The 115,070-nt window shown below is 52.8% G+C and carries 110 protein-coding genes, 7 tRNA genes and 3 pseudogenes (2 of these 120 cut by a window edge); 55 read left to right on the top strand and 65 right to left on the bottom strand.

Going from position 1 to position 115,070, the window contains the following annotated elements; translation table 11 throughout:
• A protein-coding gene (locus tag ETV65_RS07590; RefSeq protein WP_129952300.1) for a helix-turn-helix transcriptional regulator crosses the window boundary here: on the bottom strand, positions 1-487 show its 5' portion. The gene continues 305 nt to the left of window position 1, outside the view; 487 of the gene's 792 nt are visible here — the first part of the coding sequence; it begins with the start codon at positions 485-487; its stop codon lies off the left edge, out of view.
• 128 nt (positions 488-615) lie between these two features.
• Between ETV65_RS07590 and ETV65_RS07585 the strand changes: the two genes are divergently transcribed.
• Together ETV65_RS07585 and flk are read left to right on the top strand one after the other, a co-directional pair.
• Complete coding sequence (locus tag ETV65_RS07585) at positions 616-1,521, top strand: DMT family transporter (RefSeq protein WP_129952299.1); 906 nt, start codon at positions 616-618, stop codon at positions 1,519-1,521.
• A 242-nt stretch (positions 1,522-1,763) separates the two neighbouring features.
• The gene (flk, locus tag ETV65_RS07580; RefSeq protein ID WP_129952298.1) at positions 1,764-2,813 is read left to right on the top strand and encodes a flagella biosynthesis regulator Flk; all 1,050 of its coding nucleotides are present in this window, start codon (positions 1,764-1,766) and stop codon (positions 2,811-2,813) included.
• A gap of 19 nt (positions 2,814-2,832) precedes the next feature.
• Here the strand turns inward: flk and ETV65_RS07575 are convergent, their stop codons facing one another.
• Positions 2,833-3,285 (bottom strand): rhodanese-like domain-containing protein, encoded by a 453-nt coding sequence (locus ETV65_RS07575; protein WP_129952297.1) that lies wholly within the window; start codon positions 3,283-3,285, stop codon positions 2,833-2,835.
• A gap of 100 nt (positions 3,286-3,385) precedes the next feature.
• Between ETV65_RS07575 and ETV65_RS07570 the strand changes: the two genes are divergently transcribed.
• Positions 3,386-4,873: a PLP-dependent aminotransferase family protein gene (locus ETV65_RS07570; protein WP_240782818.1), complete on the top strand. Its 1,488-nt coding sequence runs from the start codon at positions 3,386-3,388 to the stop codon at positions 4,871-4,873.
• Here ETV65_RS07570 and ETV65_RS07565 read toward each other — a convergent pair.
• From ETV65_RS07565 to fabB, 4 genes are all read right to left on the bottom strand, one after another.
• Complete coding sequence (locus ETV65_RS07565) at positions 4,866-5,993, bottom strand: SLC13 family permease (protein ID WP_129952295.1); 1,128 nt, start codon at positions 5,991-5,993, stop codon at positions 4,866-4,868. The two genes, ETV65_RS07570 and ETV65_RS07565, sit on opposite strands and share 8 nt — an antisense overlap.
• Positions 5,994-6,009: 16 nt before the next feature.
• Entirely contained in the window at positions 6,010-7,482 is a 1,473-nt protein-coding gene (locus ETV65_RS07560; RefSeq protein ID WP_129952294.1) for a PepSY-associated TM helix domain-containing protein, read from the bottom strand.
• Positions 7,483-7,567: 85 nt separating this feature from the next.
• Positions 7,568-8,047 (bottom strand): DUF2946 domain-containing protein, encoded by a 480-nt coding sequence (locus tag ETV65_RS07555; protein ID WP_129952293.1) that lies wholly within the window; start codon positions 8,045-8,047, stop codon positions 7,568-7,570.
• A gap of 205 nt (positions 8,048-8,252) precedes the next feature.
• Positions 8,253-9,473 carry a beta-ketoacyl-ACP synthase I gene (gene fabB, locus ETV65_RS07550; protein WP_129952292.1) on the bottom strand — a complete coding sequence of 407 codons (1,221 nt, stop codon included), beginning with the start codon at positions 9,471-9,473 and terminating at the stop codon, positions 8,253-8,255.
• A 169-nt stretch (positions 9,474-9,642) separates the two neighbouring features.
• Between fabB and mnmC the strand changes: the two genes are divergently transcribed.
• Entirely contained in the window at positions 9,643-11,673 is a 2,031-nt protein-coding gene (gene mnmC / locus ETV65_RS07545) for a bifunctional tRNA (5-methylaminomethyl-2-thiouridine)(34)-methyltransferase MnmD/FAD-dependent 5-carboxymethylaminomethyl-2-thiouridine(34) oxidoreductase MnmC (RefSeq protein WP_129952291.1), read from the top strand.
• A 71-nt stretch (positions 11,674-11,744) separates the two neighbouring features.
• On the opposite strand, the gene ETV65_RS07540 is transcribed toward mnmC, so the two are convergent.
• The 6 genes from ETV65_RS07540 to prmB form a co-directional block, all read right to left on the bottom strand.
• Positions 11,745-12,026, bottom strand: coding sequence for a YfcL family protein (locus ETV65_RS07540; RefSeq protein ID WP_129952290.1), 282 nt, complete (start codon positions 12,024-12,026; stop codon positions 11,745-11,747).
• A 32-nt stretch (positions 12,027-12,058) separates the two neighbouring features.
• Positions 12,059-12,616: an elongation factor P hydroxylase gene (locus ETV65_RS07535; protein ID WP_129952289.1), complete on the bottom strand. Its 558-nt coding sequence runs from the start codon at positions 12,614-12,616 to the stop codon at positions 12,059-12,061.
• 97 nt (positions 12,617-12,713) lie between these two features.
• Complete coding sequence (locus ETV65_RS07530) at positions 12,714-13,514, bottom strand: sulfite exporter TauE/SafE family protein (RefSeq protein ID WP_129952288.1); 801 nt, start codon at positions 13,512-13,514, stop codon at positions 12,714-12,716.
• A gap of 45 nt (positions 13,515-13,559) precedes the next feature.
• The gene (mepA, locus tag ETV65_RS07525; RefSeq protein ID WP_165383708.1) at positions 13,560-14,411 is read right to left on the bottom strand and encodes a penicillin-insensitive murein endopeptidase; all 852 of its coding nucleotides are present in this window, start codon (positions 14,409-14,411) and stop codon (positions 13,560-13,562) included.
• An 8-nt stretch (positions 14,412-14,419) separates the two neighbouring features.
• A complete protein-coding gene (gene aroC / locus ETV65_RS07520) occupies positions 14,420-15,505 on the bottom strand; it encodes a chorismate synthase (protein ID WP_129952287.1) in 1,086 nt (361 codons plus the stop codon).
• A 73-nt stretch (positions 15,506-15,578) separates the two neighbouring features.
• Positions 15,579-16,511 (bottom strand): 50S ribosomal protein L3 N(5)-glutamine methyltransferase, encoded by a 933-nt coding sequence (prmB, locus tag ETV65_RS07515; protein WP_129952286.1) that lies wholly within the window; start codon positions 16,509-16,511, stop codon positions 15,579-15,581.
• A gap of 203 nt (positions 16,512-16,714) precedes the next feature.
• Between prmB and smrB the strand changes: the two genes are divergently transcribed.
• The gene (gene smrB, locus ETV65_RS07510; protein ID WP_129952776.1) at positions 16,715-17,254 is read left to right on the top strand and encodes an endonuclease SmrB; all 540 of its coding nucleotides are present in this window, start codon (positions 16,715-16,717) and stop codon (positions 17,252-17,254) included.
• Between the two features lie 210 nt (positions 17,255-17,464).
• Here the strand turns inward: smrB and sixA are convergent, their stop codons facing one another.
• From sixA to ETV65_RS07490, 4 genes are all read right to left on the bottom strand, one after another.
• The gene (gene sixA / locus ETV65_RS07505) at positions 17,465-17,953 is read right to left on the bottom strand and encodes a phosphohistidine phosphatase SixA (RefSeq protein ID WP_129952285.1); all 489 of its coding nucleotides are present in this window, start codon (positions 17,951-17,953) and stop codon (positions 17,465-17,467) included.
• A gap of 412 nt (positions 17,954-18,365) precedes the next feature.
• The gene (gene fadJ / locus ETV65_RS07500) at positions 18,366-20,567 is read right to left on the bottom strand and encodes a fatty acid oxidation complex subunit alpha FadJ (protein WP_129952284.1); all 2,202 of its coding nucleotides are present in this window, start codon (positions 20,565-20,567) and stop codon (positions 18,366-18,368) included.
• Entirely contained in the window at positions 20,564-21,877 is a 1,314-nt protein-coding gene (gene fadI / locus ETV65_RS07495) for an acetyl-CoA C-acyltransferase FadI (protein ID WP_129952283.1), read from the bottom strand. The genes fadJ and fadI overlap by 4 nt, the downstream gene beginning before the upstream one ends.
• Before the next feature lie 332 nt (positions 21,878-22,209).
• Positions 22,210-22,542 (bottom strand): YfcZ/YiiS family protein, encoded by a 333-nt coding sequence (locus tag ETV65_RS07490; protein ID WP_129952282.1) that lies wholly within the window; start codon positions 22,540-22,542, stop codon positions 22,210-22,212.
• A gap of 417 nt (positions 22,543-22,959) precedes the next feature.
• Here ETV65_RS07490 and fadL point away from each other — a divergent pair, with 417 nt between their 5' ends.
• Positions 22,960-24,237, top strand: a complete 1,278-nt coding sequence (gene fadL / locus ETV65_RS07485; protein ID WP_129952281.1) for a long-chain fatty acid transporter FadL — start codon at positions 22,960-22,962, stop codon at positions 24,235-24,237.
• 67 nt (positions 24,238-24,304) lie between these two features.
• Here the strand turns inward: fadL and mlaA are convergent, their stop codons facing one another.
• From mlaA to ccmA, 10 genes are all read right to left on the bottom strand, one after another.
• A complete protein-coding gene (gene mlaA / locus ETV65_RS07480; RefSeq protein WP_129952280.1) occupies positions 24,305-25,072 on the bottom strand; it encodes a phospholipid-binding lipoprotein MlaA in 768 nt (255 codons plus the stop codon).
• 34 nt (positions 25,073-25,106) lie between these two features.
• Positions 25,107-26,321 (bottom strand): c-type cytochrome biogenesis protein CcmI, encoded by a 1,215-nt coding sequence (gene ccmI, locus ETV65_RS07475; RefSeq protein ID WP_129952279.1) that lies wholly within the window; start codon positions 26,319-26,321, stop codon positions 25,107-25,109.
• Entirely contained in the window at positions 26,318-26,803 is a 486-nt protein-coding gene (locus ETV65_RS07470; protein ID WP_129952278.1) for a cytochrome c-type biogenesis protein, read from the bottom strand. The genes ccmI and ETV65_RS07470 overlap by 4 nt, the downstream gene beginning before the upstream one ends.
• Positions 26,800-27,351 (bottom strand): DsbE family thiol:disulfide interchange protein, encoded by a 552-nt coding sequence (locus tag ETV65_RS07465; RefSeq protein WP_129952277.1) that lies wholly within the window; start codon positions 27,349-27,351, stop codon positions 26,800-26,802. Before ETV65_RS07465 ends, ETV65_RS07470 begins: the two co-directional genes overlap by 4 nt.
• The gene (locus tag ETV65_RS07460) at positions 27,348-29,321 is read right to left on the bottom strand and encodes a heme lyase CcmF/NrfE family subunit (protein ID WP_129952276.1); all 1,974 of its coding nucleotides are present in this window, start codon (positions 29,319-29,321) and stop codon (positions 27,348-27,350) included. Before ETV65_RS07460 ends, ETV65_RS07465 begins: the two co-directional genes overlap by 4 nt.
• Positions 29,318-29,812 (bottom strand): cytochrome c maturation protein CcmE, encoded by a 495-nt coding sequence (ccmE, locus tag ETV65_RS07455; protein WP_129952275.1) that lies wholly within the window; start codon positions 29,810-29,812, stop codon positions 29,318-29,320. Before ccmE ends, ETV65_RS07460 begins: the two co-directional genes overlap by 4 nt.
• On the bottom strand, positions 29,809-30,069 hold the full coding sequence (gene ccmD, locus ETV65_RS07450; protein WP_129952274.1) for a heme exporter protein CcmD: 261 nt from the start codon (positions 30,067-30,069) through the stop codon (positions 29,809-29,811). Before ccmD ends, ccmE begins: the two co-directional genes overlap by 4 nt.
• Positions 30,066-30,803 (bottom strand): heme ABC transporter permease, encoded by a 738-nt coding sequence (locus ETV65_RS07445; RefSeq protein ID WP_129952273.1) that lies wholly within the window; start codon positions 30,801-30,803, stop codon positions 30,066-30,068. Before ETV65_RS07445 ends, ccmD begins: the two co-directional genes overlap by 4 nt.
• A gap of 217 nt (positions 30,804-31,020) precedes the next feature.
• Positions 31,021-31,680, bottom strand: coding sequence for a heme exporter protein CcmB (gene ccmB, locus ETV65_RS07440; RefSeq protein ID WP_129952272.1), 660 nt, complete (start codon positions 31,678-31,680; stop codon positions 31,021-31,023).
• Positions 31,681-31,701: 21 nt separating this feature from the next.
• Entirely contained in the window at positions 31,702-32,343 is a 642-nt protein-coding gene (gene ccmA, locus ETV65_RS07435) for a cytochrome c biogenesis heme-transporting ATPase CcmA (RefSeq protein ID WP_129952271.1), read from the bottom strand.
• 247 nt (positions 32,344-32,590) lie between these two features.
• On the opposite strand from ccmA, the gene ETV65_RS07430 reads away from it, so the two are divergent.
• From ETV65_RS07430 to ETV65_RS07420, 3 genes and pseudogenes are all read left to right on the top strand, one after another.
• On the top strand, positions 32,591-33,508 hold the full coding sequence (locus tag ETV65_RS07430) for a formate/nitrite transporter family protein (protein WP_129952270.1): 918 nt from the start codon (positions 32,591-32,593) through the stop codon (positions 33,506-33,508).
• A 90-nt stretch (positions 33,509-33,598) separates the two neighbouring features.
• Positions 33,599-33,673 (top strand) — tRNA-Arg (locus ETV65_RS07425).
• Between the two features lie 179 nt (positions 33,674-33,852).
• Positions 33,853-35,064: pseudogene (locus ETV65_RS07420) on the top strand (integrase arm-type DNA-binding domain-containing protein).
• A gap of 52 nt (positions 35,065-35,116) precedes the next feature.
• Here the strand turns inward: ETV65_RS07420 and ETV65_RS07415 are convergent.
• The 5 genes and pseudogenes from ETV65_RS07415 to ETV65_RS25135 form a co-directional block, all read right to left on the bottom strand.
• Positions 35,117-35,908 carry a hypothetical protein gene (locus ETV65_RS07415; RefSeq protein ID WP_129952269.1) on the bottom strand — a complete coding sequence of 264 codons (792 nt, stop codon included), beginning with the start codon at positions 35,906-35,908 and terminating at the stop codon, positions 35,117-35,119.
• 546 nt (positions 35,909-36,454) lie between these two features.
• Positions 36,455-36,730, bottom strand: a complete 276-nt coding sequence (locus ETV65_RS07410; protein ID WP_129952268.1) for a hypothetical protein — start codon at positions 36,728-36,730, stop codon at positions 36,455-36,457.
• The gene (locus ETV65_RS07405; protein WP_129952267.1) at positions 36,727-37,857 is read right to left on the bottom strand and encodes a hypothetical protein; all 1,131 of its coding nucleotides are present in this window, start codon (positions 37,855-37,857) and stop codon (positions 36,727-36,729) included. The genes ETV65_RS07410 and ETV65_RS07405 overlap by 4 nt, the downstream gene beginning before the upstream one ends.
• Positions 37,858-38,084: 227 nt before the next feature.
• On the bottom strand, positions 38,085-38,492 hold the full coding sequence (locus ETV65_RS07400) for a DUF3828 domain-containing protein (protein WP_129952266.1): 408 nt from the start codon (positions 38,490-38,492) through the stop codon (positions 38,085-38,087).
• 15 nt (positions 38,493-38,507) lie between these two features.
• Positions 38,508-38,857 (bottom strand): annotated as a pseudogene (locus ETV65_RS25135) (CHAP domain-containing protein).
• Positions 38,858-39,420: 563 nt separating this feature from the next.
• Here ETV65_RS25135 and ETV65_RS07390 point away from each other — a divergent pair.
• The gene (locus tag ETV65_RS07390) at positions 39,421-39,699 is read left to right on the top strand and encodes a DUF3761 domain-containing protein (protein WP_129952265.1); all 279 of its coding nucleotides are present in this window, start codon (positions 39,421-39,423) and stop codon (positions 39,697-39,699) included.
• A gap of 68 nt (positions 39,700-39,767) precedes the next feature.
• On the opposite strand, the gene nlpA is transcribed toward ETV65_RS07390, so the two are convergent.
• The gene (nlpA, locus tag ETV65_RS07385; protein ID WP_129952264.1) at positions 39,768-40,586 is read right to left on the bottom strand and encodes a lipoprotein NlpA; all 819 of its coding nucleotides are present in this window, start codon (positions 40,584-40,586) and stop codon (positions 39,768-39,770) included.
• Between the two features lie 232 nt (positions 40,587-40,818).
• Here nlpA and ETV65_RS07380 point away from each other — a divergent pair, with 232 nt between their 5' ends.
• Positions 40,819-41,346 carry a GNAT family N-acetyltransferase gene (locus ETV65_RS07380; protein WP_129952263.1) on the top strand — a complete coding sequence of 176 codons (528 nt, stop codon included), beginning with the start codon at positions 40,819-40,821 and terminating at the stop codon, positions 41,344-41,346.
• Between the two features lie 43 nt (positions 41,347-41,389).
• Here ETV65_RS07380 and ETV65_RS07375 read toward each other — a convergent pair whose 3' ends face one another.
• The 4 genes from ETV65_RS07375 to ETV65_RS07360 are packed head-to-tail and all read right to left on the bottom strand — an operon-like array spanning position 41,390 to position 46,250.
• Positions 41,390-42,928, bottom strand: a complete 1,539-nt coding sequence (locus ETV65_RS07375; RefSeq protein ID WP_129952262.1) for an MFS transporter — start codon at positions 42,926-42,928, stop codon at positions 41,390-41,392.
• 39 nt (positions 42,929-42,967) lie between these two features.
• Positions 42,968-43,990, bottom strand: coding sequence for a Gfo/Idh/MocA family oxidoreductase (locus ETV65_RS07370; RefSeq protein WP_129952261.1), 1,023 nt, complete (start codon positions 43,988-43,990; stop codon positions 42,968-42,970).
• A 14-nt stretch (positions 43,991-44,004) separates the two neighbouring features.
• Positions 44,005-45,072, bottom strand: a complete 1,068-nt coding sequence (locus ETV65_RS07365) for a Gfo/Idh/MocA family oxidoreductase (RefSeq protein ID WP_129952260.1) — start codon at positions 45,070-45,072, stop codon at positions 44,005-44,007.
• Between the two features lie 2 nt (positions 45,073-45,074).
• The gene (locus tag ETV65_RS07360) at positions 45,075-46,250 is read right to left on the bottom strand and encodes a Gfo/Idh/MocA family oxidoreductase (RefSeq protein WP_129952259.1); all 1,176 of its coding nucleotides are present in this window, start codon (positions 46,248-46,250) and stop codon (positions 45,075-45,077) included.
• 285 nt (positions 46,251-46,535) lie between these two features.
• Between ETV65_RS07360 and ETV65_RS07355 the strand changes: the two genes are divergently transcribed.
• Positions 46,536-47,597, top strand: a complete 1,062-nt coding sequence (locus tag ETV65_RS07355; protein ID WP_129952258.1) for a LacI family DNA-binding transcriptional regulator — start codon at positions 46,536-46,538, stop codon at positions 47,595-47,597.
• Between the two features lie 91 nt (positions 47,598-47,688).
• Positions 47,689-48,534 carry a glutathione-dependent disulfide-bond oxidoreductase gene (gene yghU / locus ETV65_RS07350; protein ID WP_129952257.1) on the top strand — a complete coding sequence of 282 codons (846 nt, stop codon included), beginning with the start codon at positions 47,689-47,691 and terminating at the stop codon, positions 48,532-48,534.
• 52 nt (positions 48,535-48,586) lie between these two features.
• On the opposite strand, the gene yghX is transcribed toward yghU, so the two are convergent.
• Entirely contained in the window at positions 48,587-49,492 is a 906-nt protein-coding gene (yghX, locus tag ETV65_RS07345; RefSeq protein ID WP_129952256.1) for a YghX family hydrolase, read from the bottom strand.
• A 155-nt stretch (positions 49,493-49,647) separates the two neighbouring features.
• Here yghX and ETV65_RS07340 point away from each other — a divergent pair, with 155 nt between their 5' ends.
• Complete coding sequence (locus tag ETV65_RS07340; protein ID WP_129952255.1) at positions 49,648-49,848, top strand: DNA polymerase III subunit theta; 201 nt, start codon at positions 49,648-49,650, stop codon at positions 49,846-49,848.
• A gap of 10 nt (positions 49,849-49,858) precedes the next feature.
• Here the strand turns inward: ETV65_RS07340 and ETV65_RS07335 are convergent, their stop codons facing one another.
• Positions 49,859-50,740, bottom strand: coding sequence for a LysR substrate-binding domain-containing protein (locus ETV65_RS07335; protein WP_129952254.1), 882 nt, complete (start codon positions 50,738-50,740; stop codon positions 49,859-49,861).
• Positions 50,741-50,844: 104 nt separating this feature from the next.
• Between ETV65_RS07335 and ETV65_RS07330 the strand changes: the two genes are divergently transcribed.
• From ETV65_RS07330 to ETV65_RS07320, 3 genes are read left to right on the top strand one after another with little or no spacing between them, the layout of a single operon-like run.
• Positions 50,845-51,168, top strand: coding sequence for a carboxymuconolactone decarboxylase family protein (locus ETV65_RS07330; RefSeq protein WP_129952253.1), 324 nt, complete (start codon positions 50,845-50,847; stop codon positions 51,166-51,168).
• A 22-nt stretch (positions 51,169-51,190) separates the two neighbouring features.
• The gene (locus tag ETV65_RS07325) at positions 51,191-51,595 is read left to right on the top strand and encodes a tautomerase family protein (RefSeq protein ID WP_129952252.1); all 405 of its coding nucleotides are present in this window, start codon (positions 51,191-51,193) and stop codon (positions 51,593-51,595) included.
• Positions 51,595-52,137 (top strand): DUF4865 family protein, encoded by a 543-nt coding sequence (locus ETV65_RS07320; protein WP_129952251.1) that lies wholly within the window; start codon positions 51,595-51,597, stop codon positions 52,135-52,137. Before ETV65_RS07325 ends, ETV65_RS07320 begins: the two co-directional genes overlap by 1 nt.
• Before the next feature lie 4 nt (positions 52,138-52,141).
• Here ETV65_RS07320 and flhA read toward each other — a convergent pair whose 3' ends face one another.
• The 6 genes from flhA to hypA form a co-directional block, all read right to left on the bottom strand.
• Positions 52,142-54,241: a formate hydrogenlyase transcriptional activator FlhA gene (gene flhA / locus ETV65_RS07315; protein ID WP_129952250.1), complete on the bottom strand. Its 2,100-nt coding sequence runs from the start codon at positions 54,239-54,241 to the stop codon at positions 52,142-52,144.
• A gap of 101 nt (positions 54,242-54,342) precedes the next feature.
• Positions 54,343-55,365: a hydrogenase expression/formation protein HypE gene (gene hypE / locus ETV65_RS07310; protein ID WP_129952249.1), complete on the bottom strand. Its 1,023-nt coding sequence runs from the start codon at positions 55,363-55,365 to the stop codon at positions 54,343-54,345.
• On the bottom strand, positions 55,358-56,530 hold the full coding sequence (gene hypD, locus ETV65_RS07305) for a hydrogenase formation protein HypD (RefSeq protein WP_129952248.1): 1,173 nt from the start codon (positions 56,528-56,530) through the stop codon (positions 55,358-55,360). Before hypD ends, hypE begins: the two co-directional genes overlap by 8 nt.
• On the bottom strand, positions 56,530-56,808 hold the full coding sequence (gene hypC, locus ETV65_RS07300; protein ID WP_129952247.1) for a HypC/HybG/HupF family hydrogenase formation chaperone: 279 nt from the start codon (positions 56,806-56,808) through the stop codon (positions 56,530-56,532). Before hypC ends, hypD begins: the two co-directional genes overlap by 1 nt.
• Positions 56,799-57,590, bottom strand: coding sequence for a hydrogenase nickel incorporation protein HypB (hypB, locus tag ETV65_RS07295; RefSeq protein ID WP_129952246.1), 792 nt, complete (start codon positions 57,588-57,590; stop codon positions 56,799-56,801). The genes hypC and hypB overlap by 10 nt, the downstream gene beginning before the upstream one ends.
• Before the next feature lie 31 nt (positions 57,591-57,621).
• Positions 57,622-57,966 (bottom strand): hydrogenase maturation nickel metallochaperone HypA, encoded by a 345-nt coding sequence (gene hypA, locus ETV65_RS07290; RefSeq protein WP_129952245.1) that lies wholly within the window; start codon positions 57,964-57,966, stop codon positions 57,622-57,624.
• A 360-nt stretch (positions 57,967-58,326) separates the two neighbouring features.
• Here hypA and hycA point away from each other — a divergent pair, with 360 nt between their 5' ends.
• From hycA to ETV65_RS07225, 13 genes are all read left to right on the top strand, one after another.
• Positions 58,327-58,794 carry a formate hydrogenlyase regulator HycA gene (gene hycA / locus ETV65_RS07285; protein ID WP_129952244.1) on the top strand — a complete coding sequence of 156 codons (468 nt, stop codon included), beginning with the start codon at positions 58,327-58,329 and terminating at the stop codon, positions 58,792-58,794.
• 165 nt (positions 58,795-58,959) lie between these two features.
• Complete coding sequence (locus tag ETV65_RS07280; RefSeq protein ID WP_165383720.1) at positions 58,960-59,571, top strand: 4Fe-4S dicluster domain-containing protein; 612 nt, start codon at positions 58,960-58,962, stop codon at positions 59,569-59,571.
• Positions 59,568-61,472, top strand: coding sequence for a proton-conducting transporter membrane subunit (locus tag ETV65_RS07275; RefSeq protein ID WP_129952242.1), 1,905 nt, complete (start codon positions 59,568-59,570; stop codon positions 61,470-61,472). The genes ETV65_RS07280 and ETV65_RS07275 overlap by 4 nt, the downstream gene beginning before the upstream one ends.
• Positions 61,473-61,482: 10 nt before the next feature.
• Positions 61,483-62,436, top strand: coding sequence for a respiratory chain complex I subunit 1 family protein (locus ETV65_RS07270; RefSeq protein ID WP_129952241.1), 954 nt, complete (start codon positions 61,483-61,485; stop codon positions 62,434-62,436).
• A gap of 44 nt (positions 62,437-62,480) precedes the next feature.
• Positions 62,481-64,205 carry a hydrogenase large subunit gene (locus ETV65_RS07265; protein ID WP_129952240.1) on the top strand — a complete coding sequence of 575 codons (1,725 nt, stop codon included), beginning with the start codon at positions 62,481-62,483 and terminating at the stop codon, positions 64,203-64,205.
• Positions 64,206-64,218: 13 nt separating this feature from the next.
• Positions 64,219-64,776, top strand: a complete 558-nt coding sequence (locus ETV65_RS07260; RefSeq protein WP_129952239.1) for a formate hydrogenlyase complex iron-sulfur subunit — start codon at positions 64,219-64,221, stop codon at positions 64,774-64,776.
• Positions 64,773-65,570: an NADH-quinone oxidoreductase subunit B family protein gene (locus ETV65_RS07255; protein ID WP_129952238.1), complete on the top strand. Its 798-nt coding sequence runs from the start codon at positions 64,773-64,775 to the stop codon at positions 65,568-65,570. The genes ETV65_RS07260 and ETV65_RS07255 overlap by 4 nt, the downstream gene beginning before the upstream one ends.
• On the top strand, positions 65,570-66,049 hold the full coding sequence (locus ETV65_RS07250) for a formate hydrogenlyase maturation HycH family protein (RefSeq protein ID WP_129952775.1): 480 nt from the start codon (positions 65,570-65,572) through the stop codon (positions 66,047-66,049). The genes ETV65_RS07255 and ETV65_RS07250 overlap by 1 nt, the downstream gene beginning before the upstream one ends.
• Complete coding sequence (gene hycI, locus ETV65_RS07245; protein ID WP_129952237.1) at positions 66,042-66,527, top strand: hydrogenase maturation peptidase HycI; 486 nt, start codon at positions 66,042-66,044, stop codon at positions 66,525-66,527. The genes ETV65_RS07250 and hycI overlap by 8 nt, the downstream gene beginning before the upstream one ends.
• A gap of 329 nt (positions 66,528-66,856) precedes the next feature.
• Positions 66,857-67,402, top strand: a complete 546-nt coding sequence (hydN, locus tag ETV65_RS07240; RefSeq protein WP_129952236.1) for an electron transport protein HydN — start codon at positions 66,857-66,859, stop codon at positions 67,400-67,402.
• A 23-nt stretch (positions 67,403-67,425) separates the two neighbouring features.
• Positions 67,426-69,597, top strand: a complete 2,172-nt coding sequence (fdhF, locus tag ETV65_RS07235; RefSeq protein ID WP_129952235.1) for a formate dehydrogenase subunit alpha — start codon at positions 67,426-67,428, stop codon at positions 69,595-69,597.
• A gap of 136 nt (positions 69,598-69,733) precedes the next feature.
• Positions 69,734-72,055: a carbamoyltransferase HypF gene (gene hypF / locus ETV65_RS07230; protein WP_129952234.1), complete on the top strand. Its 2,322-nt coding sequence runs from the start codon at positions 69,734-69,736 to the stop codon at positions 72,053-72,055.
• Positions 72,048-73,073: a HoxN/HupN/NixA family nickel/cobalt transporter gene (locus tag ETV65_RS07225; protein WP_129952233.1), complete on the top strand. Its 1,026-nt coding sequence runs from the start codon at positions 72,048-72,050 to the stop codon at positions 73,071-73,073. Before hypF ends, ETV65_RS07225 begins: the two co-directional genes overlap by 8 nt.
• A gap of 11 nt (positions 73,074-73,084) precedes the next feature.
• Here ETV65_RS07225 and csgC read toward each other — a convergent pair whose 3' ends face one another.
• From csgC to ETV65_RS07210, 3 genes are all read right to left on the bottom strand, one after another.
• The gene (csgC, locus tag ETV65_RS07220; RefSeq protein WP_129952232.1) at positions 73,085-73,414 is read right to left on the bottom strand and encodes a curli assembly chaperone CsgC; all 330 of its coding nucleotides are present in this window, start codon (positions 73,412-73,414) and stop codon (positions 73,085-73,087) included.
• 213 nt (positions 73,415-73,627) lie between these two features.
• On the bottom strand, positions 73,628-74,104 hold the full coding sequence (csgA, locus tag ETV65_RS07215) for a curli major subunit CsgA (RefSeq protein ID WP_129952231.1): 477 nt from the start codon (positions 74,102-74,104) through the stop codon (positions 73,628-73,630).
• A gap of 70 nt (positions 74,105-74,174) precedes the next feature.
• The gene (locus tag ETV65_RS07210; RefSeq protein WP_129952230.1) at positions 74,175-74,663 is read right to left on the bottom strand and encodes a curlin; all 489 of its coding nucleotides are present in this window, start codon (positions 74,661-74,663) and stop codon (positions 74,175-74,177) included.
• 874 nt (positions 74,664-75,537) lie between these two features.
• On the opposite strand from ETV65_RS07210, the gene csgD reads away from it, so the two are divergent.
• From csgD to csgG, 4 genes are read left to right on the top strand one after another with little or no spacing between them, the layout of a single operon-like run.
• Complete coding sequence (gene csgD, locus ETV65_RS07205; protein ID WP_129952229.1) at positions 75,538-76,188, top strand: biofilm master transcriptional regulator CsgD; 651 nt, start codon at positions 75,538-75,540, stop codon at positions 76,186-76,188.
• A gap of 10 nt (positions 76,189-76,198) precedes the next feature.
• On the top strand, positions 76,199-76,588 hold the full coding sequence (gene csgE / locus ETV65_RS07200; RefSeq protein ID WP_165383719.1) for a curli production assembly/transport protein CsgE: 390 nt from the start codon (positions 76,199-76,201) through the stop codon (positions 76,586-76,588).
• A 60-nt stretch (positions 76,589-76,648) separates the two neighbouring features.
• Positions 76,649-77,041: a curli production assembly/transport protein CsgF gene (csgF, locus tag ETV65_RS07195; protein WP_129952774.1), complete on the top strand. Its 393-nt coding sequence runs from the start codon at positions 76,649-76,651 to the stop codon at positions 77,039-77,041.
• Positions 77,042-77,073: 32 nt separating this feature from the next.
• Positions 77,074-77,907, top strand: a complete 834-nt coding sequence (gene csgG / locus ETV65_RS07190; protein WP_129952227.1) for a curli production assembly/transport protein CsgG — start codon at positions 77,074-77,076, stop codon at positions 77,905-77,907.
• 67 nt (positions 77,908-77,974) lie between these two features.
• On the opposite strand, the gene ETV65_RS07185 is transcribed toward csgG, so the two are convergent.
• Positions 77,975-78,433 (bottom strand): nuclear transport factor 2 family protein, encoded by a 459-nt coding sequence (locus ETV65_RS07185; protein ID WP_129952226.1) that lies wholly within the window; start codon positions 78,431-78,433, stop codon positions 77,975-77,977.
• Positions 78,434-78,626: 193 nt separating this feature from the next.
• Between ETV65_RS07185 and ETV65_RS07180 the strand changes: the two genes are divergently transcribed.
• Positions 78,627-80,432, top strand: coding sequence for a DUF4153 domain-containing protein (locus tag ETV65_RS07180; protein WP_129952225.1), 1,806 nt, complete (start codon positions 78,627-78,629; stop codon positions 80,430-80,432).
• A 96-nt stretch (positions 80,433-80,528) separates the two neighbouring features.
• Here the strand turns inward: ETV65_RS07180 and alaC are convergent, their stop codons facing one another.
• On the bottom strand, positions 80,529-81,788 hold the full coding sequence (alaC, locus tag ETV65_RS07175; RefSeq protein WP_129952224.1) for an alanine transaminase: 1,260 nt from the start codon (positions 81,786-81,788) through the stop codon (positions 80,529-80,531).
• A gap of 116 nt (positions 81,789-81,904) precedes the next feature.
• Positions 81,905-82,444: a GNAT family N-acetyltransferase gene (locus ETV65_RS07170; protein WP_129952223.1), complete on the bottom strand. Its 540-nt coding sequence runs from the start codon at positions 82,442-82,444 to the stop codon at positions 81,905-81,907.
• 114 nt (positions 82,445-82,558) lie between these two features.
• On the opposite strand from ETV65_RS07170, the gene ETV65_RS07165 reads away from it, so the two are divergent.
• From ETV65_RS07165 to uraH, 3 genes are all read left to right on the top strand, one after another.
• Positions 82,559-84,277 (top strand): sensor histidine kinase, encoded by a 1,719-nt coding sequence (locus tag ETV65_RS07165; protein ID WP_129952222.1) that lies wholly within the window; start codon positions 82,559-82,561, stop codon positions 84,275-84,277.
• A gap of 65 nt (positions 84,278-84,342) precedes the next feature.
• Positions 84,343-85,113, top strand: a complete 771-nt coding sequence (locus ETV65_RS07160) for a LytTR family DNA-binding domain-containing protein (protein WP_129952221.1) — start codon at positions 84,343-84,345, stop codon at positions 85,111-85,113.
• A 238-nt stretch (positions 85,114-85,351) separates the two neighbouring features.
• Positions 85,352-85,759 carry a hydroxyisourate hydrolase gene (gene uraH / locus ETV65_RS07155; RefSeq protein ID WP_129952220.1) on the top strand — a complete coding sequence of 136 codons (408 nt, stop codon included), beginning with the start codon at positions 85,352-85,354 and terminating at the stop codon, positions 85,757-85,759.
• A gap of 127 nt (positions 85,760-85,886) precedes the next feature.
• Here uraH and glk read toward each other — a convergent pair whose 3' ends face one another.
• On the bottom strand, positions 85,887-86,852 hold the full coding sequence (gene glk, locus ETV65_RS07150) for a glucokinase (protein ID WP_129952219.1): 966 nt from the start codon (positions 86,850-86,852) through the stop codon (positions 85,887-85,889).
• A 218-nt stretch (positions 86,853-87,070) separates the two neighbouring features.
• Between glk and ETV65_RS07145 the strand changes: the two genes are divergently transcribed.
• Positions 87,071-88,333, top strand: coding sequence for an ion channel protein (locus ETV65_RS07145; RefSeq protein ID WP_129952218.1), 1,263 nt, complete (start codon positions 87,071-87,073; stop codon positions 88,331-88,333).
• On the opposite strand, the gene ETV65_RS07140 is transcribed toward ETV65_RS07145, so the two are convergent.
• Entirely contained in the window at positions 88,330-89,028 is a 699-nt protein-coding gene (locus ETV65_RS07140) for an aspartate/glutamate racemase family protein (RefSeq protein ID WP_129952217.1), read from the bottom strand. The genes ETV65_RS07145 and ETV65_RS07140 overlap by 4 nt on opposite strands.
• A gap of 102 nt (positions 89,029-89,130) precedes the next feature.
• Positions 89,131-89,604, bottom strand: coding sequence for a multidrug/biocide efflux PACE transporter (locus ETV65_RS07135; RefSeq protein WP_129952216.1), 474 nt, complete (start codon positions 89,602-89,604; stop codon positions 89,131-89,133).
• Positions 89,605-89,748: 144 nt separating this feature from the next.
• On the opposite strand from ETV65_RS07135, the gene ETV65_RS07130 reads away from it, so the two are divergent.
• Positions 89,749-90,636 (top strand): LysR family transcriptional regulator, encoded by an 888-nt coding sequence (locus tag ETV65_RS07130; RefSeq protein ID WP_129952215.1) that lies wholly within the window; start codon positions 89,749-89,751, stop codon positions 90,634-90,636.
• Here the strand turns inward: ETV65_RS07130 and ETV65_RS07125 are convergent.
• Positions 90,625-92,283: an alpha-keto acid decarboxylase family protein gene (locus ETV65_RS07125; RefSeq protein ID WP_129952214.1), complete on the bottom strand. Its 1,659-nt coding sequence runs from the start codon at positions 92,281-92,283 to the stop codon at positions 90,625-90,627. The two genes, ETV65_RS07130 and ETV65_RS07125, sit on opposite strands and share 12 nt — an antisense overlap.
• 327 nt (positions 92,284-92,610) lie before the next feature.
• On the opposite strand from ETV65_RS07125, the gene mgrA reads away from it, so the two are divergent.
• Positions 92,611-93,600 (top strand): L-glyceraldehyde 3-phosphate reductase, encoded by a 990-nt coding sequence (gene mgrA, locus ETV65_RS07120; protein WP_129952213.1) that lies wholly within the window; start codon positions 92,611-92,613, stop codon positions 93,598-93,600.
• 159 nt (positions 93,601-93,759) lie between these two features.
• Positions 93,760-94,194, top strand: coding sequence for a DUF2502 domain-containing protein (locus tag ETV65_RS07115; protein ID WP_037038488.1), 435 nt, complete (start codon positions 93,760-93,762; stop codon positions 94,192-94,194).
• 74 nt (positions 94,195-94,268) lie between these two features.
• Here the strand turns inward: ETV65_RS07115 and ETV65_RS07110 are convergent, their stop codons facing one another.
• Positions 94,269-95,498 carry an Nramp family divalent metal transporter gene (locus tag ETV65_RS07110; RefSeq protein WP_129952212.1) on the bottom strand — a complete coding sequence of 410 codons (1,230 nt, stop codon included), beginning with the start codon at positions 95,496-95,498 and terminating at the stop codon, positions 94,269-94,271.
• A gap of 416 nt (positions 95,499-95,914) precedes the next feature.
• Between ETV65_RS07110 and ETV65_RS07105 the strand changes: the two genes are divergently transcribed.
• On the top strand, positions 95,915-97,102 hold the full coding sequence (locus ETV65_RS07105; protein ID WP_013574449.1) for a NupC/NupG family nucleoside CNT transporter: 1,188 nt from the start codon (positions 95,915-95,917) through the stop codon (positions 97,100-97,102).
• A 133-nt stretch (positions 97,103-97,235) separates the two neighbouring features.
• Here the strand turns inward: ETV65_RS07105 and ETV65_RS07100 are convergent.
• A tRNA-Ala gene (locus ETV65_RS07100) sits at positions 97,236-97,311 on the bottom strand.
• Positions 97,312-97,382: 71 nt separating this feature from the next.
• A tRNA-Ala gene (locus ETV65_RS07095) sits at positions 97,383-97,458 on the bottom strand.
• A 353-nt stretch (positions 97,459-97,811) separates the two neighbouring features.
• Here ETV65_RS07095 and ETV65_RS07090 point away from each other — a divergent pair.
• Positions 97,812-98,603, top strand: a complete 792-nt coding sequence (locus tag ETV65_RS07090) for a formate/nitrite transporter family protein (protein WP_013574448.1) — start codon at positions 97,812-97,814, stop codon at positions 98,601-98,603.
• A 101-nt stretch (positions 98,604-98,704) separates the two neighbouring features.
• On the opposite strand, the gene gltX is transcribed toward ETV65_RS07090, so the two are convergent.
• A complete protein-coding gene (gltX, locus tag ETV65_RS07085) occupies positions 98,705-100,123 on the bottom strand; it encodes a glutamate--tRNA ligase (RefSeq protein ID WP_129952211.1) in 1,419 nt (472 codons plus the stop codon).
• Between the two features lie 264 nt (positions 100,124-100,387).
• Between gltX and ETV65_RS07080 the strand changes: the two genes are divergently transcribed.
• The 4 genes from ETV65_RS07080 (at position 100,388) to ETV65_RS07065 (ending at position 100,787) form a co-directional block, all read left to right on the top strand.
• Positions 100,388-100,463: transfer RNA gene (locus ETV65_RS07080), tRNA-Val, on the top strand.
• Positions 100,464-100,509: 46 nt separating this feature from the next.
• A tRNA-Val gene (locus ETV65_RS07075) sits at positions 100,510-100,585 on the top strand.
• A gap of 43 nt (positions 100,586-100,628) precedes the next feature.
• A tRNA-Val gene (locus ETV65_RS07070) sits at positions 100,629-100,704 on the top strand.
• Positions 100,705-100,711: 7 nt separating this feature from the next.
• Positions 100,712-100,787 (top strand) — tRNA-Lys (locus ETV65_RS07065).
• A gap of 111 nt (positions 100,788-100,898) precedes the next feature.
• Here ETV65_RS07065 and eutC read toward each other — a convergent pair.
• Genes eutC through eat form a run of 3 tightly spaced genes read right to left on the bottom strand, consistent with a single transcriptional unit; the run spans position 100,899 to position 104,533 of the window.
• Positions 100,899-101,708 carry an ethanolamine ammonia-lyase subunit EutC gene (gene eutC / locus ETV65_RS07060; RefSeq protein WP_129952210.1) on the bottom strand — a complete coding sequence of 270 codons (810 nt, stop codon included), beginning with the start codon at positions 101,706-101,708 and terminating at the stop codon, positions 100,899-100,901.
• An 11-nt stretch (positions 101,709-101,719) separates the two neighbouring features.
• A complete protein-coding gene (locus ETV65_RS07055) occupies positions 101,720-103,102 on the bottom strand; it encodes an ethanolamine ammonia-lyase subunit EutB (protein ID WP_129952209.1) in 1,383 nt (460 codons plus the stop codon).
• Positions 103,103-103,123: 21 nt separating this feature from the next.
• Complete coding sequence (gene eat / locus ETV65_RS07050) at positions 103,124-104,533, bottom strand: ethanolamine permease (RefSeq protein ID WP_129952208.1); 1,410 nt, start codon at positions 104,531-104,533, stop codon at positions 103,124-103,126.
• 276 nt (positions 104,534-104,809) lie between these two features.
• On the opposite strand from eat, the gene ETV65_RS07045 reads away from it, so the two are divergent.
• The gene (locus tag ETV65_RS07045) at positions 104,810-105,361 is read left to right on the top strand and encodes a nucleotidyltransferase family protein (protein WP_129952207.1); all 552 of its coding nucleotides are present in this window, start codon (positions 104,810-104,812) and stop codon (positions 105,359-105,361) included.
• Between the two features lie 123 nt (positions 105,362-105,484).
• Positions 105,485-105,826: a FlxA-like family protein gene (locus ETV65_RS07040; protein WP_129952206.1), complete on the top strand. Its 342-nt coding sequence runs from the start codon at positions 105,485-105,487 to the stop codon at positions 105,824-105,826.
• 33 nt (positions 105,827-105,859) lie between these two features.
• Here the strand turns inward: ETV65_RS07040 and ETV65_RS07035 are convergent, their stop codons facing one another.
• Positions 105,860-106,786, bottom strand: coding sequence for a LysR family transcriptional regulator (locus ETV65_RS07035; protein ID WP_129952205.1), 927 nt, complete (start codon positions 106,784-106,786; stop codon positions 105,860-105,862).
• 98 nt (positions 106,787-106,884) lie between these two features.
• On the opposite strand from ETV65_RS07035, the gene ETV65_RS07030 reads away from it, so the two are divergent.
• Complete coding sequence (locus ETV65_RS07030) at positions 106,885-107,874, top strand: bile acid:sodium symporter family protein (protein ID WP_129952204.1); 990 nt, start codon at positions 106,885-106,887, stop codon at positions 107,872-107,874.
• Between the two features lie 67 nt (positions 107,875-107,941).
• On the opposite strand, the gene ETV65_RS07025 is transcribed toward ETV65_RS07030, so the two are convergent.
• The 3 genes from ETV65_RS07025 to zipA all read right to left on the bottom strand — a co-directional run bounded on the left by ETV65_RS07025 (position 107,942) and on the right by zipA (position 111,279).
• Positions 107,942-108,184 carry a DUF3820 family protein gene (locus tag ETV65_RS07025; protein ID WP_129952203.1) on the bottom strand — a complete coding sequence of 81 codons (243 nt, stop codon included), beginning with the start codon at positions 108,182-108,184 and terminating at the stop codon, positions 107,942-107,944.
• Between the two features lie 3 nt (positions 108,185-108,187).
• On the bottom strand, positions 108,188-110,209 hold the full coding sequence (gene ligA / locus ETV65_RS07020; RefSeq protein WP_129952202.1) for an NAD-dependent DNA ligase LigA: 2,022 nt from the start codon (positions 110,207-110,209) through the stop codon (positions 108,188-108,190).
• 71 nt (positions 110,210-110,280) lie between these two features.
• Positions 110,281-111,279: a cell division protein ZipA gene (gene zipA, locus ETV65_RS07015; protein ID WP_129952201.1), complete on the bottom strand. Its 999-nt coding sequence runs from the start codon at positions 111,277-111,279 to the stop codon at positions 110,281-110,283.
• A 223-nt stretch (positions 111,280-111,502) separates the two neighbouring features.
• On the opposite strand from zipA, the gene cysZ reads away from it, so the two are divergent.
• The 4 genes and pseudogenes from cysZ to ptsI all read left to right on the top strand — a co-directional run.
• The gene (gene cysZ / locus ETV65_RS07010; protein ID WP_129952200.1) at positions 111,503-112,288 is read left to right on the top strand and encodes a sulfate transporter CysZ; all 786 of its coding nucleotides are present in this window, start codon (positions 111,503-111,505) and stop codon (positions 112,286-112,288) included.
• Between the two features lie 210 nt (positions 112,289-112,498).
• Positions 112,499-113,464, top strand: a complete 966-nt coding sequence (gene cysK, locus ETV65_RS07005; protein ID WP_129952199.1) for a cysteine synthase A — start codon at positions 112,499-112,501, stop codon at positions 113,462-113,464.
• 403 nt (positions 113,465-113,867) lie between these two features.
• Positions 113,868-114,125: a phosphocarrier protein Hpr gene (gene ptsH / locus ETV65_RS06995; protein ID WP_013574433.1), complete on the top strand. Its 258-nt coding sequence runs from the start codon at positions 113,868-113,870 to the stop codon at positions 114,123-114,125.
• 50 nt (positions 114,126-114,175) lie between these two features.
• Positions 114,176-115,070, top strand: a pseudogene (gene ptsI, locus ETV65_RS06990) (phosphoenolpyruvate-protein phosphotransferase PtsI) (it continues 903 nt past the right edge of the window).

The following is a 115,070-nucleotide window of genomic DNA, read 5'->3' as shown; positions in this document are numbered from 1 at the left end:
ATTTATTTTCCGATGTGGGTAAATAAGTGTTCTGACGGGGTGCCAGACTGATTTGATCCAGCAAAACGCGACACATACGCAGATCCGTTTCACTCTGCGGTTCAGTCATATTTCGTGAGAAGCAGTCATCAGCAATGGCGTTAAAAATGGCTGTCGGCGTCAGCAGGCAAGGCTCAACAGGCAGATGGATATCCAGTTCGGGGGCGATATCAATGACGCAAAAACGTGTGGTTTTGCGGTTATAGCTTGAATGCTCAACCCCGGCAGGTATCCAGATGGCGAATTCGCGCGGGGCAAGATAGCGCTGTCCGGCCACGCGCATGGCAAGAACGCCGGATTTTACGCAGATAATCTGGCTCCACGGATGAGAATGCTCAACATACTCAGAATTCCCCTCCACAATTTCACCCCGAAAAAGCAGAGTAACCGGTATCTTCTCAGGTAACGGCGGGTAATATCGGGGTAAAGAAGAACGCGGTGCGGGCATAAAAACCTTTTGTCTGTGCGCCAAACGGGGATTGTCTGAATTACGCAATGTGTTGTCTGATTATCGTTATATATAACAAACAAGACAACCGTACACTGGCGTGACGATTTATTCAGGAATACGACTCAATGAATGTGCTCTTTCCCCTGCTTGCCGTCCTGATCTGGTCACTGAATGCTGTGGTCAGTAAAGCCTCGGCCAGCGCAATTGATCCTGCTGCCATTTCGTTCTACCGCTGGCTTCTGGCACTGCTGACGCTGACACCTTTCGTGCTGCCCGGCGTGCTGCGTAACCTCCGGGCGGTGAAACAATACGGGTGGAAACTGCTGATACTGGGCTTGCTGGGCATGGTGCTGTATCAGAGTCTGGCATACTACGCCGCACACAGCGTCAGTGCGCTGTTTATGGGCATCCTGAATTCGCTGATCCCGCTGCTGACCGTGCTGATTGGCCTGTTTGTGCTGAGCGTAGTGCCAACAGTGGGCGTCGCACTGGGCAGTATTATTTCACTCGGCGGTTTAGTCTGGCTGGTCAGTGCCGGTTCGCCGGCGCAGCTGCTGCAACACGGTATCGGCACCGGTGAGCTGATGATGTTTGCGGCTTCGGCCTCCTATGCGCTGTATGGGGTGCTGACCAAGCGCTGGGCGATCCCGCTGCCGAACTGGCAATCGTTATATGTGCAGATCATTTTCGGCGTTTTATTATTGCTGCCAAACTTTCTGCTCGCGAAGGATGTCAGCCTGACCGCACATAATATTCCGCTGGTGCTTTTCGCGGGGATCCCGGCGTCGATCATCGCGCCGTTTTTGTGGATCCAGGGTGTGATCCGTTTGGGTGCCAACAAAGCGTCTATTTTCATGAACCTGTCGCCGATTTTCACGGCAGTGATCGCCGTGCTGTTCCTGCACGAGCACCTGCACAGCTACCATCTGATTGGCGGCGGTATCACGCTTGTCGGGGTCATTCTGGCGCAGCGCTTGCGTAAACCGCTGTTCACCCGCGCCGCGCCTGCGGAACAAAACAAAATTCGCTAAAGGGTATGCCATCCTTAATAAGAGGGTGGCACCTCCCCCACTTTCTGCTTTCGCGCCCCGCCAGACGTTTTTCTCTGCTGTTTTAGGAAACAATATTCTGAAGAATCTTTCTCAGCCTGCTATTCACGGTGTCGATTAAAACACTTTGCAGGTATGATGAGGCGCTTCCGCGCTCTGCGCCGTGCTTTTGACTTATCATTGAGTTTAAGCGACGTTTTAAATTTCCAGCGAAGGACGGTGATATGCAACCTTTGAGCGGCCCGGGCATGCCGGTTGGCGACAACAGAACACAACCGCAGGGTCAGACCGTTCCGGCTAAAACGGGCGCTGAACTGCCCTTAACGCCGGTACAGCGCACCACGCTGGAAAAACTGATCGTCAAACTGATGGCGCTGACGCCCATCAAATCTGCTGAGATCTGGGCCAATCTGCGCCACGAACTTGCGTTGCCAAACGGTGCGGAAATCACCTCTCAGCAATTCCCGCAGGCCGAAGCGCTGTTACAGGGAAAACTTACACAGGCCCAGGACAGCCTTGCCTCACGCCAGCTGATGCTGCAACTGACCGAGCTGCTGCCGCAGGGTAACAACCGTCAGGCGGTGAGCGATTTTATCCGCCAGAATTTTGGTCATACCGTACTGAGTCAGCTGACACATCCGCAGCTGCAACAGGTGCTGGATCTGATCCAGACCCGTCAGATGAATATTCCGCAGCCCCAGCAGACACCGGTCACCGATCGTCCGTTGCTGCCTGCCGAGCATAACAGCCTGCAACAACTGGTAACCCGTCTCAGCGCTGCTACCGGCGAAGCCCCTGTGAAAGTCTGGCAGGAACTGTTTACGCTGGTTGGTGTGAAAGTGGGCGAACCGATACCGGCGAAGCATTTTCAGGTGCTCAGCCAGTTTATGCAGGTGAAAGCGTCGCTCAGCCAGCAGACCACCGCACCGACGCTGACCACGTTGCTGAGCGTGCTCAAGCAGCCGGCCAGCACCCATGAAATTCATCAACTGACGGAATATGCCGAAAATCGTTTCAGCGCGACGCTGTCCACGCCGCTGACGCAGGTTCAGGTCAGTGATCTGATTGGCGTTCTGTTCAGCCAGCGGGTTGACCGCTCTGCGCGCACAGAAGACATAGACGATACCTTCACCACGGTGACACGTACCGATCCGCAACCGATCATGAACCCGTTTATCGCGATGTTGCCCCCTTCCATGCAGGCGATGGGCGGCAAGCCGCTGGTATTTATTGCGTTCGTGGTGGTTCTGCTTCTGCTGTGGTTACTGTTTTAAGCACGCCGTTAACCTCTTTTCAGCAACTGCAATCTGGCGGTGCCTGTTTCCGTGAATACTGTCCGCGTTCTTCACCCACCGCAACCGGGTGTTGATCGCGGATCCAGAAATCCAGTCCGCCAATCATTTCCTTCACCCTGAATCCAAGCCGGGCCAGTTTATACGCGCCCTGCGTCGAACCGTTGCATCCGATTCCGTCACAATAGGTTACGTAAACCACGTCTTTACTGAGTTCGCAGGTACTTTCTGCCGTCATCAGTTTATGCGGAAAACTGACCGCGCCCGGCACATGGCCACCTGCATAATGTTCAGCAGAACGGGTATCAATCACCACGATTGTGTTCACACCGTTTTGTAAATCCGCAGCGACATCGGCGGCATCGGTATAAAAGCTCAGTTTCGACAACAGATATGCAGCACTGATTTCAGGTGATGGTGGTGCAAATCCTAAAACATAAGACTCTGGTTGCATAAACACTTCCTCGTTAAATGATATGACTGAAAACAGTTCCATCATCGCCGTTTTTGGTCTTATGATTAATGCCAATTTCAAGCCAATCATAAGACCCATTATGCGCATCTTGTCTCAGCCCTCTGCACTGATTACGCTTTTCGAAAACACAGCCATCACCGGTTCAGACGCTGCGGCAGGTTTGCGTGACCGGCTGTGTTCAGCGTTGCGCAAGGCTATTCATACCGGTGCGCTGACCGGAGGAGAACGCCTGCCGTCTTCGCGTATTCTGGCCTCTGACCTGAAACTCTCACGGGTCACCGTAGAAGCCGCCTACGCACAGATAGAAGCAGAGGGTTATCTTCAGCGCCATACCGGCAAGGGGACTTTTGTCAGCCGCTCACTGCCCACCGCCCTGTCCTCCCGAAACAGCCAGGTCTTATCGCCTGGGTTTGCGCGCTTGTCAGCGCGGGGTGAGAAAATTATCGCCAACGGCGGCTGTCGTGACCCGCAAGCGCCCGTCGCCTTTGCAGCCGGTTCGCCTGATCTGCGCGCCTTCCCGCTGAAAATCTGGAAGCAAGTAACCGCCAGACAGCTGCGGACTCAGGGCGAACGCCTGCTGGGATATGGCGACCCGCAGGGGTATTTGCCCTTGCGCGAGGCGCTTGCCAGCTATCTTCAGCAGTCACGCGGGGTCATTTGCAGCGCCGGACAAATCCTTATCACCACCAGTTCGCAACAGGCACTGCAATTGCTGGCGATGCTCCTGATTGATCCCGCAGATACGGTGTGGCTTGAGCAGCCGGGTTATCCGGGTGCACGCAACGCGTTTGCCAGCGCCGGAGCCGATATTTGCGCCATTGAGGTTGATGAACAGGGAATGGTGCCGGGCGCTGATTCACCTGTGCCGCGCCTGATATACCTGACGCCGTCGCACCATTATCCGACCGGTGTCAGCCTGAGTTTGTCACGCCGTTTACATCTGCTCGGCTATGCGAAACGTCACGGCAGTTGGATCATCGAAGATGATTACGATAGTGAACTGCATTACGACGGGCGGCCGCTTCCGGCTATGCAAGGGCTGGATAAACATCAGCAGGTCATTTATCTGGGAACCTTCTCGAAAGTTTTATTCCCGTCTTTGCGGCTGGCCTATGCCGTCTTACCGCCTGCGCTGGTGGCACCGATGGTGACGCTGCGCACCGTGAATGACGGTCATTCTTCACAGCTGATGCAGGCCGTCACGGCGGAATTTATGCAGGCCGGGCATTTCGCTTCACATCTGCGCTTTTCGCGTCAGCTTTACCACAGCCGACGTGACCATCTGCTGACGCAAATTAAGCAAAAAATTGAATGGCTGAGCCCTCAGGTTGCCGCCGGGGGGTTACAACTCGCCGCCCGTCTGCCTGCCGGACAGGAACAGCATTTCAGCGCGCTTGCCGCCCAGGCTGGTGTCGAAACGCCACGGCTTTCACCTCTGTTTACCGCCAGCGCCGGTTTAGTGACCCAACATCAGGACGGCTGGCTGCTCGGTTTCTCGGCATTAACCCCGGCTGAAATCACCATCGCAGTAAACCGTCTGGCGTCGCTGAAGGTACCAGTCATTTAACAAACAGCGTCAATAACAACCAGCCCGCGCCGCCGCTGAACAACAGGAACGGGAAAGAATAATAGTGAAACCGCAGCCAGATCTTCTTGTCATTCGCCATGCGCAGCGCAATAAGATTGGCCAGCGATCCTATCGCCAGCCCGAAACCACCGGCATTGACGGCGTAGGCCAGCAACGGTCCGGAGGGTAAATAATTAATCATCAGGATTGTCGCGGGCACGTTACTGATGACCTGAGAAAGCCCGATGCTCAGCAGATAATGACCGTAATCAGGCAGCCCGTGAATATGCGTAAACGCTGGCTGCAGGGCATTCATCCCGACCAGTAAACGCACATCGATAAACATCACGATAAACACCAGGATCAGCGGCCAGTCGATGCGCAGCAGGACATTTCGCGCCAGCAGTAAAAAACACAGGATCACCGCCAGCAAACCATACAGGGCCAGCCCCAGATCAACACAGGCGATAAATACCGCGTAGAGCACAACACAGCTCACCAGCAGACCTTTTTGAAAAGGATATCCCTGATTGTTCTCAATTTTTTTCAGGCTGTGCGACGGAAAACAAAACCAGGTCACCAGCAATAAGGCAGCCAGAGTGACCAGCGCCAGCGGTGTCATCTGTCCGATAAAATGCAGGAAGGACTGACCGGATTTATTCCATAACAGAATATTTTGCGGGTTACCGATCGGCGTAAGCAGTGAACCGGCATTCACCGCCAGTGCTTCAAAGATAATCAGCCGCGTCACCGGTAACGACGTCAGTTTCTTCAGCGTGATCGTCAGCGGGATGATGATAAATAACGCGACGTCATTGGTCATAAACGTGGACAACAGTGCTGCAGCAGTGACCAGAAACAGCGCCAGCCACCGCTCATTGTCGATGGCGTTAATCATCTTACGGCCTACAAAATCAAAGTAACCGCTGACCTCAACGCCCTTGGTCAGCATCAGTAAACCCAGCAACGTGACGATCGTGTCCCAGTCCACAAACTGCGGAAACAGGCTGATTTCCTCAGGCTGAAACAGGGTCAGAATGACACCAAGCAGAATTAACAGATGCAAAAATCTGTCACGTAAAAAAGGCTTAAATACAGAGCCGAACGCCGCCATCAACATGTCTTTTCTTCACTGTTCAGAATTCGCTGACGTTACGCGAAGAATTGCGCCGCTGCCAGCGGATAACATCAATCAGCAGGAAAATAAGTAAGCTCGCGCCCATCACGGGCAATGAAATTGCCAGACCGATCGTGATCACCAAAATCGGGCATTGCAGCCTGAACGGCACAGACCGCCAGGTTTGTAGCAATGTCGTGGCCGGATGACTGTCGGTACTGTTGACGCTGCGGCGCAGCCACCACAGGCGATATCCCCAGGCAATCATCACACAAAGCCCGGCACCAAAAATCACCAGAATGGCCTGATTCCAGATGCCAAACAGAATGCCCATATGCGCATCCACACCCCAGCGGGTGAGTTTGGCAAGCAGCGGGAAATCAGCAAACCGCACGTGATCGACGATTTGCAGGGAACGGGGATTGACCGATACCGCATCCACCTGCGTTGGCCAGCTGCGATCAACTTCGGTCACTGTCCAGGCTTTCCCCGTGTTATACGCCGGACGGATTTCAATCTTGTTCGCCGCAATACCCGCCTCACGCGCTGCCTGTACTACCGCATCAAAAGTCTGTGCAGAAACAACGGCGGCTGGTGATGCAGCAGGCATGCTGTGTGCCGACATGTTCATTCCCGGCATATCAGGCATATCAGCCATCGGCGCTTGATGCCCGGCATGTTCACTGACCGGCCCGGCAACCGTCTGTGGATCCAGACTGGTTTTCACGCCGGGCGTCATCCAGCCCATATGGGCACGTAACACGCCGATATTGTCCCCCGCCCATTGTGACCAGGTCAGGCCGGTGGCGGAGAAAAACAGTAAACCGGCGAGCAAAACCAGGCCGAGCGAACTGTGCCAGCGACGGCTGTTTTGCTGCTGTTGTACCTTGCCACTGACCTTACGCAGTGGTCGGGGTTTCCGGCGACCACTGAACCAGAGCACGACGCCACCCGATGCTGCCACCCACAACCAGGAGGCAGCCAGCTCGCTATATATCCGGCCTGTATCGCCCAGCAATAAGCCGCGATGTAAATCATCCAGCCAGGTGCGGAAAGGCAAAATGCCGCTGGTGCCGTACACCGTCATGTCGCCTTTCACCGCCAGCGTGATGGGGTCGATGAAAATTGCACGGCTCTTAGATGCTCCGAGTTGCGGATCAGAAAACATCACACGCGTCGTTTCCCCCGCAGAGGGGGCCGGTCTGACGGCGTAGATTTTTTTATCCTGACCGGCAACCTGTAGCGCCGCATCTATCTGACGGGAGAGCGGCTGCGCCTCTCCTTTTGAGGCGGTAAATAATGCGCCGGCATAGAGATAATTTTCCAACTGAGGTGTCAGTACATACAGTGTACCGGTCAGCGCAGCGACAAAAATAAAGGGTCCGACGAACAGGCCAATGTAAAAATGCACACGGCGCAGCAACGCCATAAAGGCCGCTTGCGCAGGCATTTTTTTACCCGCGCTGGAAGGCAGGTTTGCAGGTTGATTCATAAATCTGGTTTCCTGAATTTCAAATAACACGCCGTCAACAGCGATAAAAATCGCGGTTAACTTGAAAGAAATTATTCAGAGGCAGTTACAGAAAAACAGGCGGTGCGCGGGGTTGGGAATCCGTGAATATCAGCGAAGGAATAAGATGCGGTATGGCAGCGCACGGTGGAGCACGGCTGGAAACATCCAGCGACCACTGCATGGGCATAGCCTGCAAATCGAGCAGGGGTAAATGCACCAGCAACACGCAATAACCGCACGCGGCATCGCTCATGTCGCCAGAAAGCATAGCTTTCACGGTATCCTGCGGCGCAGACTGACAGGCGGGCGTCTGGCAATGCTCTTCCGATGATACAGAATGCACTGACATATCCATGTCAGCCATTTCCCCGTCCGACATGTCCATCCCGGACATCATCATGCCGGGCATCATCCTATGCTGCACACCCTCTGCCACCAGCGATTTAGACACCACGGGCGCAATAAACAACATCAGTATCGCCACCATCCCGAGCCAGGCCGGGAAGTGCAAATGTCGATGATGGATATGTCGGAGTGAGAGCATTATGTCAACAAGGTGAAAATAAGAAGCGGCGAAATTGTACCTGAATTGTTGAGATATACACCCGAAATCATTCAGGTTCTATCACGACCGCGGGCGAATAATTCCTCAGAAACCCGGCACGCCAACGCAGAGGCGGCCTGAAGGATGGCGGAGACAAAAAAGCCCGCTCGGAAGCAGGCTTTTATACAGACATTAACGGACAGTATTATTTGTCGTTTTTCAGCTTACGCATCACCAGCGTGGCGTTGGTGCCACCGAAACCGAAGCTGTTAGACATCACCGTCGTCAGTTCACGCTGCGTTGGCTGAGTGATGATATCCATACCTTCGGCCTGCTCATCAAGGTTTTCGATGTTGATGCTTGGCGCGATGAAGCCGTATTCAGCCATCAGCAAGGTGTAGATCGCTTCCTGAACGCCTGCGGCACCCAGAGAGTGACCGGTCATGGCTTTGGTCGAAGACAGCGCCGGCGTTTTGTCACCGAACACTTCACGGATAGCGCCCAGTTCTTTAACGTCGCCGACCGGGGTAGAAGTCCCATGAACGTTAACGTAATCGATTGGAGTATCTACACCGTTCATTGCCATTTTCATGCAACGCACTGCGCCTTCGCCAGAAGGAGCCACCATATCTGCGCCGTCAGATGTTGCGCCGTAGCCAACGATTTCTGCATAGATATGCGCGCCACGTGCCAGAGCGTGTTCCAGCTCTTCGACAACAACCATACCGCCGCCACCTGCGATAACGAAACCGTCACGCGCTTTGTCGTAGGTACGGGATGCTTTGTCCGGCGTTTCGTTGTAGCTGGTGGACAGTGCGCCCATCGCGTCAAATTCACACGCCATTTCCCAGCACAGTTCTTCACCGCCACCGGCAAACACCACATCCTGTTTGCCCAGCTGAATCATTTCTACCGCGTTACCGATGCAGTGTGCAGAGGTGGCGCAGGCAGAACTGATGGAATAGTTAACGCCGCGAATTTTGAACGGTGTTGCGAGGCAGGCAGACACGCCGGAAGCCATCGCTTTGGTCACCATGTAAGGGCCTACGCCGCGCAGGCCTTTGGCACGCATACCGTCGGAGCCCGCGACCTGATTGCGCGGAGAACCGCCGCCGGAACCTGCGATCAGGCCGGTACGTTCGTTGGATACCATTTCAGGGGTCAGACCGGAGTCTTCAATCGCCTGTTGCATGGATAAATAAGCGTAGATCGAGGCATCACTCATGAAACGCACAATCTTACGATCGATAAGGCCTGCGGTGTCTAATTTGACATCACCCCAGACGTGACTACGCATCCCGGCATCTTTCAGCTCTTGCGAGAAGGTGATCCCAGAGCGACCTTCCTGCAGAGATGCAAGAACTTCCTGCTTGTTGTTACCGATGCTCGAGATGATACCCAGGCCAGTAATCACTGCACGTTTCATTTAATACCTCTTGTACTATTCACCATTTGGGATTTCGTCACGCACTCTAGCGTACAGTTGTACGCCGAACAAGTCCGATCAGCAATTCCTTGTGTAAATCGTGGTAAATTTGCGCGGGTTCTAAGGCAGCGTTAAACTTCGGCATCGCCTTGAACTGAGAGAGTTTCACGTGAGCCACAACCCGATCACGCCCGCAGAATTAAGCTGGAACGAACAGGGTACACCTGTTTCCCGACATTTTGATGACGTCTATTTTTCCAATCAGAACGGCCTGCTGGAAACACGACATGTTTTTCTCAATGGCAATCATTTTCCGGCACGTTTTGCCGGCCACCCTCGCCCGCTGTGCATTATCGCCGAAACCGGTTTTGGCACCGGTCTGAACTTTATGTCGCTGTGGCAAGCCTTCGGGACATTCCGCGAAGCGCAGCCCGACGCCACGCTGCAACGTCTGCATTTCATCAGCTACGAGAAATTTCCGTTGTCCGCCCGTGATCTGGCGACAGCACACACACAATGGCCCGAGCTGGCCGCGTATTCGGCACAACTTTGCGAACAATGGCCAATGCCCTTTCCCGGCTGTCACCGCCTGCTGCTCGCAGACGGGCGTATCACGCTTGACCTGTGGTTCGGCGATGTCACTACCCTGCTTCCGGCATGTGACACCAGTATGAATCAACAGATCGACGCCTGGTTTCTCGACGGATTTGCCCCGTCCAAAAATCCGGACATGTGGACAGAGGATTTATTCCGTTCAATGGCGAAAATGACCCGACCGCAGGGTACATTCGCCACCTTCACCGTGGCGGGTTTTGTCCGCCGCGGATTGCAAAGCGCAGGTTTTGACATCAGTAAGGTACCGGGGTTCGGCGAAAAGCGACATATGTTAGCCGGTGTGCTGCCCGCAGGAATTGACGTACCTCATCCCGCACCGTGGTATGTGCGTCCGGCGGCGAAAAATGTCACTGAATTTGCCCTTCTCGGCGGCGGCGTCGCCAGTGCTGTGTTATCGCTGGCATTACTTCGACGTGGTTTTGCGGTCACGCTGTATTGCGCCGATGAAAAACCGGCACTCGGTGCTTCCGGCAACCGTCAGGGGGCGGTTTATCCGTTGCTCAACGGCCGCGGCGATACACTGGAGAACTTCTTTGCCCATGCTTTCACTTTCGCCCGCCGCCAGTATGCGCAACTTGAAAAGGCGGATGTGTCTTTCGATCACGGCTGGAGTGGCGTCACGCAACTCGGGTATGACGAAAAAAGTCAGGGCAAAATTGACGGCATCATTAACGGTGGCTGGCCGGGAGAACTGGCAACAGGATTAAGTGAAGAAGACGTGGAAGCACTATGCGGATTGCCGTGCGGCAGCGGCGGCGTAACTTATCCGCTCGGTGCCTGGCTGTGTCCGGCTGAACTGACCGCGTCCCTGATTTCGCTTGCCGAAACCCGGGGCTTAACCATGCATTATCGCCAGCGCGCAACCGCATTAAATTATGATGCAGATTCACAGTGGGTGCTGACCTTTGCCGATGGCCATGTTGCCCGTCATCAGGGCGTTGTCCTGGCCAACGGCGCGGACATCACTGATTTCAGCCAGACCGAAAAACTGCCGGTTTACGCGGTCAGCGGTCAGGTTTCGCATATTCCGACCACACCTGTACTGAGCAAACTTAAACAGGTCTTGTGTTATGACGGTTATATGACCCCGGTCAGTCCGCAAAATCAGCATCATTGCATTGGCGCAAGCTATCACCGTGCGGATAAATGCACGGATTACCGTGAAGACGATCAGCAGGAAAACCGCCAGCGGCTGCTGAACTGCCTGCCGGAACAACCATGGCCACATGAGGTGGATGTCAGTCAGAGTGAGGCGAGGAACGGCGTGCGTTGTGCAACGCGGGATCATCTGCCGATGATCGGTTCGGTGTCCGATTACGACGCGTTGCTGGAAAGCTATAAAAAACTGGATCTGGATATTCAGCGCCATCGCCCGATTGCAGACGCGCCGGTGTATGAAAACCTGTTTCTGTTTGGCGCGCTCGGCTCCCGTGGCCTCAGCTCCGCCCCCCTGGGGGCAGAAATACTGGCTGCACAGATTGCCGGTGAACCATTGCCGCTCGACAGCGACACACTGGCGGCGCTGAATCCAAACCGGATGTGGGTCAGAAAACTGCTGAAAGGCCGCCCGGTCGAATCACATTAACCGGCCACTGAGGCAATAAAAAAGCGCAGCCGGTTAACCCGTCGCTGCGCTTTTTCACAAAATAGCGTCCCCTAAAACTGAGGCAGGGAAGCCTGATACAGATTTTCCCACATGCCCTGCACTAAAGCCTGATCGCGTGGTGACAACTCACCGGCTTTGATGGCTTTGTCCAGGCCATCCTGAACACGGATTTTCAGTGCTTCAGCAGTGTGTTCACCGTTTTCTTCCGCTTCTGCCACGGCGACCGTCAGATGGCCCCGCAGATAGCCACTGGCAAACAATTCGTCGTCACTGGCGCTTTCGACCATATCGTCGATCAGCGTTAAAATCCGCGTTTCAAATTCTGCGATCATTACTCTTCCTCTCGTAACAGGTATTCGGGGTCTTATTCGATCGGCTGCAACGCAGGGAAATCTGCAGGCGTCAATGGGGGCGTATTGTAAAACGATTGTAACGCTTTAATAAAGCGTGCCGGTCTTTCAGGAATACCCTGTTCCAGCATACGCAGCACTTCTTCGCGTACTTTGTTCTGAAAACCCACGCGGTCAGGTTCGCAATCGCCGCTCAGGTTGTCACAACTGACGTTGAAACGAAAACCTGCCGCCACACAGAACAGCCATTCGTAAGATTGTGGTTTGATTTCCACTTTCTCGAATTCACTTTGCGTTTGCGCATCGCGGCCGTCCGGGCAGTACCAGTAACCGAAATCCACCCGTTTGCGGCGCTCAGCGCCAGCCACACACCAGTGGGAAATTTCATGCATGCCGCTGGCATAATAACCGTGTGCAAACACAATCCGGTTAAAAGGGGTCTGCTCATCAGCAGGCAAATAGATCGGCTCGTCGTCGCCTTTGACCAGGCGAACGTTAAATTCCTCAAAGAAGCAGGAATCAAAAATGTCGATCAGTTGATGATAGTTATGTGTTGCAGTCGAATCTGACATAAAACGGTAAAACTCAGTAAGTGGGAAAGGCGACAATATACCCTTGTTTACACACCCGATTTCATGACCTCAGGCAAGCATTTTGCAGCGCCTGCCATTATAAATGCAGGCTTATCCATTGATGGATTTCAGCGCCATGATTGTCATAAATCAGCTTGCAGCTCATCACCACGGAAACGATGACCACCATCGGACGAATGATCTTCTGACCTTTGCTCAGCACCATCCGCGCGCCCAGACGTGCACCGATAAACTGCCCCGCCATCATCACAAATCCCAGCACCCACACCACTTTGCCGCCAAGTATGAAAAACAGCAGGCCGCCAAAGTTGGAGGTGAAATTCAGGACTTTTGCATGTGCCGTGGCTTTTGCCAGATTAAACCCGCATAACGTCACAAAAGCCAGCGCGTAAAAAGAACCGGCACCGGGACCGAAAAAGCCATCGTAGAACCCGACACAACCGCCGCCTACCAGCGCATACGGCAGTGCATTTAAGCGCCTTGCCCGGTCGCTTTCGCCCAGACGCGGCGTCAGCAAAAAATACAACCCAATGCAGATGATCAGCAGCGGTAAAACCTGACGTAACATATCAGCGCGCAGATGCTGGATAAGGATCGCGCCGATCACTGATCCCGTAAAGGTACAGGCAATATTCAGTTTTTGATCGTTGAGATTCACCACACCACGCCGTACAAAGTAAAGACTGGCGGAGAAGGATCCGCCTATCGATGACAGCTTATTGGTCGCAATGGCCTGTGCCGGTGACACACCTGCCGCAAGCAGCGCCGGCAGGCTGATCAGCCCGCCACCACCGGCAATGGAATCAATGAAACCGGCAAACAGTGCAACGAAAAATAAAACAACCAAAACCCACGGGGCAACAATCAACCAGTCCATTTTTCTGTCAGCTCGCTATGCGTGGCGAAGAGTAAGTAAAACCTGTTAAAGAACGTGTTTATCCAGCAACGCCTGACAAGAAGGCGGCAACGGAGGGGGCTCTTTTTTCACCGGGTTTCCGCTGCCCGGCTTAGGTGGCAGGAACCAGCTTTGCAGCTCTGCGCCACAACCATCACCCGCAGGCGGTGGTGCCTGATTCTCACATTCGAGGTTACCTACCGGGCAACGCAGACGAACGTGCATATGCGCGCGATGACCAAACCACGGACGTACCTTATGCAGCCATTCGCGATCCGTTCCTGCATCAAGACAGAGCTGTTGTTTGATAGCCGGATTGACGAAGATCCGCACCACATCTTTATCCTGTGCTGCCATTTTGATCAGCGTTTCGATCCGTGGCTGCCACTGAGAGGGCACAATGGATTTACCGTTGGCACTGACCAGATCGATAGGCTGCGGCCTGAGCAACATCTGTTCGCTCCAGCGCTGACGCGGCAGTTGCAGCCAGATATCCACATCCAGCCCGGACTGATGGCTGGCGTGACCACTGCTGAAGCGCCCGCCAGCCGGCATCGCCATATCACCGACCAGCAGGGTACCCAGTCCTTTTTGTTGAGCCTGCGTGCCCAGACGGGTGATAAATGCCAGTAAATCAGGCTGGCCGAAATAGCGGCGCTGGTCGGTACGCATCACCTGATAGGCCGGAGAGTTCAGCGGCAAGGGCTGTGCACCAACCTGACAACCGTTGGCATAACTGCCAATCGCTTCCGGCGTGCCGGAAATCGGCTGAGTAATTTTCTGCCACGGCGTTGCCGCCATCGCAGGTGCGCAAAGTGCAAGCGCCAGAAGACTGGCGCAAACAGCACGAAACGCCGGGAACGTGCGTAAAGGTTTCATCGGACAGATTACCAGCGTGGCACGGTGGAATGGACGTCGCCGTTCTGAGCACGCTGACGCAGTAAATGATCCATCAGTACGATCGCCATCATTGCTTCGGCAATCGGTACCGCACGGATACCGACGCACGGATCATGACGCCCTTTGGTGATCATCTCGACCTGCTCACCGTCGCGGTTAATCGTACGACCCGGTACAGTGATACTCGAGGTCGGCTTCAGCGCCAGATGGGCGATAACCGGCTGGCCGCTGCTGATGCCGCCGAGAATCCCACCCGCGTGGTTGCTTTCGAAACCGCCCGGCGTAATTTCGTCCCGGTTTTCACTGCCACGTTTGGCGACAACCGCAAAACCATCGCCGATTTCCACACCTTTCACGGCATTAATGCTCATCAGTGCATGCGCCAGATCCGCATCCAGACGATCAAACACAGGCTCACCCAGGCCGACAGGCACATGATCCGCCACCACAGTGATTTTGGCACCGATCGAATCACCCTCTTTTTTCAGCGCACGCATCAGCTCATCCAGCGCTTCCAGCTTGCTTTCATCCGGGCAGAAGAACGGGTTAGTGTCCACCAGATCCCAGTCTTTCAGCTCGCAGGTGATATCACCCATTTGCGACATATAACCGCGTACTTTGACACCGAACTTCTCCAGCAGGTATTTCTTAGCCACCGCGCCAGCGGCCACACGCATCGCGGTCTCGCGGGCAGACGAACGGCCGCCGCCACGGTAATCGCGCACGCCATATTTTTGCTCGTAGGTATAATCGGCATGTCCCGGGCGGAACACATCTTTGATTGCGCTGTAATCCTGGGATCGCTGATCGGTGTTCTGGATAATCAGACCGATGCTGGTGCCGGTAGTGACGCCTTCAAACACACCTGAAAGAATTTTTACTTCATCAGCTTCACGGCGCTGTGTGGTGTAACGCGAAGTGCCCGGACGACGACGGTCGAGATCGTGTTGCAGATCAGCTTCGGTCAGCGAAATGCCCGGCGGTACACCGTCAATAATACAGCCCAGTGCCACACCGTGGGATTCGCCAAAAGTGGTGACGCGGAAAAACTGCCCAATACTGTTCCCTGCCATCACGGCTCCTTAACCATTATGTTGATGGATGCTCAATGACCGGCGCAATGCCGGTCATTATTGTCAAAGTGAATTAGTCTTTGTATGCGCGGAATTCTTCGGCGCAATCGAGAAGTTGCTGTTTGGTCAGCATAAAGACGCCGTCACCACCGTTTTCAAACTCCAGCCAGGTGAACGGGATCTCAGGATACTGCTCCATCAGATGCACCATGCTGTTGCCCACTTCGCAGATCAGCACGCCGTTATCGGTCAGGTAATCGGGTGCACAGGCCAAAATGCGACGGGTCAGTTTCAGACCGTCGCTGCCGGAAGCCAGCCCCAGAACCGGCTCGTGGCGGTATTCCTGCGGCAGATCAGACATGTCTTCTTCGTCCACGTACGGCGGATTGGTGACAATCAGGTCATATTGCAAGGCTGGCAATTCACGGAACAGGTCGGAGCGGATGGGCGTGACCCAGTTTTCAATGCCGTGTGTGTCGATATTGCGCTCAGCCACCGCCAGCGCATCGGCAGAAATGTCGACAGCGTCAACTTCGGTTTCAGGGAACGCATAAGCACAGGCAATAGCAATGCAGCCGCTGCCGGTACACATATCAAGAATGTGCTGCGGCTGTTCGTTCAGAATGCCGGAGAAACGGTTGCTGATCAGCTCGCCAATAGGCGAACGTGGCACCAGTACGCGTTCATCGACATAGAATTCCATGTCGCAGAACCAGGCTTTGTTGGTCAGATAGGCCACCGGCACCCGCTCGTTGACGCGGCGGATCACACGCTCAACAATGCGGTGGCGCTCGCTGGATGTCAGGCGTGCGGTGTGCATATCTTCAGGGATGTCCAGCGGTAAAAACACGCTTGGCAGAACCAGTTGCACGGCTTCGTCCCACGGGTTATCGGTGCCGTGACCGTAATAGACATTGGCCGCGTTCAGGCGGCTGACGGTCCAGCGCAGCATATCCTGAATGGTATGCAGCTCACTGACAGCTTCGTCGACGAAAATTTTGTCCAATTTTATTCTCCAGGCAGTGCACGGGTTTTTAACAGACGTTTAACCCATTATTTGCCGCATAGTTTGCCACGAAGCCCGCCACAAATCAGCAGCTAGTCAACGCACTTGCGCGATGTCCCGAAGAATTTAACCCTGAGTTTTCTTTAAACCGCAGGGTGACGGAAGGTACACTGTCTGTATTGAGCGATAATGACGATAAAAAGATGAAGAAAAAACACCTGCTCAGCCCCGAGGAAGCGGCGTTATTCCGCGAGGCTGTTCCGGGCATCAAGCGCCTGAAAAACGATACGATTACTCACCGCCCGCCGCGAAAAAAGCTGGTCACCCTGTCGCCTAAAAAGCTGATTCAGGAGCAGGTGGACGCGAGCTATTACTTTTCTGATGAATTCCAGCCAATGTTGCAGGAAGAAGGCCCGGTTCGCCATATCCGGCCAGATGTCAGTCATTTTGAATTGAAAAAATTGCGTCGCGGCGATTATTCGCCCGAGCTGTTTCTGGATTTACACGGTTTAACGCAGAGAGAAGCCAAACAGGAACTGGGCGCGCTGATCGCCGCCTGCCGCCGTGAACATGTACATTGCGCCTGTGTGATGCACGGTCACGGCAAACATATCCTCAAGCAACAAACCCCGTTGTGGCTGGCACAGCATCCGGACGTCGAGGCTTTCCATCAGGCTCCTAAAGAACTGGGTGGCAGCGCCGCTTTGCTGGTACTGGTTGAGCTGGACGATAAAATCAGCTGACTTCCTCCCCACCTTCATAAACGAGAAAGGCACAGCCGGAGCTGTGCCTTTCTTTTGTCTGGCGCTGTTCACCGAAGCCTTACTCTAAATAATTCGAGTTGCAGCAAGGCGGCAAGAAAAATTATCCCGATAAGCTTACTCAGGTAAGTGATCCGGGTAATTTATCGCAGCCAATGCATCTGCGGCTCGAAGTATGACGAGTAAACGGGATTAGACCTTAGCCATCACCTGGCATGGGCTGAATTGCCAGTCAAAGGTGCCTTGCCCGGTTTCGCCGTTCAGTTCAACACTTGCCATCGCGGAAGTGGCGAACATTGGCGGGCAAACGCCCGGACACAGTTCTGCTACCAGATAACCGACCAGCGGCAGATGCGACACCACCAGTACCGCGTTGACGCCGATCAGTGCCAGATGCTGCAGTTCACTGGCGACCAGAGCAGGATCTCCGCCCGGTGTCAGTTCCTTGAGAATATCAATCTCAACATTTCCGGGCAGCGCCAGACACTGGCGCACTTTTTCGAGCGTCTGCTGCGCACGCAGGTACGGGCTGACCAGAATGCGGTCAATTTTGATGCCACGGCCATTCAGCCAGGCAGCCATATGTACTGATTCGTCACATCCGCATTCGCTTAACGGGCGAACTGAGTCGCTGGCAGCTTCGAGAACCGCATCACCGTGACGCATAATTACAACTTGCATATTGCACCGCTTTTGTTAACAAAAATAGCGCTATACAGAAACGCCTTGCGTGCTGTATTACCCATTGCCCAGCATTTCAATCACTGTCAGATTGAAGTTTTTCATTACAAGATAGCTGTCAGGCATTACATCCACTTAACACGCTGTGCCCACATGCCCTGCATGATGAGCATCAGCGGTCGGGCATTTTGCCTGAAACTTCACGTAAATAAAACGCTGTTTTTTACACCAACCCTTACCGCTTGTAAACCATTCAGGCGATTATTTAACCACTCAGGTTGTAGATCAATCGTTTGGGATTGTTTCTGTACAAAGTTATTCTCACCATAAAAATGATCCCCGGCATGTACCTGGCTTTAAGCAGGATCTGTTCCAGATTCTCGCGAAACTCAGCAATAAGCAGTGATCACAATCACACTTCACTGACCTTTTCGCCCGCCCTGTTACCTGAACAGAACCGTTCACCCTGCTGCGCCCGTCGTATTAACCCTTCGCATGGCGTGAAATGCTCGCCGTACTGCTGCGCCAGTTGCTCCAGTATTTTCACCACAGTGGCGCTGCCAAGCTGGTCTATGTAACGGAACGGTCCCCCCCGGAAGGGCGGAAAACCTATTCCGAACACAGCGCCAAGATCACCATCGCGCGCACTGCGGATGACTTTTTCGTCCAGACAACGCACCGCTTCGTTGAGCATCAGCATCACGCAGCGTTGTGCAATCCCATCTTCTGACTGCTGCGCTTTTGGCGTGACATTCAGCAGACGATAAATCGCCGGGTCGACCTGTTTTCTCTTCGCCGTCCGCCCTTTCTGCCCGTAAAGGTAGAAACCTTTGCCATTTTTACGGCCTTTACGGTCATCTTTAAGCACCGCATCAAAACCGGCGGGAGCGGCAAAACGCTCACCAAAAGCATCAATCAGTATCGGACCAATTTTCGTGCCGACATCAATACCGACCTCATCCAGCAGTTGGATCGGGCCGACCGGGAAACCAAAATTCACCAGCGCTTTATCAATATGATCGACCGGTTCACCGCCCAGTAAGCAACGCGCAGCTTCATTGATGTAAGGCGCAAGAATACGATTTACATAGAATCCGGCGCTGTCACCTACCACGATGGCCGTTTTCCCCTGTTTCCTGGCAAGCGAAACCGTGGTTGAAATAGTCTGTGCACTGGTGCCCGCATGCGGGATGACTTCAACCAATGGCATTTTATCGACCGGGCTGAAATAATGCAGCCCGATCACCTGTTCCGGCCGGTCAGCCCGCTCTGCAATCTTCTGAATGGGCAAAGAAGAGGTGTTTGATGCAAAAATCGTGTGCTGTGCGGCGTTTTGCTCTATTTCCGCCACCATCGCCTGTTTGAGCGATAAATCCTCAAATACCGCTTCCACCACAATATCAGCCTGCGCAAAACCGCTGTAACTGGTAGTACCGGAAATCAGCAGCATCTGACGTTGCTGTTCGCTGCGGGTCAGCCTCCGGCTGCGCAGCTTTTTCTCCAGCAAATCCCAGCTGTATTTCAGCGCATGGCGGATACCGTCGTGATTAATGTCTTTAATACGTACAGGCAGTCCGGCTTTGGTGGCAGTCACATAAGCGATACCTCCCCCCATCAGGCCACCACCGAGAATGCCCACACGGCGCACCGGCAAAGGTTCTGCATCACCGCCCTTTTCTTTTTTCAGCGCGGTGGAGGCGAAAAACAGGCCGCGTAATGCCGCCGATTCTGATGTCATCACCAGTTCGCCAAAAGCTTTGGCTTCGGCCTGGTAGCCGTTACCGCTGCCTTGGTCCAGCCCGGTTTTTACCACATCGATGATTTTTGTGGTGGCCGGATAATTGCCGTGTGTTTTCGCCCATGTCTGTTTACGCACAAAATGGAACAGCAAACTTTTGCCCACCGGCCCACCGGCCAGACGCGCCTGCCACGGCAATGGCGGACGTGATTTACGCCCTTTCGCCACACGTTCCAGCGCCGTTTGCAGCAAAATAGAATAGGGCACTGCGTCATCCACCAGCCCCATTTTCAGCGCCTGTTTCGCGCGAATACTGCGACCGGTCAGCATCATATCCAGCGCTTTCGGCGCACCGATAAGCCGCGGAAGCCGCTGCGTACCGCCGGACCCCGGCAGTAAACCCAGCTGTACTTCCGGCAGGCCGAGCTGAGTTTTTTCATCCAGCGAACACACACGGGCATGGCACGCCAGCGCCAGTTCCAGACCACCGCCGAGACAGGCACCATGAATAGCGGCCACCACCGGCACAGAAAACGAGGCGATTTGAGCCATCACCGTCTGGCCTTTTTGCGCCAGTTCACTGGCCTGGACGGCTGTCTGACAGCCCGAAATCATGGTGATATCCGCACCGGCAATGAATGAATCTGTTTTGCCCGAAATGAGCACCAGACCTTTCAGACCGGGATACTGCTGTGCTTTGTGCAAAATAGCGCTGATTTGCTGAGCAAATTCAGCCTTTAAGGTATTCACTTTTTCGCCGGGAACATCGATGGTGATAATCCCCACATGTTCCGTGGTAAATATCAGTGAAAAAGCAGAGACCGGTTCGGTTGCTTGAGTTTCTGCCGGATTCAGGTTTTCCATAGGTTCTCTCATTGCGCGGCCTCCAGGATCATTGCTGCGCCTAAGCCGCCGGCGGCACAGGCAGTGGTCAGCCCATATTTCCCGCCACGACGACGTAATTCATGCAGCGTCTGGGTAATCATTCGTGCGCCGGTTGCCGCAAAAGGATGCCCGTAGGCCAGTGAACCGCCCAGAACATTGAATTTATCCCAGTCTATTTCGCCAACTGCCTGACTACGGCCAAGTTTTTCACGGGCGAACTCATCACTGGCTAACATTTTGATATTCGCCAGCGTCTGTGCCGCAAACGCTTCATGCATATCGATCAGATCCAAATCGTCCAGCATCAACCCTGCGCGATCCAGCGCCAGCGGCGTGGCGTAGGCAGGCCCGAGAAGCATGTCTTCCCAGACGCCGATAGCGGCAAACGCAAAACTTTTCAGATAGCCGAGAGGTTCAAGGCCCAGTTCACGTGCGCGGGATTCGCTCATCATTAATACCGCCGCGGCACCATCCGTCAGCGGCGTGCTGGTGGCGGCGGTGACGGTACCGTGTTTACGGTCGAAAGCCGGGCGCAATTTGGCATACTGACTGATTTCAGAATTCAGGCGGATGTTGTTATCTTTTTGCAGCACTTCACGGTAAGGCGGAACCTGTGCAGCCATGACCTGCGAGGTTAAATACCCCTGCTCCCATGCCTGCGCGGCCAGCGTATGAGAACGGTGCGCCAGCTCATCCTGCTGCACGCGGCTGATGTTATGGCTTTTCGCCATCTGCTCTGCGGTATCGCCCATGCGCAGACCGGTAGAATATTCAGCCACAGCAGGCGGCACCGGCAGCAAATCGCGCAGTTTGAGTTTGCTGAAAATGGAGAGACGCTGCGACAGCGTACGTGCTTTATTAACATCCACCAGGGCGCGGGCCAGTCGTTTGCTGACACCTATCGGCAATACCGAAGAAGAATCCGCTCCGCCCGCGATCCCGACCTGCACCATCCCGCTCATGATGCTTTCGGCCACGTTAGCAACCGCCTGAAAACTGGTGGCACAGGCACGCGAGACGCTATAGGCATCGGTCGATACATCCATGCCGGTACCGAGCACAATTTCGCGGGCGATATTCGGCGCTTCCGGCATCTGGACCACCTGACCGAAAACCAGCTGGTCGATGTCCTTCGGGTCAATCCCACTTTTTGCCAGCAGCTCACTGACCACCATTTTACCGAGATCGACAGCAGGAATGCCGTGATAGGCGGTGGCCTGTTTAGCAAACGGCGTACGTAAGCCGTCGACAATCGCAATGCGATCGCCCTCACGCGTCACCAGTGGAACGACTTTATTCATACAAGCTCCTGAGAAAAAATAGGGTCTTAAGAGGTCAGACCTGATAACTCAGTTTTAACTATGTATTTACATTTGGCAAAGCGAAAGGGAGTGAAGTGCGAGCAACAGCAAATTTTTCTGAAATAAGAATGAGAAGAAAGGCGGCAGGCAGAAATAGCAGACAAAGAAATACCGCTTATTTAAGCGGTATGACAACTTAGAACTTCCTCTCAATAATTTGAGTCGCAGAATGAGTCACGCGGCAATCAATGCCATTCCGATGAACTGATATACATCAGTAATTCGGTTACGGAGTGCAGCCAACGCATCTGCGGCTCAAAGTATGACGGGGATTATCTCAAGCCTAACTGGAAGATCATCGTTTCAGCCTGGCAGCTAAATGTGAAATCGATATTCAGTTCGACGCCGCCATCCACTTTTTCGATACGGCTGTTGATTTCACATGGCTCAGATTCAACGCCGCGTGCGCGTTCGGTCAGGGCTTGCAGGGTTTCGTTCGCCTGAGCTTCGGTTTCAAAAACACGGCTGTAAGAAGCGGTGCAATCCGTATTGTCCATGATGGTTCCGACATCGACACAGCAGCAGGCTGCGGTTTCTTCCGCACCACATTTGTTGATGGAATGCAGAGGTTGGGTGGATTTAGAGGACATGGTTACGTCAGACATAATTTTCTCCCCGGCATCAGCGGCAACGTCCACCGTCTGGCCTGATTGCGAATAAGGTTTTATTTCCAGCCTGTATTTTACGCCACCGTTCTGACAACACACTAGTGCTTACTTATTATGTGCCTTTCAGGTGATCCAGATCACGTATATGTAAGTAATCGTTTATAACTTCGTCACTGTTCTCACTTTAACGTTTCTTAATTGAACTTTTATTGTTTGTTTTTTGTTAAGTGGATCCAATTTCTTGCATCAAATAAGAAATATCTATGAAACATTATTGCAACTACACCACAGGTCAGACCTATACTTCGCTCACTGGTCTGATTTGTCAGACTGATAACGGACCCTACAATCCCGCGCTCATTGTTACTTGATGTAACATTGTTTGATAAAAAACATAAAATTGAGGTTTTGGTCATGAACCAGAAAAACCTGTTTAAAAGATCTGCTCTGGCAGCTGCAGTGGCAATTGTTTCCTCCAACGTTTATGCAGCAGGTTTTCAGTTAAATGAATATACCGCTGCGGGGTTAGGCCGCTCTTTCTCGGGTGAAGGTGCCATCGCTGATACTGCCGCATCCGGCAGCCGTAACCCGGCAACCATGACCATGTTTGATCGTCCCTCTTTCTCAGCGGGTGCGATTTATGTCGACCCGGATGTCAAAGTAACAGGCAACTCGCCGGTTACAGGCAGGAGCACTGATGCGGATAACATTGCGCCGAATCAGTGGGTGCCTAATATCCACTTTATTATGCCACTCAATGATCAATGGGCGGTCGGTGCATCGGCTACGTCAAACTACGGTCTGGCGACTGAGTTCAGCGATAATTATCCGGCTGGCCCGATCGGCGGTGAAACTGACCTTACCACCGTTAACACTAACTTAAGTGTTGCTTACCGTTTGAACCAGCATTTCAGCTTCGGCCTGGGCTTCGATGCCGTTTACGCGAAAGCGAAAATTCGCCGTACTGCCGGTGAACTGGTGCCGATTCAAACCGGCGGTCTGCTGCCTGCGGATACGGAAGCCGCCAAGCTGAAAGGCAATGAGTGGGGTTACGGCTGGAACGCCGGTATCCTGTATGAAGTGGATGATAATAACCGCTACGGCTTCACCTACCGTTCTGAAGTGAAAATTGACTTCGACGGCGAATACCGTAACGGCATTCCGAAAGCGTTAGGCGGAACGGGTGGCCAGACCGTGCCGGGATCCCTGACCCTGAACTTGCCTGAAATGTGGGAATTGTCCGGTTATAACCGCGTGGCACCAAAATGGGCGATTCACTACAGCCTGGCTTACACCAGCTGGAGCCAGTTCCAGGAGCTGAAAGCGACCGGTTCTAACGGCCAGACGCTGTTCCAGAAAGACGAAGGTTATCATGATGCTTACCGCATCGCGTTGGGTACCACCTATTACTACGACGATAACTGGACGTTCCGTACCGGTATCGCCTTCGATGACAGCCCGGTTCCGGCAGATAACCGCACCATTTCTATTCCGGATCAGGACCGCTTCTGGGTTTCCGCCGGTACGACTTACGCCTTCAATAAAGACGCGTCTGTGGATGTGGGTGTCTCCTATATGCATGGTCAGACCGTGAATATCAGTGAGAAAGTCGCTAACGGTGTACCGAATTACGAATACCAGGCCAAAGGGACCGCCATGCTGTACGGCGCGAACTTTAACTACAGCTTCTGATGAACTGAGTGATACGCCTGATATGAAAAAAGCGCCGGAAGGCGCTTTTTTTGTATGTCCGGAACGGTTATTCCGAGTCGATATCTTTCAGGTCGCCCTGAATCAGTGCCGCGTTCGGATTTTCCTGCGGCGTCAGCTGACCGCCTCTTGCCAGGAAATCATGACGCTGGAAGTAAGCCTCACGTATAAACAGATACGGATCCGAAGAGTTACGGATCAGGCCATCAGAATCGAGCAGTTCCGCACGGGTTTCCACCCCTTCCAGTACCCATTTACCGGCTGACATCCAGAAGGTCAGATAGCTGAGCATCGGATACAAATCATCAACCAGGTCGCCACCTTCGTCACGGACGGTCGCGCTGCCGTAACCTGGCAGAACCACATACGGACCGTAGCCGACGCCGTAATGACCCAGTGTGCTGCCGAAGCCCTGCGCCTCTTCACGCGCCAGTTTCGGGTTCGCCATTCCGGCAACATCGATCAGACCGCCCATCCCTAAAATCGTGTTCAGGAAGAAGCGGTTGAAGTGGATCGCCGCACGGTACGGATCACCTTTCAGCAGGGAGTTAACCATGCTGGCCGGTTCATCCAGATTGCTCAGGAAGTTACTGGTGCCGTTACGCGCCGGTTGTGGCACATAATCACGCCAGGCTACCGCCACAGGCCGCACCAGGTACGGATCCATATAGTTATAGTTGAAATCGAACATCACCCGGTTGAAACCTTCGAGCGGATCAGAACGTCCCTGCTGTTCGCTGTCCGATGATCCGGACGTGCCGGCACAACCGACCAGTAAAACTGTTGCAAACGCCAGCCCAGTCAGGCGTAAGTTCATGGATGTCTCCCTGTTTTTGATCGTCGGTTCCTTATTATGGAACCTGCTGATTAATGTCGATGCTGACCTGGCCTTTACCGGCAAAATCGGTCAGCGGGCTGTCGCCGTACCAGTCACCTGAGGCTGGCGTTGCCAGACCATTTTGTGAAATACGAACGCGTACTTTTAATTGATGCAGCGAAGAAAGCAAGCGTTCCGGCATCATTGCGTTGCTGTCATCGACGGTGGCCGTCAGCGGGAAGCGGCTGAGCGGCAGTTTTTTCACCGCAACCGGCACCGGACTGCTGCCGTCAGTCACTGAAATAAAGACCGTGCCATTTTGCGAAAGTTTCTGCTGAGCCTCAGCAGAAAGCGTGACATTTACCGTCAGTTTAACCTGATCCAGACCGGCTTTCTGTTTTGCCTGCGCAATGCTGGCGTTAACCATCTCCAGGCGTTTGTCACCGGCAGGCAGGATTTTCTGCATAACTTCCCACGCACCAATGGCTTGCGGATAATGCCCCTGTTCATATTCATTATAGGCCAGCAGACTTAACACACGCAGATCACCCTGAGACTTTTCCAGCATACTGCGTAAAAGATTTCCGCCGGTAAGGTTATCCTGCGGATCAGACGAACGGGTTAATACTTCGGCATAACCGAGTTTGACTGACATATCGTCTGGTGCAAGCTGATAGGCATGGGCGTAGGCCTGTGTGGCAGTAGCGGCATTATTGAGCGCCATTCCGACACGGCCAAGCATCACCCAGTCCCGGATATTATCCGGATTTGCCTGCAAATCAGTACGCAATCCGAGCCCTAAATCCTGTACATCCATGGCGGTCAGTGGCACACCGTGATCATCGGCAATCCGCTGACGCAAATCGGGCATACGCTGCATCACCTGATTCCATGCACTGACCTGCCCCAGACCACCGGCATACAGATACACACCCAACGTGATGATCACCAGCAAGATGCCGCCCGGCACCAGCGTCCAGCGTCCAATCGGCTGCATGGCGACGGGCATCTGCCCGGCGGGAATATCCGTCAGTAAGTTTTCCTGTAATTCCTGAATATGCGCCGGGCGCTCGTCGACCACGCCCTGCGCTTCGTCTTCTTCCAGTTCACTCAGGCGATGATGGTAAAATGCTTTGTTCAGCGCATCGCGGGAAGTCTGTTCTGCGCGGTCGCCACGGATAACCGGCACGATAAACAGCGCCAGTGCGATAACCAGCATCACCACAATGCACAGCCAAAAAATGCTCATGATCCTTTCCCGTCACTGTCTTTAAGTAACTGCGCCAGGCGCTGTCTCTCTTGTTCTGACATAGATATGGTTGTGTGTTCAGTGCGCGCAATACCACGGCGGGAACGCATAAAAATCATGCCTGCGCCAATAACGATGACCAGCACTGGCCCGAGCCACAAAATAAAGGTAGAGGGCGTGACCGGCGGTTCGTAAGTGACGAAATTGCCGTAACGCGCCACCATATACGCGACGATTTGCTGTTTGTTCTGCCCTTCGTTCAGTAACTGAAATACCTTGGTGCGCATATCGGCGGCGATAATCGAATCCGAAGCGGCAATATTAGTGTTCTGACATTTCGGGCAACGCAGCTGCGCCGTTATTTCGCGGTAAGCCTGTTCCTGCTCCGGCGATTTGAACTGATACGTGTCGATGGCAGCGAACGCGCTGACACTCAGCAGCATGCCCAGCAGCAAAGCGGGCAGCGATGAAATCAGTTTCATGGGTGACCTCCGTATTTTTTGTACAGCGGCAACACCTCGGTCTGCCAGACCTTTTCGTTTAAGTCACCGGCGTGGCGATAGCGGATAATGCCCTGCCCGTCGATCAGGAAAGTTTCCGGCGCACCATATACGCCCAGATCCAACCCCAGCATGCCGTCGCCGTCATACAGGCTGAGCATGTAAGGATTGCCCAGCGTATTGAGCCAGTTTACCGCTTTCTGCCGGTCATCTTTATAATTGAGTCCGACCACACGTACACCCTTTGCTGCCAGCGTATTCAGATATTCATGCTCAGCCCGGCAGGTCGGACACCACGTCGCCCAGACATTAAGCAGCATCGGTTTACCGTCACGCAGCACCGACTGATCGTAGGTTTTGCCCGCCTGCGCCAGTGATTCCAGTTTGAACACCGGCACCGGTTTGCCGATCAGAGCCGATTCCAGCAGCGTCGGATCATCACCGTTTGCATTGCGGGTCAGCTGCACCAGAAAAGCCGCAGCCAGTGCCAGAAACAGGATCAGCGGAATAAAGAGAAGTTTCCGGTTCATGCTTCTTCCGCCTCCGCCAGACCCTGCTTCCTGAGTTTTTTACTCATGCGATAACGCGGGTCAAGAATACACAACACCCCACCGGCCGCCATAAACAGGCCGCCCAGCCAGATCCAGCGGACAAAAGGTTTGTAGTACAGCCGTACCGCCCACGAACCGTCGTCCAGTTCTTCGCCGAGCGCCGCATACAGGTCGCGCGCCAGATTGCCGTCGATCGCCGCCTCAGTCATCATACTGCGCGCCACGCTGTAGAAGCGTTTTTCCGCATGCAGCGTAGTGATTTTTTTGCCGTTCTGCGTGACATCAATGTTCGCCTCACCGCCGGTATAGTTCGGTCCGGTGATGTCACGGACATCGCGGAAAATAAAGTGATAATCATGAATATCCACGGTATCACCGGACTTCATGCGCACATCACGTTCAACGCTGTAATTCTGGCTGAAGGCGATGCCGATCACCGTCACCGCGACCCCGAGGTGCCCGAGCACCATCCCCCAGTGGCTGCGGGAAAGTTTGGTCAGACCGCGCCAGAACGAGTGACGGTGCGTGGCACGCTCGTGCAGTTCCATCAGCGTCAGCACAATGACCCACACCGACATCAGCATACCCACTACGGTCATGCCGACGATTTTATCCTGCAACAGCCACGGCAGAAGAATTGACAGCACCAGCGTCACCACCAGCGCCACGCCCAGACGACGCCACAGTTTGCTCGGCTCATCGCGACGCCAGCGCACCAGCGGGCCAATACCTAACAGCAGCGCCAGCGGTGCCATCAGCCAGGTAAACATGGTGTTGAAGAAGGGTTCGCCGATAGAAATACTGCCCAGCCCGAGCTGTTTGTGGATAAGCGGCAGCAGCGTACCGAGCAGCACCACCAGCATCGCCGCCACCAGCAGAACGTTATTGCCGAGCAAATAACTCTCCCGGGAATGCAGTTCGTGACGGCCCGGCGCGCGCACCGAATTCCCTTTGAAAGCGTACAGCAGCAGCGAGCCACCGATCACAATCACTAAGTAAGCCAGGATAAACATGCCGCGTGCCGGATCAGAGGCAAACGAGTGAACCGAGACCAGCACACCGGAGCGCACCAGAAAGGTGCCCAGCAGACACAGCGAGAAGGCGGTGATGGCCAGCAGCACCGTCCAGGCTTTGAAGGTCCCGCGCTTTTCGGTAACGGCGAGCGAGTGGATCAGCGCCGTACCGGCCAGCCACGGCATAAAGGAGGCATTTTCAACCGGGTCCCAGAACCACCAGCCGCCCCAGCCTAATTCGTAATACGCCCATGCCGAACCGAGCACAATACCGATGGTCAGAAATACCCACGCGGCTTGTGTCCACGGCCGCGACCAGCGTGCCCAGGCGGTATCCAGACGCCCCGCCATCAGCGACGCTATCGCGAAAGCAAACGCCACGGAGAAACCGACATACCCCATGTACAGCAATGGCGGATGGAAAATCAGCCCGATATCCTGCAGCACCGGATTCAGGTCGCTGCCGTCGACAGGGAAATTCGGCAGCGAGCGGATGAACGGGTTGGACGTCAGCAGAATAAACAGCAGGAACCCGCCGGTGATCATCCCCATCACCGCCAGCACGCGTGCCACGGCATCCTGCGGCATACGGCGGCTGAACAGCGCCACGGCAAGCGTCCAGCAACTGAGTAATAACACCCACAGCAGCAGCGACCCTTCGTGCGCCCCCCAGGTAGCTGCCACGCGGTAATACACCGGCAGGCGGGTATTGGAATTATTGGCAACATAGGCGACGGTGAAATCGTTCACCACAAACGCATGCACCAGAATAATAAAGGCCAGCGCAATGCAGGCGAACATGCCGTATGACAACGGACGCGCCATCGCCATCATCCGGCTGTCCTGACGGGCCGCGCCCCACTGCGGATAAATACTCAGTAACACCGCCAGACCTAATGCCAGACAGAGTGCAAATGTTCCCAGTTCCGGCATCATGAACGGTCGTTTCCTGTATTGTTACCCACGTAGGCCGAAGCAGGCCCTTTGTGATTTTCTTTCATGGCGTCGGCAACTTCCGGCGGCACATATTTTTCATCGTGTTTCGCCAGCACCTGGATAGCATTCACCACATTCCCCGGTTCCATCACACCCTGCGCCACCACACCCTGCCCTTCACGGAACAGGTCGGGAAGGATGCCGTTATAGGTCACAGCAATCGCTCCCCGTGCGTCATAAATTTTAAAGCTAACCTGCAAACTTTTCGGGTCACGCTTCACTGAGCCGGGCATCACCATACCGCCGATACGCAGGCGCTGGCCCACCGTCGGCATCTCGTGATCTTCGCCTTTGCCCTGCAAGATTTCACTGGGTGTATAAAACAAATCAATGTTGGAGCGAAGCGCATACATCACCAGTGAAATGCTCAGACCAAGGCCCATCAGCACCACCAGCGCCAGCGACAGCCGCTTTTTACGACGTGGATTCACAATAACTTCTCCCCGGAAGCGTCCGGTTCCAGCGGTGACGTCTGTGCGCCTGGCTGTTTTTTAGACTGGGACTGACTGATGCGTTTTTCGCGCGCCTGGCGTCGACGGACTTCGCCGAGGATTTGCCGGTGCTGAATAAAGGTATGCGCCACCAGCACAATCAGCGAGAGCAGCGTCGCGGCGACCGACAGCCAGACATAAAAGGCATAGCCGCCCATCGCAAAAAAATCATGCCAGCTTGAGAATGCAGGGCTCATCCGCGACGCTCCTTATTCACCAGGCCAGCCACCCACGGACGCAGACGTTCCTGAACCAGAATCAGGTTACGTAAACGCATCAACGTCAGGGTAATAAAGAAGAACAGATAACCGAAAATCGCCCAGCGCAGCGGATAACGCATACTCGGGTCGATGGTTTGCTGCATGTCGGTGGACCCCTGATGCAGCGTGTTCCACCACTCTACGGAGTAATGAATAATGGGAATGTTCACCACGCCGACCAGGACCAGAATACCGGCGGCACGCCCGGCTAGACGACGGTCGTCAAAGGCGTTATACAGCGCAATGACACCCAGATACAGGAACAGCAACACCAGTTCGGAGGTCAGGCGCGCATCCCACACCCACCATGTGCCCCACATCGGTTTGCCCCATGCCGAGCCGGTCACCAGGGCAATAAACGTGAATACAGCCCCGACCGGCGCCATTGCCGCCACCGCCAGGTCGGACATTTTCATCTGCCACACCAGGCCGATAAACGCCGCGATCGCCATCCCGCTGTAAATCCCCATTGACCAGATAGCCGCCGGGACATGGATATACATAATCCGGTAACTGTTACCTTGCTGGTAATCCGGTGGTGCATAGCCAAAACCCCATACCCAGCCAATCAGCAGGCAGGCAAGACCTAAAATCCCAAGCCAGGGGATGAACCGCCCGCAGACGTGGTAAAGCCGTTCAGGCCTTGCGAGTTGATGTAACCATTTCCACATTGTTATCGTTGCTCACTCTAAAATGTCACTGTGTGATATGCCGTGGAACCTCGGTGGGCTCTTGCGCGGTCGGTTATAAATCATCCGCACTTATTATTGGCCTCTCTATTGTTCACTATAGAGAAGTGTGATGTTAGTCAAAGGTTGCGTTTTTTCTTGTCTATTGTAACGACACGTAAAATAATGCTGTGCTATCGCCTTTTACCGGCAAAAAGTGTCAGTGGATACTCACTCTCAAAGCGGCAGCTGTCGCAAAAGGCGCTAATGTGGCACTGCCTGCCAGCATCGCACCGAGAATGGCCAGATAACCGCCGACGGGCATCGCCATTGATGCGGCATCAATCGCGCCGGTGGCGAAAATCAGCACCGGAATATACAGCGGCAATACCAGCAGGCTGAGCAGAACACCGCCTTTGCGCAGCCCGACGGTCAGCGCCACACCAATCGCGCCAATAAAGCTCAGCGTCGGCGTGCCCAGTAAAATCGTCAGCGCAACGGCTTGCCAGGTTTCAAAATCCAGTGAGAGCAGCAGCGCAATCAGCGGCGAGAGGATCAGTAACGGCAATCCTGTTACCACCCAGTGAGCACATACTTTCCCCAGAACCGTGAGTGCCAGCGGCGAAGGCAACAAAAGAAGCTGTTCGAGCGTGCCGTCCAGGTAGTCATCGCGGAACAATCGCTCCAGCGCCAGCAGGGAGGACAACAACGCGGCGACCCAGACAATGCCGGGGGCAATACGCGCCAGCAGTTTAGGCTCAGGGCCGATCCCTAACGGGAACAGCGTAATCACAATCAGGAAAAACCACAGCGGGTTAATAATTTCAGCGCTTTTGCGAAAGGCAATTTTCAGCTCGCGGCGCAGGACTTTCGTAAACATTCCTTTTGTATCCCCTTCGCGTCACACCGGCTCAGCACTGGTCAGACGAAGTTTCCGCACGTGGCGGTTAACACCCTGTAAATCCTGGTGCGTTGTCAGCAACACCATCCCGCCCTGCTGCGCATGCTGTTCAAACAGCGTAATCAGGGTAGTAACGCCTTGTTTATCAATGGCGGTCAGCGGCTCATCGAGGATCCATAACGGCGCATCACTCAGCCACAGACGCGCCAGTGCGACGCGGCGTTGCTGTCCGGCGGACATCTGCGCCACCGTCACATCTTCATAACCCAGCAATCCGACGTTTTCCAATGCCTGATAAATCGCTTCTGCGCTGGCGTTAACTTTGACCGTCGGGCCATTCACGGACAGATAGAAGGCAAGGTTTTCAAACGCAGTAAGTACTGACTTTACACCGGGCTGATGACCGAGATAGAGAAGCTGCTGATGGAAGATATCGCGCTGACGGCGGGTACTCACGCCCTGCCAGCGGACTTCACCGGCGTCCGGAGAGGACAATCCGGCAAGGATCCGCAGTAAACTGGTTTTACCGGCACCGTTGCGGCCTTCGATCTGCACCATATCACCCGGTTCGATAGTAAAACTTAAGCCGCTAAACAGGGTTCTTTCATCACGAACACAGCTCAGATTAAAGGCTTCAAACATGGTGATGTCTCTTATTTTTCACAAGTGCGTATCATATCACAGGCACCCGATGAGCCGCAGCTCAGGGAGGCGCAGTTTACAAGCTTGAAAACCCTGAAATCCAGCAAACATCTTCTCAATGTTCCATAGGGTTCATGGGTTAACGCTTTGTAACTTTTTTGTATACCTGCTCATAATTTCTCTGCCTCGCCTATGCTTACTCAGGAACCTATCTGCAATTACTTTGCTTTAGTTTTGGGGAATCATAATGGCCGGAGAAAAACAGCATCACGATGACAAGGATGTTGACAGCGACGAACATACGCAGGGAAAAGAAATCGAGACCGGCGAAGAGAACCTGCCGTCAAAAGCGGCAGCGGTTCACGAAGTTATCCGCATGGAAGGAGAAAAAGAGCTTGAGCGCGACGGACAGGCATTGCTGTGGTCAGCGGTTGCCGCCGGATTGTCGATCAGCGCCTCGCTGATGGCGAAAGGTATTCTTCATGCCCGTCTGCCCGATACACCGGAACGCTTCTTCATTGAGAACATCGGTTATACCGTCGGGTTCATTATCGTGATCATGGCGCGTCAGCAGTTATTCACCGAAAACACGGTGACTGCTGTTTTACCTATTATGCAAAAACCGACAGGCAGAAACATTCTGCTGTTGCTGCGTTTATGGGGCATCGTGCTGGCAGGTAATGTCATCGGCGGCGGACTGGCAGCGCTGGTGTTTCATCTGGTGCCCTTTTTCGACACGGCGACCGACGAAGCGTTTCGCACCATCAGTATGGAGATCATGAAGAAAGACCCCCAGGGCATGTTTGTCGGCGGCATGGTGTCCGGCTGGCTAATTGCCACCATGGTCTGGATGATCCCCTCCGCCGGTACCGCCAAACTGTGGGTAATCATGCTGATGACCTATATGGTGGCGATCGGCGACCTGACGCACATCGTCGTCGGCTCGGTTGAAATCCTGTATCTGGTATTCTCCGGCGCCATCCCCTGGTACGAATTTATCTGGCCGTTCGCCCTGCCGACGCTGGCTGGCAACATCTTCGGCGGCACCTTTATCTTCGCGCTGATAAGCCATGCGCAGATCCGTAACGACATGAGTAATCAGAAGAAAGCCGAAGCGAAAAAAGAGGAACAGGAAACCGCCAGAAAAGAGGCCGCGAAGCCCTGAGTGGCGAGGAAACAACCAAACGACAGCTTGGTATCTTATTATTACCAGAAAAATGGGTATACTACGCGGGCGCTTTCCACAGGCGCCCGTGTCTCCTTAGTTAAACGGATATAACAAGCCCCTCCTAAGGGCTAGTTACAGGTTCGATTCCTGTAGGGGACACCATTTCAATGTCTACAAACGTCCACTCAAGTCTATTTTATTCTCTAAATTCAGCAAGTTAACCCCATCACTTCGTCTACCAAATTCCAATAACTTTTATCAACATCCTGCACATTTTGTTGGTATAACAGTTGGTATAGTAAGTTCGATAATGCAGATACCATCAGTATGGGAGGTTTTCTATGGCACTCACTGAGGTAAAAGTAAGAAATGCTAAACCTGCGGAGAAGCCGGTAAGCTGACTGATGGTGGTGGTATGCACCTTCTGATTCAGCCCAGCGGTTCGAAATATTGGCGTCTGCAATACCGTTTTGCCGGTAAACAAAAAATGTTGGCGTTAGGTGTTTATCCTGAAATCTCTCTTGCCGCTGCACGTCTTAGAAGAGACGAAGCAAGAAAGCTAATCACAAACAACATAGATCCTGGTGAGAAGCGAAAATCTGAAAAGATTGAAGAAAAAGGGTTGCTCACATTCGAAACGGTTGCCAGAGATTGGCATTCGAGCAACAGGACATGGTCTGATAGTCACAGAACAACAGTGTTAAACAGCTTAATCACTCATCTGTTTCCAGTTATTGGTAAACGGAACATCACTGAACTCAAAACCCGTGATTATTGCTTCCGCTAAAAAACGCTGAGAAAAGCGGGCATCTTGAAGTGGCTTCGCGTTTACAACAACGCATAACAGCCATAATGCGATATGCTGTCCATAACGCTTTGATTGACCAAAATCCCGCCTATGACCTTTCAGGTGCCGTAAAAACACCTAAAAGCACTCATCGCCCTGCTCTCCCCTTCGAACAGCTACCTGAGCTTCTAAGACGAATTGAAGCTTAAAAGGTAAAGGCATAACGCAAATCGCAGTCCAGTTAACTCTGCTAACTTTCATCCGTTCAAGTGAACTTAGGTTCGCTCGTTGGTCCGAAGTGAATTTCAAAAACGGGATATGGACGATTCCGGGAGAACGTCAAGAATTAGACGGGGTAAAATATTCTGACAGAGGCTCGAAAATGAAAAGCCCTCATCTTGTGCCATTGAGCAAACAAACCAAAACCATACTCGAAAAACTTCATGCTATCAGCGGCGATAAAGATCTTATGTTCATAGGGTTTAGTCGTGATGACAAACCAATCAGCGAAAACACTGTCAACAAGGCCCTGCGCACTATGGGCTACGACACAAAGAAGGAAGTGTGTGGACATGGTTTTCGAACCATGGCATGTAGTGCTTTAATTGAGTCTGGATTGTGGTCAAGAGATGCTGTTGAATGTCAAATGAGCCATCAAGAACGAAACTCCGTTCGAGCAGCATACATACACAAAGCAGAACATCTCGAAGAAAGGAAACTGATGCTCCAATGGTGGGCTGACTACCTTGAAGCATGTAAGGTATGACCTGCGACAACGTTCATTTCTACTGTTGAAAGCTCGCGCATTATCGAATCTCCTAATTACAATTGTTTGCGAAAATAACATTTTTACTTCTCATCAATAAAATCCATTGAGAAGGTGAGTTGGCATAATGGATATTGGATATGCCAAATTTTTCAAGAGAAAGGGGTTCATATGAAAACCACTTTTCCGGAAATTTATCTGAATAATTCTCTTCTAACTGTGGGCAATAAGGGTATTTAGAGTCAACATTAATTTTATGGTAAAAAACCAATTCTCTAGATTTGATTTTCTTTACTTCTGGGGACTCAAAGAAGCTATTTCTCGAAAAATCCGTATTCGTATCCAGCTGAAACTCTTTTTCAGGACTGTTTACACCACCGTGCAGTAATAGGTAAGAATCTTTTCCTATGAATTTATTTCTTGCAGCAGGAAATAGATAATTTGCACAAGCAGATGCGCAAACAGTACGAATTGTTATATTAATATGATTTTCCCACATCCAATCAGCTATATCGAGAGCAGCTTCAACGTCACCTCCCATGCTATTGATTGAAATGGATTCAATTTTATCTGGGTGTGGGAAATTACTTAGTGTTGTAAAAGATTCTTTTGATATAAGACCATCAAAGTATACAACATTTCCTTTCTGAACAATGACGGATTCTTCCTGAAAAGGTTTGATATCAGGTATGTCTATTCCAGAAAAACTGTAACCTATAGGTGAATAAGATCCCACTAGAGTAACAACTAAGAATCTCAGTATCTTCAGTGTATAATAATAGTCATTATTCAAAACGATTTTCAGAAAACTTTTTTCGTGACTTGAGGTTTTGGCAGCTAGCATTGACACATCTCCTCCCTGGAGAAATATAAATTGATGCCACAATGTAAGCGATACAAAGAAGGTCTATGGTGCTTTTTGTGTAAGCTACTCGTAACGAAATATAAAGTTAAGTTTAAATAGGTAAATATTTGTAAATTCACTTTGAGGCTACTCTAAGGCTTTACCAAAGCTTTAGAGTATAAAACCCTCTGTTTGGAGTTGACCTTTCGTATGCGTTGTTCACGCTGCCACTCTCTCCTGCGAGTAAAGCTTTCGAGAGATTTTTGCTTCCGTCCGAGACGAATTATTCAAAGATACTAAAATGCAGCCTTTAGAATCCCTACTGTGTGGTTCAGAAAATTATCTCTTTTAGCCTATGGGTCCCCCTGCTACCTTAGATGACAGCCATCGTCCCAAAAAAGGGCTGTTAGACCATTTACCCTGCACAAACATGGCATTGATCTCCTCCCTGAAAACAGTGCCACTTTGAGCCATGCAGCAGGCATTAAAATACCGCCCAATGAGTTGGTCGGCATTTAGCCGCTAGTGCTAGTTTTGCCAAGACCACTAGTCACTCTGAGAGACTGAGTCGTCACTTTGGCTGATAAGTCTCTCAACTATCGCTCGCCCCTTAGGGGTAATTACATAGAAAGGCATTGCTGGCTTATTGCCTTCAACTATGTTGATCATTCCATCCTCCGCAAGTTTCGCTACATAACGTGGTACCTGCCCAACCCCGCCCAAGCCCCTTATCGAAAGCATCCGATCCAGAGTCATCCAAGTCCATTTTTTCTCATCAGCCATTAAAACCTTGAGAATATCCTGTTCTGCTTTAGTCATCATTTAAACGCATCCGGGTGATAAAGTTGATTATCTCGCAAACCGAATTCCTCAAGTGTTGCTGTGTGGGCGTTATTCCATAAATCATACGCTGCAACACCGTCTGTTGGTTGCCCTGACTCCCATCCTAAATTGCAATATCGTTGAAATTCACGGCATTCATGGGTGAAATAGTTCAAATCTACTGGTGCTGGGGCTAAAGTACCGTCAGAGATCTTTCGTAGCCGGTCAATCATAAAGTCATTAGCACTGTCGGGTTCGAAACGCGAAATATGAAGCTCAACGGTATCAACGCCCGCGTGCGTGATGTTAACACCTTCTGTACTTAGCTTTTCAAGCGGCCCACCGGCCAAGTCAGGATCAAACTCTCGTAGACTTGCAGGCCCTCTTGCTCCATATATTTTTTCAATGCTCTCTATTTCTTGCATTGACCCCAACCGACCAAGCCCAAAGGCCGCGCCGATAGATGCCAAAGCAATAGCCGATCCTGCTGTTGTTTCATTAAGAACTTGATCGTAACCCGCCGGGGCATCTCCTCCGAGCTGCTGAGCTGTTTTGGCGTAGCCTTCTATGTTTCCATTGTAGATACCGCCAGCAGCTAATAACCGCCCGGCAGCTTTACTATTGATTGTCTTAGTTGACTGGGCATGTTGAACAGGCGCTGAACCCCAACCCCCGTAATCATATTTCTGAGTTGGAAGGGCTTTTACACCTTGTCTTTCAGCTACGGCGAATTCATAAGCATCCATAGCCTGTCGAATAAACCCTTCGTGGTACAGGTAGGCTCTGTCACAAATCAGGTCACCATTTTCATCAACGTAAAATGGGTTTTCGACCCAATTCCATTGCTCAGTGGTATCCACACCCATCAGCCAGCCCAACTGAAGATGCTCCTTTATTGAGTCGTAAATGGGATCCACATACCCGGCCTGTGCCCGTCGCCATGTGGGCTGTCCTGAGTAAAGGCGCTCAGGGACACTAAAGGGCCTGAATCTGCTGCGGTAATTTCGCTCATCCAGATCATAGTGGGTTTTAGATTGTTCTAAAGCGTGCTCGGGTGAGCAGATATAGGCGAAGTCTTCTGGGCTGAGTTCCCATTCAATTTCACGGCCTTCGTAGAGTGTAAACATGATGCACCTGCTAATCCTTGCAGTTTGGACTGATCAGATTTTCATCATATTATTTTTTTGAGTTAACCAAAATTATTGTGTTTATATGCCTACATAAAAATTAGTTAGTGAAGTAAATGCATGCATTAAAACCGCCAAAAATAGGGCGATTTATTCAGTATGCCACTTCACTGTCACTTTGGTTTGTGCCGTAGTTGTGTCAGGTCAAGTGTCTGAGCTAATACATTTTAGGGCAGGTCTGTCACTGACCTAATTTTCCACCCTCCCTTATCTCTAACAAAGCAGGCGGCAACCCGTTTCCTGTCTGCCAGTCCAAAGGACATGTAAACGTTTGTGCAAACAGGATCAATAACCACCTTTTCAGCCGTTATATGCTGTAGCCAGTCCTTATCATCAAAGTCCTGAACTTTCGTGAAGTAATCAACATCAATCTCATTGGCCTTGTAGGCTTTCATCAGGATGGCGTATGTCCCGTGCTCTACGTATCCGGAAAGTTTCGGATTCTCCAGCGGGTTTTCAAGGCCACTAACCTGCTGGATGTACCAACGATAAAATATTTCAGCCTGCTGCTGCGGTGTTGTCTCAGCGTGCGCCACACAGGTAAACATCATTGCTGCCAGAATGTATCTGCGCATCACTCACCTCTTCCGCTAAATTTTATAGGCGGGCTGATAATGGCGATAGGCTTTGCCGGGGTACATTGTTCGCTGTTTAAAATCTGAGTACCAGCTTACTCCATCAAAAATAGCGGTATGTCCATAGGGGTGGCCTGGTATCGGCTGGATTACCGCAACGTTCCCTTTTCGGGTGGGGTGCCGCCTGGCATCTCATAAAATCCGGCCCCCCTTAGTGACCCACCGAAATCATGAGCGTTTGCATGAGAAATGAGAAGCCCACCCTCCTCAATTGCCCTCGCAACATAACGCGCACAATAACCAGTGCTGTGAGGCTGCGCATGTTGCCTTGCCCAGCTTATTGCTTCCTCTTTATTCCATGTCATATTAATCTCTCCGTTAAAACCGCTCAGATATTAGGCCTCCGGAATTATTGTTTTGGGTTAATATGTGCCATAGATAACCTATATATTTATCGCCATTTAAATCCCCCTAATGAATACACTCAAATTAACTCTAAAAGCCCTCTTATTTATCATTGTATTGAGTTAAATGCCCGAACTCGAAAACTTTATTTTCATTGAAATAAAATATTATGACTGAACGTTTTTTTGACATCATAGATCCACGTCATACAGCCCCTTAATAAACGGAGAGTTATTGCCACTTAGTTTTATTATTTACGCTTTTTCTTTCCCTGTATCGCTATGAATAACGTTACGATTGCAATAATTCCATGTAATTTTTTCATAACGTAGTGAAGCGGATTCTAAATGATTCATGTCTTCTCTACACCTGCCTGATAGAAGGAGATGCTGAACTAATCATTACGAAACTTAATAAGTCAGTAAACTACTGTTTAAATATCAGCATTGTTTATGTGGTTATCAGGAGTATTCTCCTCGTCAATCATTCAGGTCATACAACCTCTACAGGGAAAAGTGCAATCATGCGCTTACTGGGATTTTTCCTTTTTGCAGTGGCTCTTTTATGCAACACGGCTGTGGCCAGACAGCATACGCCGCCTTCGTCGCAGGATAGTGAACTCATTGAGCAAGGGGATTACACTAACTCAGACGGGCAGGAAATTCACCGTCCGGCGCATACCAAATCGGGAAAAGCGCCCGATGGCGCATCGGCTCAGTGCAGGGATGGAACATACAGTTTCAGTACGCATCGCCGGGGTACATGTTCAAGGCACGGCGGGGTGGCGGCCTGGCTGAACTGAATAAAAAAGCCCACCTTTAAGTGGGCTATTCAGGTTTATCAGCAGGTTAAATTGTCCGGTTTAGCCGATCACCAGCCCGGCACCGCGCCGCCGTTAAAGATTTTCTCCGCCGCTTTTGCCACTTCAGGCGACTGATACGATTTCAGAAACTCCTGCACATTTTCCGCATCTTTATTGTCTGGTCGTGAAACCAGAATGTTCACGTACGGCGAATTTTTATCTTCAATAAATACGCTGTCATGCACCGGTGATAACCCGGTTTGCTGGATATAGGTCGTGCTGATGATCGCCACATCAACTTTCGGATCATCCAGCACGCGCGGTAACTGCGCACCTTCCAGTTCCATAATATTCAGATGATGCGGGTTTGCGGTGATATCCAGCGCCGTCGGCAGCAGTCCTTTGCCCTCTTTCAGGGTGATCAGCTTCTCTTTTTGCAGCAGAAGAAGCGCCCGGCCTAAATTGGTCGGATCGTTAGGGATCGCCACCGTCGCGCCATCTTTCAGCTGATCCACCGTTTTGATTTTTTTCGAGTAACCCGCCATCGGGAACACAAAAGTGTTGCCAACCGCCACCAGATGATAACCGTGGGCTTTATTATCCTGATCAAGGAACGGACGGTGCTGGAAAACGTTCGCATCCAGATCACCATGCTCGGTTGCGTCATTTGGTAATAATGAACCACTGAAACCAACCAGTTCGACATCCAGACCGTATTTATCCTTCGCGACCTTTTTCGCCACTTCCGCCACATCCTGCTCTGCGCCATTAATCACGCCGACTTTGATATGCTTCGTATCGTCACTTTTTTGATCACAACCCGCCAGCAGTAATCCCGCCAGCAATACCACAGCACCCGTGCGTAAATGAGGTAACGTCAGTTTCACTTTTTTTCCTTAAAAAATAACCGCTAATGGACAATGGACTGACTATAGCAGGAGGATTACCGCAGTTTAAAAAACCAATAAAGCACTGCTAAGAAGAAAAAAGTATATAGATGCCCCGCTTAAGTCCGGCTAACCAAAGCTTTTCCTTATATCAGTGATAAAGGGTTTGCTCTCCCTGATACATTTGGGAAAGAGTAGGCAAAACAGAAATCACTGATGAGAACCTGCAAGAATGGAAATTACGGAAGCCGAAGCGCAGCATATTCCTGCGATACAGAAAATTTATGCCTGGCACGTGCTTCATGGAACCGCCTCGTTTGAGACGCAGCCACCGGATGAACGCGAGATGGCGGGTCGTCTGAAGAAAATTAAAGACGCAGGTTTACTCTGGCTGGTGGTTTTGCATGAAGGCGAAGTGAAGGGATATTGCTACCTCGGACATTATCGTGAACGCTATGCGTACCGCCATACCCTGGAGGATTCAATCTATATTGCTCCTGCTTTTCAGAAGCGCGGCGCGGGGAAAGCCCTGCTTCGCCGGGCGATAGACTGGGCAGAAACCCACGGCTATCGTCAGTTGATCGGTAACGTTGGTGACAGCGAAAATAAAGCCTCAATCAGCTTACATCTCGCTGCCGGTTTTCAGATGAAAGGCACGCTGCATTGCGTTGGATTTAAGCATGGCCGCTGGCTGGACACCGTGTTTATGCAGCGCGCACTGGGGGACGGAAACCAGACCCTGCCCGCACCGGATCACTGACAGGAAATCCCTGCGGGCCTTGTTGCTGCCCGCAGGCGACTGATTACTCAATCGCTAATTTTTCCCGCGTGGTTTTACGTGTCGCGCTGCCGCCCCAGACTTCGTTGTATTCGTAACCGGTCAGATCTTTAATCACCTTACGCGCGGTTTCATCACAATCTTCCTGAGCGCCGCCCAGTTTCAGGCGCGCCGTTTCTTTGATCAGAATTTTATGCGTATCCCGCGTTAGTTTGAATTTGAAAGTCATATAGAAACTGATCGCCAGCAACGCACCGGTGGCGAAGATCATCAGACCGATGATCGCGTGTAACGCACTGACCGGCTGAGCGCCCTGCCCTTTCACAAATCCACATTCTTCCAGCACCAGGCCAACGATCATGATGGCAATCGCGACGGTACTTTTACGGGTAAATACCATGACCCCGGCAAAGATCCCCTCGCGGCGTTTTTTAGTGACTATTTCGTCGACGTCCGGAATAAAGCTGTAAATATTCCATGGGATATAATAAAGCCCTGAACGTCCGAAACCTAATATAACAAATATGGAGGTAAATAGGATTAATGGTACTGAGGTCTTGGTGATATAAATATAAAACAGAACAGCCAGCACAATAAATATACACCCATAAGCTATCCGCAACGCAGCTGACGGTGAAAGATTCAGGCGTTCCATAACCATCATATAAAAAATTGTCGATGGCACAGAAACAAAAGCCGCCACACTTAAATAACCGGAAACTGCCCCCACATCCTGATTCAGGCCATAAACCACATAATAGGTAAAGACAGCACCGAATACGTCCATGGCCGTGAAGGAAGCAATATAAATAATAATATGCTGACGAAACATACGGATATTAAACGATGAGATAAAATCTAAAACCAGACGTTTCAGATGATGCCAGAGGTTGCCGCCGGTTTCCATTTCCGGTTCCGGCTCATCCGGATCCCGCACATCTTTGGCTTCCCAGGTACACAGCCATGTGGTGAAAACCGCAATACAAAATACCGTGGCGAAAAACATACCGGTATAGGTATAGGTCATCGGATTATCTTTACCGGTAAACATCATGATCACCCCCGGCACAGACACGGCCAGGAAGCCACCGAGTTGCGAGCAAATCATACGCACACCGGCAAGGCGGGTACGTTCGCCAAAGCGGTTGGTCATCTCTGCCGCCAGCGTTTCCCACGGCACCAGCACCATCGCCGACAGTAATTCAATCGACAGATACGTGCCAAGATAATACCAGTAGCCCATGTCTTTGATCCAGACCAGCGCATACAGGAACATCAGCGGCGAGCTGAGCAGCAGGAAAAACCGACGGCGGCCAAACCGTTTTCCAAGCCATGTATTGCCAAAGTGATCGGTAATATAGCCCATAATCGGACTTAATACGGCGTCAATCACACGGGCAATAGCAAAAATAGACCCCGCTTCTAAAACGGTTAATCCGCAATACATGGTATAGAAGAATAAAAGCCAGGTACCGATAACGGCGAATGCACCGCCACCAAATAAGTCGGTTACGCCATAGCCTATAGCCGTGCCGTAACCCACTCTGCGTTCAGTAGGTTTCATTATTATTATCCTGTGAATGTGAGGTAATTAATAAATTATTTAATCAGCCAGAGTGATCCATTTCCCTGATTGTGAAGAACGGTAGATTGCCCCGATAATATTCAGAGACACTCCGGCTTGTGAAACAGAGGTATAATTTTTTTCTTCAGGATGTCGAAGTGAATAATAGAAATTTGAAACGGCCTGACGGTGACTGTCACCCCAGTAGCTTTTGGTTGCTCCTGACGGGCTGTCATCGCTGACCAGCAATGTTTTGTTTTCTCCTTCAGTCAGCCATAACGTGTTGTGATACAACTGCAGCAGTCCTTTTTCACAGTGGATCTCCAGCAGTAACGGCGAATCTGTGCTGTGGCAGTTGGTGGCATAAAACAATCCGCGGGCCCCGTTGGTCATTTTCAGACTGGCCATGGCGGTGTCTTCATTTTCCGTCACATCACTGAGAAAGGTTCTTTCGACCACCCCTTTCAGCGCCAGAACACCGCCACCAAACCACTGCATTAAATCCAGCGTATGAATTGCCTGATTGATCAGCAGGCTGCCGCCTTCGGTGGCAAACCGCCCGCGCCACAGGCTTTCGCTGTAATAGGCATCGCTGCGCGACCAGGTCAGAACGGCTTTGATGCTCAGCATGTTGCCCAGTTGCCCGCTTTCCAGCAGCATTTTGATTTTCTGGCTGGAAGGGTTCAGGCGGTTCTGATGACAGACGCCAATGTGTCCTGCGGCCTTTTCCTCCGCGAGTTTAATGGCGCTGACTTCGCCGCTATTCAGCGCCACCGGTTTCTCGGTGAAAATATGCTTTCCGGCTGCCAGTGCGGCGAGAATAGCCTCCTTGTGCAGATGATGCGGCAGACAGATATGCACCACGTCGATCTGCGGGTCCCCCAACATCTCATGATAATCCGTGTAAAAATCACACCCGTATTCCCGGGCCAGCGCCCGGCCTTTGCCGATATCGCACTCCGCAATCGCGCGTAACCGGCACTCCGGGTTCTGGCGGATCGCCGCTACATGGCAGGTATGGATAGCTCCGCAACCGATCACCGCAGCCTGAAGAGTTTTCATTATCTGCTCCCGTTTCAGTGGGTTTCGTTTGCCAGCATTTGCGCACGGACGCACAACTCGGCGGCTTTAAAGGCATGCTCCTGCGTCATGGCGTTTTCGGTACGGTTCAGGCAGTCAAGGATCAGTTGGCCAAAGAACGGGAAGCCGACGTGGCCGGAAACCGGGAAACGGAATTCGCCTTGCTGATTGACCAGATACACCACGTCCTGTTCGCCGAGCGTGAGATCGACATATTTGCGGATCTCGATATAACCCCCGGTACCGAGCAGCGTCAGACGGCCGTCGCCCCAGGTACTCAGCCCCTCAGGGGTAAACCAGTCGCAGCGGAAATAACCGCGCGCACCGTTTTCACCTTCCAGCATCGTGTCGCCGAAATCTTCAAAGTGCGGATATTGCGGGTGATTGAAGTTGAGTGCCTGTGCCGCCACCACGCGCGCATTATGGTTGCCGGTATAAAACAAAAATTGTTCAATCTGATGGCTGCCGATATCGCACAAGATGCCGCCAAAACGTTCCCGCTCGTAGAACCAGTCCGGACGCCCTTCACCTTCACGGTGCGGGCCCGTCCCGAGGGTCTGGATCACCCGGCCGATCGCCCCTTCCTGCACCAGTTGCCCCGCGAAAACCGCACTTTCAACATGCAGTCGTTCGCTGTAATACACGGCATACTTGCGCCCGGTTTCGGCCACTTTGGCCTTCGCTTGCGCCAGTTGTTCCAGCGTGGTCAGCGGCGCTTTGTCAGTGAAATAATCTTTCCCGGCCGCCATAACTTTCAGCCCCAGCGCACAGCGTTCAGACGGAATGCCTGCCCCGGCGATCATCTGCACTGCCTTATCATCAAGGAGTGTCTGCAATGAATCCGCAACCTTAACCTGCGGATACTGCGCGACAAATTTTTCGACTTTGGCCGGATCAGGATCGTAAACCCATTTCAGGCTGGCACCCGCCTCGATCAGCCCGTTGCACATGCCGTAGATATGCCCGTGATCCAATGCCGCCGCGGCAATCACGAATTCACCGGGTTTCACCACCGGCTGCGGTTTGCCTACCGGCGCGTAGTTCATACCATCTTTATTACTCATGTTCAGGCTCCTTTATCCATGTTTTTACCGAGCGGGATTGCATCTTCATCGGCGAAGTTATCTACAGAGGCGGATTTTTCATAAAAATGCGGTGCCAGCGACATCAGCCCGCCGGTCTGATAAAACGGATCGGAAGGGGTCAGTGGCAAAGAGACAATACTGCGGGTAATGGCTGATTTATAAATTGCGGCGATAAGCTCCAGTGAGCGCTTGCCCTGAATGCCGTCGATCAGCGGCGCGGTGCCGGTTTCCAGTGCCGTCAGGAAATTGTCAATCTGGCCGGTATGCAGGGTATAAGTGAGTTTTGGGACAGACTGATAAATGTCTTCAAGCTGGTTTTCCCGATCCGTATCGCGCGCATCGATCGGGAAACCGTTAGGGGCAGAAATGCTGGCGTATTTATCCCACGGAGCAGAAATGCGCGCTTTCGTGCCCTGGATGACAATTTTCTGATCTTCCCCGTGATGCACCACCGACGCCGTCAGTTGGGTCAGTGCGCCGGAGTCGTATTTGAAAATAGCCGCCGAGAGATCTTCCACTTCGGCATTATCGTGCGCGGCGTTAGTGATCACCGATACCACTTCAGACGGGAAACCGAGCATCCACTGAATTGCATCAATATGATGAACGGCGTGATTGAGTGTGCAACCACCCGCTTCTTTTTCCCAGGTACCGCGCCACCATAAATCATAATAGGAATGTCCGCGCCACCAGAAGGAATCGACTTGCGCATGGCATACCTTACCGGCCTCGCCGGAATCGAGGACTTTTTTCAGCCGCCAGAACGCGTCGGTAAAACGATTTTGCGCAATGATCGATAACGTTTTCCCGCTCGCCTGCACGGCGCTGATCATCGCATCGCATTCCTGTAACGAGGCCGCCATGGGTTTTTCGCAAAGTACATGTTTCCCCGCATTCAGCGCATTAATAGAAATCTCAGCGTGAACATACGGTGGCGTACAAACGTCAAAAACGTCGATATTCGCATCATTGAGGATGTCCTCATGGCTGGCGTAGACTTTCGCTCCCGTGAGGCCGTAATGACGTTTTTTCTCTTCGGCTTTCTCCGGGTAAATATCTACCAGCGCAACAATCTGGCAACGGTCAGCAAACTCTAAATATCCCTGAATATGATTATGCGAAATATTACCCGTACCAATGATTGCTATTTTTAACATTATTTTACTCCTTAATATTTTACCGGACAGCAGACGAATTTAAGCGACATAAAGGACGTCACCCTGTTGAATTCTTTAAATATTCAGCGCGGATAAATACCTTATTTCTTGTTTGTGAGGTTTATATTCTGGAGAGTAGTAATGGTTTTTTTTTCCAACAACTGCTATTTGTGACAGGAATTGCAGTGCTGTTTGCGGGATTTGCTATCATCCTGAATAGCCCATGAATTACAAACAGTTAACCGTGGCAATAAGTCCATCTTCTTATGAGGCGTTGATCACAAAATGACGGGAAAATTAAAAATCAGGCAAATAGCGGAATTAACCGGGCTATCTCCGAGCACCGTTTCCCGTGTGCTGGCAGGGAAAGCAAATGTCAGCCCGCAGGCAAAAGAGAAAGTATTTACCCACGCAAGAAACATGGGTATTTTGCGCGATATTCCTGCCAGCCGTCTGTTAATGAATTGTCTGTTGATCTGCGCGCCACCCGCCGCCTTCTCCCCGCATGAAGACCGATATTATTATGAAGTGATCCAGGAAATAAGCACGGAAGTGGCGCGCTTTGATATACACGTGCGCAAATGTACGCTGGCGGTGAATGAGCCGGATATTGCTGTTTTTATGCAGGCACTGCATCAGCCGGATGTCGACGGGATCGTCATTATTGGTATTGATGATGTGATGCTGTACCGGCTGGCAGCAGAATCCAGCAAACCGGTGGTGATGATCAATGCCAAGGACAGTGAAATGCGTCTGGACTGCGTCTCGGCAGACCATTATTCCATCGGTTACAGCGCGGCAAATTACCTGTTTCTTAAAGGTCATCGTCCGGTGTTGTTGTTTACCGACCTGCGGCGAGAAACCATGATGCAACGGCTGGACGGTTTTAAACGTGCCTGTCTTGAGCATCACGTCGCATTCGAAGATACAACCCATTTGCTGATTAATCATGGCAATGGCCGGGAACAGGCCAGACAAACAATGGATAAATATCTTCGGGAGCATAAACGCGAGTCCTTACCTTCGGCCATTATCTGCGGCGGCGATCCGATGGCGTTAGCGACTGTGGAAGTCCTGACGGAGCACGGTATTAATGTGCCGGAAGATATTTCGGTGATGAGTCTGGATTTCGCTCACGAATCGAAAAGCGCGGCAGCGCAAAATTTCACGGCCGTGCACCTGCCATGTCGTGAACTGGGAACTGAAGCCGTGTATATCCTGCAAAGCCGTCTGATGCGCACCAATGGCGCGAAATTCAATCTGTTGTTACAGGGGAAAATTCATGCCGGCCAGTCGGTAGCCGATGTGAAATGGAAACGCAAAGGGTTGCAGCATACCGCCCGTTAGCCAACTGCCGGGGGCACATTCTCAGCGTCGCCATTGATTAACTCCTGCTAAACTTTTGGGTCGTAACCTCAAAAAAGACGCGGAGAATGTCATGTCAGAACAGTATCAGCCACCTGAAGTCTGGACCTGGAATAAAGACGAAGTCAGTAAGTTCTCGAACATCAACCGTCCGGTAGCGGGCCCGACGCATGAAAAAACGCTGCCGGTGGGTAAACACCCGCTTCAGCTTTATTCTCTTGGTACGCCGAACGGCCAGAAAGTGACAATCCTGCTGGAAGAGTTACTGGCGCTGGGCATCAGCGGTGCGGAGTACGATGCATTTATTATCCGCATCAACGAAGGTGATCAGTTCTCCAGCGGCTTTGTTGACGTTAACCCGAACTCGAAAATTCCGGCGTTGCTGGATAACTCCACCACCCCGCCGATCCGAGTGTTTGAATCGGGCAACATCCTGCTTTATCTGGCAGAGAAGTTCGGCAAATTCCTGCCTGAAGATCTTGCCGGTCGCACCGAAACCCTGAACTGGTTGTTCTGGCTGCAAGGGTCCGCACCCTATCTTGGCGGCGGTTTCGGCCATTTTTATCACTACGCGCCGGTCAAAATCGAATACGCCATTAACCGCTTTACCATGGAAGCCAAACGCCAGCTCGACGTATTAGACCGTCAGCTTGCCGGACACCGTTATATTGCCGGTGAAGAATACACGATTGCCGATATCGCCATTTTCACCTGGTACGGCAGTCTGGCACAGGGCGGTCTGTACGAGTCTGCTAAATTCCTCGACATCCAATCCTATAAGCACTTCCAGCGCTGGGCCGCCGAGGTCGCAAGCCGTCCGGCGGTTAAACGCGGACGCATTGTGAACCGCACCTGGGGCGATGAACAGCTGGAAGAGCGCCATGATGCTTCGGATTTCGACGGCATCCTGAAATCATAACAGGCGTCTGAAACAAAAAAGAGCGGGGATTTTACCCTCCCGCTCTTTTCTTTTATGCACTTTCTGTCGGTAATTCGAGGTATTTTTTAAACCAGGCAACGGTTCTTTCCCACGCCAGATCGGCTGCCGCTTTATCATAACGCGGCGTCGAATCGTTGTGAAAACCGTGGTTAACACCGGGGTAAATATACGCTTCATAAATTTTATCATTGGCCTTCAGCGCCGCTTCATATGCCGGCCAGCCTTCGGTAATCGGCTTATCCAGTTCAGCATAATGCAGCAATAACGGCGCTTTGATACGCGGCACATCTTCCGGTTTCGGCTGGCGTCCGTAGAATGGCACGGCAGCAGCAAGTTCAGGGTAAGCCACCGCAGCCGCATTCGCCACACCTCCGCCGTAACAGAAACCGGTGATACCCACTTTGCCGGTGCCGGTCCCGTGGTGCATCAGAAATTCTACCGCCGCGAAAAAGTCGTTCATCAGCTTGGTCGGATCGACATTTTTTTGCAGTTCGCGCCCTTTTTCGTCATTGCCCGGATAACCGCCGACCGAACTCAGTCCGTCCGGCGCCAGCGCCACAAATCCGGCTTTCGCTACCCGCCGCGCAACATCTTCGATATACGGATTCAGCCCGCGATTTTCATGCACCACCACCACGCCGGGCACTTTGCCGGTCAGGTTGGCCGGACGTACCAGATAACCTTTCACGCTGCCGTGCCCCTGCGGTGACGGATACTGAATGTATTCCGCCACAATATCCGGATCGGTGAAGGGTACCTGTTCGGCATAGGCATAATTTGGCGTCATCAGCGTCGTCAGTGCAGCCAGCGACAATCCGCCCGCCACAAACTTCGCCGAGAGATCAAGAAACTCACGTTTGGTCATTTTGCCGTGCACGTAGAAATCAAAGTATTCGAGGAGTTCAGGCGGGAAATCTCTGGCGGTCATTCGGGTCATCTTCAGGCTCCGTTCCGGACAAGTGAAGAATAAATAATGGCCTGTTTTTGACGATTTTGTAAACCAACGGTGAAATTGAGACCTGATCTGAGCCGGGAAGCAAAACCTTTCGCCCGCTGAGAATGCTAAACTGCAAGCAGTCAACAGGAGATACCATGAACAAAACACTCGCAGGGCTGAGTAAAGAAGAGATGGATAAAGTGAGTGCCGGGCTGGCGGCCGGGACTGTCGCGGTGCGTGAGCGCAATAATCTGCCGGTCAACGCAGATGAAGTGGAGATGGAGCAGCCGGAACATCTGCGTGCTTATTTTCGCGAACGTCTGGAACATTACCGTCAGCAACCGGTTAAAAAGTAATTACCGCGGCTCAGTATTGCTGCGTAAAGAAGCCGATAATGGCCTCCCTCAGGCTGGCGGCCGCCTCGCCCGGCGGCGTCAGGCTCTGGTGCAGGCTGATCCCCACGTCACCTGGCTCGGGGAATTCCCTTAAAATTCTGACGGTTGCCGGTACACCGAAATCCGTACGCACGGTGACCCCGAGCCCGGCCGACATCGCTGCCCAAATTCCGCTCAGACTGCGGCTGGTGAAGGCTATACGCCAGGCAATCCCGGCGTTATCCAGTGCCGTCGTCGCGGCATTACGCATCAGGCATGGCGCTTCGAACACCAGTAAAGGCACGGGTTCGCCGGTTTCCTGATAATGCGTCAGGTTGAAATTTTCAGGGCCAATCCAGCGCAACGGCACACGTCCGAGCGACCGGCTTGACGGGAAAAGCGACGTTTCATCAGCCTGCCAGCACACAGCCAGATCAAACTCGTTATGCCGGATCCCGTCCAGCAGTTGCTGATTACGGGTAATACTGGCCGAAACCTGCACCTGCGGATGCGTACGGGTGAATGTGCCGAGAATGGCCGGTAACAAGGTTTCGCCGAAATCCTCCTGCATGCCCAGATTCAGGCTGCCACTCAGCGCGCCGGCAAGCAGCACGGCGCTGGCCTCATCATTCAGGCTGAGGATCCGCCTCGCATAACTGAGCATCACTTCGCCGCGTCCGGTCAGGATCAGGTGCCGTCCGGATTTCTGTACCAGCTCCGTGCCCGCCTGTTGCTCCAGTTTTTTCAGCTGTGCGCTGACGGCAGACGTTGAACGCCCCAGCCGGTCAGCGGCCAGCACAAAGCTCCCCAGCTCAATGCCGGTAACAAAACTGCGCAAGGCTTCTGAATCAAAAGTGACCGGTCTTTTCGCCATGCTTAATCATCCTGTTTTTATGGATTAATGCTGCTGATATTTTCGATATTCAGGATAATCATAACGCCTTATGCTCCTTTTCACACCGAAAAAAGGAGCCTGATATGAGCACAACCTCTTCCCAAACGCAGACGCTGGATACCATGTCGCGCCTGACACCCAAACTGGCAGAACTGACGGAACAGGTGTTATTGGGCGATCTGTGGAAACGAAATGAACTGTCTGCGCGTGACCGCAGCCTGATCACTGTTGCCGCACTGATTGCCCTCAGCCGCAGTGAACAACTGCCTTTTCATCTGGATCTGGCGGTCAGCAACGGTGTCACACATACCGAACTGTCGGAAGTGATCACTCATCTGGCGTTTTATGCCGGATGGCCCGCCGCCGCGTCTGCCCTGAGCCGCTTCGCCGCTCTCAATGATCAGTAACCAGTAACCGGAGGAACCGACGATGCCTTTTACCCGAATCTCTTTACCTGCTCACCGCGCGGACGCCTGGCAGAACGCCATTTCAGCCACATTGCAGGAAACACTGGTTGATCACTTTTCCGTGCCCGCAGAGGATTGTTTTCAGCTGTTCGAACCGGCGGTCCGCCGCCAGCGGGTGATCAGTCCCACCTATTTAGCGGGCGAAAATGACCGGCGTTCGGACGATTTTTTGCTGTTTCACATTACGGCAGGTAAACCGCGTAACAGTTATCAGAAACAGCAACTGTTCCGGCATCTGGCCGAAAAGCTACACATCACGCTGGGCATTTCGCCGGCTGATGTGATGGTGGTGGTGAGTTTTACCCGGCCGGAAGACTGGTCGTTCAGTCACGGCGACATGTTCAGCATCCCGCAGGGAGCCGCCTGATGATTGCCATGCAATACAGTTTTACGCTGCCCGCAGATTACGACATGGACATTATTGAAAAGCGCATTGCCGATAACGGATACCGGACTGATGGCCTGGCTGGGCTTATTTTCAAAACGTATCTCTACGCCCGCCGTGACTGCCCGCAAACCGGCAGTACAGAAAATATCTACGCGCCGTTTTATCTGTGGCAGGGCGTGTCAGGCATGAACCGTTTTATTTCAGGAGCGGGTTTTCAGGGTGTCGCCAACGCCTTCGGCTGGCCGCAGATCCGGGTTTATCCGGTGCTGGCAGCAAAAATGAGTAATGATGTCGCACAAGCGGTTTACGCCAAAAGAGAGATAACGGACATCGCACCGTTCAGTGATCTTGCGCCATTAGCTGAGGAAAACATCAATGACAGGCTGATCGACGTCACCGCCCGGGATACAACAAACTGGAAGAAAATACATTTTACGGCAGGGAGAAACCCGCTGGCAGGCGGTGGACAGAATTACCGCATCGGCCACATTTCATTGTCCGGTGCGGTAAAAGCAGTCTGACCGGTTAATGCGCGGCGATGCCTAATTTCTTCATTCTCGACAACAGTGTCGTGCGTTTTAACCCCAGACGTTGCGCCGCGCCACGCGGACCGGCGACCACGCCGTTGGTTTCTTTAAGTACCTGAAGGATGCGTTCGCGCTCGTCTTCCTCACTCAGGTGCGGAGCGGACGCAATATCAGGCGCGGAGGCCACCGGCACCGGCTGCGACACCGGCAACGGGTAATTCAGTTCAGGAAGTTGTAAATCCAGCACCGTTCCACGGGTCAGCAATACGGCGCGTTCGATAACATTTTCCAGCTCGCGCACGTTGCCCGGCCACGGCATCCGGCTCAGCAACCGTAAGGTCTCGGCCGGAATACTGTCGATGGTGCGTTTCATGCGTTTGGCGATTTTATAGGTCAGGAATTTCACCAGTTGCGGAATGTCTTCAGGGCGTTCACGCAGCGGCGGGATCACAATCGGGAAGACATTCAGCCGGTAATACAAATCACTGCGAAACTCTTTATCCGCCACCATCTGACGTAAATCGCGGTTCGTTGCTGCAATCATCCGTACATCCACCGATATCAGTTTATTGCCGCCGACACGTTCAAACTCCTGCTCCTGCAAAATGCGCAGCAGCTTGGGTTGCAGTTCAACGGGGATTTCACCGACTTCATCGAGGAATAACGTGCCTTTGTCGGCCAGCTCAAAACGGCCCATACGTTGCGCGGTGGCACCGGTAAACGAGCCTTTTTCATGGCCGAATAAATCGCTTTCCATTAAGCCGGCAGGCATGGCTGCGCAGTTCATTTTCACCATCCGCTGATCACGACGATCCCCCAGATTATGGATCGCACGGGCGATCAGTTCCTTACCGGTGCCGGTTTCGCCGAGGATCAGCACCGAACAGTCACTTTTCGCTACGATTTCCACCTGTTTCAGTACCGCTGACATGCTGGAGCTGCGCCCGACAATGTCGCTGAAATCCGGATTATTGCTGTTGATCTGCTCGGTGAGATACAGATTTTCGTGTTGCAGTTTCTCCTTCAGGCTTTTAATTTCCTGATAGGCCAGCGCGTTATCCACGGCAATCGCAATGCGTTCGGCGATCTGCTGTAACACCCGCAGGTTAGCGGAATTGAAGTTATCCGGCTGGCACTGTGCCAGTTTCAGAACGCCCAGCGTTTTATGACCAAAACGTAACGGCAGAATGCACAGGGTTTTGGTCTGATCCCGCCATAACAGCTGGAACAATGTGCTTTCATCATCCGGCTCTTCCGCAGCCCGCACATTAGTCAGCAACATTTCGCCATTTTTCATCACCTGCTGTTCCAGTGATCCGTCGAGCGACATGCGCGACTGTTCACGCTCCGCAACGTGCGTCTGCACGTAATGGGTCGCGTAAACACTGGCTTGTTCGCTGTCTTTATCGGCATCACACAGCACAATGCTGATGGCGTTAATGTGGAAGAAGTGGTGAATAGTCTTGGCGATTTCACCGGTCAGTTCGTCGAGATCCAGCTTGGACAGGACGGCATTGGTGATATCGACCAGAATACGGAAATCGTCACGTTCATGGCGTAGCAGCGATTGCTGGAGCAACGCGTTTTCGCGCAACTGGATTTGTTCGACCGCAATGGCAGCCAGCGTGCAAAGGTCATAGAGACCATTTTTGTCTTCCTCACTGAACGGGGTCGCATGCTGACGGGTAAATTCGCAGCCGCCCAGCAACCCGGAAGAAGCCAGTAAAGGGACCAGACAATAATCGGTAAACGCCGGATACAGATTCAGCGCAGCCAGCTGAGGATAGCGAAGATGCAGCGCTTCGCTGCGCCAGACCTGCGTTTTGGGATTCTTCAACAGCGCATGCACCGGGCCTGTCGCCAGCAGCGTTTCATCCTCATAACTGACCGGTTGATGATGAGGATCGATACCATAAAAGCTGACGCGTTCACTGTTATTGTCGAACAACACCAGTGTTACGGCTTCCGCAATACCGGCAGTCTGAATCACCTGAGTCAGGGTTTCCAGCAGCGATGTCATGGTCTGCTGCAGCAACAAGGTGCGCGTCAGTTCCAGTAATCCTTTGTGTTTTGTGGTGCTCATTGTTGCACTCTGCATAGCGTTGGCTCTGGATAACGTGATTTTGGAAACAAGCTTTTTTAACCTCGGAGAACAGCGAAAATTCTACCCCTTTCGGCGCAGTCAGCCCCCTGACGAGATCAACAAATGCGAGGTAAGGGCTCCGCGTGGGGCAACATTAGCTGGCGGGAAACCCCCAGTGCGCCGCGCAGACACACCTGTGGATTGACCGTCACCTCACCGATCGTCGCAGCACCGGCTCCGAGCGGATGGTGGCGTAACAGCTTCAGCACTTTTTCTTCGGCCCCGGCGGATACCACCACCACCAGTTTGCCTTCGTTGGCAAAGTTCAGCGGTTCCAGTCCCAGTAATTCGCAGATACCACGCACTGCCGGTTTAACCGGCAAGGCAGTTTCGTCGATGGCGATCCCCAACCCACTGGCGGCGCTGAATTCATGCAGAATTGCATTCACTCCGCCGCGTGTGGCATCGCGTAAGGCATGGACACCGGCCAGCGGTCGCAGCGGTGCAATCATCGGGGCCAGCACTGCACAGTCACTTTCCACGCCCAGATCCATCCCCAGATTTTCCCGCAAATTCAGGATCGCCGCACCGTGATCGCCAAGCGTCCCGCTGACGATGACTTTATCCCCCGCTTTTATCATAGCGGCGCCCCAGTTCACGGCGGTTGGGATCACGCCTATTCCGGCCGTGTTAATGAAGATTTTATCGGCTGCCCCACGCTGCACGACTTTGGTGTCACCGGTCACAATGGCAATGTCCGCCTCCCGTGCCGTCTGCGCCATCAAACTTACTATTTTCTGTAAGTCATCCAGCGCTAATCCTTCTTCCAGAATAAAGCCGCAGGAAAGATAGGCAGGTGTCGCGCCGCATACCGCCAGATCGTTCGCCGTGCCGCACACCGCCAGCTTGCCGATATTGCCGCCGGGGAAAAAGACGGGGTCGATAACGTAACTGTCTGTGGTAAATGCCAGCCGGTCCCCCAGTGCATTCAGGCTGGCAAGCGACAACCGGGCGCCGTCTTCCTGTTCGTTAAGCCAGGGATTATCAAACGCACTGAGGAACATATGTTCGATCATCTGCTGCATGGCACGGCCGCCGCTGCCATGCGCCATAGTGACGACGTCTTTGCGATCACTCATCCTGGCTTACCTTCTGTTTTATCTGTTTTTGCGGCGGTTTATTCGCACTCGCCGTTTCCTGATAACGGTACTGATACCATGCCGCACATGCGCCTTCGGAAGACACCATCAGCGCACCAAATGCATTCTGTGGCGTACAACCGCTGCCAAACAGCGGACATTCATGTGGCTTACAGCGCCCGGTCAGGACTTCACCGCAACGGGAGCGGGGATCGTCTGCCACCGGCTGTGCCTGCGGATTAAAGCGCCGCTCCGCATCCATCGGGGCATAGGCAGGCGTCAGGGTAATTCCTGAGGCTTCAATCACGCCCAGGCCGCGCCACTCACTGCTGCCGGAAAGCGTAAACACCTCCCGCATCGCTTCCTGTGCCAGCAGGTTACCCTCTTCCGGCACCACGCGGCGGTACTGATTTTCGGTTTTACACGATGCCTCGCAAACTTGTTCCACCAGCATCAGCACGCTTTGCAGCATGTCGAGTGGTTCAAAGCCGCTTATCACCAGCGGCTTGCCAAATTCTTCACTGATGAAATGATAAGGTGCGGTGCCTGTCACCATGCTGACGTGACCGGGTGCCAGAAAAGCGTCAATCCGCACATCATCCTGCGAAAGCAGGCTGCGTAAGGTTGGCATCAGACTGATGTGCTGACAGAACACACTGAAATTGGACAGGCGTTCGCGTCGCGCCTGTTGCAGCGTAACGGCGGTAACCGGCAGCGTGGTTTCAAAACCAAGGGCGAAAAACACCACCTGACGCGCCGGATTTTCACGCGCCAGTTTCAGCGTATCCAGCGGGGAATACACTACGCGTACATCAGCACCGCGTTCGCGCGCCTGCAAAAGCGAGCCATGCTGGCCGGGCACGCGCAACGCATCGCCGAAGGTACAGAAAATCACCCCGGGGTGCGCGGCAATTTCGCAGCAGGCGTCAATCCGCCCCATCGGTAACACACACACCGGACACCCCGGCCCGTGAATAAATTCCAGTTGCGGTGGCAGCAGTTTATCCAGCCCGAATTTGAAAATGGCATGCGTATGACCACCGCACACTTCCATAATCTGCATCGGTTTTTCAGCGGTATAAGGCAGCAATGCCGCGCGCTGATGCAGCCTTTCAATCAGCGTTTTCGCCAGTTTCGGATCACGGAATTCATCAACAAAACGCATTATTTTGTCTCTCCCGCGCCGAGAAACAGGGCGACATCGGCTTCCACTTCTTCCATCGCGTGCAACGCAGCCAGCGTTTCCTGTGCTTCCTGTTCATCAAGTTTGCTTAATGCAAAGCCGACGTGGATCAATACCCAGCCGCCGATCAGCATTTGTGGCTGGCCGTCGCACACCAGTGCAATATTCACTTCGCGGCGCAGACCACAGACTTCTGCCCAGGCGTGATCGGGCTGCTGGTCGTGCAGCGCAACGATTTGCCCCGGAATGCCTATGCACATCGTTGCTGCTCCAGCCAGGTCAGCCACAGATCCATGCCTTCGCCGGTGGTGGCAGAAAGCCGGATCACTTCAATCTGCGGATTCACCTGCCGCGCATTGGCAATGCAGGCGTCGACGTCAAAACTGACATACGGCAGCAGATCGATTTTGTTGAGGATCATCAGACGCGACGCCGCAAACATATGCGGATACTTCAGCGGTTTGTCCTCGCCTTCCGTGACGGACAGCACTGCCACTTTGTGCAATTCCCCCAGATCAAAGCTGGCCGGACACACCAGATTGCCGACATTTTCAATAAAAAGCAGACTGTTATTGTTAGGCGACAACTGATGCAGCGCATCGTGAACCATTTGTGCATCCAGATGGCAGCCTTTACCGGTATTGACCTGAATCGCCGGTACACCGGTGGCACGGATACGATCAGCATCATTCGTGGTTTGCTGGTCGCCTTCTATTACCGCACAGTCAAAATAGGGTGCCAGCCGGGTCAGCGTGCAGGTCAGCAGTGTCGTTTTACCGGAGCCGGGGCTGGACACCAGATTCAGGGCCAGAATGCCCGTTGCCGCAAAATGCTCGCGGTTGTGGGCGGCAATATGATTATTTTTGGCTAGCACATCCATTTCGATGTCCACCAGCCGTCGCGGCGCAAACTGCAGGCCGTGGCGGTGATCGTGGGAATGATCATGTGGATGAATGTGATCATGGGAATGTTGATGAACGTGTTCAGGGCTGACACCTTCAATACGAAGTTCGCCACTGGCGCAACCGCAGGTACTGCACATAGCTTTCTCCCCCGGGCATATCGGGCACCCGTTATTCGATTTCGATTCGTTTAATTTTCATGCCGTCATCGGCCACCACCCGTACATCACGCCCGCCACATTGCGGACACAGCAGCACACCGGGGCTGAGTAAGGAGATGTCCTGCTGGCAGGTGTAGCACCAGCTTTCTGCTGCCGGTGTCACGAGATGTAATTCACAACCTTCGGCGAGGGTTTCGCGACACGCCAGTTCAAAGCAAAATTCCACCGCTTCCGGTTCAACGCAGGAAAATGCGCCAATTTCCATCCATACCGCCGTAATTCGCCGGGCATTATTTTGTCGTCCAAATTGCTGCATTATTTCTACGGCATTCTGGCACAACGTAATCTCGTGCATTATTTCTCCTCCGTCAGGAGATTAATAAAGAGCGCATGGAAACATGAGTAGCAATATTGGTGCCAGAATTTTTCGACAGGTGTAAACAGGGCTGAAAATAAAATAGCGGAATAACTCTGACATCGTCCGTCATATATGTCGAAATACAGTGCCTTCGACATGTCACCATGTTTTCCATGCGGCCCGGCATTCAGCACGGGAATTCCACAACCACATGATAATAAAAGAAATATTCAATAAAATCCGAAACTGGCACGTTTTATGCCAGTAGTGTTGTATGCGCCGTATTTTCGTCGTCATTTTAGGCATAAAGACGCACCGGAAAGGCACTTACGCACACCTCAATAACGGGTAATAACAATGAGCACTCTCAGTGAACTGACCAGCAAAGCGGATTACATAGCCAGTAAAAACAGCCACCTGAAGTTACAATGGCGCACGTATCAAAACAGCCTGATACAGGCAATAACTCATTCAAATAAAAAGATAAACCATGAATTCAGCTGCGGCGAAGATCAGGATATCCGCTTCACGCTGTTTAACCATTTTTCAGTCAGCATTCATCTCAGCGACGACTTCTACAGTCAGGATATCGTTTACAGCCTGAACATGGCACACAACGGTGAAGACCCTGTCTTCAGAGTGTTTGCACACGCCACGCTGAGCGAAGAAGGCCGGGTTGATGGCACCGTGGACATTAAAGATAAAAACGCCGTGCTTGAACATTATCTCAATAAAATTTCGGCTATTTATCAATGTATTTTTGACTCACTGAAAAGTAATCAGCCGATTCATTCCCAACTCGATAAATTACTTAGCCACGCCTGATTTACATTCGGAAATACATTACCCCTTCGGCACAACAGAAATATTTTTTATTGCCGAACTTTTACTGGGATCAATTCCGACATAAATGTCGAAATGTCAATTTAAGTGCCGATTTCGTCACCTTTGACGAAATACCAAGGAGACTTCATGAGCTTTAAAAATGCCATGAATCAATATGTGATAGCCGATGCGAAACTTTGTATTGGCTGCAATACCTGTATGGCCAGCTGTTCGCAGGAGCACCAGCGTCACGGTTTGCAATCTGCTCCCCGTTTACAGGTGATGCGTAACCGTCTGGATTCCGCGCCGGTGATGTGTCACCAGTGTGAAGATGCCCCCTGCGCACAGGTGTGTCCGGTCAATGCTATCACCCGTGAAAATGACGCCATTCATCTCAATGAAAGTCTGTGTGTGAGCTGCAAGCTATGCGGGCTTGCCTGCCCGTTCGGCGCCATTACCTTTTCCGGCAGCGCACCGCTGGATATTCCACGCGACTGCAATACCCCCAAAGCCCTGCCCGCCCCGCGAGATCCACGGGCCGTCAGCCCGTTTCTGGATTGCGTGCCGGGAGTGCGCGCGGTGGCGGTCAAATGCGATTTATGCAGCTTCAGCCCTGAAGGGCCGGCGTGTATCAGGACCTGCCCTACGCAGGCCATCACCCTGGTCACGGCCAGTCTGTCTGAAAACGCCAGTCAGCAAAAACGCCTGAATGCAATGAATGTATTTCCGGCCGGGCTGACTTCCTTTAGTGCGCCTGACACGGAGGCCAAACAATGACGGCATTATTAGCTTTGGATCCGGCGTCGCTGATGACGCTGGCAATGCTGGTCTGGGTTCTCAGCGGTATCGCCTGCGGATTGCTGGCCGGGGCTGCAAAAATCAGCAGTCTGATTTCAGGCACCGGCGGCATGATCGCATCGGTAGCCGTCATTCTTGCTGCGATTCTTATGTTGAGCAATGGCACATCAGTGACACTCACGCTGCCGGTTCTGCCTTACCGCGCCAGCTTCAGCCCGCTGAATGCGCTGTTATTACTGGCGATGTCCGTAACAGCCTTGTGCAGTAGCCTGTATGCCTGCGCCTGGCTGGCGAATGCCCGTCCGCGCCAGCGCGCCCGCACCGGTTCGTTATGTAATCTGCTGCTGGCAGCGCTGACCGCCGCCGCGATTTCCGCCAATGCGGCTGAACTGATCATGATGATGGAAATGGCCGCCCTGTGTGCTTATTTCCTGATCGTCCAGACCGACGATGTGAAAAGCCGACGTGCCGGTCTGAATCAGTTTTTATCCGGCCGCCTCGGCACGTTGTGTCTGATTCTGGCGTTTGCACTGCTGCATCGCGCCGGTGGCAGTCTGGATTTTGAGGTGCTTCGCCACACAACGTTTACGCCGGGCACTAAATCTCTGGCATTCCTGCTGGCGCTGGCCGGCTTCGGACTGTATGCCGGAATTATCCCGCTGCACGCCTGGGTGCCGCAGTCGCATTCCAGCGCCCCCGCCCACGCCGCCGCTCTGTTCTCTTCTGCATTAATGAAAATCGGCATTATCGGCATCGTAAAAGTCGGTCTGGATCTGCTGGGTGCACCGCCACTCTGGTGGGGCCTGATGGTATTGCTTCTGGCGATCCTGACCGCATTTATCGGCGGTCTGTACGCACTGATGGAACATGATATCCGCCGTCTGCTGGCCTATCACACTCTGGAAAACGTCGGGATTATTCTGCTCGGCGTCGGTGGTGCCATGGTGGGCGTGGCACTGAATCTGCCGCTGCTGGCCTCACTCGCCCTGCTGGCCGGATTATTCCACCTGTTCAATCACGGGCTGTTTAAAACTGCGCTGTTCCTCGGTGCCGGTGAAATCGAAATGCAGACCGGCATTAAGGATATGGAAAAACTCGGCGGGATCGCCCGTCTGATGCCGTGGACCGCCGTGGCGATGCTGATTGCCCTGATGTCGATGGCTGCGCTGCCGCCGCTGAATGGCTTTGCCAGCGAATGGCTGCTCTACCAGTCTTTATTCCAGCTGAGCGCCAGTCATGTGTTTATCGCACGTCTGCTCGGGCCTTTACTGGCAACCGGTCTGGCGCTGACCGGTGCACTGGCCCTGATGTGTATTGCCAAAGTCTTTGGCGTCACATTCTTAGGCTCACCCCGCAGTCAGGCGGCGGCAGAAGCCACGCCGGCCCCGAGGATGATGACGCTGAGCAGCGTATTGCTGGCGCTGTTGTGTGTACTTTCCGGTGTCGCCTCGCCATGGATTATTCCGCATTTTTCTGCCGTGGCCGCCTCGGTGCTGAATGCGTCTGTTTTACCGGCAGCTGCGCATGGCGTGGTGTTTTCTGACACGTCCGCCGTATCTGCACCGATGATCGCGCTGCTGCTGCTGGGCATGCCGCTGCTGCCATGGATTATCGCGGCGGCATTGCGCGGCTCCCGTCTCCCAAACCGTTCACGCGGCGATGCCTGGGCCTGTGGCTACGGTCATTGCGCTGCCATGGTGGTGACGGCGACCGGTTTTGCTCAGCCGCTGCGCGTGATGTTTGCCCCGCTTTATCGTCTGCGTCAGCACATGACACCCGTGCCGCTGGTGGCTGCGCTGCACCGTGGCTGGCTGGGGGCTTTCTGCCGTCGTCTGGCGCTCATCGAACTGGCCGTGTTGCTGGTCGTGGCTTTTGCCTGAGGAACTGACTTTGAACTTTTCATTCTTACTCGCAGGTTCGTTGTGGCCGCTGGGGCTGCTGCAGGCCATTGCCTTGCTGGCGCTTGCGCCGTTGTTTGCCGGTTTCAGCCGCGTGATGCGCGCGCGGATGCACAACCGTCAGGGGCCGGGCGTATTACAGGAATACCGTGATATCGCCAAACTGCTGACCCGCCAGAGTGTCGCGCCCGCTGCCGCGGGTTCAGCATTTCGCAGCATGCCGTATCTGCTGACCGGCGGATTACTGGTGATCGCTACGGCCCTGCCGGTGGTCACGCTGGCCTCGCCAGTGGGAGCTGCGGGCGATGTGATCACCGTTATTTATCTGTTTGCCGTGGTGCGTTTTGTGTTTGCGATTGCCGGTCTCGATACCGGCAGCACCTTCACCGGTATAGGCGCCAGCCGTGAAGCGGTACTCGGTGTGCTGGTCGAACCGATCCTGCTGCTTGGTTTGTGGATTGCGGCACTGGTGGCCGGTTCAACCTCGCTGGGTGCCATTGCTGCCCGCGTACTGCACTGGCCGCTGTCCTCTTCCCTGACTCTCGTTCTGGCCGGTCTGGCCTGTGCATTCGCCACTTATATCGAAATGGGCAAACTGCCTTTCGACATGGCGGAAGCCGAGCAGGAATTACAGGAAGGCCCGCTGACAGAATATTCCGGCGCGGCGCTCGGCGTGCTGAAAATCGGCATCAGCCTGAAACAACTGGTGGTGTTGCAGTTGTTCATCGGTCTGTTCCTCCCGTTCGGGTTGACGGAACAGTTCACGCCACTGGCCCTGCTGACCGCCGTGGTGTGGTGCCTGCTGAAACTGCTGATCGCGGTCTTTGTGGTCGCGCTAATCGAGAACAGCGTCGCCCGTCTGCGCTTTCTTAAAACTTCCCGCACCACCTGGGCGGGATTCGGGCTGGCGTTTCTGGCGCTGGTTTCCTGGCTGGTCGCAGGCTGACCTGACATTTTTCTTGTCCCGCTGCGGCGGGAAGAGGCTTTGTAATGAGTGAGTTTAATACCGCATTAAATCAAAACCCGGTCGGCAAAGAATATCTGGCCGCGCTGGCGAAACAGTTTCCGTCGGCAATTTTAGGCAGTGAATGGCAGACCGATACACAGGCAACCGTCACCATCCGGCTGAACTGGCTGCCGGAAGTCGTCGAATGGCTGTATTACCAGCAGGGTGGCTGGCTGTCCGTGCTATTCGGTAACGACGAACGGACGCTGTGCGGCAATTACGCGCTGTATTATGTGCTGTCGATGGAACGGGGCGTGAAGTGCTGGATCACCGTGCGCGCCGAAGTGGATCCCGCGTCCCTCGAATTTCCTTCCGTGACACCGCGCGTACCGGCTGCCGTTTGGGGCGAACGCGAAGTCCGTGATATGTACGGGTTGCGTCCGGTCGGGCTGCCGGATGAACGACGTCTGGTGCTGCCGGATGACTGGCCGGACGATTTATATCCGCTGCGTAAAGACGCGATGGATTACCGTCAGCGCCCGGCACCGACCACGGATGAAGAAACCTATCCGTTTATTTCCGAAGCCAAAGAAGGCAGCAAAATCGTGCCGATTGGTCCGCTGCACGTCACGTCTGACGAACCCGGACACTTTCGTCTGTTCGTCGACGGCGAAGACATTATCGATGCCGATTACCGTCTGTTTTACGTGCACCGTGGCATGGAAAAACTGGCTGAAACCCGCATGGGCTACAACGAAGTCACCTTCCTGTCAGACCGCGTTTGCGGCATCTGCGGCTTCACGCACAGCGTGGCGTACACCTCTTCGGTCGAAAATGCGATGGGCATTGTGGTGCCGGAACGTGCCCAGATGATCCGTTCCATTCTGCTGGAAGTGGAACGTCTGCACAGCCATCTGCTCAATCTCGGACTGGCCTGCCACTTTGTCGGTTTCGATTCCGGTTTCATGCAATTTTTCCGCGTCCGTGAACAGTCGATGAAGATGGCAGAAATCCTGACCGGCGCGCGTAAAACCTATGGTATGAACCTGATCGGCGGTATCCGCCGCGACATTCTCAAAGATGATATGACAGCCACGATTGCCCTGGCGGGCAGCATGCGCCGTGATCTTAACGAGCTGGTTGATATTCTGCTCAGCACGCCGAATACCCGGCAGCGCAGCGTGGGCGTCGGTATTCTGGATCCTGAAGTCGCTCGCGATTTCAGTAACGTCGGGCCGATGGTCCGTGGCAGTGGTCACCGCCGCGATATGCGTCAGGATCACCCTTATGCCGGTTACGCCAAACTGCCATTTGAGCTGTGCAGCGAAACCGGTAACGACGTTTATTCCCGCCTGAAAGTGCGTATCCATGAAGTGTTTAACGCCCTGAATATGATCGAGTTCGGCCTGCAAAGCCTGCCCGGCGGCCCGCTGGCAGTCGAAGGTTTCAATTATATTCCACACCGCTTTGCTCTTGGTTTTGCCGAAGCACCACGCGGTGATGACATTCACTGGAGCATGACCGGCGACAACCAAAAGCTGTTCCGCTGGCGTTGCCGTGCGGCGACTTACGCCAACTGGCCGACACTGCGCTACATGCTGCGCGGCAATACGGTGTCTGATGCGCCGCTGATTATCGGCAGTCTCGATCCTTGTTATTCCTGCACCGACCGCATGACGGTTGTTGATGTGCGTAAGAAAACGTCCATTGTCGTGCCTTACAAAGAGATCGAACGTTACGGCATCGAACGCAAAAATTCGCCGCTTTGAGGAACTGCTTATCATGCTGAAACTAATTAAAAAAGTGCTTAAAACCGGCACCGCAACCGTGGCTTATCCGTTTAAGCCGCTGGATCTGGCACCCAATTTTCGCGGCAAACCGCAATACACCGCACAGCAGTGTATTGCCTGCGGCGCGTGTGCCAACGCTTGTCCGTCTAACGCGCTGACCATGACCACGGCAGAAGACGGCGAAACGATCCGCTGGTCGCTGTTTCTGGGACGCTGTATTTTCTGCGCCCGCTGTGAAGAAGTCTGCCCGACGGCCGCCATCAGACTGTCGCAGGAATTCGAACTGGCAGTCTGGCGGAAAGAAGATTTGTTTGAGACGGCGGATTTCCCGATCTGTCATTGCCGGGCCTGCGGCAAACCTTACGCGGTACAAAAGGAAATCGACTTCGCACTCAGCCTGTTGCAGGAAAGTGTCGCACTGAGCGACCGGCAAATTTCTGAACGCCGCGAACAGTACGAAACCTGTCCCGAATGCAAAAAACTACACAGCCTTTCTTCGACCGACCGGATTGATATCGGCCGGCACATGACCACGGAGGCCCGTTCATGAGTCATAACCTGTTTGCTCCGCGTGACGAAAACGGCTTGCCGGTCCCCGTCACGCTGGACGAAAGCATTACTAAACTGAAATCCACACTGCTTAACAGCATCCGCCGCTCAGCCTACGTGTATCGCGTGGACTGCGGCGGGTGTAACGGCTGTGAAATTGAGATTTTCGCCGCCATTTCCCCGCTGTTCGATGCCGAACGTTTCGGCATCAAGGTTGTACCGTCGCCGCGCCACGCCGACATTTTGCTGTTCACCGGTGCCGTCACCCGCGCCATGCGCATTCCGGCACTGCGCGCCTGGGACAGTGCACCGGATCCGAAAATCTGCATTTCCTACGGAGCCTGCGGCAACAGCGGTGGCATCTTCCATGATCTGTACTGTGTATGGGGAGGTACCGACAAAATCGTGCCGGTGGATGTGTATATTCCCGGGTGCCCGCCGACACCGGCTGCCACCATTTATGGTTTTGCGCTGGCGCTGGGTTTGCTGGATCAGAAGATTAAAGGCCAGCAACACGACGAAGCGGCCACCGGACCGGCAGCGCTGCTGCACCCGGATATACCGCAGCCACTACGCGTATTACTGGACAGGGAAGCACGCCGGATGGCCGGTTACCGTTATGGCCGCCAGATTGCTGACAAGTTTATGGATATCGTTGCCGCGCCCGGCTTACAACCGGTGGAACAGCGGGTGTCTGCATATCTTGAGGAACAAGGTGATCTGCGTCTCAACGAAATTGTCGGCAATCTGCAACACATTTATCAGCAGGTTCTGCGTGGTGAGGTACATCTGTGATGACCTCCGTTAACGACCAGCGCTACGCGCGCCATCAACCTTATACCGGTCATCAGCCGGACAAAAACAAAGTGATTTTCTATTCACTGAGCAGCAAGTTTGTCGATGAGAAAAGCGCACAGAAACGCAGTTCGCAAAAAGTGCAGGAAGTGGTGTATTACAGCCTGGCGATCGGCCATCACCTCGGGGTGATCGACTGTCTGACATCCCGCCTGGAATGCCCGCTTGAGGGGTATCTGCACTGGGTTGACTGTCTGCCTGAAAACAGCGAAGCGCACCGCAAACTGGCCGGTGTGCGGCGTTTCGGGGAGATCAATATCGACAGCAGCCACACCCACTTGCTGGCGCTGGCGCTGCGTGATGCCCGCCCGAAAATGAGTGCTGAACAACAGGGCTGGAGCGACCGGCTCATCGCCCTGCTCACCCAAATTGAACACGACCCCGCCATGTACCTGATGGTCAGGAGATACGATGCCTGATTTAACCTCCCGCTACGCACTGTTGTGCGTGGGCAACAGCATGATGGGCGATGACGGTGCCGGTCCGCGGCTGGCCGAACTCTGCGTTGAAAAACCGCTGGCCGGCTGGACAGTGGTTGACGGCGGCGCGGTACCGGAAAACGACATCGGTTATTTACGCGAACTGCGGCCTGCACATCTGGTGATTGTCGATGCCACTGACATGGGGCTGGCGCCCGGTGAAATGCGCATCATCGATGAAGATGACATCGCCGACATGTTCATGATGACCACCCATAATCTGCCGCTGACATTCCTCATTCAGCAGTTGCGTACAGACATCCCGCACATCACGTTTGTCGGCATTCAGCCGGATGTGGTGGCTTTTTACTTCCCCATGAGCGCCGCTGTTGAACAGGCTGTTAGCCATCTGTATCAGCGATTGCCTGCGCTGGAGCAAGGGCTCGGGATAGCCCCTTTCCGGCAGGAAACCGCCTGACAGCGTCTGTCGACATAACTGTCGATGCGGTGACGAAACAGACATGACGTCAGCGACTGGTTTCGTCACCGTCACACACAAAACAAATAACCCATTGAATTTACTGGCAAATAATACAATCAAGAAACTGGCACGCTTTATGTATAGAAGTAGATGAAAACTTTTAACCCCCTCAATTAAAAGCATACTGAAATCCCCTAAGGCATTGGCATTGCAGGAAGGCAGCAAGCGAAGGAGTCCCGATGAGCTGACATGAGTCAGTGATTCGGGCGAGTGAACGCAGCCAACGCACCTGCGGTGTCAAGGACGACGGGGATTTGGAGAGAGAGATGAACCGGTTTATTATCGCCGACCCTAAAAAATGCATCGGCTGTCGTACCTGTGAAATTGCCTGCGTGATGGCTCACAGTGAATCACAAGATATCTCGCTGCTTAACGCCGCCACCTTCGCCCCGCGTCTGCACGTCATCAAAGGCGTCAATCTCAGTACACCGGTGATGTGTCGCCAGTGTGAAGATGCGCCTTGTGCCAACGTCTGCCCGAACGGCGCCATTCTTCGCACCGGGGATCATGTGCAGGTGATGCAGGAACGCTGCATCGGCTGTAAGACCTGCGTTGTCGCCTGTCCGTATGGCGCAATGGAAGTGGTCACCAAACCGGTTTTCCGCCAGAACGGCGCGGCGATGATCACCACCTCGGATAAAGCCGAGGCGCACAAATGCGACCTGTGTCACGCCCGCGCTGAAGGCCCGGCCTGTATGGAAATCTGCCCGACCAAGGCACTGTTCGCCATCGACCGTAACCACTTACAGGAAATGAACGCAGAAAAACGCCGCCGCGCTGCGCTCGACAGCACCTCCCCGCTGCTGTTTTAACCCCGGATTAAGGAAGCAATAGCATGAAAAAAGTCACTACTGTCTGCCCGTATTGCGGTGCCGGATGTAAATTGAATCTGGTTGTCGATAACGGAAAAATCATCCGTGCGGAAGCGGCGAACGGCGTTACCAATCAGGGCGAACTGTGCCTGAAAGGTTATTACGGTTGGGATTTTCTCAATGACACCAAACTGCTGACCCCGCGCCTGACCCAACCCCTGATCCGCCGCCAGAAAGGCGGGAAATTCGAAGCCGTCAGTTGGGATGAAGCCATCCGCTACACTGCACAACGCCTGAAAGACATTAAACAAAAACACGGCCCGCGCGCCATTATGACTACCGGCTCTTCCCGCGGGACCGGCAATGAAACCAACTACGTGATGCAGAAATTCGCCCGTGCGGTGATCGGCACCAACAACGTTGACTGCTGTGCCCGCGTTTGTCACGGCCCGTCAGTTGCCGGTTTGCAGGCCACCCTCGGTAACGGTGCAATGAGTAACTCCATCGGCGATATCGAAAACTCAAAATGTCTGCTGGTGTTCGGCTATAACTGCGCGGATTCTCATCCGATCGTCGCACGCCGCGTGATCAAAGCGAAAGAAAAAGGCGCACAGATCATTGTCTGCGACCCGCGCCGCATCGAAACCGCCCGCATTGCCGATCAACATTTGCAAATCAAAAACGGCTGCAACATGGCGCTGGTGAATGCCTTCGCCCATGTGCTGATCGAAGAAGATCTGTATGACCATGACTATGTGGCGAAATACACCGAGGGCTTTGAGGAATACCGCAAAAATGTCGCGGATTACTCACCGGAAGCCGTGGCAGAACAAACCGGTGTTTCCGCACAGCAAATCCGCCAGGCAATGCGCACTTACGCCGCCGCACCTTCTGCCACCATCATGTGGGGCATGGGCGTCACTCAGTTTGGTCAGGCAGTTGACGTGGTGAAAGGGCTGGCAGGGCTGGCCTTGCTGACCGGTAATCTGGGCCGCGCCAATGTCGGCGTCGGGCCGGTTCGCGGGCAGAATAACGTGCAGGGTGCCTGTGATATGGGCGTGTTGCCGAATGAATTCCCGGGTTATCAGTCCGTCACTGATGCAAAAGTTCGTGCGAAATTTGCCGATGCCTGGGGCATTGACGTTAATCAAATGGACGCCGAAGTCGGTCACCGCATCACCGAGATCCCGCATCTGGCAATCGAAGGTAAGGTCAAAGCCTATTACATTATGGGTGAAGATCCATTGCAGACTGAAGCCGATTTAGGTCTGGTGCGAAAAGGCTTCGAAGCGCTGGAATTCGTGGTGGTTCAGGACATCTTCATGACCAAAACCGCCGAGCAGGCCGACGTAATTTTACCGGCCACCTCCTGGGGCGAACATGGTGGCGTATTCTCCTGCGCAGACCGTGGCTTCCAGCGTTTCGAGAAAGCCATTGAGCCAAAATACAACGTCAAACGCGACTGGGACATTATCAGTCTGCTGGCGACCGAGATGGGTTATCCGATGCATTACAACGATAACCAGGAAATCTGGGACGAAATGCGCAACCTCTGCCCGCTGTTCTACGGCGCCACCTACGAAAAAATGGGCGAACTGGGACATGTGCAGTGGCCTTGTACCACACTTGAAAGCCCGGGGACGCAATACCTGTACGCCGACAATCACTTCGATACCCCGACAGGTAAAGGCCAGTTGTTTGCCGCACCGTGGCGCGCACCGGCCGAAGTGCCGGACGGTGATTACCCGCTGGTCCTGTGCACCGTGCGCGAAGTCGGCCACTATTCCTGCCGTTCGATGACCGGTAACTGTGCGGCATTGCAGACGCTGGCTGACGAACCGGGTTTCGTGCAAATGAACCCGGCTGACGCCCAGGCGCTGAATATCCGTGACCAGCAACTGGTCTGGGTGGCCTCACGCCGCGGCAAAGTTATCTCACGCGTCAACTACAACGAACGTATCAATCTGGGTGCGGTGTACATGACGTATCAGTGGTGGATTGGCGCCTGTAATGAGCTGACGCAAGATAATCTCGACCCGATTTCCAAAACACCGGAAACCAAATACTGCGCAGTGAAAGTCGAACAAATCACCGATCAGCGCTGGGCCGAAAACTACGCACATCAGACTTACAGCGATATGAAAGCACGCCTGCGCAGCGCCGTTGAGGATGTGATCCCGGTGGTTGAGATTTAGTTTGATTTAGCTCCTCACCAAAAGGAGTGGGTTTTAAGCGCCTCCCTGAGGAGTGGGAATTGGGTTTTAGTTTTGCTCCCTCCCCTGCGAAGGGGAGGAGCTTTAAAACCCTCCTCTACGTTTAAAAAGGGTTTTTATGTCCGGTCTGCTCATTCGCATCTGCGGTAAAGTCCAGGGCGTCGGTTTCCGGCCTTTCGTCTGGCAACTGGCTGACCGTCTGCGGCTTCGCGGGGAAGTGTGTAACGACAGCGCAGGTGTGGAAATCAGGCTGCTTCAGCCGGTCAATCTTGAAATTTTTATTGAACAGTTACAACGCGACTGCCCGCCGCTGGCACGCATCGACAGCATCACTTTCGATCCTTTCGACTGGCCGATACCGCCGCAAAATTTCACTATTGCTGACAGCCGTCACAGCCGGATGGATACACAGGTAGTGCCCGACGCGGCAACCTGCCCCGAATGCCTGAAAGATATTACCCGTCCGGGGGATCGTCGTTTCGGCTACGCCTTCACCAACTGTACACATTGCGGCCCGCGTTTTACGCTGATCCGCGCCATGCCTTATGACCGCCCTTCCACCAGCATGGCGGAATTTCGCTTGTGCCCGCACTGCCAGCACGAATATCAGGATCCTGCTGACCGCCGGTTTCACGCACAGCCGGTCGCCTGTCCGCAATGCGGGCCGCAGGTCAGCGCGACGTTGCAAAATGGCAACATTCTGGCACAAGGAGAAGCGGCACTGGAATGCGCCGTCGCGGCATTACGTGCGGGTAAAATCGTCGCCATTAAAGGGCTGGGCGGCTTTCATCTGGCCTGTGATGCCACACAACAAAACGCGGTAATGCGGCTGCGGGAACGTAAACAGCGGCCGTCAAAACCACTGGCGGTGATGCTGCCGGATATCAGCTGGCTGGCAGAATGCAGCGATGAAAGCCCGCAATTTGCACTGCGTGAAATGCTGGAATCACCGGCTGCACCCATCGTACTGGCAGAGAAAAGTGCGATATCAAAGCTGTGTGCTGCCATTGCGCCGGACCTGGACGAAGTCGGACTGATGCTGCCGTTTACTCCGCTGCATCATTTACTGATACAGGCGGTTCATACCCCCCTGGTGATGACCTCCGGCAATGCGAACGGTTGTGCGCCTGTACTGACCAATGAAGCTGCGCTGTTGCAACTCAACGGTATTGCCGACGTGTGGTTGCTGCATAACCGCGATATTGTCCAGCGCGCCGATGATTCACTGCTGCGTGTGACACCCCGGGGTATTGAAATGCTGCGCCGCGCGCGCGGCTATGTGCCCGATGCTTTTACACTGCCTGCCGGATTCAACATCCAGCCGCCGCTGCTGGCGCTGGGCGGTGATCTCAAAAATACCTTCTGTCTGGTGCGCGGCGATCAGGCCATTCTCAGTACGCATTTCGGATCACTCACCTGCAGCGATATTGCCGGACAACAACAGCACGCGATTGAACATTTTCAGCGCCTTTATGATTGCCTGCCGGTGGCAGTGGCCTGTGACGCGCATCCGGGGTATGTCAGCCATAGACAGGCGGAAAGCCACGGTGTACGCGTGACGGAGGTTCTTCATCATCACGCCCATATTGCTGCATGTCTGGCGGAACATGGCTGGCCGCTGGATGGCGGCAAGGTTATCGGGCTGGCGCTTGACGGGCTGGGTTATGGCATTGCTGATGCTAAAACCGGTGCCCTGTGGGGCGGCGAGTGTTTGCAGGCAGATTATCTGCACTGCGAACATTTAGGCGGATTGCCCGCCGTTGCGCTGCCGGGTGGCGACCGCGCCGCGCGGGAACCGTGGCGGAATTTACTGGCACATTGGCAGGCTTTTGTGCCGGACTGGCAGACACGCCCTGAGGCAAAGGCGTTACAGGAACATCCGTGGTTGCCGCTCTCCAGAGCCATCACCGCCGGGATTAATGCCCCGCTGGCGTCTTCCTGCGGACGCCTGTTTGATGCCGTCGCCGCCGCACTCGGCTGTACGCCTGCGCAACTGAGCTGGGAAGGCGAGGCGGCAAGCCGTCTGGAAGCGCTGGCGCAACGCGGACAGGGTATTTCGCATCCGGTGACAATGCCGCTGCGGCATACACCGTCGGGCACGTTTCTTGATTTAGCGACGTTCTGGCAGCAATGGCTCGGCTGGAGGGCTACGCCTGACGCGCGGGCTTTCGCTTTTCACGATGCGCTGGCGCAAGGCTTTGCCGCCCTCGCCTGCTATCACGCGGTCAGAACTGGCACCCGTACTGTGGCGCTGGGGGGTGGCGTGCTGCATAACCGTCTGCTGCGCCGGCTTTTACATCACTATTTAGCGCCCCTTCGCGTGCTGATGCCACAAAAGGTGCCTGCCGGAGACGGCGGTCTGGCGCTGGGGCAGGCTGTTATCGCCTGCGCCCGCCTGCAATTTTCTTCTGGTTTTAACAACAAGGACTCCCATGATTAACCGTGATTTTTTTCACACGCACCGTCGTGCTTTCTGGCTGCTGATCGGGCTGCTGGCTGTCAATTTACTGGCCTGGGGTTGGGCTCTGGTGGTGTTTCGCCACAACCCGGCGCTGGTGGCGGCGGCCTTGCTGGCTTACGGTTACGGGCTGCGTCACGCCGTTGATGCCGATCATATTGCGGCTATTGATAACGTCACCCGTAAGCTGATGCAACAAGGACAGCGGCCGGTGGCAGTCGGGGCATTTTTTTCTCTCGGACATTCCAGCATTGTGGTGCTGGCCTGCGTGGCGATCGCGGCAACATCTCTGGTGTTTGGTAATAAAATTGGCTGGCTGCATGACTATGGCAGCACGATTGGCACACTGGTTTCCGCGCTATTTCTGCTGATGATGGCGCTGTTGAATGCGCTGATCCTGCGCGATGTTTACCGCCGTTTTCAGAAAATCAAACAGGGTAAAAATTCTGCGGAAACCGGAGAAGATCACAGGATGCAGGGTGGGATGATGAGCCGGTTATTCAGCTTTGCGTTTAATCTGGTAAACAAAAGCTGGCAGATGTATCTGGTAGGCTTTTTATTCGGGCTGGGTTTTGATACGGCCACTGAAATTGGCCTGCTGGGTATTTCCACCGCCGGGGCCTCTTCCGGTATGTCCGTATGGAGCATTTTGGTATTTCCGGCGCTGTTCGCCAGCGGCATGGCGCTGGTCGATTCACTGGATAACTTTGTCATGGTCGGCGCTTACGGCTGGGCGTTCGATAAACCGGTGCGTAAGCTCTATTACAACATGACAATTACCGCCACCAGTGTGGTAATCGCCCTGTTTATCGGTGGCCTGGAAGCGCTCGGACTGTTGGCCGATAAGCTGGACTTACACGGTGGAATTTGGGTCGTTGTCGGGCGCCTCAATGAAAATATGGGCAGCGTGGGGTACGCTGCCGTGGCGATTTTTGTGGTGTTCTGGGGTATTTCTGCCCTCAATTATCGCCGTAAAGGCTACGACAATCTGGCAGTGTGATCCGCGCGCCGTCAGGCATCGTCCGGCAAGGTCAGTTGCTTTTCCAGACGCAGTTTATCGCCGTCCGTTACAGTTATCATAATTTGCGTTTTGCCCCCGGGCTGGACGGCAAAACGCATCTGCCCCAGAGGCTGCGGCTGGTTAGCGGAAAGATTCATATTATGGCTCTGACGGCTGGTGCTGGTGCCCGCAGTACTTTCCTGCGAAACAGAAACCGCTACCTGACAGGCACAGGCTTTGGTGAGGCTGACCATCGGCGTAATGACATAATTCTGCGCATTGTTTTGTGTATCGAACCAAAGCTGGTTGGACATCACGGCAGCAATCAGGAGTAAATGCATAACGTTTATCCTCCGTATCCGGTCGAAAAAAAACAGGGCCAGCGCCCTGTTCTGAGAAGCTTTTGCCATGACTCATGGTAGAAGCTAAACCTGTTTTTTGCTCCTCTCCCTGCGAAGGGGGAGGTCGGGAGGGGGTTTCGCAGGCAACATCAAATCCGACGTTGCGAGTAATACCCTACCCCAGCCCTCCCCTTCACAGGGGAGGGAGCTGAATCAGTTTTGTGAAGCGTACGCGAGGTTGCCGGTACCAGACTGAACAATATTGGTCAGAGCACCGTTAGCCCCTTGCGAAGCCTGAGCATAGTTGCCAGAACCATTTTGGGAAACCAGCACTTTGCTGCCGTTTGCAGTTTGTGCAACGTTAGCATTGTTGAAGTCACCCTTCTGAGAAACGCTCACCAGACTGCCGTCGCCAGTCTGATTGGTGCTCGCGGTATTTCTGTAACCATCCTGACCGATGGAGGTCAGCGATTTTTGTGCGCCAGACTGAGTGGCATTCGCCAGGTTAGCCGTGCCCTGCTGGTAAATCTGAATTTCAGAATTCCACTGAGTTGCCGTGAATGTCGGGACCGTTGACGGCGGTGTTGACGGGCCGGAGGGTCCGCCACCGTGATGACCATCATTGCCCCCTGCAAACGCACTGCCACTGACGACTAAAGCGGAAACTGCCACAATTTTCCAAAGTTTCATGATGCTACCCCATTGGTTTAATGTCGGATGTCATAAAAAACGTTCTACCCTTTTTGGGCCGATTTGATTGCTAATGCTGTGTCACTCTAATCGCCATTCCTGACGAGTTTTGTACGACGCCGCTGCTCTGGTTCGTACCATTCTGACGAATTTCCGTTACACTCCGGCCTTTTTGCAGAATGTATGCGGTATTGCCAAAATTCTGTTGCGTAATGGATGCATCCCCGCCGCCGGTTTGCGATATGTAGGCGAAATTATCGCTACCGCTTTGGGATATATCCGCGTTATTTCCATTACCTCGCTGATTCAGCAGTGCTGTATTCTCTGACCCGGTCTGGCGGATAGCACCTGAATTTCCGTAACCCGTCTGATGGGTGACGGTCAGATTGCTATTACCGCTCTGATAAATTACAGCGGAGTTCCCCGTTGAATTTCCTGCACCCGCGAAAATCTGATCCGACCCTGCAGAATTGATTTCCGGATAAGTCATATCAAATTGCTGTGCATGAATCCCCCAGGATGCTGTAAGTAACGCCAGGGTTAATAAAGTCTTTTTCATTTCGCCACCCTGTATATACCGGCACCTTACTTAGCTCACCGGTTAATTGCTGCGGACAAATTGATTATGGTGTTTACTGAAAATAAGGAACTCACCCGCCCGTCGTATTTTAATTTCCGGCTTCATCAGAAAGTATGAGACGACCTTTATCATGCGGACTGTCCGGAACGATGGCGTAAAAGGTCAGCGGGGCTAATCAACCCCATGGCATTAATCCTAAAATTAAAGTGCAGAACAGTTTAAATAATCACACAAATGCAACTATTCTTAATTCTCTTTGAAATTAAAAACCCACGTAAAAGAGATCACCTGCACACTTTCATCCCTTAGCAGTCGCAAAAAAAAGCCTTTCCGCTGCTTTATAGCGCTGTTTAACCCGATGTAAAGTGACTTACAGGCCTGCTCACCTAAGTGAAATCAATACAAAAAGACACCATAATTTGGGTTATTAAAGGCGAAGCATGCAGCCGGCGGGTGTTTCAGCACAATTAAACCGGGTTGCTATCGAAGAAATATTTAGCCTTAACAAGGCCAAACGTTAATTTAGTGTAAAATTAGTAGCTAAGTCCTCTTTAACATGACGGGAATTAATTCCCGCCAATACATAAGGAAAGCTTTATACATTTTATGTTACATTCTGAAACACAAATAAGCCTTGCGTAAGGTAAACCAAAAGCTAAATTGAGTCAGTAACGCACATAAAACCGCCTGAAAATATTATGTGCCTCAGGTTGTGAATATTTGCTACTTTCAGATATACACAGCAAACATATCGCTATAGGTTTAGCAAAATAAAATCTCAGTCTATTTCCTGCCTTTTCAGTGATCAGGCAATGGCAGACTGTGGCTATAAAAATCAGGGCAGGGTTTCATTATGAGTAATGAAGCAGCAATCAATAATAATATTCTTTTATTAGTGACTAAACCATCATTACAAGCCAGTGCTTTATTGCAGCAATTAAAACAGCAACTTTGTGTTAATGCCCGGCTTCACAATATCCATAAATTACTTGAAGATCAGCCGCTTCATCAGGCATTAATTCTCTTCGATATGATGGAGGCCGATCGTCGGACAATTGATCTGTGGCAAACAGCGGTAAACCGTTATCACGACAATGTGAAGTTATTATTATTAAACACACCGGATAATTATCATTTTCGGGAAATTGAAACCTGGCCGGGGATCAGCGCCGTTTTTTATCTTTCCACCGATGAAGCACATCTGGTGGAAGGGATTAAAAGCGTGATCCGTGGAGAATGCTACTTCTCTCAGGGCTTCGCCAGTTACCTGATCAATCAGTCCGGTGCTTTCCGCCAGCTTCACTCAGAAGATACCGGCCTGACTCATCGCGAAAAAGAGATCCTTAATAAGTTACGTGTAGGTGCCTCGAATACGGAAATCGCGCGTTTGCTGTTTATTAGCGAGAACACCGTTAAAACGCATCTCTATAATTTATTTAGGAAAATATCGGTTAAAAACCGTACCCAGGCGGCGTCCTGGGCTAACGACAACCTCAAGCGCTGACATCATGACTATGTGCATAAAGGGCTTCTGGCTCTGGCTGGCGCTGCTGTGCGCCACCTGCCTGCATGTACAGGCTGCGGATATAAAAGATCCGGGGCTTATCACCGACAGAACCGTGACTTCGGTTGGCCATGATTTTTACCGTGGCTTCACCGGCAAATGGGAACAGAACTACCCGGAAACGCTCACCATTTCAGAAAGGCCCAGCGCCCGCTGGGGCAGTTGGATCACCATAAAAATAGGTCAGGACACCCTTTATCAGGCTTTGCTGTTTCCGAACCGTCGCAATTTTAATAAGGACATCGATACCGCCATTGCCGGGGTGAGCGAAGCACTATCACGGCGGCAGTTAGACAAAGCGTTACTGGGCACCGGGGATCTCGCCCATGACGAATTTTAATGCACAGCCTCTTTTAAGGAGAGCATCGTGAATATTCCAGTCTCAGCTTCGCGTTCAGTCATGCTGCTGGCATTACTGACGGCATCCCCGGTTTCCTGGGGCGGCAACATGGTTTTTCAGTTCATCAACCCGAATTTTGGTGGCAACCCGAATAATGGTGCGTTTCTGCTCAACGAAGCTCAGGCGCAGAATTCTTATAAAGATCCCGACAGCTATGACTTCGGCTCCACCCAGACGTCCGCGCTGGATAATTTTACCGCCTCGATACAGTCGCAATTACTGGGCAGCCTGATGGGCAATGTCAATCAGGGGAAACCGGGGCGGCTGGTAACACAAGACTTTATCGTGGATATCCAGAATACCGACGGGCAGTTGGTGATGAATGTCACTGACCGCAAGACCGGCAAAATTTCCACTATCCAGGTACAGGGCTTGTCCGCCACGACCAACTGATTCCGATGACCAATAAAAACAGGAACGACATCATGCGCAGCTATTTATTACTCATCGCAGTTTTTGTGTTGAGCGGGTGCCTCACAGCAGCACCGAAAGAAGCCGCAAGACCGACATTATTGCCCCGGGCACCAAGCTATACCGATCTGACTCACTTGCCTTCGCCGCAGGGCCGGATTTTTGTGTCGGTCTATAACATTCAGGATGAAACGGGCCAGTTCAAGCCATATCCGGCCAGTAACTTCTCGACCGCCGTGCCGCAAAGTGCCACAGCGATGCTGGTATCGGCACTCAAAGATTCCAAATGGTTTATCCCGCTGGAACGTCAGGGGCTGCAAAACTTACTGAACGAACGCAAAATTATTCGTGCCGCGCAGGAGAATGGCAGCGTCGCCATCAATAATCAGCGGCCGCTTTCCTCGCTGGTCGCGGCGAATATCCTGATTGAAGGCTCGATAATCGGTTACGAAAGTAATGTGAAATCAGGCGGTGCGGGGGCGCGATACTTCGGTATCGGAGCCAGCACGCAATACCAGCTGGACCAGATAGCGGTGAACCTGCGTGCTGTCGACGTCAATACCGGAGAAGTTTTATCGTCCGTGAATACCAGCAAGACGATTTTGTCGTATGAAGTGCAGGCCGGGGTGTTCCGCTTTATCGACTATCAGCGGTTACTGGAAGGTGAACTGGGTTACACCACCAATGAGCCTGTGATGTTGTGCCTGATGTCGGCGATTGAATCCGGGGTGATTTATCTGGTGAATGACGGCATCGAACGTAACCTGTGGCAGTTGCAGAACCCGTCGGACATCAACTCACCGATTCTGCAACGCTACAAGAACAATATTGTCCCTGCCGAATCCTGATAACCGGCAGTTGGCGAAGGGAAACCGTGGGTTGAAACGGTTTCCCTTCTTTTTTTATCCGGTGATCTCAGGTTTTGTTTTCCTCAGTTTTCACCACCTGACGATAATTATTCACCCGCTTCTTATCCTCAAGATTAAAATCAGGATCGAGATAAATACTCAGCCGTTTAATCAGCAAATCTTCAAAGACAAAGACCGTGCAGAAATGATGGCTGCCGGCCTCCGACGTCGGCCAGCGGTCACCGTTTTGCATCACGCCACGCATCTGCCCTTCCAGCACAATGGCATCTCCGTCACTCAGAAAACGGAACGCGTCCTGAATGTGTTGGATCTTATCGATTTCAAGCGCGAAGCGTTTACCGAGTTCCCCCAGCGAAGTTTTTCCCTGTGCAGTGCCAAATTTTGGAAAAAACAGCACCACATCTTCAGCAAAGAGATCCAGCAATGACGCATCTGCCTGATCCAGTTTGGCGTAGAAATTTCTAACAATTTCAATGCGTTTTTCTTTCAGTTCGTGTTCTGCCATTTTCACCTCGGAATTCTCCATTTAATACATAAGCCTAGTGACTACAGCTGATTTTGCCAGTGAAGCGGCAGTGCTCACAAAACCACCGTTTCTGCCTGATGAAGAGTTTTCTGCACAGCGGGCGGGAATTCTCTACACTGGCGGGAGTTTTTATATTACTTCCCCTTACATTATTTTTTCCGGAGAGCCACGGATGCCTCAGTTCAATCAGACAGGTCGCCCGATGCCACACCTGCCTACACCCGGCCGCGGGTTAATCATTACCCTCTGCCTGCTTCAGGGATTATTGCTGTACTTCTTTTTCTCAGACCACATTCCAGCAAGATTTGCCGGTTTCTCTCACAATATTTACGGCCAGACTATGGCATTTACATTACCGGTGCTGATTTCATTGTCCGTCGTTCATCTGAATGACCGCCGGTTATGGGCCTCAGTGGCCCTGCTGGCGCTGCTGCTGGCCGGTATGGCCACCTGGGTAAAAAGTAATATAGCGGAGACATCGGCGGATTCAGTGCTGGTGTCATTTAATTTGTCTCTGGCGCTGCTGGTCTACTTCGTTTTGCCGTGGCTGCAGGTACAAACTTTCCCGGCGGCAAACCGTTACCGCTATGCCAGTCTTTCTGCGTGTTACAGCCAGAACACGCTGTCGGCCATGCTTACGTTCCTGCTGATGCTGCTGGCAGTGGGCGTGATGGCTCTGTGCGCGGCGCTGTTCCGGCTGGTCGGCATCGAATATTTCCATGAATTATTTTTTGAAACGCCGCTGTTTATGTATCTGGTTTACGGGCTGCTGTTAGGGGCCAGTATCGTCATCTGCCGAACGCAGCCGGCGCTCATCAATACCACCCGCCACATCATCCGTTTCATCCTGAAAGGCTTATTGCCGCTGGTGGCGTTTGTCGCGCTGATTTTCCTGTTTGCCCTGCCCTTCACCGGCTTGTCAACGCTGTCGCAAGCCTGGTCTGCAGCGAGCCTGCTGACCACCATGGCGCTGAGTATTCTGTTGCTGGTCAATGTCGTGCGTGAAACTGACAGCGAGGTCAAACCCTATCCGCGCGCTATCCGCCTGCTGGTGAATGCGGCGATTTTGTTGCTGCCGTTGTATGCCATACTGGCGCTCTACGCCACCGGCCTGCGCGTTTCGCAACACGGCTGGACACCGGAACGTCTGCGGGCGGTGCTGCTGATCATCATTACGCTGCTCGCATCGCTTTGCTACAGCTTATCGGTTATCGATAAGCACCCCGGCTGGCTGCCACGCATCACCCAGCTCAATAAACCGCTGTCGGTGCTGGTGGTGATACTGGTGATTGCCGCCAACAGCCCGCTGCTCGATCCTTACCGCATCAGCGTGAACAACCAGATTGCACGCCTCGACAAGGGCAAGATACAGGCGAAGGATGTTGATCTGAAATGGCTGCGTTTTGACACCGGTCGGCGGGGTAACGACGCGCTGGCAGCGCTGCAACAGCACCCCGCATTCACTGCCGATCCGCGCCTGCTGACCACAGTGAAAAATATGATGGCACAGACATCACGCTGGGGTTCCTACAACGATAAAAATGCAGCCGAACTGGCGAAAAATTATCGTGTGGAAGAGGCGAAAAAACGGATTCAGCTGGCGAAAGGTGCGACATCCCCCGATGACGCATGGTGGAAAAACCTGCCGCAGCTGGAGGAGTACCGCAATACACTGCGCGATTGCCTCAGCCTTCAGGGTGCGTGTATCGTCAATACGCTGGATTTAAACAATGACCGGCAGAAAGAGGTTTTTCTCTGTAATACGCTGGATGCACCTTCCGTTAATTGTCGCATTTACGCCAGACAGGCCGGGAAATGGACCCAGGCGGGAGAACTTTATCTGTATGAAGAAAAAGATAAATCTGCACTGATTACCGCCCTGCGCAACGGTGAGGTAAAACCGATGCAGCGTAAATGGAGTGATGTGCAGATTGACGGTAAACGCCGGGTCATTCACTACAACCACGACGAAGAATAACGCAAAATTCCCGGATAAATATGACCTGGATAATAAAGAAGTTAGCCTGATGTCATAAAAAAGCCGGGCGTCGCCCGGCTTTTGTTCAAATGCGCCTCAGGCAGTGACCGTCGGATCCTGTTCCACGGGCGGTTCACCCACCGTTTTTTTAGGTGGCAGCAAACCGTCGGCCCGGAACATCGCTTTGATGCCGCGCACGGCCTGACGGATCCTGTCCTGATTTTCGATCAGGGCGAAACGGACATGCGTATCGCCGTAATCCCCGAAACCGATCCCCGGTGACACACACACTTTTGCGTCGGCCAGCAATCGTTTGGCAAATTCCAGCGATCCTAAATGCGCATAAGCAGGCGGGATTTTTGCCCAGACGTACATTGATGCTTTCGGATTTTCCACCATCCAGCCCGCTTCATGCAGACCTCGTACCAGCACATTACGGCGCTGACGGTATTGTTCAGCAATGTCTTTCACACATTGCTGATCGCCTTCCAGCGCGGCGATGGCCGCCACCTGCAACGGCGTGAAAGTGCCATAATCATGGTAACTTTTGATGCGTGCCAGCGCGCTGACCAGTTCAGGATTACCGACCATAAAACCGATACGCCAGCCCGCCATGTTGTAACTTTTCGACAGCGTGAAGAATTCCACCGCAATGTCTTTTGCGCCCGGCACCTGCATAATTGACGGCGCTTTCCAGCCGTCGTAGACGATATCCGCATAGGCCAGATCGTGGATCACCAGCACGTTGTATTGTTTAGCCAGTGCCACCACACGCTCGAAGAAATCCAGCTCCACACATTGCGCCGTCGGGTTAGACGGGAAACCGAGGATCATCATTTTCGGGCGCGGAATAGTTTCACGAATGGCTTTTTCCAGCTCAGCAAAGAAATCCACGCCTTCGGCCAGTGGCACGGAGCGCACCTGCGCACCGGCAATCACGGCACCATAAATGTGGATCGGATAACTTGGGTTGGGCACCAGTACGGTGTCGCCATGATCGAGCGTTGCCAGCATGAGATGCGCCAGCCCTTCTTTCGAACCGATGGTGACAATAGCTTCGCTTTCCGGATCGATTTCCACCTGATAGCGATCGGCATACCAGCGGGAAATGGCACGACGCAGACGCGGAATGCCGCGTGAGGTCGAGTAACCGTGGGTATCCTCGCGCTGCGCAACCTGCACCAGCTTTTCCACAATGTGCGGCGGTGTCGGGCCGTCGGGATTGCCCATACTGAAATCGATAATGTCTTCGCCACGATGGCGTGCGGCCATTTTCAGTTCAGCGGTAATGTTGAAAACATAAGGGGGAAGACGATCAATACGTGAAAAACGACGGGGTGAACTGGAATCAGCCATAATTTCCTCTGGGATACGTAAGCGCCCGGACCGTCCGAGCGACGCTGGCCGCGTAACGGCCTACAACGAACATAACGCAGAGGAAAATGGCTGTCGAGATACCGGGCATCTTTTTTTCACTGCGGACGTGGATCGGTGGCCAGCAGCCCCAGCAGCCAGTCGTTTTTCCACTCATCACCGATCCGGTAGCTGTCCCGCAAACGCCCTTCCATCCGGAATCCGCATTTTTCCAGCACACGGCGCGATGCGTCGTTGCCTTCCAGCACGTTAGCTTGCAAACGATGAAAACCACACTGGTCAAACGCAAAGTTCAGCACTTCACGCAGGGATTCCACGGCATACCCCTTACGCTGATGTTCAGGTGCCAGAATGAATCCGACTTCACCCTGTTTATACGGCCGCCAGTCCGGGAAAAATCCGGTCAGCCCCACTGCTGCGCCGGTTTCTCTTTCACGCATCAGCAGGCACAGCCAGAAATCACTGTCGCGATCCCAGTGACCCAGACGTTGTTCAAAACGGCGATGAACCTGCGCGTGGGTTTCAATATCGCCGATAAAACGCATGACCTCCGGGGTCTGATACAGCCGCAAGAAAAATGCCCAGTCATCAGCCTGGAGAGGCTGCATGATCAGCCGCGGCGTGGATAACGAAATCATGTCGGAATGTGCTCCTGTGTCTGCCGATGGTGAAAGTCTGACCTTTTACATATAATAACCGCTGAATCCATTTGGCACGCTTATCTTTCAATCGTGCAAAGAGTCTAATCTGCCATGCCTCACATGTTCGATATGCTGCTGGCGGTCTTCGACCGTGCGGCGCTGATGCTTATCTGTTTGTTCTTCCTCACGCGAACTCCGCTGTTCCGCAAATTGCTGCATAAAGAAAATGAAAACCATACACCGCTGGAACTGACTGCGGTTACCGCCATTTTCTCACTGTTCGCTATTTTCGGTACGCTCTCAGGCATCAACGTCGAAGGTTCACTGATCAACGTACGTACGATCGCGATCATGTCGGGCGGGATCCTGTTCGGGCCCTGGGTCGGGATCATTACCGGCCTGATTTCCGGCACCCACCGTTTCCTGATCGACATCCACGGGCCGACGTCTGTTCCGTGTCTGATTACCAGTATTACCGCAGGTTTCCTCTCCGGTTATATCAATAAAAAAGTCAAAAAATCGCTGCACTGGAAAGTCGGTATTCTGGGCGGCATGCTGTGCGAAACGCTGACCATGATCCTGATTTTGCTGATGGCGCGACCGTTTTCGCTCGGGCTGGATATCGTCATGAATATCGCCGCACCGCTGATCCTCGGTGCCAGTTCCATCGGCCTGATTGTGTTGCTGGTGCAAAGTGTCGAGGATGAAAAAGAGGTGATCGCCGCACGACAGGCGCGGCTGGCGCTGGATATCGCCAATAAAACCCTGCCCTATTTTCGTAACATAGAAGGCAGAAATATCAACGCCGGATCGTTAGCCAGTATTTGCAGTATTATTCGCGATGATATCGATGCTGATGCGGTGGCGATAACCGACACCAAAAACATACTGGCGTACGTCGGCGTGGGCGCAGAAGAATACAATATCGGCCATGAAACGCTGAGTGAGATGACCAAAGCGACGCTGGAAAGCGGTGAAATTACGGTGAAAAACAACGACGAAATGCACCGTACGCCACAGATACACTCGCTGATTATCATTCCTCTCTGGGAAAAAGGTGAAGTCACCGGCTCGCTGAAAATCTATTACTGTGACCCGCACCGCATCACTTATTCGCTGAAAGTGATGGCGATCGGGTTATCGCAGATTATGTCGACACAGATGGAAGTATCACGCACCGAGCAGTTACGCGAGATGGCCAATAAAGCGGAAATGCGGGCGTTGCAGAGCAAGATAAATCCCCATTTTCTGTTTAACGCGCTGAACGCGATTTCATCATCTATCCGTGCCCGCCCTGACGTGGCGCGCCAGCTGATCATCAATCTTTCCCGCTATCTGCGTTATAACCTGGAACTGAACGATGAGCTGATTGATCTGCGCAAAGAATTGCATCAGGTGCAGGATTACATCGCCATTGAGCAGGCGCGGTTCGGCAGCAAGCTGACGGTGATTTATGACATTGATGATGACATTTCGGTGAAAATTCCGAGCCTGCTGATCCAGCCGCTGGTAGAGAACGCCATTGTGCACGGCATCCAGAAATGCAGCGGAAAAGGCGTGGTGGTCATTTCTGTGAAGCATCAGGCTGACGGCATCAGGGTATCAATAAAAGATACCGGCCATGGTATTAATCAGGAAACGATTGACCGCGTGGCACGCAATGAAATGCCCGGCAATAAAATTGGCCTGCTGAATGTACATCACCGCGTTTCATTATTGTATGGTCAGGGCCTGACTATCCGCCGTCTTGAGCCCGGCACGGATATTTCGTTTGTGATTACGCATATGCAACCCCAGGTCACGGCAGCCTCAGAGAGCAAAATCGCCTGACCCGCAGAAACGCTTTTTAGTTTTACCCGCCCGCATTTCGGGCCATCGCACCGGGGGATAATTCCGTGAACGCTATTATCGTCGAAGATGAAGTACCGGCTCAGGAAGAGCTGAGTTATCTGATTAATACCCACAGCAGCATCAGCATTGAAGCAGTTTTTGATGACGGGCTGGACGTGCTTAAATACCTGCAATCGCATGAAGTGGACGCGATTTTTCTTGATATCAGCATCCCTTCCCTCGATGGCGTATTGCTGGCGCAAAACATCAGTAAGTTTGCGCACAAGCCGTATATTGTGTTTATCACCGCCTATAAGGAGCATGCCGCAGAAGCGTTTGAAATTGAGGCGTTTGATTACATTCTTAAGCCTTATCATGAGTCGCGCATTGTCACCATGCTGCAAAAGCTGGAGTCACATTTTCGTCGGGATAAAGAGCTGGCTGCGAAGGAGCCCGGTGATAAACAGGAAGGTACTGCACCGGCCACGGGCAACCCCCTGCGGGTCAGTCACAGCATCAATCTGATTAAAGATGAGCGTATTATCGTTACCGATATTAACGATATTTATTACGCCGCCGCGCAGGAAAAGGTGACACAGGTTTATACCCGCAAAGAAGAATTCACGATGCCAATGAACATCACTGAATTATGCAACCGCCTGCCGGAGGAGTATTTCTTTCGCTGTCACCGTTCATATTGCGTGAATCTGTCGAAAATCCGCGAGATCGTGCCGTGGTTTAACAACACCTATATTTTGCGGTTAAGTGATCTGGATTTTGAAGTGCCGGTGAGCCGGAGCAAAGTGAAAGAATTCAGGCAATTAATGCGGTTTTGATGGGGATCTGACGGGTTTTGAGGCGGAGGGCGTTATCTTTTGGCGTCCGGCTCTGAATTATTACAAAAATGTCATTAACCCGTCATCCTCAGGTTAGCCAGTAAAAAGTAGACTTTGTTTCGTCAAGACAGAGGATATTTCGCACTTTCTCACGTCTGTGATGTGGAAAACCTAAATATACCTCTGCCAGATATTCTGCGTTATTAACAAATAACATTGAGTTCAAAAGGACGAACATATGTTTAAAAAGAAATTATTACTCACCGGTATTATCAATGCGCTGTGTCTGACATCCGCCTTTGCAGCAAACCCTCTTAGCGTCCACGTTCTGAACCTGCAAAACGGGCTGCCATCACAGGGGGTAAGCGTATCGCTCGAGAAGCAGGAAGGTAACAAATGGGTGCAACTGAGCAGTGGAGTGACCAATGAGCAGGGACGAATTCCGGCGCTGTATCCCAATGAAAGTGTGATGGAGAAAGGTAATTATCGGGTAACGTTTAAAACTGGCGAATGGTTTGAAAAACATCATACCGCTTCATTTTTCCCGGAAATCCCTGTTATTTTTAAAGCAGATGGCTCAGTGCCTCACTATCACATCCCTCTGCTTGTCAGTCCTTACGGTTTCTCGACTTATCGCGGGAATTAAAGTCAGAAAAAAATCATGATGGGCAAGATGAACTTGAGTGCGACTTCATGCTAAATCTCGGAAGGGGTTCCTTGCTCCTCCCCTTCGCAGGGGAGGAGCCGATCGAGTTACCTTCTCAGGGGCAGTTTTAGATCGTCATACCAATCGACTGACGCAGATAAGCCCCTGCACCTAACAGCCCAGGCTGATCGTGGGTGATCAGGAATACCGGAATATCCATCAGGTAATCTTTAAAACGCCCTTTGTCTTCAAACGCGGCGCGGAAGCCTGAGGCTTTGAAGAATTCCAGGAAGCGCGGAACGATGCCACCTGCAATGTACACGCCGCCGAAGGTGCCCATGTTGAGTGCCAGGTTGCCGCCAAAACGTCCCATGATCACGCAAAACAGTGACAGTGCGCGGCGGCAATCCAGATTTTCATCCGCCAGAGCCAGCTCCGTCACGTCTTTCGGTCTGAAGTTTTCCGGCACACGATTATCTGATTTGACGATGGCACGGTAAAGATTCACCAGTCCCGGACCGGAGAGAATACGCTCAGCAGAAACGTGCCCCATTTCGGTACGCAACTGCTCAAGAATAATGTCTTCTTCTTCGCTGTTTGGCGCAAAATCAACGTGGCCGCCTTCGCCCGGCAGGCTCAGCCATTGGTTGTTGGCATGAATTAAGTGTGCGACGCCCAACCCCGTGCCGGCTCCGTAAATCACTGCCGGTTTGCCGTCCTGTGCTTTTTTACCGCCAAACTGCAACAGGTCATCTTCTTTCAGCATCGGGATTGCCATAGAAACGGCAGTGAAATCATTGATCACTTCCAGATGTTGCAGTCCAAGATTTTTCTTCATTTCGGCAATGGAAAAGGCCCACGTATGGTTGGTCATCGCCACCCAGTCGCCGGTTATCGGACAAGCGATAGCGATGCATGCATCCTCAACCTCCTGATGCTGCTGCGCGAGGTACTCACGAACGACGGCTTCCAGACTGTCGTAATCCAGCCCGGAAAAAGTCTTCGACTGCGAAATCTCACCGCTGTCCAAAGCGCAAAGCGCCAGGCGGCAGTTAGTGCCCCCGACATCGCCCACCAGGGAGTATTTGGTCATGTTATTCTCCGCAAAAGTAAATTCATTATGCTGCGCATCCGCGCCAAATTCGTGTGGGCAAAATAGCGGTAATTGCTATACGCTGCAATGCAGTTTTGAAACAACCCACATTTATGCAGCATGCTACACAAAATTATGTCGACAGCCCGCAAACTGACTTTGCCGGGATTCATCTAAGCTATCAGAGCAAACGAAATTATAAATAAGGAAATACGTGCATGTTCCATCCCCGCGCCAGAGTCATGTTAGCTTTTGCCCTGCCCGCGATCATTATTGGTGTGATGTCCAGCCTGGTGCTGGTGTTCGTCATGATGATTTCTGGCGCGCTGCAGAATCTGCTGTGGGAGAACATTCCCGCCGTGCTCAATATCAATACTCAATCCGCCAGCTGGACGCTGTTTATGCTGACACTGACCGGCATTGGCGTCGGTGCCATCATAAAGTATATGCCAGGCCACGCCGGGCCGGATCCTGCTACGGAGTCGCTGATTGGGGCACCGGTGGCGATCAATGCTTTGCCGGGTCTTGCGCTGGCGCTGATGGTCGGACTGGCAGGCGGCGTCAGTCTGGGGCCGGAACATCCGATCACGGTGATTAATATTGCGCTGGTGGCGGCATTAGGCTCGCGCTTATTGCCCCGGGTACCGACGACTGACTGGGTGATCCTGGCGGCAGCCGGGACTGTCGGCGCGTTGTTTGGCACGCCAGTGGCGGCCGCGCTGATTTTTTCGCAAACCCTCGGCGGTAACAAAGATGTGCAGTTATGGGATCGCCTTTTTGCGCCATTACTCGCAGCAGGTGCAGGTGCCATCACCACCGAACAATTTTTCCAGCCCGATTTTTCGCTCAGTATTCCGTCGTATGACGCCGCCAGCCTGATGGATATTTTCAGCGGGTCAGTGGTGGTGCTGATTGCTATCGCACTGGGGATGATTGCTGTCTGGCTGTTCCCGCATGTGCACCGGATGTTTAACAGTATTCATAATCCGATATTGCGGCTGGGTATTGGCGGGTTTGTGCTGGGGTTACTGGCACTGATTGGCGGAGAAATTACCCTGTTTAAAGGGCTGGATGAAATGAAAGAGCTGGCGCATTCCAATGCGCTGTTTGAGATGGGGCCATTGCTGGCGATCACCCTGACCAAACTGGCGGCGTTGGTGGTGGCGGCGGCCTGCGGTTTTCGTGGCGGACGTATTTTCCCGGCGGTGTTTGTCGGGGTATCGCTTGGCCTGATGCTGCATCAGTACGCGCCAGATGTGCCAGCGGCGGTGACTGTTTCATGCGCCGTGATGGGTATGGTACTGGTGGTGACACGCGACGGCTGGCTTAGCCTGTTTATGGCTGCCGCCGTGGTTCCGGGGCTGAAGCTGCTGCCGTTGTTGTGTATCGTGATGCTGCCAGCCTGGTTAATGCTGGCCGGGAAGCCGCTGATGCAGGTGGCAAAACAGCGGCTTGTACGTCAGGCCCCGGAAGAAGATTAATCCTGCTTTAATGCAAACTCCGCTGCCGCCAGCGCATGAATGGCAGTGGTGTCAAAAACAGGTACGCTCGCGTCTTCCTCGCCCACCAGCAGGGTAATTTCGGTGCATCCGAGAATAATACCTTCCACGCCCTGCTGTTCTAATTTGCCAATAATCCGCCGATATTCTTCGCGGGAATCATCCCTGATAACGCCCAGGCACAGCTCTTCATAAATGATGCGATGGACAATCGCACGGTCAGCTTCATCCGGCGTCACCACGTCAATCTGATGTTTGTCCTGCAAACGCCCGCGGTAGAAATCCTGTTCCATGGTAAAGCGCGTACCCAGCAGGCCGATTTTACGCAGCCCCTGCCCTGCGATTTTTTCTGCCGTCGCATCGGCGATATGCAGCAGCGGCAGGCCGCCGATACGTTCGATATCATCCGCCACTTTATGCATGGTGTTAGTACATACGACAATAAATTGCGCACCTGCGCGCGCCAGTGAATGCGCGGCATTACCGAGAATTTCGCCTGCCTGCTGCCAGTCACCGGCCATTTGCAGCTTTTCGATATCGTAAAAATCGACGCTGTAAAGGAACAGTTTGGCCGAATGTAATCCGCCCAGTTGCTGCTTTACCTGTTCGTTAATCATGCGGTAATACGGCACGGTGGATTCCCAGCTCATGCCACCAATCAGCCCTAATGTTTTCATCTGCACACCCTGTATTTTTCCCCGATGGCAAAACCATAACCGACAAAAAGCCCGCCGGCAAAGAAAATGCCGGCGGGCTTTTTGTACCTTCAGTAACGCGGATCAACGTCTGGCTGGGCAATCTTCTGCGGCCAGACGGCGGTTCACCCAGCGCTGGCGCAACGTGTCGTAAACCCAGTTGTAGACCACGGTATACGGCAGGAAGAACAGAAAGAATCCCACTTCCAGCATCAAGGCATCCAGCAGCCCGATCCCCAGCCACAGCGCGGCAACCGGCAGACCAATCATGATAAATCCACCTTCGAAGCCCAGCGCGTGCGCCACGCGGATTTTAAATGTCCGCACCACCCGGGAAACCGGCCAGAATTTGTCGAACAGACTGTTATAGACAACGTTCCAGACCATCGCTGTCGTCGACAACATGATCGCCAGTGCGCCCATTTCCCAGACAGGTTTGTTCAGCGCCCAGGCTGCGGCGGGGGCTGAAATCAACACAGCCAGAATTTCGAAACCTACCGCATGAAAAATGCGTTCGCCGAACGTTTTCTGCGAGATATTCCGTGTTTGCTTAGCCATAAAAACCTGCCTGATTTCTGATCGTTGTTAGGTGAACTGCTACGTGACGGCTGTCACAGGCGGCCATTATCATCAGTAAATAAGATAGATAAAAGATAGGAAGTATCGATAAAATAGATGAATTAAAACCAGAAGGAGCACAGGATGCGCTATTCACCGGAAGCCCTGATGGCTTTTGTCGAAGCGGCCGATACCGGATCATTCTCAGCAGCGGCACGTAAGCTGCGCAAGAGTCAGTCTACCGTCAGTACAGCCATCGCCAATCTGGAAGTGGATCTGGGCCTAACGCTGTTTGACCGCCAGAGCCGCCAGCCGGTGCTGACACCGGCCGGTCAACGCGTACTTAGTCACGTTCAGGCTATTCTGGCGGCCAGCGAGCGGCTTGATGAACTGGCGATACGTTTGTCGGCACAGGTCGAAACCCGCCTGACATTCGTGTTGTCGGACACTTATCAGCCGACCCACCACGAGGCGCTGCTGCGTCGGTTTGAGCGCCGTTACCCCGATATCGAATTTGAATGTCAGATCGCCGAAGATCAGGATGTGATTGACCTGTTACAGTCCGGCCGCGCCCATATTGGTATGGTGGAAGTGCAGGATCATTATCCGCCGGACATCGGCGTGGCACGTTTACCGGAACAAACGGACATGTCGGTGTTTTGCAGCCGTGAGCATCCGCTGGCAAACACCACCGGTCTGCAGCCGGAACAGTTGCATACCTTCCGCCAGCTTTGCCTGCAACCTTATAGCCGCCGTGAAATGCCGCAAACACAGGGGCAAATCTGGTCAGCGCCAAGCTATCTGATGTTGCTGGAAATGGCAGAACAGGGGTTTGGCTGGGCGATACTGCCGCACTGGCTGGTGCAACAGTTTGGCCATGACAAGCTTGTCAGCCTGCCGTTACGCGGCTGGCCGAAGCAAATTTCCGTGGATGCGGTCTGGAGTAAAAACAATCAGCCCGGTCCGGCGGGCTGGTGGTTCATCGACCAGCTGACTAACCCGCCGTCACCGGACACTGATCTATTGCCCTGAGTTACGCTTCGCCAGTGATTTAGTCACTGAATTAAGCAAGTCAGGAATATCCATCTTCGGCAAAATGACTTCTATCCAGGCCATCTGCCGCCGTGCGGTGGCCTTCTCTATCGCTTCTTTCAGCGCCTGCGGCGAATCCGCCCGCGCGCTGAACACTTCTGTCCCTCCGAAGGCCGCCGGGAACTGTGTCCAGTTCCACTGTGCAATATCGTTATAGCGCTGGGTTTCACCATGGATCGCCCGTTCAACGGTGTAACCGTCATTATTAATCACAAAAATAACCGGTGGCAGACCGTAACGGATCGCGGCACCTAATCCCTGCAGGGTAAGCTGTGCAGATCCGTCGCCAATCAGCAGCACAACACGGCGCTCAGGTACGGCGATCTGTACACCAAACGCAGCGGGCAGCGTGAAACCGATAGATCCCCATAAAGGCTGGACGACAAACTGACACTCTTCCGGCAAATTCAGCGCTGCCGCACCAAAACAGGCCGTGCCCTGCTCAGCGACCAGCACATCTCCCGGTTGCAGGAAATCCTGAATCTGTTGCCAGAAGGCATATTGCCCGAGGCTGTTATCGTGCGACAACGGCAATCTATTATGTTTAACGGGATAGGGTGTCCGGGTGCCAGCCAGCTCAGCGGTAAGCCGGTGCAGCACACTGACCGTTTTTTCGAGCGGTAGCTGGTGGAAAATCTGGTCACCTACCCGGGCATAAAAGGGCTGAAGGTCAATACATTTTCCGGACGGAAGCTGCTGGGTAAAACCGGCGGTAATGGTGTCAGTGAATTTCACCCCGACTGTGATCACCACATCGGCCCCTTCAATCGCGTCTTTCGTTGATGGTGCGCTGGCGGCCCCGGAATAAGTACCGGCAAAATGCGCCTGTTGCTCGTTAAATAAACCTTTGCCCATCAGCAATGTTGAATGCGCCAGCGGCACGTCTTCCATCCACTGTTCCAGCGCAGCTTTAACCCCGAAACGGTCTGCCAGAAAATCTGCCAATAGTGAAACCCGTTTTGCGCCCCGCAACTGCGTTTCAGCAGCAGCAACAAAAGCATCCAGAGAAGAAGGTGAGAAAGGCGGCTGACGCACAGGTAACGCCTGCGCCCGGGTACTGACCGGCAATGCGGCCACGTCGCTGGGCAGCAACAGATACCCCGGCCGCGAGTTGTACATGACCTCTTCAATGACACGGTCGATTTCAGCCAGGGCATTTTCCGGTGTGAGGGACGCCTGCGCCACGCTGACCGGCGCGGACATCCGTGCGAAATGGGTGAATACACCATCTCCCAGCGTGTGATGCAGCAACTCCCCCTTACGCTGAGACGTCAGCGCTGGTGCGCCCACAATATGCACGACAGGCACATATTCCGCATAACTGCCGGCAATGCCATTCAGCGCACTCAGTTCACCGACACCAAATGTGGTCAGCAACGCCGCCAGCCCCTTAATACGCGCATAACCATCTGCGCCATAGGCAGCATTTAATTCATTGGTACAGCCGACCCAGGTGATTTGCTGATGATTGATCACGCTGTCGAGGAATTTCAGATTGTAGTCGCCCGGTACGCCAAACAACTCGGAGATCCCGCTTAATGATAAGCGGTCCAAGAGATAGTCACCTACGGTATATTCATTATCCATGACGATCCTCTGTTAAAAATAAAGTAAACAGTTAATCCCACTAATTTAAGTATTACCCCAAACCGGGGAAGAGGATATTAATTATCCGAAATAAGGCATGGCAACGCAGAGTTACACCCCTGCACTGCGTTAAGGCAGGAAAGCGGATTCAGCAGTAAAGGTAATATGCAGGAAGAATAGTCACGGTAATCAATCTCTCTGCGCGTAAGGATTGTTCCGGATGTGATCTGATTAGCTGGAAATGCTTGTGAAAGCGCATACACTAAAATGGTTTTTTTATGAAGTTATTACCTTCTGTTCACTCCTGAATTGATTATAAGGACTCACATGGTGTATCAAGCCAGTCCAACCCGTTACGAGAATATGGAATACCGTCGCTGCGGCCGGAGCGGTCTGAAATTACCTGCCGTTTCTCTTGGCCTGTGGCATAACTTCGGCGATAACGCGCATTTTGAAAATGGCCGCAAACTCATCCGCCATGCTTTTGACCATGGGATTACCCATTTCGATCTGGCTAATAACTACGGCCCGCCTCCGGGTTCTGCGGAACAACATTTCGGCCGCATCCTGCAGGAAGATTTATTACCCTACCGCGATGAGCTGATTATCTCCTCCAAAGCCGGTTACACCATGTGGGACGGCCCGTATGGAGACTGGGGCTCAAAAAAATATCTGGTCGCCAGCCTGAATCAGAGCCTGAAACGCATGGGTCTGGAGTATGTGGATATTTTCTATCATCACCGTCCTGATCCTGATACGCCGCTGGAAGAAACGATGGCGGCGCTGGATTTAATCGTACGTCAGGGCAAAGCGCTTTACGTCGGCTTGTCGAACTATCCGGCAGAACGCGCGAAAAAAGCGTTTGAGATTTTGCAGCAACTTGGCACGCCATGCCTGATCCATCAGCCGAAATATTCGATGTTCGAACGCTGGGTGGAGGCGGATTTGCTGGATACGCTGGCGGATAACGGCGTGGGTTCCATCGCCTTCTCGCCACTGGCGGGCGGCGTGCTGACGGACCGTTACCTGGCAGGTATTCCTGAAGATTCCCGTGCGGCCAGTGACAGCAAGTTCCTGACTGCGGATCAACTGACAGAAGAGAAACTGGCGAAAGTGCGTAAGCTGAATGAGATTGCCCAGGCACGTGGTCAGAAGCTGTCGCAGATGGCGCTGGCCTGGGTTCTGCGGGGCGACCGCGTGACGTCTGTCCTGATTGGCGCCAGTAAAACCAGCCAGATCGACGACGCCGTGGGCATGGTCTCACATCGCCATTTCAGCGCAGAAGAACTGGCGGCTATTGAAGGGATTTTAGTGTAAACGGTTACTCTTCAGTATAAAAAACGCGCCTTTATGGAGGCTTCGTAAGCAAACCGTTAAGGCGCGTAAATCATTCAAAACAGGATTGTAAGCAATAGAACCGGTGTCCGCTTCCCCTTATAACTGTCAGCATAAATTATAAGGAATCTGGGGCCACACATGTTAAAACCGGTACTTTTTGCGACTTTGTTCTTTGCCCTGCTCCCTGCGGCGGTACCCACCGTACAGGCCAGCAGTTTCAGCCTGAATACGCCGGGCCTTTCTATCAATATCGGTGACCGCGACAGGCGGGGTTATTACTGGGACGGCTATGACTGGCGTAACCCAAGCTGGTGGAACGGCTATCGGGGCCACCACTATGGTGCACGCAGCCCGCGCGGCTATTACTGGGATGGTTATCGCTGGCGCGATCATGGCTGGTGGAACGAACGCCATCCGCCACGTCGTCCGATGCCACCGCCGCGTTATTATTACAGCGACCACGGGCGTGCGCATTATGATCACGGCCGCGGGCCGGATCGGGGTCGGGGACATGACCGGGGGCACGGCCATGATGATCACCGGGGCGGCGGGCATGGCGACCACCGCCATTAATCAACTGAATAAAACAAACAAAAACGGGACAGCGCAAACTGTCCCGTTTTTGTTTGCCTGTCGCTGCGCAGGCGTTATTTCGACATACCGATCAGCAGATAGAGGTTAAGGCTGACGACGATCAGCACGATGACCCGGCCCGCCCACTGGACGGTTTTCGTATTCACCATATCACCCATCAGGCTGCGGTTACCGGTAAAAGCCAGCAACGGCAGCAATGCCAGCGCAATCCCGAAGCTCAGCAAGACCTGGCTCATCACCAGAATGCGTGTGGCATCTAATCCCATCAGGATCACAATAAAAGACGGCATCATGGTCACCGTACGGCGAACCCACAGCGGAATGTAGAATTTCACGAACCCCTGCATCACCACCTGCCCGGCCAGCGTACCGACCACTGTTGAAGATAAACCGGCAGCCACCAGACTCAGACCAAAGGTAGTCGCAGCAGCGTGACCCAGCAACGGTTGCAGCGTCAGATAGGCTTCATCCAGCTCGCTGATCCCACTGTGTCCGCTGAAATGAAATGCCGCTGCGGCTGTCGCCATCATCGCCAGATTCACGAAACCGGCAATAGTCATGGCAATGCCGACATCCAGCTTGGTGGCTGAATAACGCTGCGCTTTAGAGGCTTTACCGCCCCGCTGAGTCAGCGAGGAGTGCAGATAGATGACATGCGGCATGATGGTCGCACCGAGTACACCGGCAGCCAGATAGACTGAATCGGCGGTTGGCAGTGCAGGGATCAACATGCCTTTGCCCAGCGCCACCATGCTCGGTTGCGAAAAGAATAACTCAACGATATACGCCGCCGCGACAAAAAGCAGCAAACCGGCGATCACCAGTTCCAGCGGCTTTTGCCCGCGTTTTTGCAGCCCGAGGATAATAAAGGTCGCAATCCCGGTGAGCACCGCGCCTTGTAACAGCGATACCCCGAGAAGCAGTTTAAAGCCAATGGCGGCACCAATAAATTCGGCAAGATCGGTAGCCATCGCGATAATTTCCGCCTGCACCCAGTAAGCCCAGACAGCCGGACGCGGGAAACGATCGCGGATATGTTCGGCCAGGTTTTTGCCGGTGGCGATACCGAGTTTGGCAGACAACAACTGGATCAACATCGCCATGATGTTGGCCCATACCACCACCCACAGCAACTGATAACCGTAAGAGGCTCCGGCCTGAATATTAGTCGCAAAGTTGCCCGGATCGATATAACCGATGGCGGCAATAAAAGCCGGCCCCATCAGTGAAAGCTTCATCTTTCTGGACGCGCGGCCTGTGGATTCGGCCCGGCTGTTCAGCATAGTTAGTTAACCCTTACAATTATTACGCTTACATCAATCATATCTAATTGATAATGATTATCAAGTGCATTTAGAATGATCTGAGTGATTGCTCTGATAGGCAGCAGCTGTAAGCGGGAAGGTAATAACTGAGAGGTGATTCGCTCACCCGATTTCAGAAAGCCAGACGCATCGTACTTTCCTAAAACAGACATTAACGGGCCAGATTCAGAATGCATTACGGCACATGATAAAACTAGCACAGGAATGCTAATTGTGCTTAGTTTTATTAACATCTTGATTTTTTGTGTGATGAGCCGTGATTTGTTGCAATTCGTGTTTGTAATTTCTATATTTGCAATCGACTTCACGTTTTAAATGTACGCGTTACATAAAATGTCCGTCGAAATATAGCCTGCCTCTAATTTGGAGCACCCATGTCCCGAATATTGCACTTTGTATTAGCGTTGGCCGTTGTCGCTGCACTCGCTTTACTGGTGAGCCGTGACCGGAAAAATATCCGTTTACGTTTCATTGTTCAGCTGCTGGTCATCGAAGTCTTATTAGCCTACTTCTTCCTGAATTCTTCTGTTGGTTTAGGTTTTGTGAAAGGCTTCTCAGACTTGTTTGAGAAATTATTAGGATTCGCTGCGGAAGGGACCGGCTTCGTATTTGGAGGCATGAGCGATAAAGGATTAGCGTTCTTCTTCTTGAAAGTTTTGTGTCCGATCGTGTTCATTTCTGCACTCATCGGTATTTTACAACACATTCGTGTACTGCCTTTCGTCATCCGTATTATCGGTACGGTTCTGTCGAAAATTAATGGCATGGGAAAACTGGAATCTTTCAACGCCATCAGCTCCCTGATTTTGGGTCAGTCAGAAAACTTTATCGCGTATAAAGATATTCTGAGCAAAATGTCTGAAAAACGTATGTACACCATGGCAGCCACAGCAATGTCGACGGTTTCTATGTCGATTGTGGGTGCGTATATGACCATGCTCGAACCGCGCTTTGTTGTTGCTGCGCTGGTGCTCAACATGTTCAGTACTTTCATCGTACTGTCGTTGATCAACCCTTATAAAGTTGATTCAGAAGAAGACCTGCAAATCGGTAATACGCATCAGGGCCAGAGCTTCTTTGAAATGCTGGGTGAATATATCCTGGCGGGTTTCAAAGTGGCTATCATCGTTGCAGCCATGCTGATTGGTTTCATCGCACTGATCTCCTGCCTGAATGCATTGTTTGACGTGGTATTCGGTATCACCTTCCAGGGCGTGCTGGGTTATGTCTTCTATCCGTTCGCATGGATGATGGGTGTGCCAAGCCACGAAGCCTTGCAAGTCGGCAGCATCATGGCAACCAAACTGGTTTCCAATGAATTCGTTGCGATGTTGGATCTGCAAAAAGTCGCGACTGAGCTGTCACCTCGCGGCGTGGGCATCCTGTCCGTGTTCCTGGTGTCATTCGCAAACTTTTCCTCGATCGGTATCGTTGCAGGTGCTATTAAAGGTCTGAACGAACATCAGGGCAACGTGGTTTCACGCTTCGGTCTGAAACTGCTGTACGGCTCAACGCTGGTCAGCGTGTTGTCTGCTTCTATCGCAGGTCTGGTACTGGCGTAGTAAGCCAATACAGAACGACAAGAAACCCGCTTCGGCGGGTTTTTTTATGTCTGCAATTCAGGCAGGAAAACCGGAAGGAAAATCACAAACCCCGGAAAGCAAAAAACCTGCCGAAGCAGGTTTCTTTAATATTTGGTGGAGATAAGCGGGATCGAACCGCTGACCTCTTGCATGCCATGCAAGCGCTCTCCCAGCTGAGCTATACCCCCACACGAGGTTGTATCTGTTTACTTTTTGTTTCCCTGGGAAGGAAACAGCCAACTTGCTCTGGAAAGGAAGTTGGTGGAGATAAGCGGGATCGAACCGCTGACCTCTTGCATGCCATGCAAGCGCTCTCCCAGCTGAGCTATACCCCCAATTCATGCCCGTAAAAACGGGTGAACGGGGCGCATAATATGAAACGTCGCTACCCCTGTCAACGGCTAAATCCGTTTCTGAATTCAAGCGCTGAAAAAGCCGTCAAATCCCTCATCCCTCCGGCAAAAAACACCTTTCTTCAGGGAAATTTTCAGACAGACACTTTGTTTTACAAAACACCCGCCAGCCCGCACGATTCCTAGCTTTCTGATCTGCTTACGCATTTCCTTAACATCTATGTCCGAATAATTAATAGAATGTTAGCAGACTATGAAAATCGTCTTGTTTTGAGATAAATCTCAGAATAGACTGCTCGCGCAATAATCATAACTTAAACCATTCGAGCACTCCCATGTCCTTGTATTCACCTAAAGAAATCGCTTCCATCGCCGTCACAGCGGGCGTTAATAAAAGCCGCGCCACCGTGTTGAATTTGTTAATTTTGGGCTTCCTGGCTGGCGCCTTTATCGCCACCGGTTTCCTGTTGGATCTGCATGTAATAGGGACATTACCTGCTTCCTGGGGTTCATTCAGTAACTTGCTGGGCGCTGCTGTGTTTCCGGTAGGCATCATTCTGACTGTATTAGCAGGGGGAGAACTGCTGACCGGTAATATGATGACCTTACCTATCGCCTGGTTCGCGCGTCAGATCAGCCTTTACGCTGTTTTGCGCAACTGGTTCTGGGTGACTGTCGCTAACCTGCTGGGCAGTCTGGCCGTGGCCTATTTCTTCGGTCACGTTCTGGGGCTGACGGAAGGGGCTTTCCTGAGCAAAACCGTGGCAACCGCCACTGCGAAGGTCAATGCAGACTTCATGCACGCGTTCATTTCTGGTATCGGCTGTAACTGGCTGGTGTGTCTGGCAATCTGGCTGGCCTTCGCCAGTAAAGAAGTGGGCGGCAAAGTGATCGGTATGTGGTTCCCGGTTATGGCGTTCGTGGCCATCGGCTTCCAGCACGTGGTGGCAAATATGTTCATCGTGCCTGCAGCAATCTTTGCCGGTGCTCTGAGCTGGTCAGAATATCTGCCTAACTTCGTGGCCGTCTTCCTCGGTAACGCTGTAGGGGGTGCAGGCTTCGTTGGTCTGATGTATTTCCTGGCCTACCGTCCGACCGTTGAAACACCGGCGACTGAACAACGTTAATTAAGCCGTTTTCACGCTTACGTTTTACGGAAATACAAAAGCCAGCCGGTTTCCCGTGCTGGCTTTTTTACGACTGTTTTTAACAAGCTACTGAGCGGTCATTACTGCGCTTGTGTTTCACGCTCAGCAATGAAGGCTAATGCCATATCGATACGCGCCAGCACACGGCGCTGACCGATAGCATGAACGGTGACGTCAACACCCGGTGACTGACCTGCGCCGGTTACCGCAACGCGCAGTGGCATCCCTACTTTACCCATCCCCACTTCCAGCTCATCCGCTGTGCCCTGAATCGCGTGGTGAATGTTCTCAGCAGTCCAGTCAGTGATTGCAGCCAGTTTGGCGCGCACCACTTCCAGCGGCTGGCGCGCAACCGGACGTAAATGTTTCTTCGCCGCATCCGCATCAAACTCTGCAAAATCTTCATAAAAGTAACGGCAGGACTCGGCCATTTCTTTCAGGGTCTTGCAGCGCTCACCCAGCAGGGTGACGATTTCGAACAGTTGCGGGCCGTTACGGGTTTCGATACCTGCCTGCTCCACATGCCACAACAGATGGGTCGCCACATAATGCGGATCCATCGTATTAATGTAGTGGTGGTTCAGCCATTGCAGTTTTTCAGTGTTGAACGCACTGGCTGATTTGCTGACGTTTTCCAGTGAAAACAGGGCCTTCATTTCATCACGGCTGAAAATTTCCTGATCGCCATGAGACCAGCCCAGACGCACCAGATAGTTCAGCAGGGCTTCGGGCAGATAACCGTCATCACGGTATTGCATCACGCCTACCGCACCGTGGCGTTTAGACAGTTTTTTACCGTCATCGCCCAGAATCATTGAAACGTGCGCATAAACCGGTACCGGTGCGCCAAGCGCTTTCAGTATGTTGATCTGGCGCGGAGTATTGTTGATGTGATCTTCACCACGGATAACATGGCTGATTTCCATATCCCAGTCATCAACGACAACGCAGAAGTTATAGGTCGGGGAACCATCGGTACGGCGGATGATCAGATCATCAAGCTCGTCATTGCTAAATTCGATCGGACCGCGGATCTGGTCGTCAAAAATAACCGAACCTTCCTGCGGGTTACGAAAACGCACGACACACGGCTCATCGGCCGCGTGATGTTCATGGCTGTCGCGACAATGGCCGTCATAACGAGGCTTCTCGTTATTCGCCATTTGTTCCTCACGCAACGCTTCCAGACGTTCTTTAGAACAATAGCATTTATAAGCCGTGCCGTTTTCCAGCATCTCATCAATCACCGCGTTATAACGGTCAAAACGTTTGGTCTGGAAATACGGGCCTTCATCCCAGTCCAGATTCAGCCAGTTCATGCCATCCATAATCGCGTCAATAGCAGCCTGGGTGGAGCGTTCGAGATCGGTGTCTTCGATACGCAGCACAAATTCACCGCCAAGGTTGCGGGCAAAGAGCCAGGAATAGAGCGCGGTACGGGCGCCACCGACGTGCAGATAGCCGGTCGGGCTTGGGGCAAAACGGGTTTTGATTTTCATCCGGGTGCAACCTTAATCACGCAACGCCAAAAAAACGTCGCTATCAATTAACAAAAAGTGGCAGACATTCTACCACTCTGCCCTGATTCCTCAACGCACAACCAGAGGCAGTCGCGTGGTTTAAGGCCATGAATGCGTAAAGAATCGACTACGGGGGCGAGAAACCCGTCAGGTTGACTAAAAATAAGCCGAACGAACATTTTTGTTTTTAAAAAGCGTTGACGTAATTTCAAGTATCCCTATAATGCGACTCCATCACGACGGGGGCGATTAGCTCAGTTGGTAGAGCATCTCCTTTACACGGAGGGGGTCGGCGGTTCGAGCCCGTCATCGCCCACCACTCTTTAAGAGTGCCGCGTTGTGATAAGTAGGAAGAATTGAGAAATGGGCGATTAGCTCAGTTGGTAGAGCATCTCCTTTACACGGAGGGGGTCGGCGGTTCGAGCCCGTCATCGCCCACCATTTCTCAGCACATTTCTTCTTACCGAGGGAAGTACCCAGAAGTGGGCGATTAGCTCAGTTGGTAGAGCATCTCCTTTACACGGAGGGGGTCGGCGGTTCGAGCCCGTCATCGCCCACCACTTCTGCGGGCCGTTAGCTCAGTTGGTAGAGCAGTTGACTTTTAATCAATTGGTCGCTGGTTCGAATCCAGCACGGCCCACCAATTCAGAAAAAAGCGCCTTCAGGCGCTTTTTTCGCATCTGTACTCCGGAACTTTAACCGTGATGGAGGCGAACCAGCTGCTGGTTCGAGCCTCTCTCCCCCTCTTTCCCCCCTATTTTAATTTAAACATCGGCACGACTTTGTTGTGCAGCGCCGGGTTATCGCTTTCATCTTTCAAATTCACGCCCGACAGCTGGCGATGGAAGGACTGCTCAAGCAGCCAGGCGAGTTTAAAAGCGGCCTGCGGATAATTGAGCCCTTCCGGCCGCACATTGGAAATACAATTTCTTTCCGATTCCAGCCTTTTGGTATGCGGCCCCCAGGTCATGTAAATACCTAAACTGTCGGGAGAGGATAATCCCGGGCGTTCTCCTATCAAAATCGCCACAGCCTTCGCTTTCATCACCTGCGCAATATCATCGCCCAGTGCCACCCGCGACTGATGCGCAAGTATCACCGGCCCGATTTTCAGCTCCAGCGTACGCAGATACGGCAATAACGCCGCAATCAAGGGTACGGCCTGGCGGTGCACGGCTTTCGATGACAGACCATCAGCAATGACCAGTATTACGTCTGCCGGCTCCGGTGCCAGCTGCTGCAATGCCTGACGGCTGGTTTCTGACAATTTGCGCCCGAGATCAGGACGACAAAGATAGGTCGCCCTGTCCGGAGCCGCGCTGGCAACGGTCAGTGTTTCCAGCCCCAGCGCATAAAGTTCGGGTTCAAGCTTCTGGCTGTCAAAGGGCTGATGTACGGCATCACGCGCCTGCGCATGCGCTAAACCAAACCGTAGCAGCTCTTCTGTGGGCAAACTCGACCCTGCCCGTCCCAGCGCGATACGTGCGGCCGTAAACTGACGCAGCGTTTCCCAGGGGTTATTATGTACCACGGACGATAAGCCCTGCCCTTTTTCATTGTTCATCAACGCCAACCTCAGCTCAGTTGCGGTAACTGACGCAGTAACGGATGGGACGCGCGGGTATCCTGTAAGGCGCCCTGCGGATCAATAATTTTCATTTTCTCCAGCCACACGGCAAATTCCGGCGCATGTTTCAGCCCGAGTAATTCGCGGATATATAACGCATCATGGAAAGAAGTGCTCTGATAATTGAGCATGATGTCATCCGCGCCCGGTACGCCAATCAGGAATGTCAGTCCGGCGGTGCCAAGCAGCGTCAGTAAAGTATCCATATCATCCTGATCGGCTTCGGCATGGTTGGTGTAACAGACATCGCAACCCAGCGGTACGCCCAGCAGTTTGCCGCAGAAATGGTCTTCCAGTCCTGCACGGATGATTTGCTTGCCGTCATACAGATATTCCGGCCCGATAAACCCCACCACGGTATTGATCAGCAGCGGTGAAAAATGCCGTGCAATCGCGTATGCCCGCGCTTCACAGGTTTGCTGATCTATCCCGAAGTGTGCATTAGCGGATAAACAACTCCCCTGCCCGGTTTCGAAATACATCACATTGTCGCCGAGCGTCCCACGCCTGAGGCTGAGTGCCGCCTGTTGCGCTTCCGCCAGCAATGCCAGATTGATACCAAACCCGCTGTTCGCCGCTTCAGTGCCTGCAATTGACTGAAACACCAGATCCACCGGCGCGCCGCGCTCCACCAGTTTGATGGTGTTGGTAACATGGGTCAGAACGCAGGACTGCGTAGGAATGTCAAAGCGCGTGATGATGTCATCAAGCATGTAATTGAGATTTTCCAGCAACGGTAAACTGTCGCTGGCGGGATTGATGCCGATTACCGCATCGCCGGAACCATAGAGCAAGCCGTCAAGCATACTGGCAGCAATGCCCTGTAAGTTATCGGTCGGATGATTCGGTTGCAGGCGCACGCTCATGTGACCAGGCAATCCGATAGTGTTGCGAAATTGAGTGATCACTCTGCATTTTTTAGCCACCAGGATCAGATCCTGATTACGCATCAGCTTGCTGACAGCTGCCGCCATTTCCGGCGTAATCCCGCGGGCAACCGCAGCCAGCACCGTACTGTCCGTTTTCTCACTGAGCAGCCAGTCGCGGAAATCTCCGACGGTGAGATGCGAGATCGCGGCAAACGCCGCGACATCATGAGTATCGACAATCAGCCGCGTGACCTCATCATCCTCATACGGCACCAGTAATTGTTGCAGAAAGGTTTTGAGCGGCACATCGGCCAGTGCCATTTTCGCCGCCATCCGCTCTTCGGCGCTGGCGGCAGCCACTTCAGCCAGATAATCACCTGACCGTGCGGGCGACGCCTTTGCCATCAGTTCGCGTAAATCCTCAAACTGATAGCGTCGGTGACTTAATGTCGTCTGAAACATAACACTCCTTAGCGCACCGGATTATTTGCTGCTTTTAGCGGGCACCGGGCGCAGGCCACGTAATTGCGGATCTTCTGCAGCATCCGTTCGCGCCTGATGGGTGATGCGGAACCAGGCATACGCCAGCAACATCATGGCGGCGAAAATCAGAAACAGTAAGGTGTTGTAGTAAATCATAGCGATCAGACAGACAACAGCCAGTACCAGCGCCAGCGCCGGTGCAAAAGGATAGAGCGGCGCACGGAACGGGCGGATTAAATTCGGTTCGCTGCGACGCAGCTTAAACAGCGCGGCCATAGAAATGATGTACATCACAATGGCACCAAATACCGACATCGTCACGATATTGGCCGTCAGCGGCTGGCCGCCGATGACGATCAGTGAATCTGAGAAAATGGCCGCAATGCCCACAACGCCCCCGGCGATGATACCGAGATGCGGTGTCTGGAAACGGGCATTGACGCTGGCCAGTCGTTTAGGCAAATAACCCGCCCGGGCCAGCGCAAAGATCTGCCGGGAATATCCCATGATAATGCCATGGAAAGAGGCTATCAGGCCAAACAGCCCCAGCCAGACCAGCATATGTAGCCAGCCGCTGTTGCTGCCGACAATCAGTTTCATGGCCTGTGGTAAGGGGTCGTTAATGTTCGACAGCTTGGTCCAGTCGCCCACACCACCGGCAAACAACATCACGCCGAGCGCCAGAACGGTCAGGGTCAGAATACCGCCGATAAAGGCTTTCGGAATGGTACGCTGCGGATCTTTTGCCTCCTCTGCGGCCATTGATGCGCCTTCTATGGCCAGGAAAAACCAGATGGCAAAAGGTATGGCTGCAAAGATGCCGGAAAACGCCGCCGGGCTGAAAGTGTCGCTGCCCGCCCATCCGCCGTGAACAAAGTTCGACATTTCAAAACCGGGTGCCACCACGCCCATAAAGACCAGCAATTCGAAAATCGCCAGTAACGTGACCAGCAGTTCAAAGGTGGCGGCAATACTGACACCAAGAATATTGAGCACCATAAATACCAGATACGCGCCTACAGCCACCCATTTCGGCTCAATGGCCGGAAACTGCACATTGAGATACGCGCCGATCGCCATCGCGATAGCGGGCGGTGCAAAGACAAACTCCACCAGCGTGGCAAAACCCGCCACAAATCCACCGGTGGGCCCGAACGCACGGTAAGCGTAAGCGAAAGGCCCGCCGGCGTGCGGAATCGATGTGGTGAGTTCAGTAAAACTGAAAATAAAGGCACAATACATGGCCGCTATCACCAGTGCGGTGATAAGAAAGCCCAGCGTGCCTGCCTGCGCCCAGCCATAACTCCAGCCAAAATATTCGCCGGAGATTACCAGTCCGACAGCGATGCCCCAGAGTTTAAAGCTCCCCAGTGTACGTTTTAAAACGGGTGCGACTTTCGTGGTTTGCATAAATGATCCCCTGCCCGGTGGTAAATCAATTCTGTAAGAAGAGAAAATATGACAGCCTTGCCCATTCCTGGTGTTACAAAGGTTGATGTTGCAAAGGCTGTACCACTTAAGAAGCCCTGAGCAAATGCGGTCCGGAGCCGTATTCCGGGGAGATTTGCCACATTTTAGCGCGCTGCAGTCAACCGCATCTCCGAAATGGTGCGTTGAAAAAGTGTCACCAAATGGCGCTACACTTTGGCTTCTCAGAACGAAGATGTGCAAAAAGGAGAACATCGCATGGCGACCCTGGAACAGAGAATCATTACCTGGCTCAGAGAGGAACCGCTTCACTTGCAGGCGCTGACGCAGGCACATGCACTGGGTCTTAACGACGGGTGGCTGGCGGCGGGATTTGTCCGGAATCTGGTCTGGGACCGGCTGCACGGCTATATACAGGCCACACCGCTTAATGATATCGACCTGGTATATTTCAATCCTCAGGATTGTTCGGCACAGACTGACGAACGTTATGAACAACATCTGAAAGCGAATTCGCCCGATCTCCCCTGGTCAGTGAAAAATCAGGCCCGCATGCATGAGCGCCACGGTCACACGCCTTATGCCTCCAGCGCTGAGGCAATGAGCTACTGGGTGGAAGTGGAAACGGCCATTGGCGCAAGAATGAATGCTGAGGGGCATATTGAGCTGAATGCACCGCTGGGACTGGAGGCTTTGTTTGCTTTCAGTATTACGCCAAACCCGCGCCATGCGATCCCCGCCGTTTTTGCCGAACGGGTCCGCAGCAAAGGCTGGCTGAGCCGGTGGCCGAAGCTCAGCGTGAAAGCGTGAATCGAATAAAAACCATAAATACTGTAAGGAATATGAAAAGCCGGTAAAGCCTCTCTGATTACTGCCGATATCTGTTACGCACGCTTACGTGCAAAATTTGATTCTTACTAAGTGAGGCTTTTTATGACAACTATCAGCGCGACTGGCAGTTCGGTGGGCTCCGCGTCCACCAGTGACTCAGGCAGTGCCAGCCAGATTGCAAAACTGACTAAGCAGATTACCAAACTGACTGAACAGCTCAAAAGTCTGGGCGGTTCAGGCGAAGATGCTGACACAGTTAAGCAAAAGCAAGAACTCCTGCAGCAGCAAATCGAACTGCTGCAACAGCAAATCGCTCAGATTCAACAACAGCAGGCTCAGAAAGCGCTTCAGCAACAGCAGCAACAACAAGCCGCCGCCGAAATGAAGAAAGACGAAGGCGTGAATAAGCCCTCAGAAACCAATGCTGTCGATATTTACGTGTAACCGCAGTTAAAGCCTGAAACAGCCGGCAAGGTATCAGAGTCCGTACATTCCCTGCTGGCTGCGTTTTTCCCGCAATAAGTTCGCCTGCTCTTTCACCACCTGCCAGATAGCCTGCGCAGCGGGTGATAACGACCGGTTTTTACGTTTGACCAACATCAGTACCCGGTTAATTTCCGGCACCAGATTTTTCACCACCAGACGGCTCCCTTGCGGCATGGGTAAAGCCAGCGCCGGGATCACACTGATGCCAATCCCGGCTTCAACCATCGGGAATAAAGTGGCCGGATGGCCGATTTCCTGGGCGATCATGGTATCCACTTTCTGCGCTTTCAGTGCGCCGTCAATCAGGATCCGGCTTCCTGATGCGTAATCCTGCAGCACCAGTTTTTGGCCGTTCAGCGCCTGCCATTCAACTTCCGCCAGCGCCGCCAGCGGGTGATCCTCGCGACACATCAGTAAAAACGGCTCGTGCAAAATAGGCTCGCAGTCGAGGTCGGTGCTTTCACCCGGATCAATCACAATGCCGAAATCCACTTCCGCATTTCTGACGCTGTGAAGCACCAGTTGCTGCGCCTGGTCACGCAGCAGGATACTGATCTCAGGATACTGTCGCTCGCCGCTGGAGATACATTGTGGCATCAGTTGCGCCGAAATCGTCTGGCTTGAAGCAATGCGCACCCGGCCATTGTGCTGTGTGCCAAAGCTGCGGGTATCAAGCAGCATGGCGTGGAGTTCGTCGAGCAACGGCTCGACACGATTCGCCAGGCGCAGACCGGCGTCGGTGAGCACGACTTCGCGCGTTGTGCGGTCCAGCAAGCGTACCCCCATTTCAGCTTCCAGTTCTTTCATACTGTGGCTGACAGCCGACTGGCTTAACCCTATCGCTTCCCCTGCCCGGCTAAAACTGCCATAGCGTGAAACCGCCACGAACACGCGAAGTTGTCTGAGTGAATAATTCATGAATTTTCTGCATTAATGGATTAAATAAATCAATTTTTTAATTATATCGGAAAAGCACAAAATAGCCGCATTCAGAGACAACCTTTCCGAGACCTGCTATGCGCTTCTTACCTGATCGCTTCACCCTGACACTTATCGCCACTGTTCTGCTGGCGACATTCTTCCCGGCCAGCGGCATATTTGTCGCTTTCTTCAATAACCTGACCATTTTCGCCATTGGTCTGTTGTTTTTCATGCATGGCGCAAAACTCTCACGCGAAGCTATTTTTCAGGGCAGCAATAACTGGCGTTTACATTTATGGGTGATGTTCAGCACTTTCATTTTATTCCCGATCCTCGGGCTGCTTTTTCAGTGGTGGCATCCGGTGGATGTCAGCCCGCAAATTTACAGCGGCTTTGTGTATCTGTGTATTTTGCCCGCCACCGTGCAGTCGGCGATTGCGTTTACCTCACTGGCGGGCGGCAACGTGGCGGCAGCGGTGTGCAGTGCTTCCGCATCAAGCCTGCTGGGGATTTTTGTTTCACCGTTGCTGGTCAGCCTGCTGATGCATGTACAGGGGGAAACGGGGAATGGTTTAGCACAGGTCTGGCATATTGTGCTGCAACTGCTGGTGCCGTTTGTCGCCGGACACTTGCTGCGTCCGCTGATTGGCGGCTTTGTCGAACGCCACCGTAAAATGATTGGCAAAACCGACCAGACATCGATTTTGCTGGTGGTGTATTCCGCTTTCAGTGAAGCCGTGACTCAGGGGATCTGGCATCAGGTCGGTGTCGGCTCGCTGTTGTTTATCCTGGTGTTCAGTCTGGTACTGCTGGCCTTTATTCTGGTCATTAACACCTACATGGCGCGCTGGATGGGCTTCAGTAAACCCGATGAAATCACTATCGTATTCTGCGGCTCGAAGAAAAGTCTGGCGAACGGTATTCCGATGGCGAATATTCTGTTTCCGGTCAGTGCCATTGGCATGATGGTGCTGCCGCTGATGATTTTCCATCAGGTACAGCTGATGACCTGTGCGGTGCTGGCGAAACGTTATCAGAAAAAGCAGCAGGAAGCGGCGCTCAAACAAACGCCTGTCACTGAATAGCGCAGGCGAATAACAGGCAGAAAAAAGGCGCTGACATCAGCGCCTTCTACATCGGGTAGACGGACCGTTACTCGTCGGTGCCACCCAGCCCCGGACCATGACGACGCAGCGGATTGATCAGGCTTTGCAATCCTTCACTTTTGATCGCCAGCGTCAGTTGCATCAGTTCACCCAGTTTCCCCTGCGGGAATTCGTCTTTACGGGCGAACCACAGCAGATATTCTTCCGGCAGGTCGATCAGCACGCGTCCGGCATACTTACCGAACGGCATGACCGTATTGGCTATCTGGATCAGATCTTCTTTTTCCATGCTTTATTCACCCAGCAGACGGATCATTTCCGCCTCGTCGATCACCTCAATACCCAGTTCCTGTGCTTTCGCCAGCTTGGATCCTGCCGCTTCACCGGCAATCACCAGATCAGTTTTCTTCGACACGCTGCCGGAGACTTTTGCCCCCAGCGCGGTCAGACGATCTTTGGCTTCATCGCGTGAAAGGATCGAAAGCGAACCGGTCAACACCACGGTTTTACCGGCAAACGGACTGTCAATTTCCTCCGGTACAATGACCTGCACTTCCGGCCAGTGAATATTAATTTCAGGGCTTAACAGCTCATCAATCACCTGCTGGTTATGTTCTTCCGACAGGAAATTGACCACATGTTTAGCCACCACATCGCCGACATCCTGCACGCTTTTCAGCGACTCAATATCTGCCGCTTTAAGCGCCTCAACCGAGCCGTAATGCGCGGCAAGGTTAGCGGCTGTGGCTTCGCCCACTTCACGAATGCCCAGCGCATACAGGAATCTGGCCAGCGTGGTTTCTTTGGCTTTTTCCAGCGCAGTAACCACGTTCTGTGCCGATTTAGGTCCCATGCGATCCAGACCGGTAAGTTTACCCGCCGTCAGCCGGAACAGATCCGCCGGCGTTTTGACATATTCTTTCTCGACCAGTTGATCGATGATTTTGTCGCCCATGCCATCAACATCCAGCGCCCGGCGGGAGACAAAATGTTTCAGCGCTTCTTTACGCTGTGCACCACAAATCAGACCCGCCGTACAACGCGCTACCGCTTCACCTTCGACACGTTCGACATCGGAGTGACAGACCGGACAATGCGTCGGGAAAACCACTTCACGGGCATCTTGCGGACGTTCATCCAGCACCACGCCCACGACCTGTGGGATAACGTCACCGGCACGGCGGACAATCACGGTATCGCCGATACGCAGGCCCAGACGTTCGATTTCATCAGCATTATGCAGCGTCGCGTTGCTGACCATCACACCCGCAACCAGCACGGGATCAAGACGTGCGACCGGCGTGATCGCACCGGTGCGCCCGACCTGGAACTCGACATCTTTCACCCGCGTAATCTGTTCCTGCGCCGGGAATTTAAACGCTGTCGCCCAACGCGGTGCCCGCGCCACAAAACCCAGTGCTTCCTGAATATCCAGCGAATCAATTTTCACGACCACGCCGTCAATATCAAACCCCAGCAATGGACGTTCCGCTTCAACCTGACGGTAAAACGCCAGCACTTCATCACTGCCGGTGCAAAGACGCACACGATCGCTGACCGGTAAACCCCAGGCCCTGAATTGTTGCAGGCGGGCAAGATGACTACGCGGCAGCTCCCCCCCTTCCAGCAGACCCACGCCGTAGCAGAAGAAAGTCAGCGGACGTCTGGCGGTGATACGCGGATCAAGCTGACGTAATGAACCTGCAGCGGCATTACGCGGGTTAGCAAATACTTTGCCCCCGGTACGGCGTGCTTCAGCGTTCATCGCTTCAAAGCCAGGCTGTGGCATAAACACTTCACCCCGCACCTCAAGACGTGCAGGAATATTGTCGCCATGCAGGCGCAGGGGGATGGCACGTATTGTGCGCACGTTGGCCGTAATATTCTCACCGGTCGTGCCATCGCCACGTGTGGCGGCCTGCACCAGTTCGCCATTTTCATACAACAGGCTCACTGCCAGCCCGTCAAGTTTCAGTTCGCAGCAGAAAGTCAGCGGTTCTGACGTCTTCAGACGATCCTGAACACGTTTATAAAATGCCAGATAGCTTTCTTCATCAAATACGTTGTCCAGCGACAACATCGGTATCTGATGCCTGACCTGTTCAAATGCGGAAAGCGGTGCCGCGCCCACGCGCTGCGTCGGTGAATCTGCGGTGACCAGTTCAGGATGCGCGGTTTCCAGCTCACGTAACTCGCGCATTAAGCGGTCATATTCGGCGTCAGGCACTTCCGGGGCATCCAGAACGTGATATTGATATTCGTGATGGCGTAACTGAGTGCGTAACTGATTGATCTGTTCTTCGATAGTGGCCATGACTCACCGTGGAGATAAAAAACCCCCGGCAAGCGGGGGTCAGGGGAATGGGTATTTCACGAAAGCCTGACTCAGGCGATCGCCTCGAGGACCTCGCGGATCCGCGCTTTGTACGTTTCGAGCTTCTGCGGCGTAATCATACGACGCTCATCGTCAAGCACCATCGCACCGACATCATCGGCAATACGTTGGGCAGACTGCAGCAGCAGTTTGAAGTTCTGATGCGCATCACCGTAGCAAGGCACCATCATAAACAACGTCACACCCGGCGTAGAGAAGTCAGACATATTGTCCGGGTCAAAAGAACCCGGTTTAACCATATTGGCCAGACTGAACAACACCGGACCGCTCCCGGCAGGGCTGACATGGCGATGGAAAATATTCATCGCACCAAACTGGAAACCGGCCTGAAGCACGCTGTTAAGCAACACTTCACCACCGATGACACCGCCCTGATGGGCAGCAACATGCAGTACCAGGACCGTTTCTTTCAGTTTCGCTTTCTCAGCCGGGGCTTCTTCTGCCGGGGCAAAAGGCGCAGCCTGAGGTTCTGCTTTCGCAGCAGGCGCCGCGTCAGCATGGATATCTTGCGGCGCAACCGGCGCATGCGTTCTGGCTTCAGGTGCGGAGTCCTGAGGTGCAAAATCAGCGACAGGTTCGCGACGCGGTGCAGTGGCGGATTCAGAGGCTGAATAACCACTCAGCAACGGATCATCCTGCGCAGCATATTGCGGTGGCTGAGCCGGTTGTTGAGGACGAGCAACAGGTGCTGGCGCTGGCTGCGCAGGAGAAACCTGCGGCTGACGTGGCGGTGCAGTCTGTTCAGGCTCATCATACTGACCAAAAGTCGGTTCATCCTGAGGATAAGCAGGACGCACGCGCACTTCCCCCACTCCATCGACAAAATCTTCGGACGGAGATTGTTCCCGTTCTTTTTTCACACGTTTAGCTGGACGATCGCGGAAAAGCGAAGAGCGTTCTTTACGGCTGGTCCACAAACCGTGTAACAACAACGCTATTATGGCGATCGCACCAACAACGATTAATATCAGACGCAAATCCTGCATCATTGCTATCTCTGTTGTTCTAATACATTGCCACCACGGCAAACATTCACATGATTAACTCTATTTGCCCACGTAGATAAGTGCAAGTCTCGACTCTACTTTCTGCTAATAAATAGGGCAGTTGCACCTTTTTTTGCTGTTTTTTCAGCCAATCCACCGCTAGCCAGTGGAAAATCATACCGATATGATAGCCCATGTCATTCAACTCAGAGAGAAAATTTCGTTTATGAGCTCATCGCAAAGCGCCAGACAAGAAAACGGCGTACATTATTTCACACAGGGCTGGACGCTCATTTCCTTACCCGGGATACGACGTTTTGTGATTTTACCCCTGGCTGTCAACGTGCTGCTGATGGGCGGTGCATTCTGGTGGCTGTTCACCCAACTGGGTGAATGGATCCCGGCAATGATGAGCAAGGTGCCGTCGTGGCTCAGCTGGCTGGATTATCTGATCTGGCCGGTGGCGGTGCTTTCCGTGGTACTGGTGTTCAGCTATTTCTTCAGCACCCTTGCCAACTGGATAGCCGCCCCCTTCAGCGGATTACTCGCCGAACAGCTCGAAGCGCGTCTTACCGGCAAACCGCTGCCTGATACGGGCATCTGGGACATCATGAAAGATCTCCCGCGTATCATGAAACGTGAGTGGCAGAAACTGGCGTATTACCTGCCACGCGCCCTGCTGCTGTTCGCGCTGTATTTCATTCCGGTGATAGGCCAGACTATCGCGCCCGTACTGTGGTTCTTTTTCAGCGCGTGGATGGTCGTGATTCAGTATTGCGATTATCCGTTCGATAATCACAAAGTCAGTTTTGCCGATATGCGTCGCTCACTTGGCAGCAATAAAATCGACAACATGCAATTTGGTTCTCTGGTCAGTCTGTTTACGATGATCCCGGTGCTGAATCTGGTGATCCTGCCGGTTGCTGTATGCGGCGCGACGGCCATGTGGTGTGACCGTTACCGCGATGTTTACGTCAAAAATAATATCGATGTGAATGCCACCCGAAAATAGTCCCTTTTTCTCACAGCCGCCTGCGGGCGGCTGCCTGCTATGCTTGACTTTTCTTCACCGAACTTATTTCTTAATAACGTATCGGTATAGCAAATACCAAAACCTTACTTCACTGGGAAAGCGGTTCGCGTATGCTTTCCTGATTCCCACTTATTTCATAGTGTTGAAAGCTTCACACCGTGAATATTTCATACAGGTAAAGGACGGGTTATGAGCAAGATCTATGAAGACAATTCATTAACAATTGGCCATACGCCACTGGTTCGTCTGAACCGTATCGGTAATGGTCGTATTCTGGCTAAGGTCGAGTCACGTAACCCGAGCTTCAGCGTAAAATGCCGTATCGGTGCGAACATGATTTGGGATGCTGAGAAAAAAGGCATTCTGACCAAAGATATCGAACTGGTTGAACCCACCAGCGGTAACACCGGTATTGCACTGGCTTATGTGGCTGCCGCGCGGGGTTACAAACTGACACTGACCATGCCGGAAACCATGAGCGTTGAACGTCGTAAGCTGCTTAAAGCTCTCGGCGCCAATCTGGTGCTGACCGAAGGCGCCAAAGGCATGAAAGGCGCGATTGCCAAAGCCGAAGAAATTCAGGCCAGCGATCCGCAGCGTTATCTCATTCTTCAGCAGTTCAGCAACCCGGCCAACCCGGCTATCCACGAACAGACTACCGGCCCGGAAATCTGGGAAGATACCGATGGCGCAGTGGATGTGTTGATCGCAGGCGTGGGTACCGGCGGCACGATCACCGGAACGGGTCGTTATCTGAAAAGTAAAAAAAGCAGCGTGAAACTGGTGGCCGTCGAGCCAACCGACTCTCCCGTTATCACCCAGACACTGAACGGCGAAGAAGTCAAACCGGGCCCGCATAAAATTCAGGGTATCGGTGCAGGTTTTATTCCGGGTAACCTGGATCTGGAGTTGCTGGATCGCGTTACGCTGATCACCAACGATGAATCCATTCACATGGCACGCCGTCTGATGGAAGAAGAAGGTATTCTGGCCGGGATTTCTTCCGGTGCAGCAGTTGAAGCTGCGGTGAAATTATCCAAAGAACCGGAGTTTGCAGATAAGACTATCGTGGTTATTCTGCCTTCTTCTGGTGAACGCTATCTGAGTACCGCATTGTTTGCAGATTTATTCACCGAGAAAGAATTGCAACAATAATGCCACATCCTTAAAAGCGGCTAAAAAAGCACCTCAAGGGGTGCTTTTTTGTGGCCTGCGTCAAACTTTACACCACTTCGTCATTGATTTTACCCGCCAGGTTTAGTATTTAACCGGACAATTATTTCGATGCTCGAAATTAATCGCTTCCATGACGCTTCCCGGCTGAATCGATTTACTGATTTGTTACATCAGGGAAAAAGACGGCATAATGGAGGAATAACAGAAAAAGCCTGGATCCAGGGCAAAGAGTTTTATCGCTGAGTGCGTTATTTTCTCTTTTCTGTTGCATCTGAACCTGCCCCTGAACCATAGTCAGGCGCTAATCTCTACAGGCTAAAGTGAAGGCCATAAGCTAAACTTTAGCTCCACAACATTACTTTAATAAGTTGGGGAAACAACAATGTTCCAGCAAGAAGTTACTATTACCGCTCCTAATGGTCTGCACACCCGCCCTGCTGCACAGTTCGTGAAAGAAGCTAAAGGTTTCGCTTCTGACATCACCGTGACTTCAAACGGTAAAAGCGCCAGTGCTAAAAGCCTTTTCAAACTGCAAACTCTGGGCCTGACCCAAGGTACCGTTGTGACCCTCTCAGCTGAAGGTGAAGACGAGCAGAAAGCCGTTGAACACTTGGTAAAACTGATGGCAGAGCTCGAGTAATAAACAACCGCTCTTATATAGTTTAAACCAGTCAAGAGAAAGGTAGGGTTATGATTTCAGGCATTTTAGTATCTCCCGGTATCGCTTTCGGCAAAGCACTTCTGTTGAAAGAAGATGAAATTGTCATCAACCGGAAAAAAATCTCTCCAGATCACGTTGATCAGGAAGTTGAACGTTTCCTGACGGGCCGTGCGAAAGCCTCTGCTCAACTGGAAGTGATCAAGACTAAAGCCGGTGAGACCTTCGGTGAAGAGAAAGAAGCCATCTTCGAAGGCCACATCATGTTGTTGGAAGACGAAGAGCTTGAACAGGAAATCATAGCCCTTATCAAAGACGAGCACGCTTCTGCTGACGCTGCAGCTTTCTCTGTCATTGAAGGCCAGGCGAAAGCCCTGGAAGAGCTTGATGACGAATACCTGAAAGAACGTGCGGCTGACGTACGCGACATCGGCAAACGTCTGCTGCGCAATATTCTGAACATGACCATCGTTGATCTGAGCTCCATTCAGGACGAAGTTATCCTGGTTGCGACCGATCTGACGCCGTCAGAAACTGCACAGCTGAACCTGAACAAGGTTCTGGGCTTTATTACTGATTTGGGTGGCCGTACTTCTCACACCTCGATCATGGCCCGCTCACTGGAACTGCCTGCTATCGTGGGTACCAGCGACGTGACCAAACAAGTCAAAAATGATGACTACCTGATCCTCGATGCCGTGAACAATAAAATCTATGTCAATCCGACAGCAGACATTATTGACGAGCTGAAAGCCGTTCAGAACCAGTACATCAGTGAAAAAGACGAACTGACTAAGCTGAAAGACTTACCGGCTATTACGCTGGATGGCCATCAGGTAGAGGTTTGTGCCAACATCGGTACCGTGCGCGACGTCGCGGGTGCAGAGCGCAATGGCGCTGAAGGTGTCGGCCTGTATCGTACAGAAT

It is taken from the genome of Rahnella sp. RFA10(1/100) (assembly GCF_004195115.1).
Lineage (GTDB): Bacteria > Pseudomonadota > Gammaproteobacteria > Enterobacterales > Enterobacteriaceae > Rahnella > Rahnella perminowiae.
This window is presented reverse-complemented; position numbering and strand designations above follow the sequence as displayed.

Coding starts and splice junctions, on each gene's coding strand:
- ETV65_RS07410 (WP_129952268.1), bottom strand. CDS start 36,730: ATGATGACTAAAGCAGAACAGGATATTCTCAAGGTTTTAATGGCTGAT.
- ETV65_RS07405 (WP_129952267.1), bottom strand. CDS start 37,857: ATGTTTACACTCTACGAAGGCCGTGAAATTGAATGGGAACTCAGCCCA.
- eutC (WP_129952210.1), bottom strand. CDS start 101,708: ATGAACAATGAAAAAGGGCAGGGCTTATCGTCCGTGGTACATAATAAC.
- mgrA (WP_129952213.1), top strand. CDS start 92,611: ATGGTGTATCAAGCCAGTCCAACCCGTTACGAGAATATGGAATACCGT.
- hypA (WP_129952245.1), bottom strand. CDS start 57,966: ATGCACGAGATTACGTTGTGCCAGAATGCCGTAGAAATAATGCAGCAA.
- ETV65_RS07225 (WP_129952233.1), top strand. CDS start 72,048: ATGATTAACCGTGATTTTTTTCACACGCACCGTCGTGCTTTCTGGCTG.
- zipA (WP_129952201.1), bottom strand. CDS start 111,279: ATGATGCAGGATTTGCGTCTGATATTAATCGTTGTTGGTGCGATCGCC.
- ETV65_RS07115 (WP_037038488.1), top strand. CDS start 93,760: ATGTTAAAACCGGTACTTTTTGCGACTTTGTTCTTTGCCCTGCTCCCT.
- sixA (WP_129952285.1), bottom strand. CDS start 17,953: ATGCAAGTTGTAATTATGCGTCACGGTGATGCGGTTCTCGAAGCTGCC.
- ETV65_RS07585 (WP_129952299.1), top strand. CDS start 616: ATGAATGTGCTCTTTCCCCTGCTTGCCGTCCTGATCTGGTCACTGAAT.
- uraH (WP_129952220.1), top strand. CDS start 85,352: ATGTTTAAAAAGAAATTATTACTCACCGGTATTATCAATGCGCTGTGT.
- ETV65_RS07165 (WP_129952222.1), top strand. CDS start 82,559: ATGCCTCACATGTTCGATATGCTGCTGGCGGTCTTCGACCGTGCGGCG.
- hycI (WP_129952237.1), top strand. CDS start 66,042: ATGCCTGATTTAACCTCCCGCTACGCACTGTTGTGCGTGGGCAACAGC.
- ETV65_RS07380 (WP_129952263.1), top strand. CDS start 40,819: ATGGAAATTACGGAAGCCGAAGCGCAGCATATTCCTGCGATACAGAAA.
- ETV65_RS07090 (WP_013574448.1), top strand. CDS start 97,812: ATGTCCTTGTATTCACCTAAAGAAATCGCTTCCATCGCCGTCACAGCG.
- ETV65_RS07105 (WP_013574449.1), top strand. CDS start 95,915: ATGTCCCGAATATTGCACTTTGTATTAGCGTTGGCCGTTGTCGCTGCA.
- ETV65_RS07045 (WP_129952207.1), top strand. CDS start 104,810: ATGGCGACCCTGGAACAGAGAATCATTACCTGGCTCAGAGAGGAACCG.
- ETV65_RS07145 (WP_129952218.1), top strand. CDS start 87,071: ATGTTCCATCCCCGCGCCAGAGTCATGTTAGCTTTTGCCCTGCCCGCG.
- ETV65_RS07375 (WP_129952262.1), bottom strand. CDS start 42,928: ATGAAACCTACTGAACGCAGAGTGGGTTACGGCACGGCTATAGGCTAT.
- csgE (WP_165383719.1), top strand. CDS start 76,199: ATGTGCATAAAGGGCTTCTGGCTCTGGCTGGCGCTGCTGTGCGCCACC.
- ETV65_RS07040 (WP_129952206.1), top strand. CDS start 105,485: ATGACAACTATCAGCGCGACTGGCAGTTCGGTGGGCTCCGCGTCCACC.
- ETV65_RS07125 (WP_129952214.1), bottom strand. CDS start 92,283: ATGGATAATGAATATACCGTAGGTGACTATCTCTTGGACCGCTTATCA.
- ETV65_RS07135 (WP_129952216.1), bottom strand. CDS start 89,604: ATGGCTAAGCAAACACGGAATATCTCGCAGAAAACGTTCGGCGAACGC.
- ETV65_RS07265 (WP_129952240.1), top strand. CDS start 62,481: ATGAGTGAGTTTAATACCGCATTAAATCAAAACCCGGTCGGCAAAGAA.
- ETV65_RS07335 (WP_129952254.1), bottom strand. CDS start 50,740: ATGGCGAAAAGACCGGTCACTTTTGATTCAGAAGCCTTGCGCAGTTTT.
- csgC (WP_129952232.1), bottom strand. CDS start 73,414: ATGCATTTACTCCTGATTGCTGCCGTGATGTCCAACCAGCTTTGGTTC.
- ETV65_RS07140 (WP_129952217.1), bottom strand. CDS start 89,028: ATGAAAACATTAGGGCTGATTGGTGGCATGAGCTGGGAATCCACCGTG.
- smrB (WP_129952776.1), top strand. CDS start 16,715: ATGAAGAAAAAACACCTGCTCAGCCCCGAGGAAGCGGCGTTATTCCGC.
- ETV65_RS07390 (WP_129952265.1), top strand. CDS start 39,421: ATGCGCTTACTGGGATTTTTCCTTTTTGCAGTGGCTCTTTTATGCAAC.
- ETV65_RS07490 (WP_129952282.1), bottom strand. CDS start 22,542: ATGTCTGACGTAACCATGTCCTCTAAATCCACCCAACCTCTGCATTCC.
- ETV65_RS07565 (WP_129952295.1), bottom strand. CDS start 5,993: ATGTTGATGGCGGCGTTCGGCTCTGTATTTAAGCCTTTTTTACGTGAC.
- ETV65_RS07110 (WP_129952212.1), bottom strand. CDS start 95,498: ATGCTGAACAGCCGGGCCGAATCCACAGGCCGCGCGTCCAGAAAGATG.
- ETV65_RS07325 (WP_129952252.1), top strand. CDS start 51,191: ATGCCTTTTACCCGAATCTCTTTACCTGCTCACCGCGCGGACGCCTGG.
- alaC (WP_129952224.1), bottom strand. CDS start 81,788: ATGGCTGATTCCAGTTCACCCCGTCGTTTTTCACGTATTGATCGTCTT.
- ETV65_RS07130 (WP_129952215.1), top strand. CDS start 89,749: ATGCGCTATTCACCGGAAGCCCTGATGGCTTTTGTCGAAGCGGCCGAT.
- hypF (WP_129952234.1), top strand. CDS start 69,734: ATGTCCGGTCTGCTCATTCGCATCTGCGGTAAAGTCCAGGGCGTCGGT.
- csgD (WP_129952229.1), top strand. CDS start 75,538: ATGAGTAATGAAGCAGCAATCAATAATAATATTCTTTTATTAGTGACT.
- ETV65_RS07250 (WP_129952775.1), top strand. CDS start 65,570: ATGACCTCCGTTAACGACCAGCGCTACGCGCGCCATCAACCTTATACC.
- flk (WP_129952298.1), top strand. CDS start 1,764: ATGCAACCTTTGAGCGGCCCGGGCATGCCGGTTGGCGACAACAGAACA.
- ETV65_RS07575 (WP_129952297.1), bottom strand. CDS start 3,285: ATGCAACCAGAGTCTTATGTTTTAGGATTTGCACCACCATCACCTGAA.
- ETV65_RS07360 (WP_129952259.1), bottom strand. CDS start 46,250: ATGTTAAAAATAGCAATCATTGGTACGGGTAATATTTCGCATAATCAT.
- ccmA (WP_129952271.1), bottom strand. CDS start 32,343: ATGTTTGAAGCCTTTAATCTGAGCTGTGTTCGTGATGAAAGAACCCTG.
- ETV65_RS07170 (WP_129952223.1), bottom strand. CDS start 82,444: ATGATTTCGTTATCCACGCCGCGGCTGATCATGCAGCCTCTCCAGGCT.
- fabB (WP_129952292.1), bottom strand. CDS start 9,473: ATGAAACGTGCAGTGATTACTGGCCTGGGTATCATCTCGAGCATCGGT.
- ETV65_RS07030 (WP_129952204.1), top strand. CDS start 106,885: ATGCGCTTCTTACCTGATCGCTTCACCCTGACACTTATCGCCACTGTT.
- hypC (WP_129952247.1), bottom strand. CDS start 56,808: ATGTGCATAGGCATTCCGGGGCAAATCGTTGCGCTGCACGACCAGCAG.
- ETV65_RS07255 (WP_129952238.1), top strand. CDS start 64,773: ATGAGTCATAACCTGTTTGCTCCGCGTGACGAAAACGGCTTGCCGGTC.
- ETV65_RS07280 (WP_165383720.1), top strand. CDS start 58,960: ATGAATCAATATGTGATAGCCGATGCGAAACTTTGTATTGGCTGCAAT.
- ETV65_RS07365 (WP_129952260.1), bottom strand. CDS start 45,072: ATGAGTAATAAAGATGGTATGAACTACGCGCCGGTAGGCAAACCGCAG.
- fadI (WP_129952283.1), bottom strand. CDS start 21,877: ATGAATAAAGTCGTTCCACTGGTGACGCGTGAGGGCGATCGCATTGCG.
- ETV65_RS07260 (WP_129952239.1), top strand. CDS start 64,219: ATGCTGAAACTAATTAAAAAAGTGCTTAAAACCGGCACCGCAACCGTG.
- ETV65_RS07330 (WP_129952253.1), top strand. CDS start 50,845: ATGAGCACAACCTCTTCCCAAACGCAGACGCTGGATACCATGTCGCGC.
- hydN (WP_129952236.1), top strand. CDS start 66,857: ATGAACCGGTTTATTATCGCCGACCCTAAAAAATGCATCGGCTGTCGT.
- csgA (WP_129952231.1), bottom strand. CDS start 74,104: ATGAAACTTTGGAAAATTGTGGCAGTTTCCGCTTTAGTCGTCAGTGGC.
- ETV65_RS07180 (WP_129952225.1), top strand. CDS start 78,627: ATGCCTCAGTTCAATCAGACAGGTCGCCCGATGCCACACCTGCCTACA.
- mepA (WP_165383708.1), bottom strand. CDS start 14,411: ATGAAACCTTTACGCACGTTCCCGGCGTTTCGTGCTGTTTGCGCCAGT.
- ETV65_RS07400 (WP_129952266.1), bottom strand. CDS start 38,492: ATGCGCAGATACATTCTGGCAGCAATGATGTTTACCTGTGTGGCGCAC.
- ETV65_RS07370 (WP_129952261.1), bottom strand. CDS start 43,990: ATGAAAACTCTTCAGGCTGCGGTGATCGGTTGCGGAGCTATCCATACC.
- gltX (WP_129952211.1), bottom strand. CDS start 100,123: ATGAAAATCAAAACCCGTTTTGCCCCAAGCCCGACCGGCTATCTGCAC.
- csgF (WP_129952774.1), top strand. CDS start 76,649: ATGCTGCTGGCATTACTGACGGCATCCCCGGTTTCCTGGGGCGGCAAC.
- ETV65_RS07530 (WP_129952288.1), bottom strand. CDS start 13,514: ATGGACTGGTTGATTGTTGCCCCGTGGGTTTTGGTTGTTTTATTTTTC.
- csgG (WP_129952227.1), top strand. CDS start 77,074: ATGCGCAGCTATTTATTACTCATCGCAGTTTTTGTGTTGAGCGGGTGC.
- hycA (WP_129952244.1), top strand. CDS start 58,327: ATGAGCACTCTCAGTGAACTGACCAGCAAAGCGGATTACATAGCCAGT.
- ptsH (WP_013574433.1), top strand. CDS start 113,868: ATGTTCCAGCAAGAAGTTACTATTACCGCTCCTAATGGTCTGCACACC.
- fdhF (WP_129952235.1), top strand. CDS start 67,426: ATGAAAAAAGTCACTACTGTCTGCCCGTATTGCGGTGCCGGATGTAAA.
- ETV65_RS07460 (WP_129952276.1), bottom strand. CDS start 29,321: ATGATGCCGGAACTGGGAACATTTGCACTCTGTCTGGCATTAGGTCTG.
- ETV65_RS07355 (WP_129952258.1), top strand. CDS start 46,536: ATGACGGGAAAATTAAAAATCAGGCAAATAGCGGAATTAACCGGGCTA.
- ETV65_RS07535 (WP_129952289.1), bottom strand. CDS start 12,616: ATGTCAGATTCGACTGCAACACATAACTATCATCAACTGATCGACATT.
- ETV65_RS07415 (WP_129952269.1), bottom strand. CDS start 35,908: ATGCTAGCTGCCAAAACCTCAAGTCACGAAAAAAGTTTTCTGAAAATC.
- ccmI (WP_129952279.1), bottom strand. CDS start 26,321: ATGAGCATTTTTTGGCTGTGCATTGTGGTGATGCTGGTTATCGCACTG.
- mlaA (WP_129952280.1), bottom strand. CDS start 25,072: ATGAACTTACGCCTGACTGGGCTGGCGTTTGCAACAGTTTTACTGGTC.
- ETV65_RS07055 (WP_129952209.1), bottom strand. CDS start 103,102: ATGTTTCAGACGACATTAAGTCACCGACGCTATCAGTTTGAGGATTTA.
- eat (WP_129952208.1), bottom strand. CDS start 104,533: ATGCAAACCACGAAAGTCGCACCCGTTTTAAAACGTACACTGGGGAGC.
- cysK (WP_129952199.1), top strand. CDS start 112,499: ATGAGCAAGATCTATGAAGACAATTCATTAACAATTGGCCATACGCCA.
- hypB (WP_129952246.1), bottom strand. CDS start 57,590: ATGTGCAGTACCTGCGGTTGCGCCAGTGGCGAACTTCGTATTGAAGGT.
- ETV65_RS07340 (WP_129952255.1), top strand. CDS start 49,648: ATGAACAAAACACTCGCAGGGCTGAGTAAAGAAGAGATGGATAAAGTG.
- aroC (WP_129952287.1), bottom strand. CDS start 15,505: ATGGCAGGGAACAGTATTGGGCAGTTTTTCCGCGTCACCACTTTTGGC.
- fadJ (WP_129952284.1), bottom strand. CDS start 20,567: ATGAGAGAACCTATGGAAAACCTGAATCCGGCAGAAACTCAAGCAACC.
- ETV65_RS07470 (WP_129952278.1), bottom strand. CDS start 26,803: ATGAAACTGATTTCATCGCTGCCCGCTTTGCTGCTGGGCATGCTGCTG.
- cysZ (WP_129952200.1), top strand. CDS start 111,503: ATGAGCTCATCGCAAAGCGCCAGACAAGAAAACGGCGTACATTATTTC.
- hypD (WP_129952248.1), bottom strand. CDS start 56,530: ATGCGTTTTGTTGATGAATTCCGTGATCCGAAACTGGCGAAAACGCTG.
- ETV65_RS07560 (WP_129952294.1), bottom strand. CDS start 7,482: ATGAATCAACCTGCAAACCTGCCTTCCAGCGCGGGTAAAAAAATGCCT.
- ETV65_RS07035 (WP_129952205.1), bottom strand. CDS start 106,786: ATGAATTATTCACTCAGACAACTTCGCGTGTTCGTGGCGGTTTCACGC.
- ETV65_RS07025 (WP_129952203.1), bottom strand. CDS start 108,184: ATGGAAAAAGAAGATCTGATCCAGATAGCCAATACGGTCATGCCGTTC.
- ccmB (WP_129952272.1), bottom strand. CDS start 31,680: ATGTTTACGAAAGTCCTGCGCCGCGAGCTGAAAATTGCCTTTCGCAAA.
- ETV65_RS07465 (WP_129952277.1), bottom strand. CDS start 27,351: ATGAACCGGAAACTTCTCTTTATTCCGCTGATCCTGTTTCTGGCACTG.
- ETV65_RS07430 (WP_129952270.1), top strand. CDS start 32,591: ATGGCCGGAGAAAAACAGCATCACGATGACAAGGATGTTGACAGCGAC.
- ETV65_RS07320 (WP_129952251.1), top strand. CDS start 51,595: ATGATTGCCATGCAATACAGTTTTACGCTGCCCGCAGATTACGACATG.
- ccmD (WP_129952274.1), bottom strand. CDS start 30,069: ATGAGCCCTGCATTCTCAAGCTGGCATGATTTTTTTGCGATGGGCGGC.
- ETV65_RS07210 (WP_129952230.1), bottom strand. CDS start 74,663: ATGAAAAAGACTTTATTAACCCTGGCGTTACTTACAGCATCCTGGGGG.
- ETV65_RS07445 (WP_129952273.1), bottom strand. CDS start 30,803: ATGTGGAAATGGTTACATCAACTCGCAAGGCCTGAACGGCTTTACCAC.
- yghX (WP_129952256.1), bottom strand. CDS start 49,492: ATGACCCGAATGACCGCCAGAGATTTCCCGCCTGAACTCCTCGAATAC.
- hypE (WP_129952249.1), bottom strand. CDS start 55,365: ATGAGTGATCGCAAAGACGTCGTCACTATGGCGCATGGCAGCGGCGGC.
- fadL (WP_129952281.1), top strand. CDS start 22,960: ATGAACCAGAAAAACCTGTTTAAAAGATCTGCTCTGGCAGCTGCAGTG.
- ETV65_RS07570 (WP_240782818.1), top strand. CDS start 3,386: ATGCGCATCTTGTCTCAGCCCTCTGCACTGATTACGCTTTTCGAAAAC.
- ETV65_RS07540 (WP_129952290.1), bottom strand. CDS start 12,026: ATGATCGCAGAATTTGAAACGCGGATTTTAACGCTGATCGACGATATG.
- ETV65_RS07185 (WP_129952226.1), bottom strand. CDS start 78,433: ATGGCAGAACACGAACTGAAAGAAAAACGCATTGAAATTGTTAGAAAT.
- ETV65_RS07275 (WP_129952242.1), top strand. CDS start 59,568: ATGACGGCATTATTAGCTTTGGATCCGGCGTCGCTGATGACGCTGGCA.
- glk (WP_129952219.1), bottom strand. CDS start 86,852: ATGACCAAATACTCCCTGGTGGGCGATGTCGGGGGCACTAACTGCCGC.
- ligA (WP_129952202.1), bottom strand. CDS start 110,209: ATGGCCACTATCGAAGAACAGATCAATCAGTTACGCACTCAGTTACGC.
- ETV65_RS07555 (WP_129952293.1), bottom strand. CDS start 8,047: ATGCTCTCACTCCGACATATCCATCATCGACATTTGCACTTCCCGGCC.
- yghU (WP_129952257.1), top strand. CDS start 47,689: ATGTCAGAACAGTATCAGCCACCTGAAGTCTGGACCTGGAATAAAGAC.
- flhA (WP_129952250.1), bottom strand. CDS start 54,241: ATGCAGAGTGCAACAATGAGCACCACAAAACACAAAGGATTACTGGAA.